Annotated in this window: 106 protein-coding genes and 1 tRNA gene (1 of these 107 running past the window's edge); 38 read left to right on the top strand and 69 right to left on the bottom strand. The window is 46.7% G+C overall.

What is annotated here, in order from left to right; genetic code table 11:
• Together LMJ53_RS06435 and ppa are read left to right on the top strand one after the other, a co-directional pair.
• Window positions 1-680, top strand: the 3' portion of a protein-coding gene (locus tag LMJ53_RS06435; RefSeq protein ID WP_229585328.1) for a class 1 fructose-bisphosphatase. 301 nt of this gene lie to the left of the window's left edge; 680 of the gene's 981 nt are visible here — the last part of the coding sequence; its start codon lies beyond the left edge, outside the window; its stop codon occupies window positions 678-680.
• Between the two features lie 72 nt (window positions 681-752).
• Window positions 753-1280: an inorganic diphosphatase gene (gene ppa / locus LMJ53_RS06430; RefSeq protein ID WP_226749535.1), complete on the top strand. Its 528-nt coding sequence runs from the start codon at window positions 753-755 to the stop codon at window positions 1278-1280.
• 49 nt (window positions 1281-1329) lie between these two features.
• On the opposite strand, the gene LMJ53_RS06425 is transcribed toward ppa, so the two are convergent.
• The 8 genes from LMJ53_RS06425 to LMJ53_RS06390 form a co-directional block, all read right to left on the bottom strand.
• Window positions 1330-3546 carry an EAL domain-containing protein gene (locus tag LMJ53_RS06425; RefSeq protein ID WP_229585327.1) on the bottom strand — a complete coding sequence of 739 codons (2217 nt, stop codon included), beginning with the start codon at window positions 3544-3546 and terminating at the stop codon, window positions 1330-1332.
• Window positions 3547-3645: 99 nt separating this feature from the next.
• Window positions 3646-5763, bottom strand: a complete 2118-nt coding sequence (locus LMJ53_RS06420; RefSeq protein WP_229585326.1) for a response regulator — start codon at window positions 5761-5763, stop codon at window positions 3646-3648.
• An 89-nt stretch (window positions 5764-5852) separates the two neighbouring features.
• On the bottom strand, window positions 5853-6599 hold the full coding sequence (locus LMJ53_RS06415; protein WP_229585325.1) for a TIGR04219 family outer membrane beta-barrel protein: 747 nt from the start codon (window positions 6597-6599) through the stop codon (window positions 5853-5855).
• A gap of 4 nt (window positions 6600-6603) precedes the next feature.
• Window positions 6604-7581, bottom strand: a complete 978-nt coding sequence (locus tag LMJ53_RS06410) for a DUF2333 family protein (RefSeq protein ID WP_229585324.1) — start codon at window positions 7579-7581, stop codon at window positions 6604-6606.
• An 8-nt stretch (window positions 7582-7589) separates the two neighbouring features.
• Entirely contained in the window at window positions 7590-8024 is a 435-nt protein-coding gene (locus LMJ53_RS06405) for a copper chaperone PCu(A)C (RefSeq protein WP_229585323.1), read from the bottom strand.
• A gap of 30 nt (window positions 8025-8054) precedes the next feature.
• Window positions 8055-8249 (bottom strand): hypothetical protein, encoded by a 195-nt coding sequence (locus tag LMJ53_RS06400; RefSeq protein WP_229585322.1) that lies wholly within the window; start codon window positions 8247-8249, stop codon window positions 8055-8057.
• 250 nt (window positions 8250-8499) lie between these two features.
• Window positions 8500-9474, bottom strand: a complete 975-nt coding sequence (dusA, locus tag LMJ53_RS06395) for a tRNA dihydrouridine(20/20a) synthase DusA (protein ID WP_267867456.1) — start codon at window positions 9472-9474, stop codon at window positions 8500-8502.
• A 26-nt stretch (window positions 9475-9500) separates the two neighbouring features.
• Window positions 9501-9731, bottom strand: a complete 231-nt coding sequence (locus LMJ53_RS06390; protein ID WP_229585321.1) for a DUF2798 domain-containing protein — start codon at window positions 9729-9731, stop codon at window positions 9501-9503.
• Window positions 9732-9918: 187 nt separating this feature from the next.
• Between LMJ53_RS06390 and LMJ53_RS06385 the strand changes: the two genes are divergently transcribed.
• Window positions 9919-10356, top strand: coding sequence for a transcriptional repressor (locus tag LMJ53_RS06385; RefSeq protein ID WP_226749526.1), 438 nt, complete (start codon window positions 9919-9921; stop codon window positions 10354-10356).
• A gap of 99 nt (window positions 10357-10455) precedes the next feature.
• Window positions 10456-10920 (top strand): chemotaxis protein CheX, encoded by a 465-nt coding sequence (locus tag LMJ53_RS06380; RefSeq protein WP_229585320.1) that lies wholly within the window; start codon window positions 10456-10458, stop codon window positions 10918-10920.
• 27 nt (window positions 10921-10947) lie between these two features.
• On the opposite strand, the gene alr is transcribed toward LMJ53_RS06380, so the two are convergent.
• The 21 genes from alr to tsaE all read right to left on the bottom strand — a co-directional run bounded on the left by alr (window position 10948) and on the right by tsaE (window position 32346).
• Window positions 10948-12036 (bottom strand): alanine racemase, encoded by a 1089-nt coding sequence (gene alr, locus LMJ53_RS06375; RefSeq protein WP_229585319.1) that lies wholly within the window; start codon window positions 12034-12036, stop codon window positions 10948-10950.
• Window positions 12036-13421 (bottom strand): replicative DNA helicase, encoded by a 1386-nt coding sequence (dnaB, locus tag LMJ53_RS06370; protein ID WP_226749954.1) that lies wholly within the window; start codon window positions 13419-13421, stop codon window positions 12036-12038. Before dnaB ends, alr begins: the two co-directional genes overlap by 1 nt.
• A 186-nt stretch (window positions 13422-13607) precedes the next feature.
• A complete protein-coding gene (rplI, locus tag LMJ53_RS06365; protein ID WP_226749523.1) occupies window positions 13608-14060 on the bottom strand; it encodes a 50S ribosomal protein L9 in 453 nt (150 codons plus the stop codon).
• Window positions 14061-14078: 18 nt separating this feature from the next.
• Complete coding sequence (gene rpsR, locus LMJ53_RS06360; RefSeq protein ID WP_008218940.1) at window positions 14079-14306, bottom strand: 30S ribosomal protein S18; 228 nt, start codon at window positions 14304-14306, stop codon at window positions 14079-14081.
• Between the two features lie 11 nt (window positions 14307-14317).
• Window positions 14318-14623 carry a primosomal replication protein N gene (gene priB, locus LMJ53_RS06355; protein WP_226749522.1) on the bottom strand — a complete coding sequence of 102 codons (306 nt, stop codon included), beginning with the start codon at window positions 14621-14623 and terminating at the stop codon, window positions 14318-14320.
• Window positions 14624-14630: 7 nt separating this feature from the next.
• The gene (gene rpsF, locus LMJ53_RS06350) at window positions 14631-15008 is read right to left on the bottom strand and encodes a 30S ribosomal protein S6 (RefSeq protein ID WP_226749521.1); all 378 of its coding nucleotides are present in this window, start codon (window positions 15006-15008) and stop codon (window positions 14631-14633) included.
• A gap of 203 nt (window positions 15009-15211) precedes the next feature.
• On the bottom strand, window positions 15212-15595 hold the full coding sequence (locus LMJ53_RS06345; RefSeq protein ID WP_229585318.1) for a hypothetical protein: 384 nt from the start codon (window positions 15593-15595) through the stop codon (window positions 15212-15214).
• The gene (locus LMJ53_RS06340) at window positions 15592-17256 is read right to left on the bottom strand and encodes a S41 family peptidase (protein WP_229585317.1); all 1665 of its coding nucleotides are present in this window, start codon (window positions 17254-17256) and stop codon (window positions 15592-15594) included. Before LMJ53_RS06340 ends, LMJ53_RS06345 begins: the two co-directional genes overlap by 4 nt.
• 124 nt (window positions 17257-17380) lie before the next feature.
• The gene (gene rlmB, locus LMJ53_RS06335) at window positions 17381-18115 is read right to left on the bottom strand and encodes a 23S rRNA (guanosine(2251)-2'-O)-methyltransferase RlmB (protein ID WP_229585316.1); all 735 of its coding nucleotides are present in this window, start codon (window positions 18113-18115) and stop codon (window positions 17381-17383) included.
• A 31-nt stretch (window positions 18116-18146) separates the two neighbouring features.
• Window positions 18147-20489 carry a ribonuclease R gene (rnr, locus tag LMJ53_RS06330; protein WP_229585315.1) on the bottom strand — a complete coding sequence of 781 codons (2343 nt, stop codon included), beginning with the start codon at window positions 20487-20489 and terminating at the stop codon, window positions 18147-18149.
• Between the two features lie 67 nt (window positions 20490-20556).
• A complete protein-coding gene (locus LMJ53_RS06325) occupies window positions 20557-21177 on the bottom strand; it encodes a tetratricopeptide repeat protein (RefSeq protein ID WP_229585314.1) in 621 nt (206 codons plus the stop codon).
• A gap of 197 nt (window positions 21178-21374) precedes the next feature.
• Window positions 21375-22670 carry an adenylosuccinate synthase gene (locus LMJ53_RS06320; protein ID WP_229585313.1) on the bottom strand — a complete coding sequence of 432 codons (1296 nt, stop codon included), beginning with the start codon at window positions 22668-22670 and terminating at the stop codon, window positions 21375-21377.
• A 115-nt stretch (window positions 22671-22785) separates the two neighbouring features.
• Window positions 22786-23949, bottom strand: coding sequence for an aminotransferase class V-fold PLP-dependent enzyme (locus LMJ53_RS06315; protein ID WP_229585312.1), 1164 nt, complete (start codon window positions 23947-23949; stop codon window positions 22786-22788).
• A 105-nt stretch (window positions 23950-24054) separates the two neighbouring features.
• Window positions 24055-24936: a protease modulator HflC gene (gene hflC / locus LMJ53_RS06310; protein ID WP_229585311.1), complete on the bottom strand. Its 882-nt coding sequence runs from the start codon at window positions 24934-24936 to the stop codon at window positions 24055-24057.
• Window positions 24937-24942: 6 nt separating this feature from the next.
• The gene (gene hflK, locus LMJ53_RS06305) at window positions 24943-26100 is read right to left on the bottom strand and encodes an FtsH protease activity modulator HflK (protein WP_229585310.1); all 1158 of its coding nucleotides are present in this window, start codon (window positions 26098-26100) and stop codon (window positions 24943-24945) included.
• Between the two features lie 54 nt (window positions 26101-26154).
• Entirely contained in the window at window positions 26155-27435 is a 1281-nt protein-coding gene (hflX, locus tag LMJ53_RS06300) for a ribosome rescue GTPase HflX (protein ID WP_226749511.1), read from the bottom strand.
• A gap of 18 nt (window positions 27436-27453) precedes the next feature.
• Window positions 27454-27711, bottom strand: coding sequence for an RNA chaperone Hfq (hfq, locus tag LMJ53_RS06295; RefSeq protein WP_226749510.1), 258 nt, complete (start codon window positions 27709-27711; stop codon window positions 27454-27456).
• Between the two features lie 90 nt (window positions 27712-27801).
• Window positions 27802-28731: a tRNA (adenosine(37)-N6)-dimethylallyltransferase MiaA gene (gene miaA / locus LMJ53_RS06290; protein WP_229585309.1), complete on the bottom strand. Its 930-nt coding sequence runs from the start codon at window positions 28729-28731 to the stop codon at window positions 27802-27804.
• Window positions 28721-30508, bottom strand: coding sequence for a DNA mismatch repair endonuclease MutL (gene mutL / locus LMJ53_RS06285; protein WP_229585308.1), 1788 nt, complete (start codon window positions 30506-30508; stop codon window positions 28721-28723). The genes miaA and mutL overlap by 11 nt, the downstream gene beginning before the upstream one ends.
• A 1-nt stretch (window position 30509) precedes the next feature.
• On the bottom strand, window positions 30510-31886 hold the full coding sequence (locus LMJ53_RS06280) for an N-acetylmuramoyl-L-alanine amidase (protein WP_229585307.1): 1377 nt from the start codon (window positions 31884-31886) through the stop codon (window positions 30510-30512).
• Entirely contained in the window at window positions 31873-32346 is a 474-nt protein-coding gene (gene tsaE / locus LMJ53_RS06275; protein WP_229585306.1) for a tRNA (adenosine(37)-N6)-threonylcarbamoyltransferase complex ATPase subunit type 1 TsaE, read from the bottom strand. The genes LMJ53_RS06280 and tsaE overlap by 14 nt, the downstream gene beginning before the upstream one ends.
• 212 nt (window positions 32347-32558) lie before the next feature.
• Between tsaE and queG the strand changes: the two genes are divergently transcribed.
• The gene (gene queG, locus LMJ53_RS06270; protein WP_229585305.1) at window positions 32559-33707 is read left to right on the top strand and encodes a tRNA epoxyqueuosine(34) reductase QueG; all 1149 of its coding nucleotides are present in this window, start codon (window positions 32559-32561) and stop codon (window positions 33705-33707) included.
• On the opposite strand, the gene LMJ53_RS06265 is transcribed toward queG, so the two are convergent.
• The 3 genes from LMJ53_RS06265 to orn all read right to left on the bottom strand — a co-directional run bounded on the left by LMJ53_RS06265 (window position 33676) and on the right by orn (window position 34703).
• On the bottom strand, window positions 33676-33879 hold the full coding sequence (locus LMJ53_RS06265; protein ID WP_229585304.1) for a DUF1289 domain-containing protein: 204 nt from the start codon (window positions 33877-33879) through the stop codon (window positions 33676-33678). The genes queG and LMJ53_RS06265 overlap by 32 nt on opposite strands.
• Window positions 33880-34004: 125 nt before the next feature.
• Window positions 34005-34080: transfer RNA gene (locus LMJ53_RS06260), tRNA-Gly, on the bottom strand.
• A gap of 74 nt (window positions 34081-34154) precedes the next feature.
• Complete coding sequence (gene orn, locus LMJ53_RS06255) at window positions 34155-34703, bottom strand: oligoribonuclease (protein WP_229585303.1); 549 nt, start codon at window positions 34701-34703, stop codon at window positions 34155-34157.
• 128 nt (window positions 34704-34831) lie between these two features.
• Here orn and rsgA point away from each other — a divergent pair, with 128 nt between their 5' ends.
• From rsgA to LMJ53_RS06240, 3 genes are all read left to right on the top strand, one after another.
• Complete coding sequence (gene rsgA / locus LMJ53_RS06250) at window positions 34832-35866, top strand: small ribosomal subunit biogenesis GTPase RsgA (protein WP_229585302.1); 1035 nt, start codon at window positions 34832-34834, stop codon at window positions 35864-35866.
• 21 nt (window positions 35867-35887) lie between these two features.
• A complete protein-coding gene (gene asd / locus LMJ53_RS06245) occupies window positions 35888-36745 on the top strand; it encodes an archaetidylserine decarboxylase (protein ID WP_229585301.1) in 858 nt (285 codons plus the stop codon).
• A 205-nt stretch (window positions 36746-36950) separates the two neighbouring features.
• Entirely contained in the window at window positions 36951-37652 is a 702-nt protein-coding gene (locus LMJ53_RS06240) for a glycerophosphodiester phosphodiesterase (RefSeq protein ID WP_229585300.1), read from the top strand.
• Between the two features lie 73 nt (window positions 37653-37725).
• Here LMJ53_RS06240 and LMJ53_RS06235 read toward each other — a convergent pair whose 3' ends face one another.
• Window positions 37726-38109 carry a MerC domain-containing protein gene (locus LMJ53_RS06235; RefSeq protein ID WP_324295594.1) on the bottom strand — a complete coding sequence of 128 codons (384 nt, stop codon included), beginning with the start codon at window positions 38107-38109 and terminating at the stop codon, window positions 37726-37728.
• A 177-nt stretch (window positions 38110-38286) separates the two neighbouring features.
• Between LMJ53_RS06235 and LMJ53_RS06230 the strand changes: the two genes are divergently transcribed.
• Window positions 38287-38592, top strand: coding sequence for a primosomal replication protein PriC (locus LMJ53_RS06230; RefSeq protein ID WP_229585298.1), 306 nt, complete (start codon window positions 38287-38289; stop codon window positions 38590-38592).
• Window positions 38593-38662: 70 nt separating this feature from the next.
• Here the strand turns inward: LMJ53_RS06230 and LMJ53_RS06225 are convergent, their stop codons facing one another.
• Window positions 38663-39163 (bottom strand): DUF3016 domain-containing protein, encoded by a 501-nt coding sequence (locus tag LMJ53_RS06225; protein WP_229585297.1) that lies wholly within the window; start codon window positions 39161-39163, stop codon window positions 38663-38665.
• A gap of 612 nt (window positions 39164-39775) precedes the next feature.
• Here LMJ53_RS06225 and LMJ53_RS06220 point away from each other — a divergent pair.
• From LMJ53_RS06220 to LMJ53_RS06185, 8 genes are all read left to right on the top strand, one after another.
• Window positions 39776-41047, top strand: coding sequence for a hypothetical protein (locus LMJ53_RS06220; RefSeq protein ID WP_229585296.1), 1272 nt, complete (start codon window positions 39776-39778; stop codon window positions 41045-41047).
• A 44-nt stretch (window positions 41048-41091) separates the two neighbouring features.
• The gene (locus LMJ53_RS06215) at window positions 41092-42399 is read left to right on the top strand and encodes an ABC transporter substrate-binding protein (protein ID WP_229585295.1); all 1308 of its coding nucleotides are present in this window, start codon (window positions 41092-41094) and stop codon (window positions 42397-42399) included.
• A 68-nt stretch (window positions 42400-42467) separates the two neighbouring features.
• Complete coding sequence (locus LMJ53_RS06210) at window positions 42468-43340, top strand: carbohydrate ABC transporter permease (protein WP_229585294.1); 873 nt, start codon at window positions 42468-42470, stop codon at window positions 43338-43340.
• 3 nt (window positions 43341-43343) lie between these two features.
• Window positions 43344-44174 carry a carbohydrate ABC transporter permease gene (locus LMJ53_RS06205; protein ID WP_229585293.1) on the top strand — a complete coding sequence of 277 codons (831 nt, stop codon included), beginning with the start codon at window positions 43344-43346 and terminating at the stop codon, window positions 44172-44174.
• A gap of 12 nt (window positions 44175-44186) precedes the next feature.
• Entirely contained in the window at window positions 44187-45215 is a 1029-nt protein-coding gene (locus LMJ53_RS06200) for an ABC transporter ATP-binding protein (protein ID WP_229585292.1), read from the top strand.
• Between the two features lie 13 nt (window positions 45216-45228).
• Entirely contained in the window at window positions 45229-46701 is a 1473-nt protein-coding gene (locus LMJ53_RS06195) for a mannitol dehydrogenase family protein (RefSeq protein WP_229585291.1), read from the top strand.
• Between the two features lie 13 nt (window positions 46702-46714).
• Window positions 46715-47422, top strand: coding sequence for an HAD family hydrolase (locus tag LMJ53_RS06190; RefSeq protein ID WP_229585290.1), 708 nt, complete (start codon window positions 46715-46717; stop codon window positions 47420-47422).
• A gap of 8 nt (window positions 47423-47430) precedes the next feature.
• A complete protein-coding gene (locus LMJ53_RS06185) occupies window positions 47431-48390 on the top strand; it encodes a sugar-binding transcriptional regulator (protein ID WP_229585289.1) in 960 nt (319 codons plus the stop codon).
• 110 nt (window positions 48391-48500) lie between these two features.
• Here LMJ53_RS06185 and LMJ53_RS06180 read toward each other — a convergent pair whose 3' ends face one another.
• The 3 genes from LMJ53_RS06180 to LMJ53_RS06170 form a co-directional block, all read right to left on the bottom strand.
• A complete protein-coding gene (locus LMJ53_RS06180) occupies window positions 48501-49460 on the bottom strand; it encodes a carbohydrate kinase family protein (protein WP_229585288.1) in 960 nt (319 codons plus the stop codon).
• Between the two features lie 481 nt (window positions 49461-49941).
• On the bottom strand, window positions 49942-51579 hold the full coding sequence (gene groL, locus LMJ53_RS06175; protein WP_226749493.1) for a chaperonin GroEL: 1638 nt from the start codon (window positions 51577-51579) through the stop codon (window positions 49942-49944).
• 49 nt (window positions 51580-51628) lie between these two features.
• Complete coding sequence (locus LMJ53_RS06170) at window positions 51629-51919, bottom strand: co-chaperone GroES (protein ID WP_226749492.1); 291 nt, start codon at window positions 51917-51919, stop codon at window positions 51629-51631.
• Window positions 51920-52090: 171 nt separating this feature from the next.
• On the opposite strand from LMJ53_RS06170, the gene cutA reads away from it, so the two are divergent.
• The 9 genes from cutA (at window position 52091) to purH (ending at window position 61065) form a co-directional block, all read left to right on the top strand.
• Window positions 52091-52417 (top strand): divalent-cation tolerance protein CutA, encoded by a 327-nt coding sequence (gene cutA, locus LMJ53_RS06165; protein WP_229585287.1) that lies wholly within the window; start codon window positions 52091-52093, stop codon window positions 52415-52417.
• The gene (locus LMJ53_RS06160) at window positions 52407-54242 is read left to right on the top strand and encodes a protein-disulfide reductase DsbD (RefSeq protein ID WP_229585286.1); all 1836 of its coding nucleotides are present in this window, start codon (window positions 52407-52409) and stop codon (window positions 54240-54242) included. Before cutA ends, LMJ53_RS06160 begins: the two co-directional genes overlap by 11 nt.
• Before the next feature lie 259 nt (window positions 54243-54501).
• The gene (aroQ, locus tag LMJ53_RS06155; protein WP_229585285.1) at window positions 54502-54960 is read left to right on the top strand and encodes a type II 3-dehydroquinate dehydratase; all 459 of its coding nucleotides are present in this window, start codon (window positions 54502-54504) and stop codon (window positions 54958-54960) included.
• Between the two features lie 18 nt (window positions 54961-54978).
• Window positions 54979-55437 (top strand): acetyl-CoA carboxylase biotin carboxyl carrier protein, encoded by a 459-nt coding sequence (gene accB / locus LMJ53_RS06150; protein ID WP_229585284.1) that lies wholly within the window; start codon window positions 54979-54981, stop codon window positions 55435-55437.
• Window positions 55438-55452: 15 nt separating this feature from the next.
• Window positions 55453-56796: an acetyl-CoA carboxylase biotin carboxylase subunit gene (gene accC / locus LMJ53_RS06145; RefSeq protein WP_226749487.1), complete on the top strand. Its 1344-nt coding sequence runs from the start codon at window positions 55453-55455 to the stop codon at window positions 56794-56796.
• 122 nt (window positions 56797-56918) lie between these two features.
• A complete protein-coding gene (gene prmA / locus LMJ53_RS06140; RefSeq protein WP_229585283.1) occupies window positions 56919-57800 on the top strand; it encodes a 50S ribosomal protein L11 methyltransferase in 882 nt (293 codons plus the stop codon).
• A gap of 252 nt (window positions 57801-58052) precedes the next feature.
• Window positions 58053-59024, top strand: a complete 972-nt coding sequence (gene dusB / locus LMJ53_RS06135) for a tRNA dihydrouridine synthase DusB (RefSeq protein ID WP_420778848.1) — start codon at window positions 58053-58055, stop codon at window positions 59022-59024.
• An 18-nt stretch (window positions 59025-59042) separates the two neighbouring features.
• Window positions 59043-59333: a DNA-binding transcriptional regulator Fis gene (gene fis, locus LMJ53_RS06130; protein WP_068228306.1), complete on the top strand. Its 291-nt coding sequence runs from the start codon at window positions 59043-59045 to the stop codon at window positions 59331-59333.
• Between the two features lie 145 nt (window positions 59334-59478).
• On the top strand, window positions 59479-61065 hold the full coding sequence (gene purH / locus LMJ53_RS06125) for a bifunctional phosphoribosylaminoimidazolecarboxamide formyltransferase/IMP cyclohydrolase (protein WP_229585281.1): 1587 nt from the start codon (window positions 59479-59481) through the stop codon (window positions 61063-61065).
• Between the two features lie 58 nt (window positions 61066-61123).
• On the opposite strand, the gene LMJ53_RS06120 is transcribed toward purH, so the two are convergent.
• Window positions 61124-61540 carry a gamma-glutamylcyclotransferase family protein gene (locus LMJ53_RS06120; RefSeq protein WP_229585280.1) on the bottom strand — a complete coding sequence of 139 codons (417 nt, stop codon included), beginning with the start codon at window positions 61538-61540 and terminating at the stop codon, window positions 61124-61126.
• 223 nt (window positions 61541-61763) lie between these two features.
• The gene (locus LMJ53_RS06115; RefSeq protein WP_229585279.1) at window positions 61764-62102 is read right to left on the bottom strand and encodes a tRNA-binding protein; all 339 of its coding nucleotides are present in this window, start codon (window positions 62100-62102) and stop codon (window positions 61764-61766) included.
• A gap of 57 nt (window positions 62103-62159) precedes the next feature.
• Between LMJ53_RS06115 and LMJ53_RS06110 the strand changes: the two genes are divergently transcribed.
• Window positions 62160-62903, top strand: a complete 744-nt coding sequence (locus LMJ53_RS06110) for a ferredoxin--NADP reductase (RefSeq protein ID WP_229585278.1) — start codon at window positions 62160-62162, stop codon at window positions 62901-62903.
• A gap of 39 nt (window positions 62904-62942) precedes the next feature.
• Here LMJ53_RS06110 and traT read toward each other — a convergent pair whose 3' ends face one another.
• Together traT and LMJ53_RS06100 are read right to left on the bottom strand one after the other, a co-directional pair.
• Entirely contained in the window at window positions 62943-63764 is an 822-nt protein-coding gene (traT, locus tag LMJ53_RS06105; RefSeq protein ID WP_229585277.1) for a complement resistance protein TraT, read from the bottom strand.
• Entirely contained in the window at window positions 63765-64493 is a 729-nt protein-coding gene (locus tag LMJ53_RS06100; protein WP_229585276.1) for a complement resistance protein TraT, read from the bottom strand.
• A gap of 225 nt (window positions 64494-64718) precedes the next feature.
• Here LMJ53_RS06100 and suhB point away from each other — a divergent pair, with 225 nt between their 5' ends.
• Together suhB and LMJ53_RS06090 are read left to right on the top strand one after the other, a co-directional pair.
• The gene (suhB, locus tag LMJ53_RS06095; protein WP_226749478.1) at window positions 64719-65522 is read left to right on the top strand and encodes an inositol-1-monophosphatase; all 804 of its coding nucleotides are present in this window, start codon (window positions 64719-64721) and stop codon (window positions 65520-65522) included.
• Window positions 65523-65672: 150 nt separating this feature from the next.
• Window positions 65673-66959, top strand: a complete 1287-nt coding sequence (locus LMJ53_RS06090; RefSeq protein WP_229585275.1) for a mechanosensitive ion channel family protein — start codon at window positions 65673-65675, stop codon at window positions 66957-66959.
• Window positions 66960-67007: 48 nt separating this feature from the next.
• Here LMJ53_RS06090 and LMJ53_RS06085 read toward each other — a convergent pair whose 3' ends face one another.
• From LMJ53_RS06085 to LMJ53_RS06020, 14 genes are all read right to left on the bottom strand, one after another.
• Window positions 67008-67376: a rhodanese-like domain-containing protein gene (locus LMJ53_RS06085; RefSeq protein ID WP_229585274.1), complete on the bottom strand. Its 369-nt coding sequence runs from the start codon at window positions 67374-67376 to the stop codon at window positions 67008-67010.
• A gap of 59 nt (window positions 67377-67435) precedes the next feature.
• Window positions 67436-68383, bottom strand: a complete 948-nt coding sequence (gene secF / locus LMJ53_RS06080; protein WP_229585273.1) for a protein translocase subunit SecF — start codon at window positions 68381-68383, stop codon at window positions 67436-67438.
• Between the two features lie 10 nt (window positions 68384-68393).
• On the bottom strand, window positions 68394-70250 hold the full coding sequence (secD, locus tag LMJ53_RS06075) for a protein translocase subunit SecD (RefSeq protein WP_229585272.1): 1857 nt from the start codon (window positions 70248-70250) through the stop codon (window positions 68394-68396).
• 28 nt (window positions 70251-70278) lie between these two features.
• The gene (yajC, locus tag LMJ53_RS06070; protein WP_226749473.1) at window positions 70279-70614 is read right to left on the bottom strand and encodes a preprotein translocase subunit YajC; all 336 of its coding nucleotides are present in this window, start codon (window positions 70612-70614) and stop codon (window positions 70279-70281) included.
• 26 nt (window positions 70615-70640) lie between these two features.
• Window positions 70641-71771, bottom strand: a complete 1131-nt coding sequence (tgt, locus tag LMJ53_RS06065; protein WP_226749472.1) for a tRNA guanosine(34) transglycosylase Tgt — start codon at window positions 71769-71771, stop codon at window positions 70641-70643.
• A 109-nt stretch (window positions 71772-71880) separates the two neighbouring features.
• Window positions 71881-72906 (bottom strand): tRNA preQ1(34) S-adenosylmethionine ribosyltransferase-isomerase QueA, encoded by a 1026-nt coding sequence (gene queA, locus LMJ53_RS06060; protein ID WP_229585271.1) that lies wholly within the window; start codon window positions 72904-72906, stop codon window positions 71881-71883.
• Between the two features lie 378 nt (window positions 72907-73284).
• A complete protein-coding gene (locus tag LMJ53_RS06055; protein WP_229585270.1) occupies window positions 73285-74205 on the bottom strand; it encodes a hydrogen peroxide-inducible genes activator in 921 nt (306 codons plus the stop codon).
• Between the two features lie 157 nt (window positions 74206-74362).
• The gene (locus LMJ53_RS06050; protein WP_229585269.1) at window positions 74363-75628 is read right to left on the bottom strand and encodes an inorganic phosphate transporter; all 1266 of its coding nucleotides are present in this window, start codon (window positions 75626-75628) and stop codon (window positions 74363-74365) included.
• 18 nt (window positions 75629-75646) lie between these two features.
• Complete coding sequence (locus tag LMJ53_RS06045) at window positions 75647-76324, bottom strand: TIGR00153 family protein (RefSeq protein ID WP_226749468.1); 678 nt, start codon at window positions 76322-76324, stop codon at window positions 75647-75649.
• Window positions 76325-76466: 142 nt separating this feature from the next.
• A complete protein-coding gene (gene phoU / locus LMJ53_RS06040) occupies window positions 76467-77180 on the bottom strand; it encodes a phosphate signaling complex protein PhoU (protein WP_226749467.1) in 714 nt (237 codons plus the stop codon).
• Window positions 77181-77227: 47 nt separating this feature from the next.
• Entirely contained in the window at window positions 77228-77971 is a 744-nt protein-coding gene (gene pstB, locus LMJ53_RS06035; RefSeq protein ID WP_229585541.1) for a phosphate ABC transporter ATP-binding protein PstB, read from the bottom strand.
• 74 nt (window positions 77972-78045) lie between these two features.
• Window positions 78046-79398 (bottom strand): phosphate ABC transporter permease PstA, encoded by a 1353-nt coding sequence (gene pstA, locus LMJ53_RS06030; protein ID WP_229585268.1) that lies wholly within the window; start codon window positions 79396-79398, stop codon window positions 78046-78048.
• Entirely contained in the window at window positions 79398-81260 is a 1863-nt protein-coding gene (locus LMJ53_RS06025; RefSeq protein WP_229585267.1) for an ABC transporter permease subunit, read from the bottom strand. The genes pstA (LMJ53_RS06030) and LMJ53_RS06025 overlap by 1 nt, the downstream gene beginning before the upstream one ends.
• On the bottom strand, window positions 81257-82228 hold the full coding sequence (locus tag LMJ53_RS06020; protein ID WP_229585266.1) for a PstS family phosphate ABC transporter substrate-binding protein: 972 nt from the start codon (window positions 82226-82228) through the stop codon (window positions 81257-81259). The genes LMJ53_RS06025 and LMJ53_RS06020 overlap by 4 nt, the downstream gene beginning before the upstream one ends.
• A 264-nt stretch (window positions 82229-82492) precedes the next feature.
• Between LMJ53_RS06020 and LMJ53_RS06015 the strand changes: the two genes are divergently transcribed.
• The 4 genes from LMJ53_RS06015 (at window position 82493) to LMJ53_RS06000 (ending at window position 87364) form a co-directional block, all read left to right on the top strand.
• The gene (locus tag LMJ53_RS06015) at window positions 82493-82990 is read left to right on the top strand and encodes a glycine cleavage system protein R (RefSeq protein ID WP_229585265.1); all 498 of its coding nucleotides are present in this window, start codon (window positions 82493-82495) and stop codon (window positions 82988-82990) included.
• 92 nt (window positions 82991-83082) lie between these two features.
• Window positions 83083-85215: a polyphosphate kinase 1 gene (gene ppk1 / locus LMJ53_RS06010; protein WP_229585264.1), complete on the top strand. Its 2133-nt coding sequence runs from the start codon at window positions 83083-83085 to the stop codon at window positions 85213-85215.
• Window positions 85212-86765 (top strand): exopolyphosphatase, encoded by a 1554-nt coding sequence (locus LMJ53_RS06005; protein WP_229585263.1) that lies wholly within the window; start codon window positions 85212-85214, stop codon window positions 86763-86765. The genes ppk1 and LMJ53_RS06005 overlap by 4 nt, the downstream gene beginning before the upstream one ends.
• Window positions 86765-87364, top strand: a complete 600-nt coding sequence (locus LMJ53_RS06000) for a DNA-3-methyladenine glycosylase I (RefSeq protein ID WP_229585262.1) — start codon at window positions 86765-86767, stop codon at window positions 87362-87364. Before LMJ53_RS06005 ends, LMJ53_RS06000 begins: the two co-directional genes overlap by 1 nt.
• Before the next feature lie 15 nt (window positions 87365-87379).
• Here LMJ53_RS06000 and LMJ53_RS05995 read toward each other — a convergent pair whose 3' ends face one another.
• The 4 genes from LMJ53_RS05995 to LMJ53_RS05980 form a co-directional block, all read right to left on the bottom strand.
• Window positions 87380-88537, bottom strand: a complete 1158-nt coding sequence (locus LMJ53_RS05995; RefSeq protein WP_229585261.1) for an ROK family transcriptional regulator — start codon at window positions 88535-88537, stop codon at window positions 87380-87382.
• 74 nt (window positions 88538-88611) lie between these two features.
• Complete coding sequence (locus tag LMJ53_RS05990; RefSeq protein ID WP_229585260.1) at window positions 88612-89859, bottom strand: glycerate kinase type-2 family protein; 1248 nt, start codon at window positions 89857-89859, stop codon at window positions 88612-88614.
• A gap of 11 nt (window positions 89860-89870) precedes the next feature.
• Window positions 89871-91448, bottom strand: a complete 1578-nt coding sequence (locus LMJ53_RS05985) for a sodium:solute symporter (RefSeq protein WP_229585259.1) — start codon at window positions 91446-91448, stop codon at window positions 89871-89873.
• Window positions 91449-91579: 131 nt separating this feature from the next.
• Window positions 91580-94045 (bottom strand): TonB-dependent receptor, encoded by a 2466-nt coding sequence (locus tag LMJ53_RS05980; RefSeq protein ID WP_229585258.1) that lies wholly within the window; start codon window positions 94043-94045, stop codon window positions 91580-91582.
• Between the two features lie 173 nt (window positions 94046-94218).
• Between LMJ53_RS05980 and LMJ53_RS05975 the strand changes: the two genes are divergently transcribed.
• The gene (locus LMJ53_RS05975; protein WP_229585257.1) at window positions 94219-95517 is read left to right on the top strand and encodes an MGH1-like glycoside hydrolase domain-containing protein; all 1299 of its coding nucleotides are present in this window, start codon (window positions 94219-94221) and stop codon (window positions 95515-95517) included.
• Between the two features lie 93 nt (window positions 95518-95610).
• Complete coding sequence (locus tag LMJ53_RS05970; protein WP_229585256.1) at window positions 95611-96816, top strand: AGE family epimerase/isomerase; 1206 nt, start codon at window positions 95611-95613, stop codon at window positions 96814-96816.
• Window positions 96817-96896: 80 nt separating this feature from the next.
• Here the strand turns inward: LMJ53_RS05970 and phoR are convergent, their stop codons facing one another.
• Together phoR and phoB are read right to left on the bottom strand one after the other, a co-directional pair.
• The gene (phoR, locus tag LMJ53_RS05965; protein ID WP_229585255.1) at window positions 96897-98234 is read right to left on the bottom strand and encodes a phosphate regulon sensor histidine kinase PhoR; all 1338 of its coding nucleotides are present in this window, start codon (window positions 98232-98234) and stop codon (window positions 96897-96899) included.
• A 6-nt stretch (window positions 98235-98240) separates the two neighbouring features.
• Complete coding sequence (gene phoB, locus LMJ53_RS05960; protein WP_226749458.1) at window positions 98241-98930, bottom strand: phosphate regulon transcriptional regulator PhoB; 690 nt, start codon at window positions 98928-98930, stop codon at window positions 98241-98243.
• A gap of 337 nt (window positions 98931-99267) precedes the next feature.
• Between phoB and LMJ53_RS05955 the strand changes: the two genes are divergently transcribed.
• Both LMJ53_RS05955 and LMJ53_RS05950 read left to right on the top strand, forming a co-directional pair.
• Window positions 99268-101952 (top strand): hypothetical protein, encoded by a 2685-nt coding sequence (locus LMJ53_RS05955; RefSeq protein ID WP_229585254.1) that lies wholly within the window; start codon window positions 99268-99270, stop codon window positions 101950-101952.
• Window positions 101953-102055: 103 nt separating this feature from the next.
• The gene (locus tag LMJ53_RS05950; RefSeq protein ID WP_229585253.1) at window positions 102056-104716 is read left to right on the top strand and encodes a TonB-dependent receptor domain-containing protein; all 2661 of its coding nucleotides are present in this window, start codon (window positions 102056-102058) and stop codon (window positions 104714-104716) included.
• A gap of 150 nt (window positions 104717-104866) precedes the next feature.
• Here the strand turns inward: LMJ53_RS05950 and LMJ53_RS05945 are convergent, their stop codons facing one another.
• From LMJ53_RS05945 to LMJ53_RS05910, 8 genes are all read right to left on the bottom strand, one after another.
• Window positions 104867-105085, bottom strand: coding sequence for a YgdI/YgdR family lipoprotein (locus LMJ53_RS05945; RefSeq protein ID WP_229585252.1), 219 nt, complete (start codon window positions 105083-105085; stop codon window positions 104867-104869).
• 271 nt (window positions 105086-105356) lie between these two features.
• A complete protein-coding gene (locus LMJ53_RS05940; protein ID WP_229585251.1) occupies window positions 105357-106268 on the bottom strand; it encodes a porin in 912 nt (303 codons plus the stop codon).
• A gap of 268 nt (window positions 106269-106536) precedes the next feature.
• A complete protein-coding gene (gene pstB, locus LMJ53_RS05935; protein WP_229585250.1) occupies window positions 106537-107325 on the bottom strand; it encodes a phosphate ABC transporter ATP-binding protein PstB in 789 nt (262 codons plus the stop codon).
• A gap of 43 nt (window positions 107326-107368) precedes the next feature.
• On the bottom strand, window positions 107369-108739 hold the full coding sequence (pstA, locus tag LMJ53_RS05930) for a phosphate ABC transporter permease PstA (protein ID WP_229585249.1): 1371 nt from the start codon (window positions 108737-108739) through the stop codon (window positions 107369-107371).
• A 6-nt stretch (window positions 108740-108745) separates the two neighbouring features.
• Window positions 108746-110140 (bottom strand): phosphate ABC transporter permease subunit PstC, encoded by a 1395-nt coding sequence (gene pstC, locus LMJ53_RS05925; protein WP_229585248.1) that lies wholly within the window; start codon window positions 110138-110140, stop codon window positions 108746-108748.
• 203 nt (window positions 110141-110343) lie between these two features.
• On the bottom strand, window positions 110344-111372 hold the full coding sequence (locus LMJ53_RS05920; RefSeq protein WP_229585247.1) for a substrate-binding domain-containing protein: 1029 nt from the start codon (window positions 111370-111372) through the stop codon (window positions 110344-110346).
• Between the two features lie 123 nt (window positions 111373-111495).
• Window positions 111496-113136 (bottom strand): methyl-accepting chemotaxis protein, encoded by a 1641-nt coding sequence (locus tag LMJ53_RS05915; RefSeq protein WP_229585246.1) that lies wholly within the window; start codon window positions 113134-113136, stop codon window positions 111496-111498.
• A gap of 199 nt (window positions 113137-113335) precedes the next feature.
• The gene (locus LMJ53_RS05910) at window positions 113336-113626 is read right to left on the bottom strand and encodes a high-potential iron-sulfur protein (RefSeq protein ID WP_229585245.1); all 291 of its coding nucleotides are present in this window, start codon (window positions 113624-113626) and stop codon (window positions 113336-113338) included.
• Window positions 113627-113945: 319 nt separating this feature from the next.
• Here LMJ53_RS05910 and LMJ53_RS05905 point away from each other — a divergent pair, with 319 nt between their 5' ends.
• Window positions 113946-115184 carry a DUF819 domain-containing protein gene (locus LMJ53_RS05905; RefSeq protein WP_229585244.1) on the top strand — a complete coding sequence of 413 codons (1239 nt, stop codon included), beginning with the start codon at window positions 113946-113948 and terminating at the stop codon, window positions 115182-115184.
• Window positions 115185-115343 lie beyond the last annotated feature (159 nt).

The following is a 115343-nucleotide window of genomic DNA, read 5'->3' as shown; positions in this document are numbered from 1 at the left end:
CGTTTGATCCGCTCGACGGCTCATCTAACACCGATATTAACAGCCTACTCGGCACCATTTTCTCAATTCTTCCTGCTGATGCAGCAAAAGAGGCTGACGATGCCAGTCAATTTTTACAACCCGGTACGGCACAAGTCGCCGCAGGTTATGTGCTCTATGGTCCGTCGACCATGTTAGCGCTAACGACCGGTAAAGGCACGCGTCTGTACACCTTAGATAAAACCTATGGCGGCTTCTTATTAACCGAAGACACGGCGACTATTCCTAAATACACCGCCGAATTTGCGATTAACATGTCAAACCAACGTTTTTGGCAGCCTGCTATGCAGGGATATATGGCCGATTTACTAAAAGGCAAGGAAGGGCCTCGTGGCAAAAACTTTAATATGCGCTGGATCGCCGCGATGGTCGGTGATGTGCATCGCGTATTGTGCCGTGGCGGTATCTTTATGTACCCACGCGATAACAAAGATCCGAGCAAGCCCGATAAACTGCGTTTAATGTACGAAGCTAACCCGATGAGCTTTTTAGTAGAGCAAGCCGGCGGGGCAAGTTCAACCGGCTATGAACGTATTATGGATATCGTACCCACCGATATTCACCAGCGTGTGGCCGTTATTTTAGGCTCAAAACATGAGGTCGAGACCTGTATTGGCTATCATGCTAAGCAGCCCAACTAAGACCAATAACTTATAGCGAATTTTACGGGCGTCATTATAATGTCGCCCAGCCATTAACCAGAGGACCAAGCGATGAGCTTAAGCGATGTAGCTGCAGGTAAAAATCTGCCAGACGAAATTAACGTCATTATTGAAATTCCAGCGAATGCTGACCCGATTAAATACGAAGTTGATAAAGATACTGGCACGGTGTGGGTTGACCGCTTTATGTCGACCCCGATGTTCTACCCTTGTAACTATGGTTTCGTTAACCAAACCTTATCGTTAGATGGGGACCCAGTTGACGTTTTAGTGCCAACACCTTATCCATTAGTACCAGGTGCGGTAATCAAATGTCGTCCGGTTGCCGTTCTGCATATGGAAGATGAAGCAGGCCAAGATGCCAAAGTATTAGCGGTTCCAGTCAGTAAACTGACGAAACTGTATGATCATATCCATGATGTGAATGACGTGCCTGAACTGCTGAAAAAACAAATTCAGCACTTCTTTGAACGTTATAAAGAACTGGAAAGCGGTAAGTGGGTAAAAGTAACGGGTTGGGGTGATGTTGCTGCCGCCAAAGCCGAGATCATGACCTCATTTGAACGCGCGAGCAAGTAACCTCATTACGCCATAAGCTAGCATCACTGGCTTATGGCGTTTAACCGCATTAATTTTCTGCTAAGTACGCCATTAATTCAGCATGTGGCAGCGGTTTCGCGAAGAAATAACCTTGTACTTCATCACACTGCATTTGAGTAATCACCGCCAACTGCTCTGCCGTTTCTACGCCTTCAGCAATGGTTTGTAAGCCAATACGCTTACCTAAATTGATAATGGTTTCAGCAATTAAGCCACCATCTGGCTGATCCATTGCATTAATAAAAGCTCTGTCTACTTTAATGCGATCCAGTGGTAATTGTTGTAAATAACTTAACGACGAAAAGCCGATACCAAAATCATCTATCGCGACCTTGATACCAAAGCTTTTCAGCTTTTGTAATGCACTGATCACCCTATTCGGTTCGTCCATCACCACCGATTCAGTGATTTCCAGCTCTAACAGGTGTGGCGCAACCTGATAACGCTGAATGGTTTCGATAACCGAGGGCACAAACTGTGCTGAACGAAATTGCGGCATCGACACGTTCACGGCAATGCGCAGATTAGTATAACCGGCCTCGGCTAAGCGCTGTAATTGCTGACAAGCCTGCTCTAGCACCCATAAACCAATCTCCACAATCAGCCCTGAATACTCCGCCAGCGGAATAAACACGGCCGGTGAAATATATTGATTCGGCTGATGTGGCCAACGTAATAAGGCTTCCATTCCAACCACTTTTTGCGTTTTGATACACAGTTGTGGCTGATACCATAACTCCAATTTGTCTAGGGCAAAGTCGGCTCTGAGCTTACGCAACATGTTTAAGCGATTACTGACTTCATCCTCCATCGAAGGCTCGTAATATTGATGGTGCACTCCCAAAGTCTTTTTGGCTTTATTCAGCGCAATATAAACATGCTTCATAATAACCATACCCTGCTCACCCGAGTCGCGTAAATGACAAAGACCAAAGGTAGCATTAACTTGCAGGCTATGCTCAAACGCTTGAAATGGTGTACTAAATACCGCTTTTAACCGTGAAGGGGTTAACTGGTCTTCTGGCCCCACTAAGGCGAAGACATCCGCCCCCACTCGACCCAACTGGCAGCTAATGCCAAAATGTTCAATCAAGCGCAGCGTAACAGCAACCAGCAGTTCATTACCCACCTCTTGGCCCAGGCCATCATTCACATCTGAGAAATGATCAATATCCACCAGTACGGCAACCATATTGTCGGGTTCAAACCGTCGCGTATCCTGCAAGATTTGAATAAACTCATTACGATTGGGCGTTTTGGTTAACGGGTCAATGTAGGCCGCATGTCTTAACTGTTGGAATAAAGCGACATTCTCATAACCAATCGAGATATTAGTTAAAAATACTTCGATAAGTTGCTGATCAGCTGCATCAATAGACCGATTGGTTTCAATATAAACAGCGGCATTGTGTTTCTCGTTGCCTAAGTATAAAACGGTGTCTCGTTCCGTGAAGATATGCCGTTTACTCAAGAGGCACAGATTAATTTGTTCAACAATCCGTTTGTTCTCTAAGCGTTCTAATTGGCATTTGATGTAGGGCGCGTAATGCCCAGCCGCACCCAACACATAAATACGATCACTCGCCGAGCCATCATCTTCAATTTGTGCACACAAGACACCTTCAGCGTGCAAACCAATTAACGAAGAAATTTGCGTGACTACGCCTTCAGAGAATTCGTGTAATGAATGCTGTTCCAATAAATTGGCACCGGCACTGATGATTTTTTGTAAACCAAGACGATTTTGATTAATGGTTTTAATTTGCTGATAGGAACGAATGGAAGAAATAATCGAGGTAACCAGTCTACTGCGGGTCAGTTCTGTTTTCGTTTTGTAATCATTGATATCGTATTCTTTGATAACACTTTCTTCAGGCGCATAACCTGGCTGACCGGTGCGCAAGACAATACGTAACTCTTCCATTCGCAATTCGTCACGAATACGCCGCACGACCTGTAAACCGGCGTCATCGGTCTCCATCACCACATCGAGTAAAACCAACGCCGTATCAGGCTGTTTCAGTAAAAAATCGATGGCTTGCTGCCCAGAGTAGGCATGGTGAAATTGCAAACGCTTACCCAGCACGATCAAATCATTCAGCGCCAGCTTGGTTACGGTGTGGATTTCTTCATCGTCATCGACGATCAACAAGTGCCAAACGTCGAGATCATGCATCGGTGTAATCGGCGCATGCTCATCGTCTGCTAAAAACAGAAATCCTTCATCTGCGTTATTTTGTATCATCGGCCAACCTTTATATTAACGTCCTGCTAATTTAACCGCTTCCTAACTGCAAAGGGCGTGCTGCTAATACCCTAATAGGTATGCGCATAGCTTAGATTTTTAATGTAGCTGATAATGCGCCAACAGTGCTGCAAATTTACTCGGTTCTAACGGCTTTAACAAGATATCATCCATGCCTGCTTTTTTAAATTCGGCAATTTCTGCCGGTAACGCATGCGCGGTAAACGCTAAAATGGGTGTATGTTGATAACCGGGTAAAGCTCGCAACTGTTTCGCTACTTCAATACCCGACATATCAGGCAAACGAATATCTAATAAAATCATATCAAATTGCTGATGCAAGCACAGCTGTAACACCTGCTTACCGGTTAAAGCTGAAGCGAGCTGCACCGGCTTGTTTTGCAGCAGGATATTAATAAAAGCTTGGTTCGTTTCATTGTCGTCGACCACTAATAAACTTTTATGCCGCTGGCTTTTTAACACTTCGACAGCATGTTGCTGTAGCATCATTAAACTAAACTCTGCACTCGCTAAGCAAGGCAGTACTGCTTGCCAATGCGATAACGTTAACTCTGTAGCAAAAGCTTGTATGTTAATACTGGCTTGATAAGAGGATAGCAATTGCTGCCAAGCTTCATTGGGTTGTTCCGCCGGCAAAAACAATAATAAACGCTGTGGCGCAGTCTGCTCTAATTTGCGTTTTAACTCGGTAAAATGACTGCAAGCACTGACCTGCACCGCTTGGCTGGCTAAACCCGCTAAACGGCCCTGTAACCTATCGCTATCTTGATCAAACACCAGTAAGCGATCCACCGGACTATTAAAAGTTACCGCTTTTAGCGCCACCGGAAAACGCAAACGTATACTAGAGCCGAGCCCTTCTAATGATTGCACCTGTAACTCAGCCTGTAACAACTTGGCCATCAATTGTAATAGCGCCACATCCACATCGCGCCATTGCCAGCTGGACGATTTGGCCTGGCTGATATGCTCGGTAATATGCGCAGGTAAGCCATTGCCATCACAGCTCAGATGCAGCAGCAGATGAGGCTGCGCTGTGGCTTCTAAGGTGACTCGGCACAAAATACGCTGAGTATTCTCAGAGCGTACCGCCAACAACAACATCGCTTGTAAACTGGCTTGCAGCACTTCCTCGTCTAACAATACATCAAAATGTATATTGTCTGGGCCTTCTACCCAATCAATACTGGTTCCTTGTGCCAGGATCTTATGCAAAGCATTAAACTGTTGCGGTAACCAGTGCACCAGCGATAACGGATCTTTTTTTAAATTACGCGGATTAAACTGAAAGAGCCCATACAAAAAATGCAACCGCAATAACGTTTGAAACACCGCCACTGATAATTGCTCTTGTCGCTGCCACAGTAATTTACAGTGCTGTAACCACGCTGACATTTGTTGGCGCAGTATGTCAGCCTGCTCGGTCAAGGCGCTGCTTTGCTGTTGTTGTGCCGTACATTGCTGTTGCAATAATTGCTGCTGTTGCGCCGCACTCTCCAGCTGCTGCTGCAAACTCAGTTGCTGTTGCTCTGCCTGCACACGCCAGTCAAATAACGCCTGTACATCAGACGGCACACGCGACAGCGCACAGGTTTCGGTATCATCGGCTGTCAGGCGATTAAGCCATAGGTTGCGTTGTTGTTGCCACAGATAGACCAGCCATACCGTTAGCATAAAAAATACAGTAAAAATTAACCCACTAATACTCAGCGGTAACAGCACTGGCGGCCAACTTTCGGCGGTTTCCGGTAGGATTAATAGAAAAGCATCGGGCGTTTTAAAATGATCAAATTGACCTGACGAGGCAGACCAAATCATCAAAGGTTGTAACGCCACCCGACCTTGTTCAGTTTGTAACAACTGATATTGCCGACCTTGCGTGTCAATTTTAGACGGTAATGCGGTCAAGGCACCGGTGCTGGCTAATTGTATGCCATCAGATTGATAGACGCCGAGTGCGGCAATCGGTAGTAAGGCACTGTACTGTAATTCATTAAGATGGGAACTAAGCTGCTCAGCTGACGTTTGTAATAACAAGGGTCTTAAACTGATTTTTAACAGATCGGCATACTGCTGCAGCTGGCGCTGCGCCTGTTGATCGGCGACACGGACTTGCCAGCTAAATAAGACGGCCGCCAGCATAAGGCAGGCGGCGACATAGATAAGCGTAAGATTTCGGAAAAGCGGCGTCAACATCGTGCTCTTTACGGCATAATAAAGACGGTTACTATATGGCTTAAGGCTAATAGTAACAAGTCAAACCAGAATACTTAGGCTTTTTTTAACTAAAAGTGCAATTCTACGCCGGCAAAAGCGCCTTTAAATTGTAAATCGGCGTACAAATCATCGATATCATCCAAACGTAAATCGACTGTGCGATAACCCACTTTCAGGCGCAGATCTATCAGCAAATTGTCAACCAGCTGGTAGCCAATTCCCGCTTGAGCATCATATAAATGACTGTCTTGCCAGCGCGTTGCATTCGCCGTTGCAAACACATCTAACCCCGTACCGAGGATGCCAATACGCGTATCGACATACAGCATCGGCACAACTTGGTTAATATCTTGGATCGCGCCGACGGAAGCTGAACGGGCAGAGGCATAGCCTTTTAAATGTTTCGCAGTGACACCTAGGTCGAGTGTGATTAAGCCATTATCTAGCACTTCATAATACAAGACATAATCCGTACTGCTAAGATCCAGTTCAGTGGCTATGTTAGTCCCTTGACTGTAATTGATGCCACCAAAAGTAAAAGTGCTATTGAGCAGCGTATTACCTTGCGTTTCCAATGTTTGATATTGAATACGCAAATTAGGCAGTAGCGGCAACGGGTGCTCTAACGCCAAGTAAAACGATTGCTGAGATTCATCTTCAAAGTTAAAGGCCTGTGTTTGCTCAGAATTAGCGAAACCGCCATTCACTTGAGTTTGCCAGAAATCGGCACCGGCATAGAGACCTAATACGGTATCTGCTTGCACTGTCGTGCTTAACAGCAACAAAGAACCCACTACACCCATACATCTTTTCATTTTACTATCCTTGTATTAATAACTCTGATAAATCAATTAATGCCGCATTAGCGCGTGAAATATAATTGGCCATCACTAAACTATGGTTAGCGAGCACCCCAAAACCACTACCGTTTAACACCATTGGGCTCCAAATCGGTTGTTGTGTCGCTTCCAGTTCGCGAATAATTTGCTGCAAACTGACCATGGCATTACGACGTTCTAGTACATCAGCAAAATCAACCTCAATCGCCCGCAGGTACTGTAATAACGCCCATGTCGCACCACGGGCTTCGTAAAATTCGTCATCCAATTTCCACCAACTGGTTTTTAACCACTGTTTTTCGGGGGTCGTTGTAGATTGCCGTGCGGCAGCATCACCCGCTAAATCCGTATTTAAACGCTCCTGCCCTACACTTGCACTTAAGCGTTGCGAATAACTGCCTAAGCGCTTTTCAACGTTCTTTAGCCAATCGCGTAAATTATCCGCACGGGCATAAAATTGGCTATCGTTCTGTTTTGGATCCATTAAAGCTTGGCGATACAAATAAAACTGCTCAATCGCTTTACGGTATTCTGATTCGGCGCTGGGTAACATCCAGCTTTGATGATCAATATTTAATTGCGGCTGCGCCACTTTAAGAAACGCATTTTCGGCCGATTGGGATTGCGAACGGCTGAAATCTTTACGCAGGGCTAGCGCTAGATCACGTGACATTTCTAGTACACCAAATTCCCAAGCAGGCATATTGTCTAGCAAGCTAAAAGGCGGTAAGACATCATTTGCCATATAACCGCCCGGCTTGTTTAACAGGGTTTCACTTACTTGAATTAAAGCGGTAGTGGTACTGTAGCCAGCAACACGCTGCTGCTCAGTACTCATGCTGTTTGTTGCAGTGGCGGGTAACACCATGGCGGGCTCTCGGCTGACCCACCAACTCAGCATCCAAAACAACAATAACAAGATAATGGCAGACCAACTGCCAATCATAGATTTATTCATGGTTTCTCCTATCGGCGTGGCATGGCCACTAACGGAAATGCAAACTGTAACTGACTACCGTCTTTAAATTGAAGAGTGACCGGTACCGTTTCACCTATCACCAGCGGTTGCGTTGGCGTAAACATCATCATATGTAAACCGCCTGGGGCAAAAATCAAGCGCGCACCGGCATCCACTTCAATGCTGGCCACTTCAACCATGCGCATCATGCCGTCTTGTTCGATATGTTGGTGTAGTTCAATTACCTCAAAAGCAGGGCTACTAGCAGAGACTAACTCAATGGATTTTGTCGAGTCATTTTGCAATTGAAAGTAACCTGCCGTTACCGTACGACCGGGCAAGGGCGCACGCACTTCTGCATGTGTTAACTGCAGCTCAGCTGCACTTAATGCCGCACTGGCTAAACACAAAGCACTGCAGCACATAAAGAAAAAATAGCGCATCTTACTTATCCTTGCTGGTTTGACCTGCCTTTATCTTACACCAAAACCACTACAGCGACAGTGTAAATCCGGTTTTGATCCGTGCAGCTTGTTCAATCGTTGGTGTTTTTTGCGACGAGGCTTACTAAAGCGCCACACCACCAAAGCCGGTAACATGCCTAAAATAAAGCCAAGTAACGGCATAAGGTAAATCAACAGCAGGGTATCATGTTGAAATAACATCATTTGCCACCTGCCTTATGATGACACAGGCGGTTTAACGGCATTAACAATGGCATAGACGGCTCCTTGCTTAAGCATCATCCTAGAATCAGGAACATACCTAAGTTGTTTCAAGTGCCGTGCCAGTCAGTAGGAAAAACGTAAAGCTTTGAATTATATGTAAAATAACTAAAGACAGCGAAATGCTAAGGTGATTTTTCGATAGCTGAAAATAAAAAAAGTGGCGAAAATCACCACTTTTTTAAGATTTAGCTTACTCAGGTACTTTGGCCAAAGCCGCTTCAAGTAAGGCCGGAGTGGCGCTGCTGAGATGGCCTTGCTCACTGAGTAAACGCCGCCATTGACGTGCTCCCGGTAAGCCCTGAAATAGCCCGAGCATATGCCTGGCAATATGCCAAAACCGCGCTCCTTGCTGCATCTGCTGCTCTATATAAGGTAACATCTGCCGCACTAGCTGATGCTGCGAAAGTACCGGATGCGTATCGCCATAAAGCTGCGCATCCACTTCGCTCAACATGTAAGGGTTAGTGTAGGCTTCTCGCCCAATCATCACACCATCAAGTTGTGTTAAATGTGTCGCGGCTTCAGCTAAGGTTTTAATACCGCCGTTAATACTGATATCTAACGTCGGGAAATCCTGTTTTAACTGGTAAACCCGCGCATAATTAAGCGGTGGAACTTCTCGATTCTCTTTTGGGCTTAAGCCCTTTAACCACGCTTTACGCGCATGGATCACAAACTGCTGACACCCCGCACCCGCCACCATTTGCACAAAATCTTGTAAAAATTGATATTCATCTGAATCATCAATACCAATACGTGTTTTTACTGTAATGGGAATCGCAACCTGATCTTGCATGGCTTTCACGCAATCAGCTACCCGCTGCGGCTGCGCCATAAGACAGGCGCCAAACATGCCGTTTTGCACGCGATCTGACGGACAACCAACATTAATATTGATTGCATCATAACCACGCTGTTCCGCCAGTTTAGCGCAAGTGGCCATATCCTTTGGATCAGAGCCGCCTAATTGCAATACCAACGGATGCTCTTGTTCGTTATAGCCCAGGTAATCGCCTTTACCGTGAATAATGGCACCGGTAGTGACCATTTCGGTGTACAACACCGCATGCTGGCTCATCAAGCGATGAAAATAACGACAATGCTGATCGGTCCAATCGAGCATGGGGGCAACGGAGAGTCGTTGCGGTAACAATTTTAGCGTCAAAACAGGATGTCCTCTTAACAGCGCAATTAGGCATGTACCAAATAGCTAGTGAGTTTTTTCACCATAGGCAGTACCAATAACAAGGTAGGAAAAGCAATTACCCAAGACAAACCCCAAGCGGATAACCAACCGGTAAAGGTAAATGCAGACCAACCCAGACTACTTAGCGTACTCACCAAGGACACAATACAGGTCATCATAATAGATAATAACAAGGGCATAACCAGCCCTGCCGTTTTCGCGGGTAATCGAGGCATAAGATTTTTATTTATCTCTACAAAAGAGTGAGTGACTCACCAATAAAACTGCCGGTAATGATACCAAAAACCTAAGCAGAAAGCAGTTGTTGTCAGCAAGCTAATGACATTAGCTAACAACATCCGCAAGCTGGCAGTGTGCAAGCAATATGGTACACTGCCACCAGAAATGGAGTGGAGACTAAGTATGTCAACTGAGAGTTTAGTGTCACGAGCCAAAGCCATCTGTGTGCAAAATGGCGCGCGCTTTACCGCGATCCGCGAAAAGGTCTTTCGTTTAATGGCTGAAAACCAAGGTGGCCAAGGTGCTTATGATTTATTAGAGCAGTTAAAACAAAGCGAACCCGCCGCTAAACCGGCAACCATCTATCGCGCTTTAGAGTTTCTGACAGAACAAGGTTTTATCCACAAAATTGAATCTAGCAACGCCTTTATGTTGTGTCATCATTTTGAAAAACACCACCCTGCACAGTTACTGATTTGTGAAGTGTGTGGCAATGTTACCGAATTGCACTCTAGCGCTTTGCAAACCGAATTTAGCCGTCAAGCGGCCTTGCAAGGATTTGATATTCACCATCAAACCATTGAAGCTCGAGGTAAGTGTCGGAATTGCCGCGAAAATTAAGTATCTTGCGAGCAATCATGCTTGTATTACCCTAAAAAAACTTCTAGGCTTAGTATTGCGTGTTAGGCGAACGCTTGTATAAATTCCAAAGGCATTTAAATGAATGTTGAATACGTAAACCCATTTCTGTCCTCTTTGGTCAATGTGTTATCGACGATGGCCAATACCAAAATTGTGCCGGGACAGCCTCGCATTAAAAAGAATGAAATTGCAAATGGCGATGTCTCTGGTTTAATTGGGATGGTTGGACCCACCATGAAAGGGTCTTTTTCGGTTAGCTTTGATGAGTCGTTAGCCATTGAAATTATGTTTCGGATGCTAGGCGAGCGGCCAACAAAAATAGATGCCGATGTTACCGACATGGTTGGTGAGATTACTAATATGGTTACCGGCGGCGCTAAGCGGATGTTAGGCGACAAAGGCTACGAATTTACCATGGCCACACCGATTATTGTGTCTGGCAAAAACCACACCATTACTCATCGCTGCGAAGGCCCTACGATCTTAATGCCGTTCACTTCAGACTTTGGCAAAGTGCACATTGAAGTGACCTTTGATAAATAGCGATAACGCACAAACGGCTGGGTATCCTCAGCCGTTATCACCTAAATACTGATACTGCACGCGTGGCGTAATATTACACAGCAATTCATAAGCGATGGTTTCTGCTTGAGCGGCCACTCGCTCTATTGCCAGTTCGGGCCCCCACAATACCGCTTCATCACCGATCTTATCTTTGCAGAAATGACCTAAATCAACGGTAATCATATCCATTGATACCCTACCCGCTAAAGGCACTTCACGGCCATTTAGCCACACCGGCGTGCCATTCGCCGCATGCCGGGGATAACCATCACCATAACCCACCGCGATCACGCCGATAAAAGTATCTGTTTTTGCTCGCCAAAGCCCAGCATAACCGACCGTGTCACCCGCCTTCACCTTACGGATAGCAATTAAACGGCTACTTAAGCGCATCACGGGCTGCAATTGATGATCCGCCCCCTGTTTACCGGCAAAAGGTGAAATACCATGCAGCATTAAGCCGGGTCTAACCCATTGGCCATGCGTGGCAGGCCAGGCTAAAATTGCCGCAGAATTGGCTAAACTGTGTTGCTCGGCTTTATCGGCACACAGCTGTTGAAATAACGCGAGCTGCTGCGAAGTGGTTGCTGAATCAAGTTCATCAGCGCAACTAAAATGACTCATCAAACGAATGCCGGGCAACACGTTAGAGCATTGCCACAAACGTCGATACATATTATCCACTTCAGCAGGGGCAATGCCCAAACGGTGCATACCCGTATCAATTTTCAGCCAAACCTTTAATTGGCCATCTAACGGCGTCTGCTCTAACGCTTGCAATTGCAGCTCGTTATGAACAATGGTTTGCAGGTTATTAGCTAATAATAAGGGTAACTCTGCCGCCTCGTAAAACCCTTCTAACAACACTATGGGTTTAACAATACCCGCGGTTCGCAAAGCGAGTGCCTCATCAATGCGCGCCACGGCAAAAGCATCAGCGGCAGTCAGTTTTTGTGCCACCTTCACTAAACCATGACCGTAGGCATTGGCTTTCAACACCGCGAGCACCTGACTGTCTGGCGCTAATTGCTTCACCCGCTGTAAATTCTGTTGTAACGCCAGCAGATCGATCTGCGCAACAGGACGCCGACTCATTAATACTCGTCCTCAAAACGCGCACTGCCGGCATAATTATCAAAGCGCGAGTAATGGCCATGAAAGGTTAAGCGCACTTTGCCGATGGGGCCATTCCGCTGTTTACCGATGATGATTTCCGCCAAACCTTTATCTTGGCTTTCATCGTTGTACACTTCATCCCGGTAAATAAACATAATCAAGTCGGCATCTTGCTCAATAGAGCCCGATTCACGTAGGTCTGAGTTAACCGGTCTTTTATCTGCCCGCTGCTCTAACGAGCGGTTCAACTGCGACAAGGCCACCACCGGCACTTTTAATTCTTTGGCCAGCGCTTTTAATGAACGAGAAATTTCAGCGATTTCTAAGGTGCGGTTTTCTGACATGCCTGGCACCGTCATTAACTGCAGATAGTCGACCATGATCATACTCAGGCCACCGTGCTCTCGGGCTATGCGTCGTGCCCGAGAACGCACTTCTGTTGGGGTTAAACCTGAAGCATCATCAATATACATTTTGCCTTTGCTGTTTAGTAACTCAATGGCGGATGATAAGCGCGCCCAATCTTCATCTTCTAATTGGCCGGTGCGTACCTTAGTTTGATTGATCCGGCCCAACGAGGCCAACATCCGCATCATGATTTGGTCGGCGGGCATCTCTAAGCTGAAAATTAATACCGGCTTATCACTGGTAATCGCAGCATGTTCGCACAGGTTCATCGCAAAGGTGGTTTTACCCATCGATGGGCGTGCCGCCACGATAATTAAATCGGAAGGCTGCAAACCATTGGTCATTTTATCTAAATCGGTGTAACCCGAAGAAAGCCCCGTTACGCCTGTTTGCGGGCTACGGTATAAAGCATCGATTTTATCAATGGTCTTCGCCAAGATATTATTAATTGGCTCAGGACCTTCGTTAGCGTTGGCGCGTTGCTCGGCAATTTTAAACACTTTGGTTTCGGCAAAGTCGAGTAATTCGGCACTGGTTCGTCCTTGCGTATCATAGCCGGCATCGGCAATATCATGCGCTACTGAGATCATGTCGCGCACCACAGCACGCTCACGGACGATCTCCGCATAGGCCATTATGTTGGCGGCACTGGGCGTATTTTTAGCTATTTCGCCCAAGTAGGCAAAACCACCAATATCATCTAATTGTTGATTGGCTTCTAAGGCTTCGGAAACGGTAATTAAGTCTATTGGCTGATTGGCTTCAGCTAAGCGTGACATCGCACTGAAAATAAAACGGTGCGAGCGTAAATAGAAGTCTTGCTCCACCACTTTTTCTGAGACGCGATCCCAGGCTTCATTGTCTAACATCATGCCACCAAGCACAGACTGTTCAGCTTCAATAGAATGCGGCGGCATCTTAATGGCGGCGACTTGCTTATCTTTTACGTTACTCATAGGGTGTTCAAACTGCCGAGGGGAAATAACGGAATACTGTCTGTCATGCTAACCTGCAGCGCGCAGAAGTCAAAGTAAAGTCTGAAAAAATCTTAGGGTAATGCGAGGTGTGATGCAGAGTAAAATAGTAAGCAGGAACGTGGAGTAGAGGAAAGCACACCGCCGCAGGGCAGTGTGCTTAATGCCTTAGGCTTCAGCGATCACAACAACTTTGATTGTTGCGATAACTTCAGCGTGTAACTGCAGATCGATTTCGAACTCGCCAGTTTCACGTAAAGTACCGTTTGGTAATTTAACTTCAGCTTTAGAAACAGCAACACCGGCTTCAGTGATCGCATCAGCGATATCACGAGTACCGATAGAACCGAACAGCTTGCCTTCGTCACCCGCTTTAGAAGCGATAGTCACTTCTGCAAGCTCAGTGATTTTTGCTGCACGCTCAGTTGCCGCAGCTAAATCAGTGGCCAATTTGGCTTCTAATTCAGCACGGCGTGCTTCAAATTTCTCAATGTTAGCCTGAGTTGCTGGCACTGCTTTACCCTGTGGGAATAAGAAGTTGCGAGCATAACCAGACTTAACAGTTACATTGTCACCTAAACCACCAAGGTTCGAGACTTTGTCTAACAAAATAATTTGCATTGTCTATACCCCTCTGTATTAGCTGTGTGAGTCGCTGTATGGTAACAGGGCCAGGTAACGCGCACGCTTGATAGCGCGAGCTAACTGACGCTGATATTTAGCGCTAGTGCCAGTAATACGGCTAGGTACGATCTTGCCGCTTTCAGTAACGTAGTTCTTCAGAACGGCGGTATCTTTGTAATCAATCTCTACAGTGCCTTCTGCAGAAAAACGGCAGAATTTACGGCGACGGAAAAAACGTGACATTTGTCTGTCTCCTAACTTAATTGTTCAATCTGTTGCGCATGCAGGACCAGTTTAGCCTGACCACTGCGATTCTGATGTCGGTTTAAAAAACCTGCCACCCGAACCTGATTGCCCAACGTCAAATGCTGAGCTTGTTGCTGTAACACGGTACCGCTAAGAACAACCTGCATTCGCACATAAGCTTGCCGGTTTAACCCCGACTCTTGTTGCATACTGCGGTGTTCTAAGGTTAATACAGTGTGCGGAATACCCGCCGGACTTTCACTGCGTTCAGGGTGCCGACATATGGCGCCACTAAGCACAAAGTAATTGTCCATTAACAACTTACTCGTCGTTTGCTACTTGCTCTTCAGATTCACGAGGAGCACGATCACGGCGCTCATCACGTACCTTTGCCATTGGTGATGGCTCGATTACTGCACCATTAGTGCGCATAACCAGGTTACGTAAAACAGCATCGTTGTAGCGGAAGTTAGTTTCCAGCTCATCGATCACAGTCTGTGGTGCTTCCACGTTCATTAACACATAGTGTGCTTTATGTAACTTTTGGATTGGGTAAGCCAGTTGACGACGGCCCCAATCTTCAAGACGGTGGATAGTACCGCCAGCTTCTTTGATCGAACCAGTGTAACGTTCAATCATACCAGGCACTTGTTCACTCTGATCAGGGTGAACCATAAAAACGATTTCGTAATGACGCATTGTAGCTCCTTACGGTTAGTAAGCCTCGGGGGAACTCGGCCGGGTTCTCATAAAGGCAAGGAACGTGAGTTGAATGGCCGAAGGTCGCGTATTTTACGGAGTTAGCGGATAAATAACAAGCACTGATATGAGCATGACCAAAATACTTCAGAAAAACCCCGTTCGCAGTCGCCGCTCGGGGTTATTTCAAAGGTCAAAACCGATTAAAGCGTGTTTACGGGTAGCACTTTACAACGTGCCGCAGTGAGCAAAGCGCTGTTACCCGAAGCGGGATGTTGGATCAGGCAGCCTCGTGCTGACTTCAGTAACACAAACCGATAAGCCGGCAGGGCATGCCGGCCATCTAAAGGGTTACCCTTAGCATCTAAGGGCATCCGCTGGCTAATATACAGCTCAGCTTGCTGCATAAAGACATCATCGGCCAGTATCACTGAGTTACCCCCCACGATGTCGGTAATAAAGGCTGACAGCTGTTGTTTTAAGGCGGCATCAACAGCCTCTAGTACCGCTGGCTCAGCCGCTCGACTTAACTGGCAACCACTTAACATCAGCGCTAAAGATGCACCGGTTAACAGCAGGCGTTTCACGGTTGTTGCTCCGCAGGTGCCAGCTCAGTGATCACTTTGTTGTGCAAGATAACATCACGATAGCGAGGATCTAACAGCGGCATACCACCGCTCAAAGAGGCTTCGCCAGTAGCCGATTGTACATTGCTTGTCGCACTGGCTTGGCCAACTGCCAACGGTGGACAACTGTTATTTTGAGCATAATATAACGCCGCAGAAAATAAGCGTTCACTGGGATCGCCCAGCGGTTTACTGAAATCATCATTCAAAGCACAGCCTTTCACGTCGGCCGCAAACACTGGGTTATTTTTAGGAATGAATCCATCCGCATATTCGCCAAAGCCTTTCGCATTGACGCCGGTAAACTGGATAGTAAAGTAAGTTGTGCCGCAGTTATCTGTCGGATAAAAACCGTAAGGCTTACCACATGTCTTATTACCGACCAGGATCACCTCAACATTAATGCCTCGCAAACCGTTGAGCAGCGCTTCACTGGCCGAGCAGGTGTTACCGGTACTTAAAATAAATACCCGGCTTAAATTTAAAGAAGGCAAGTCGGTGTTAGTCAGTCGATTAGCTTCGTAATCGATCACTTTAGAATAAAACGGGATTGGCGCTAAGCTCGCCCCCGTAATCGGATTCGTATTGGGATACTTATCATTAAAAATAGTTCGTTCAAAAAACTGGTTTTGAATAATGGCAGGCCCCGTTATCATATAGCCAAGCTGTGAAGCTAAAGCCAACAAGCCGCCGCCGTTGTAGCGTAGGTCAATGACCAAATCTTTGACATTAGCATTAGCAAATTGCTGTACCGCACTGATCAATTGCGGCTGAGCAGGCGCGATATGCGTATTAAACTGCATATAACCCACTTTACCCGTTGGTGTGTCCAATACCGCCACATTTTGTACTGCCGAAGTACTGACATTCGCCGAGGTCATGCTGACCGTTTTACGAGTGCCATCGACCGCAGTAAACACAAAGTTAAAGGTTAAACCCGTGTCTGAGGGAAAAAGCGCGCGGTTGAGTAAATCGACCCCAGCTTCAGAATTATCATTCACAAAGTCGACACCATTGATACTGACCAATTGATCACCGCGCGCTAAGCCGGCGTTACGCGCCGGAGAATTGGGTTCGGTATAAGCAATAGTGATAGAGCGAGGTGGGCTATTTCGGCCAAACGACCATTTAATACCGTAACCTGCGGTCACGCCCGCTTGGGTTTGTTGTTGATATTCAGCGGTGACTTCGGTGAAATGAAAATTGTCTTTAGGGGATCCCGAATCGGTCAATTGCTCGGTTCTGAGCAAGTCGAAATAGTTAGCGACCGAAAAAGGCGCAGGATCACGATCCGCGACTTCTCGATACCATAAATAACTGTTATTGGTCCAAGAACGCAGCCACATTTTTTCATGCATGCTGCTACCCGCGCGATCGGGATAAGCTTGGTTACTGAACGGATCAATACCGCTTCGAGGTGTCTGGCAATAGTTTTTTAAGGTGCTTTCAGCCGGATATTGACCCGCGATCCACGTGGGTGGGGTAACACCGCTGCCGCCGCCTGAGCCAGAACCGCCACCGCTGGTAGGGGTTGAACTACCCCCGCCTCCGCCGCCACAAGCCGTTAAACTTAAAGCAGCGCAAGACATCAGTATAGCTGTTGCAATAATTTTGCGATCCATGAACGAACCCTCGATTTAGCACCATAAAACCGGTAAAGATAAATTTACCAAAACTTAACATGGCTATTTAGCGTTATCAAGTGTGTTTACGCTAAATGAGGGCGCCAGGATCGGCTAAGGCCGGTTATTGAGCACGTTGACGTACCGCTTCAAATAAACAAATACCCGTCGCAACCGATACATTTAAGCTAGAAACACTGCCAAACATCGGAATTTTTACCAATACATCACAGGTTTCCCGCGTTAAACGGCGCAGTCCTTCACCCTCAGCGCCTAACACTAAGGCTAATGGCCCTTGCAAATCAGCTTGATAGACTAAGGTTTCTGTTTCGCCAGCCGTACCCACCACCCATACCCCAGCTTCTTGCAGTTGACGTAAGGTACGCGCTAAGTTAGTCACGGTAATAAAAGGCACGCTTTCTGCGGCGCCGCAGGCCACTTTTCGCACCACTGAGGTGAGCTTAACAGAGCGATCTTTAGGCGCAATCACCGCATGCACACCGGCGGCATCAGCACTGCGCAAAATAGCGCCTAAATTGTGTGGATCGGTGACACCGTCTAACACTAATAAAAACGGTTTAGTTTGGCTCTCTAACAAGGCGGCCAGATCAGCTTCATTGCCACCACTGCTTAAACGCGCTTTAGCCACAATACCTTGATGCTGACCACCCGTCATATCATCTAAAGTGCGGCGATTGCAGAACTGGATAGAAATGCCTGCTTGCCGCGCTTGTTGCAACAACGGTTGCATTCTTTTGTCTTCGCGATCTTTTAACGCGAAAATTTCTAATACATCGGCTGGCGAACGTTCTAATATCGCGCTAACCGCGTGAAAACCAAATACAACATCATTACTCATGTTTATCGTCACTCATCTAGCCTTACGGCCTTTATTTCTTTTTGGCACGCCGTGGCTTTTTCGCCGCCGTGGCTTTGGCTTTTACGGGTTTTTTCGCGGCCGCCGCTTTAGGCTTTTTCGCTTTGCTACCGGTGTTTTGCATTTTCGCTTCAAAGGCAGCATTACGGCTGGCTTTCACTTTACGACCTGACACCTTCGTATGCTCAACGCCCACCATGGCTAAATCAATTTTTCGTGCTTCAAGATTAACGGCAACCACTTTCACCTGCACCAGATCGCCCATACGATAACTGACACCAGAGTGCTCACCGGTTAGAACTTGGCGCTCTGCATCAAACCGATAGTAATCGTTGTTTAACGACGTAACATGCACCAAGCCTTCGATATATAAATCGCTTAAGCGCACAAATAAACCAAAGTTAGTGACCGTTGATACCACACCGGCAAACTCACTGCCTAAGTGATCTTGCATGTATTCACACTTTAGCCAATCGGCGACTTCACGCGTTGCATCATCCGCACGGCGTTCTGTCATCGAGCATTGCTCACCTAAGGGCGCAATTTCTTTTTCAGTGTAGGCTTTTGGCCCCGTCACCGGTTGTTGCTGTTTGGCTAATAACGCCTTAATGGCGCGATGCAATACCAGATCCGGGTAACGGCGTATCGGTGAAGTGAAGTGCGCATACGCTTCCAGCGCTAACCCAAAGTGACCTTGGTTATCCCCTTGATAAACAGCTTGCTTCATCGAACGCAGCATCGTCATTTCGATCAACTCGCGATCGGGACGATCAGCTAACGCGGCTAAGGTGGTGGTTAACTCTAATGGCGTGGGTTCAGCTGATAAATTGGCTTCGATACCCAACTCAGCTAAAAAGCGCCGGAAATTGGCAAAACGATCGCTATCGGGGCGTTCATGTACGCGGAATAACGCATGCGCTTCATGCTTTTCAATAAAGCGGGCAGACGCCACGTTCGCCATGATCATACATTCTTCAATAATCTTGTGCGCTTCGTTACGATGCACCGGCACAATCTGTTCAATCTTGCGATGGCTATTAAAGATAAAGCGCGTTTCAACCGTTTCGAATTCAATAGCGCCTCGCTGTGCACGAACTTTGGCTAGCTTTTTATACAAGCTGTACAGCGTTTCTAAATTGGTCAGTTGCTCAGCATATTCCTGCCGTAACTTGGCATCGCCCTGTAAAATGGCGTGTACTTTGTTATAAGTAAACCGCGCCGCTGAATGCATGACCGCTTCATAAAATTGGTAGCTTTCCAGTTTACCTTGGCTGCTAATTTGCATTTCACAGACTAAACACAGTCGATCAGTATGCGGGTTCAGTGAACACAAACCATTTGAAAGCGCTTCTGGTAACATCGGCACCACATGGTCAGGGAAATACACCGAGTTACCACGCTCTAAGGCACTGTGATCAAGTGCGGTACCAAATTTCACATAGGCACTGACATCGGCAATAGCAACCCATAGCGTCCAGCCGCCATTGTCTTTGGCTTTGGCATAAACCGCGTCATCAAAATCACGAGCATCTTCACCATCAATGGTCACTAAAGGCAGTGCCGTTAAATCAACACGCCCCTGCTTAGCAGCAGCAGGCACTTCTTCGCCATATTCCGCCACTTGGGCTAATACTGCGTCAGAGAAAACATGCGGAATTTGATGATTACGAATAGCGACTTCAATTTCCATACCCGGCGCCATATGCTCGCCCAGTACTTCAATTACGCGACCCGTTGCACTAACACGTTTCGAAGGCCGTTGGCTAATTTCAACCAAGACCACTTGGCCATGACGTGCCGCGCCCTGCTGGCCATCAGGAATAATGATATCCTGACAGATCCGTGCATCATCGGGTACCACCACACAGATGGCAGAATCTTTGTAATAGCGGCCAACAATGGGCTCGCTGCGGGGCTCAAGCACGCGTACCACGCGCGCTTCCACTTTATCTTTGCTTTTGATGGTGGTGGCCGTCGCCAAAACCAAATCACCGGGGATCACCCGCTGCATTTCATGAAAAGGCAGATACCAATCAGGGCCGCCTTGTTCTAATTTGATAAAACCAAAACCGTCACGGTGACCAATCACCGTGCCTTTGACCAAATCCATGTGTTCAACCAAGCCATAACGCTTGCTCTTAGTGAACAACAATTGACCATCACGCTCCATCGCCCGTAAACGCTTTTTCAGGGCAAAAATGGCATCATCATCCGTTAAGGCTAATTCAGAGACGAGTTCTTCAAAGTAGGCAGGTTGTTGCCGTTTCTCAATATGCTCGAGAATAAATTCACGGCTGGGGATAGGGTTCTCGTATTTTTCTTGCTCACGCGCAAGATGCGGATCATTTACCGTCATTAATTAAACTTAGTTTTCCTTTTAATACTATTCAGTGTAACAGCTTGGCAAGAAAATAGGATGAATTTCATTTGACAGGCCGTTCGGCATTCGCAACCACTCTGGCAGGCATTTTTTCTGCCAGACGTTGCTTTAACTTACTTAGTTTAGCATGAACCGCAGGATCTGCGGTAATAGCATGATGTAACCAGCGATAACTCTGCTCAAAATCGGTAGGGCTACCCTGCCCTGCTACCAAGATTTCAGCGAAACGGATCTTGGCATTAAGATTGCCCACCGCCGCGGCTTCGCGCAGATAAATAATCGCTTTGTGCAGGTCTTTTTGCACAAAACGGCCAATATGATAATAACGGCCAATTTGCTCTAAGCCTTCTGGTAAGCCTTGTGCCGCGGCTTGTAACATAAAATCCCAGCCACGCTCTACATCGCGCGGCACACAAACGCCGTATGCTAACATGTCACCAAATAAAAACTGGTAAGACGGCAATTTCATAATATCGGCGCGGGCTTCAATATCGCGCACGAGCTGGCAATCGTCGGCTTTCACCCGTTGTAAATGCGCATTACGCTTTATCAGCGTTAATAACTCATCTTGTGAATACAATTCGACTGCTTGCAACTCTTGTGCTTGAGCCGTGGTGTTCAGCAATGAGCCCAACAACAGTGTTCCAACCAATAACTTATACATAGTGTCAATTAACCGTAATAGAGGCGGCAAAAATGCCTAAATGCTAATTATTAAGCAAAAATTAGACCAGCTTATAAAATCACCAGCCTATGCAGCCTAGTACATCGCAAAAAATGGCATGTCAAAGCGACAGGCGCTGAGCGGCGAGCAAAAAAAACGCTACTCTAAAGTAGCGTTTTTCAATGCAAAACCAAGGCTTAATTGAAGGGATGCTTCAGTACGATAGTTTGCACGCGATCCGGACCCGTTGAAATAATATCAATTGGCACACCGGTCAACTCTTCTAAACGCGCAATGTAGTTACGAGCAGCTTGCGGCAATGCCGATAGCTGCTGTACACCAAAGGTGCTTTCTGACCAGCCAGGCATTTCTTCTAATACCGGAGTGACCTGCTCATAACCTTCAGCAGCATAAGGGGGTGTTTGCAACACTGAACCATCGGGTTGGCGATAGCCGACACAGATTTTCACGGTTTCAAGGCCATCCATCACATCCAGCTTGGTTAAACAGAAACCTGAAATACTGTTTAACTGCACTGCACGGCGCACAGCAACGGCATCAAACCAACCACAACGACGTTTACGACCTGTAGTCGCACCAAACTCGTGGCCTTTAACACCAAGGTGTTCGCCGATGGCACAATCTAACTCGGTTGGGAACGGACCTGAACCCACACGTGTTGTGTAAGCTTTCACAATACCCAGAACATAATCTAAGTAACGTGGGCCAAAACCACAACCCGTAGCAACACCGCCCGCCGTGGTATTAGACGAAGTGACATAGGGATAAGTACCGTGATCAATGTCTAATAAAGTGCCTTGAGCACCTTCAAACATGATCTCATCACCATTTTTGCGCGCTTGATCTAATAACTCAGTCACATCAACAACCAGCGATTTTAATAAATCAGCCATGGCTAAGGCGTTATCTAAGGTCGTTTGATAATCAACCGCAGCAACTTTGTAATATTCGGTCAGCGTGAAGTTATGCAGATCCATCACTGTTTTCAGCTTTTCAGCAAACAAAGTAGGATTGAACAAGTCACCGACTCGTAAACCGCGACGGGCAACTTTATCTTCGTAAGCTGGGCCAATACCGCGACCTGTAGTACCGATAGGTTTATCGCCACGCGCAACTTCGCGTGCCACATCTAAGGCAACATGAAATGGCAGAATAAGCGGACAAGCTTCACTGATTAACAAGCGCTCTTTAACCGGAACACCACGCTGCTCTAGCATGGTCATTTCTTTTAAAAAGGCTTCTGGCGATAACACCACACCATTACCAATGACACATTTTACGTTACTACGTAAAATACCTGACGGGATAAGATGTAATACAGTTTTTTCACCGTCTATTACCAAGGTATGACCGGCATTGTGGCCGCCCTGATAACGCACCACATAACTGGCTTTATCGGTTAATAAATCAACAATCTTACCTTTACCTTCGTCACCCCATTGAGTGCCGAGCACAACGACGTTTTTGGCCATGGTTCCCACATCACACAAAAAATTAGGCGTGGATTTTAGCAAATTGGCTGACAAGTTTCAGCCGTCCAGACGAAAAAAAGGCCAAATTTTTATTTGGCCTAAATAACTTGTTTATTTACAGTGCCTTAAGGCATGACAAATCAAACTGTTCGAGATTTTGATACAAAGCAAAACCAAAACGTAGCCGATCACCGCGATAATCTGTTTCAATTTTGTGCTGTTTTAGCAAGCCTGCCAGCTCGGCTACCTGACTACTGCTGCCTAATCGAAATGTAAAAAAGTGGCCATGATGCGCCTGATTGTGCATAAGCAAGTGCTCACGGTTTAATAGCGGATGCTGTAATTGATCCAGCAACTGTAAGAAGCCCTGCTGTAATTGCTGCACATAACGATGCATGCGTCCTACCGTAATACCTTGCTGCTTATAAAGCAGTAGCGCCGCTTCTAATCGGTATAAGGCCGTGAAGTCCATCGTGGCACCGGCAAAGCGATAACCATCTTCACTGTATAACACCAACGCCGATTTGGCGGCGGCTAAGGTGCCAAACTCGGCAAACCAACCGGTATAAAGCGGTCGTTGTTCACTGCCCGCTGGCACTGCCATAAAACAGCAGCCTTCACCACCTTGCGCATATTTATAACTGCCTGAAATATAAAAAATCCGCTCAGCAATCGTAGATAAGTCTGTCGGCAACGCCATAAAGCCGTGATAACCATCAATCGCAATCATCGCCTCAGTAACGGCAGCCAATTGCTTTACAAAGTGGCTCAAATCAGCAATCGCATAACCTGAATTAAAGAAGACCTGACTGCAAAACACCATATCGTGGCCACCTTTTGCGGCCGCCTCGATAAAACGCTGCTCAAAGCTGGCAAAGGGTTCAGTGGCAATCACCTCGACGTCGACACTCTCCCACTCGGCTAAACGTTTAACTTGCCGTTGAAAGCTATAAAACTCGCTGTCGGTAGTCAGAATTTTTAAGGGCTTTTGCCAATCGAAACAACTGAGTAAACGCATCACTAATTCATGGGTATTAGGTGCAAACACTAGTTGTTCGGGCAAGGGTAAATTCAGTACATCGGCAATTAATTGCTGGGTATGCGGGATCTTGGTACCAAAAATGTAATGCCATTTTTGGTCAACTAAGCGGGCACTGTCATCCCAATAAGCGAGGGTTGCAGCGCGGGTCACATCAGGCCAGTAATGATGTGAATGACAGGCAAAATGTTGAGTACCTTGGTTCGCTTGTAAAAAATGCGAAAAAAACTGTTGATACATAATTGACCCCTAACGTGTTTATACGCGCTGCCGCTTTAGTTGAACAAAAGGCCCTTTCGGGCCTTTAAATGTTACGCAATATGTGTGGCTACAGTAGCGCAGCCATTAGTTTTGCGGCTCTTCAGTACGCATATATTTGAAGAACTCGTTATCTGGTTGCACAACCAGGATATCGCTCTTCGAATTAAAGCTATTCCGATAAGCCTCTAAACTACGTACAAAAGAATAGAACTCGGCATTCTTGTTGTACATATCTGCATAGACCTTCGCTGCGACTGCATCGCCTTCACCGCGCACTGAACGAGAATTACGTTCTGCATCCGCGATCATAACGGTAACACGCGCATCGACATCAGCACGAATGATTTCAGCTTGCTCACGACCACGTGCACGGTGCTCATCGGCTACCGCTTTACGCTCAGCGCGCATCCGCGCAAAAATCGAATCACTGATTTCAGTCGGTAAGTTAATTTGCTTAACTCGCACATCGATGACTTCAATGCCTAGTTCATTTGCTGCTTGCGCGGCTTGTGATAATGCACTTTGCATTAACTGGGTACGTTCACCTGAAACGATCTCTTGGATCGTTCTGGCACCGAACTCTGTACGTAAGCCGTTATTGATGTACTGTTTTAACAACACTTCAGCTTGAGACTTAATGCCACCCGTAGATAAGAAATAAGCACCAAAATCTTTGATACGCCATTTCACATAGCTATCAACTAATAAGTCTTTTTTCTCTGCGGTAACAAAACGGTCAGCCTGATCATCCAGGGTTTGAATTCGCGAATCTAACGACCGCACCACTTGGATAAAAGGAATTTTGAACTGTAAACCCGGTTCATAAACGCGCACCTGGTTTTCAGCATCACGTTGGATCTTACCGAATTGAATAACGATCGCACGCTCACCTTCAGGCACTACAAATAGCGCTGAGGTAACAACGATACCAAGCACGACGGCAATGGCAATAATAAAATTTTTCATTGGCGCTTATCTCCCACTTCCGGTTCGAGGCGAACTAGCGCGACTGGTTTCAGGGAACACTGGCGCGGTCGACATATCCTGGCTATTGCGTGCAGGTAATGGCGTCACGGCTTTACCTTGCGTTGCAGCTGCACCTTGATTCATCAACTTATCTAGCGGCAGATACATCAGGTTGTTGCTGTTTTTAACATCAACCAAAATTTTAGAGGTATTCGAGTACACGTATTCCATGGTCTCTAAGTACATCCGATCACGTGTAACCTTTGGTGCAGCGAGATACTGCGGCAGTAATTGTTCAAAGCGTGATACTTCACCTTGAGCGCGTAATACGATTTGTTGCTTGTATGCTTCGGCTTCTTGCATTACCCGATTGACCTGACCACGAGCACGCGGTTCAATCTCACGAGCATAAGCGGTTGCTTCTTGCACAAAACGTTCTTGATCTTCTTGCGCTTTAATCGCGTCATCGAAGGCATCACGCACTTCTTCTGGCGGTCTGGCATCGCGGAAGTTAACATCCACTAAGGTTAAACCCATGTTGTAAGGATTGATGATGCTTTCTAACTCGATCCGCGTATCTTGACGAACCACTTCACGACCACGCGTTAACACATCATCCATAATAGAATGACCGATAACAAAACGTAACGCCGCATCGGTGGCTTCGCGCAAACTACTGTCGGCATCAACCACAGAGAACAAGTATTGGCGAGCATTGAAAATACGATATTGCACTTCAAAGGTCACTCGAACCAAATTTTGGTCTTGCGTTAACATAAAGCCATCTGCACGTAATGAACGCACTTCTTGAGTGTTCACTGGTGTCACAGTATCAATAAAAGTCGGTTTCCAGTGAATACCCGCACCCACTTCTTCATGATATTGGCCAAAGCGTAAAATCACACCGCGTTCTGCGTCTTTAATGGTGTAAAAACCACTTAAAGCCCAAACCGCAATCGCAACGATTAACACCACTATCATTAAGATAGAGCTACCACCGCTACCTGCGTTGCCAGAGCCACCGCCTTTACCACCAAAAACTCCGCCTAGTTTTTTACCTAAATTGCGGAATACTTCATCTAAATCGGGCGGGCCTTGATCACGACCACCTTGTTTCCAAGGGTCGTTATTCTTGCCGTTATTGCCCGGCTCGTTCCAAGCCATGCTTAACTCCATTACCGTAAGTTGTCATTAAGGGTTAATGTATCAAAAAAGTGTCTAGCTGACGATATAGTTTTCGAGTTGTTGCTCACTCTGTTTTAACAAACGAGCCCACTGTGCTGCCGACAGCTGAATTTTTAACTGGCAACGGCCATCACTCAAAAAGGTTTCCTCTAACACAGCTTGCAGCTGATAAAGCCGTGCTCGCCAATTACCCGCCTCTGGCGGTAATAATAAGGTTAATTGCAAATGTTGTTGCGACAACAACATCGCTAAAGCTTGCTCAAGTAAGTCGAGCCCCACGCCGGCTAATGCCGACAGATAAACGGCAACCGGTAAACCGTCATCGTTGTATTCTATACGGGGCTGCTGGCCTAATTGGTCAATTTTGTTGAAAACCAATAACTGTGGCACGTCTGCTGCGTCAATTTCTTGCAACACCAATTGTACCTGACGCATATTTTCATCGCGCCGAGCGTCTGCCGCATCAATCACGTGCAATTGAATATCAGCATCCCGTGTTTCTTGTAAGGTTGATTTAAACGCAGCCACGAGATCATGCGGTAAATGGCGGATAAATCCTACTGTGTCAGCCAGAATCGCTTCACCAAAATTCGGCAAGTTAATTTTACGTAAGGTAGGATCCAGTGTCGCAAAAAGTTGATCTGCAGCATACACACTGGCACTGGTTAGCCGATTAAACAGCGTCGACTTACCGGCATTGGTGTAACCTACAATCGACAGCACAGGTTGTTCAGAACGTTGTCTAGCACGCCGCCCTTGCTCCCGCTGCCGTGACATTTTTTGCAAACGCTGTTTTAACGCTTTAACCCGCTCACGCAATAAGCGTCGATCGCTTTCAAGCTGCGTTTCACCCGGCCCGCGTAAACCAATACCGCCTTTTTGCCGTTCGTTGTCAAAACCACGGATCAGACGCGAGGCAAGATGCTGTAACTGGGCCAATTCGACTTGCAGCTTACCTTCGTAAGTGCGAGCGCGCTGCGCAAAAATATCGAGGATCAAGCTGGTGCGATCAATTACCCGAACCTGACAATGTCTTTCCAGGTTGCGAGTTTGGCCAGGCGACAGCTCGTGATTAAAAATCACTACTGTGGCGGCGAGTTCTTCTACCAGCGCAGCCAATTCATCTGCTTTGCCGGTGCCAATAAAAAACTTTGCATCTGGCGCAGGCCGATTGCTTGAGAGGATTTGCAAGGTGGCAACGCCCGCAGACGACACCAACATCTGCAATTCTTGCAAATCTTCGGTTGACGCTTCCTGCGGAAAATTAACGTGCACTAATACGGCTTGTTCTGCAAGCTCAGAGAGTTCAAACAAGCGCTGCTACTCCGCTAATTATTCCGTCTCCTCGTCGTCATCACCTTGGCTACCGTGAGCAACCATAGTGTTAACAGCACGAGCAGGTACAACGGTAGAAATAGCGTGTTTATACACCATCTGACTTACCGTGTTTTTCAGCAAAATGACGAATTGGTCAAATGATTCAACCTGACCCTGTAATTTAATCCCATTCACCAAATAAATTGATACAGGAATACGTTCCCGTCTTAAGGTGTTCAAAAATGGGTCTTGTAAAGATTGCCCCTTTGCCATGTCGCGCTTTCCTTTTTTATTAATTAGGCTTTATATTGGTATTATTATTTTTATTTCAAGTTGTTAAACCTGAAATATTTGCTGCCTCTGTTAGCTTAGCGAAGAAATGACAGCTTGCAAGTTTTCCTCAAGTTTCACTTCACTTTTTAACCAATGCAATTCTGGCCAACTGCGCAGCCAAGTTAACTGGCGCTTCGCTAATTGCCGCGTTGCAGCAATGCCTTGAGCTTCCATTTCCTGATAAGTAAGCTTTCCAGCGATATAATCCCACATTTGCCGATAACCAACACATCTTATTGATGGTAAATCAGCGTGTAAATCTGTGCGCTGTGCTAACGCACGCACTTCTTGCTCAAAACCTTGCGCTAACATTTGCTCGAAGCGTAATGCTATACGTTGATGTAATACCGCACGATCGGTCGGCGCAATGGCAAATTGGTACACTTTATACGGAAAAGGTTCAGGTTTTTCCGCAGTTAATTCCGTTAAGCTGCGCCCGGTTAAGCGATAAACTTCTAGAGCACGATTAATCCGCTGTGGATCATTCGGATGGATCCGTTGTGCGGCTGCAGGATCCACGGCTGCGAGCTGTTGATGCAAATAAGCCCAGCCATGTTCGGCCGCCTCAGCTTCCAGTGTAGCACGAATGGCCTTGTCCGCAGCGGGTAGCTCCGAAATCCCTTGGAGTAAGGCTTTAAAATACAACATGGTACCGCCGACTAAAATCGGCACATTGCCACGCTGCTGGATCTGCGCAATCAACTGTAACGCATCAGCACGAAAATCGGCTGCAGAATAACTTTCTGCCGGATCGCGAATATCTAACAAAAAATGTGGGGCTTGCGCCAACTCTGCAGCGGTGGGCTTAGCCGTGCCAATATCCATACCGCGATAGACTAAAGCGCTGTCTACGCTAATCAGCTCTGCGTTAACCCGCTGTTGCTTTAAAGCGATAGCTAAAGCGGTTTTGCCCGACGCCGTGGGGCCCATTAAACAAATCACCGGTAAATCAGTGGGCATCGTTAGCCTTCCGTATTTGCAGCGTTGCCGCATCAAAACTGAGCGCCAGCGCCCGGCGTTGCGCTTTGCTCAGTGCTGCGGGATACACACCTAACAATAAATCGGCTTGTAAAAAGCCTTGGCGCAACAACACATCGAGTAATGCTTCGGCTAAGCCGTCAGTTTGCACTGTACTTAGTGTAGACAAAAACTCACCGAACCATTGGCCTATTGCCGTATGTCTTAGCCAAATGGGCACTGCGCGAATAATCACCGTGCGATCTTTTAACAGTAAATCGAAACCTAAAGCCGACAAGTTGTCAGCCGCCGCGAGCAAGGGTTCAAATTCAGCCGACGCCACGGTTAAGCGCACCGGTAATAATAATGGGGCACTTTGTACCTTTAACTGCCACTGAATAGCAATACTGGCGGGCAAATCAACCATAAATAATTGCTCAGCCTCCTGACAAAGTGCAAACCGATTCTCTAACAAAAAATAATGCGGTGTAGGGCTAGCAACTTGCTCGGTCGCGGCTTGCAACGTTGCTGCCTGATAATTGATTTGCGCTTGCACTGAAGCCACAGCCGGTTTAGCGGCTACGCTGTCGTGAACAGCACGCGCCGCGACACGGCCTTGTTGCGGCTGATATAACGGCGCTTTCGTATCTCCCGTTGCAGTATGTCGCGTGGCATAAGCGGCGTGTGCCGCTGCTGAGTTTGGCTGCGGCGATGCGACCTGCGCTTGTGAAGACGTCATGCTAGGTGATTCAGCCGCTAAAGCAGGCTTAGGCTCGCTGTCTTGCCCTTGCGTTAAGGCATCGGCTAAAGCACTCACCACAAAATCATGCACCAAACGTGCTTGATGAAAACGGACTTCGTGTTTAGCGGGGTGCACATTGACATCCACGTCGTTAGCCGGCAGCTCTAGATACAGTACAAAAGCCGGTTGTAGTTCAGCCGCTAACCATTCACCGTAGGCTTGTCGGATCGCATGATTTAACAATTTATCGCGCATCATACGACCATTCACATAACTGTATTGGCCGCTACTGACCGCTTGGCAAGCCATCGCTGGTAAAATCCAACCACTGAGCTTGATCTCACCATATTGATTTTCAATCCACAGTGCTTGCTCAGCAAAATTACGACCACAGATCAGCGCTAAGCGTTTTTGCTTGGCCGCAGCCGTATCAGCAACCGGTAAACGACGCACCACTTGGCCGTTATGGCTCAGTTGCCATGCCACATCAAAACGACTTAAGGCTAAGCGTTTGATTAATTCATCAATATGCGTAAATTCGGTTTTATCGCTTCTTAAAAAACGCCGACGTGCTGGGGTATTAAAGAATAAATCGACGACATCTATGCTGGTGCCATCGGGATGGGCGGCCGGTCGTAATTGCACGGCCATATCGCGGCCTTCGGCACTGGCTTGCCAAGCGGCGGCTTGTTGCGCCGGTTTTGATGTGAGGGTTAAACGCGCCACTGAACTGATACTGGCCAGCGCTTCACCGCGAAAGCCTAAACTTTCAATCTGTTCCAGATCCGCTAAGCTGCTAATTTTACTGGTAGCATGTCGACTTAGCGCCAGCACTAATTCTGCTTCAGCGATGCCCACACCATTATCGCGGATCCGGATCAGCTTGCTGCCACCCTTTTCTAATTCAATATCAATTTGAGTGGCTTGCGCATCCAAACTGTTTTCAACCAATTCTTTTACGACGGAGGCGGGGCGTTCCACCACCTCACCAGCCGCAATCTGGTTAGCTAATTGCGCGGGTAATAATTGAATGGGCATATTAGGGGATCCGCAACACCTGACCAATGCGAATGCTGTCGTTACGCAGTTCGTTATGGCGGCGTAACTCGTCTAGTGACACATTATAACGCTGTGCTAATAACGATAAAGACTCCCCTGCTTGCACGCGGTGCTCTTTCGAACGACGCTGCGCAAATAACGAATCGGCTGGAGGCGATAACTCAAAGTGACGGCGCAAACCATTAAATAATGACTGCACTAATTTTTGCTGATGCGAACTACTGCGCAATAAACGCTCTTCTTGCGGGTTAGAAATAAAACCGACTTCAACTAAAATGGACGGAATATCCGGCGCGCGCAACACCCCTAAGCTAGCAGCTTGCGGCTCTTTTTTGTGGAGAGTCGTCACTTTGCCCAATTCAGACAAGACTTGGTTAGCCACTTGATGTGCCGTTACCATCGAATGATTCATTGATAAATCGAGTACCGTTTGCGCTAAATAGCGCTCATTAGCCGAGTCTTTAATCACTTCCGCGACACCGCCTAACAACTCACCGTGTCGCTCCGTTTGCTCTAGCATCCGGCCGACCTCTGAGGTCGCTCGACGTAACGATAACACCCATACTGAAGCGCCTTTCGGTTGAGGTGAAGTAAAGGCGTCCGCGTGAATGGATACTAATAAATCTGCTTGCATACGCCGCGCAATATCAGTGCGGCTATTCACATGCACATAGTAATCACCGGTACGCACCATAGTGGCTTTCATACCGGGCTCACGGTTAATGGTTTCCAGTAATTGCTTGGCAATAGGCAGGGTTAAGTTTTTTTCATAAATGCCGCTGGGGCCAATGGAGCCGGGGTCTTCGCCACCGTGTCCGGCATCGATAGCAATAATGATATCGCGAGCGGCACGCACTGTCGCAGGAATCGCCTGGCGACTACTGCCTGTGTTGGCGCTGCTGTTCGTCGCAGGGCGAGTCTCAACCGGCGCGCTACTGGCACTGCTGCTGCTGGCTTTACTATCGGGTAAATCCACCACCAAACGATGGCCATAAGGAGGTGTCGGGGTCAGTGCAAAAATCGTCGGTTTAACAGCGCTGCTTAAATCGAGCACAATGCGCATGGTGTTTTTGGTGCCACTGCTGCGAATATCTCGGATCAGCGGGGCTTCACCGCTAATCGCTGGCAGTGTGGTCGCGCCCGTGACGCGACTTAAGTCAATGACTAAGCGTTCTGGGTTTTCTAAGGTGAAATATTTATATTCTGGGGCAGCAGCCAAATCAAATACCACACGGGTATTGTCTGGCGAGGGCCATATACGAATATTCTGTACCTGATTACTGGCAAACGCCACCGCACTTTGCAGTAACAAACAACACAAGATGAGATGAGCAAGCAGCGCGTTAGTTTTTTTCATTATCCGTCAATGCTGTCAATAAAGTTTGAACATGTGCGTTATGCGCCGTGATAACCAAATGACGCGAAGTGGCATCCAGCGAAAAAGCCAGCGTTAAATCAGGTTCAGGCAAACAGCCAAAACCACGTTCAGGCCATTCAATTAAACATAGGCTATCAGCATTAAAATAATCTCTGATCCCCATAAATTCCAGTTCTTCTGCATCATGTAACCGATACAAATCAAAATGATAAACTTGTAGGCCTACCAAATCATAGGGTTCAACTAAGGTATAGGTTGGGCTTTTTACTTTACCTGTGTGGCCTAAGCTTTGAATTAAACCTCGAGAGAAGGTGGTTTTACCCGCGCCTAAAGGCCCTTGCAGAAACAGAACTAAACCACCGTGCAGTTGCGCCGCCAGTTTTGCCGCGAACGCTGCTGTTTGCGCTTCGCTATCAATTTGTACCTTAAGTTCTACCACAGTAATAACTCAACACCCTATCTTTAATTGCCGTTGGCTATGTTAACAAACTTGTAGGGCATGCAGGAAGAAAAACCGCTCAAGCTTGTGGTCAGACTAAGTAAATTGCCTCAAGTTCCCGTTAGTTAGCCACTTATAGCCATCGGGGTGAAGTCTAAATGCCAAAAGACCATGGACAATTTATGTTAAAGTAGCGCCTAGAAAAGCGCGATATGACGAATACAGAGTTCAGTATGGAAAAACAGCAGCTAGCCGAGCAAATTAAACAATGGGCCGCTGAATTAGGTTTTCAGGCCTGTGGTATTACTAAACCTGACTTAGCTGAGCATGAAGCGCACTTACAGCAATGGTTAGACGCTGGCTTCCATGGTGATATGCATTATATGGCGCAACACGGCATGTTGCGTGCCAGGCCCACTGAATTACACCCCGGTACGCTCAGTGTCATTAGCGTACGCCTAGATTATTTACCGCAGCAAGCAGGTTTTGCCACTAACTTAGCCGATCCTAACTTGGCTTATATTAGCCGTTATGCGCTGGGGCGAGATTATCATAAATTAATGCGCCAACGTTTAAAGCAACTGGGCCAGAAGATTGCCACGCTCAGTGCTGAATTAGCCGGCCGCCCTTTTGTCGACTCGGCGCCCATTTTAGAACGGCCTTTAGCACAAAAAGCCGGTATAGGCTGGGTTGGCAAACATAGCTTGGTGTTGGCCGAACAAGCCGGTTCGTGGTTTTTCCTTGGCGAATTACTGGTGAATCTCGATTTGCCCATTGACACGCCACACAACGGCGATTGCGGTAGCTGCGTGGCCTGCATAACCAGTTGCCCAACAGGTGCCATAGTGGCGCCTTATGTTGTTGATGCCCGCCGCTGTATCTCTTATCTCACTATTGAATTAGCCGAGGCGATCCCTGAACAGTTTCGAGCGCAAATCGGCAATCGTATTTATGGTTGTGATGATTGCCAATTAGTTTGCCCGGTGAATCGAGCCGCGCCATTGACCCAAGAAGCGGATTTTCAACGCCGACCGCAGTGGCAAGATCAATCACTGATGGCGCTGTTCAAATGGGACGAAGCGACCTTTTTGCAGTTAACCGAAGGCAGTGCCATTAGGCGGATTGGTTTTGAACGCTGGCAACGAAACATTGCCGTTGCGCTAGGCAATGCGCCTTATGATCCTGCTATTAGTGAGTTATTACAGCAACGGTTGGCTGACGCCAGTGAATTAGTAAAAGAGCATATTCGCTGGGCGCTAGCACAGCAAAAACAAAAAAGCTGGCAACAAGCCAATTTATTACCAAGAAGTACCGAACGTTTAGTACGGATTATTCAGAAGGGTCTGCCGCGAGATAGTTAAGCGGATGAACAGGCCGCTCTGCTCGCCGTGCTGCCGCCTGCTGGACAATTTCCGTTTTTCGTTGCTCGTTAGCCTGATGCCATTCGGTAATTTCAGTCAATAAACGGCCACATCCCAAACAGCAGTCGTGTTGGTCTAGGCAGCAATTTCTAACACATGGGGAGAGCGCCATCGCAAATCCTTAGCAGTGTGTCTCAACATAACATTTTGCTAGAAATTGTTGTCTAAAAAAAGACATTTGGCAATATCGCAGATTCAGAAAAGCGAAAAGCAGCCACAAGGGCTGCTTTTCTAATTTGGAGCGAGTTACGAGATTCGAACTCGTGACCTCGACCTTGGCAAGGTAGCGCTCTACCAACTGAGCTAAACTCGCATCATGTTTGCAACCGAAGTTGCTTACTGATGGCGCGCATTTTACAAAACTGGCCAATCGATGCAAGCATTTTTTTAAGGAATTCGAAAAAAATGTGTGCGATAGGTCACTAATTCAGCAATTGACTCACGAATGTCGTCCATCGCCAAGTGGCTGTTGGTTTTTTGTACGTGTTTAATCACTTCAGGCGCCCAGCGTTTCGCTAACTCTTTTATCGTGCTGACATCGACATTTCGATAATGAAAGAAGCTTTCGAACTCAGGCGCATATTCTGCCAAAAAACGCCGGTCTTGACCTATGCTATTGCCACACATCGGCGATTTACCCGGGCTAACATAGCGACTTAAAAAGGCCAGTGTTTGCTCAACCGCGTCGGCTAGCGTAACGTCACTGGCACGACAGCGAGCCGTTAAGCCACTCTTACCGTGTTGCTCAACACACCAAGAGTTCATATTCGCCAACACATCATCCGCGGTTTTAATGGCAAAGACCGGACCTTCCGCTAAGATATTTAACTCGCTGTCCGTCACAATAGTGGCCATCTCTAAAATAACATCGGTTTTTGGTTCCAGCCCCGTCATTTCTAAATCAAGCCAAACCAAGTTGCTATCATTCACTGTCATAATTATTCAGTACCTTTCTGAAGTGAGTGGGCTGAAACGTTTGCTGCTTTGTTACAACCCAGATTGCAGGTATGATACACGTCCTAAGCTTAACAGTAATAGCATCCTTTACAGAAAAACGGTAACCAGTGACCAAGAAAAAACATCTAACACAGCGCCAGCACGATCGAATTGCCAAAAATGAGCAGCGACGTTTACAACGTAATGCGAAAAAAGGTGCCGTCGACTGGGATGAACAACTTTTATTAGCGCCTGAGCCAGGTTTGGTACTCAGTCGCTTTGGCCAGCATGCCGACGTTGAAGATGCCCAAGGTAAGGTGATCCGTTGCAGTATGCGTCGCACCATCAGTTCGGTGGTGACTGGCGATAAAGTACTGTGGCGGCGCAGCACGCAAGCGACCGGCAGTATTGATGGTGTTATTGAAGCAGTGGAAGATCGCAGCTCTGTTTTATTACGCCCTGATTTTTATGATGGCCTAAAGCCTGTAGCTGCCAATATTGACTTGATGATTATTGTCTCGGCCATTTTGCCAGCGCTGTCTTTAAACATTATCGACCGTTATTTGGTTGCTGCTGAAATCACCGGCATTAAACCGCTGCTGGTTATTAACAAAGCGGATTTATTAGATGCTGCTGCACAAGCTGAACTTCAGCGGCAACTTGAGCTGTATCGTGGTTTAGGTTATCCATGTTTATTATTGAGTGCCAAAACTGGCCAAGGCATGGCTGAATTGCAACAGCATTTGCACAGCGGAACCAGTATCTTTGTTGGTCAATCTGGGGTTGGCAAATCGTCATTAATGAACTCGCTCATGCCCAGCCTAGCGGTCACTACACAGGAGGTCTCAGCGCTGTCCGGCTTGGGCCAACATACCACGACGGTGTCGCGTCTTTATCACTTGCCAGAAGGTGGCGAACTGATCGACTCGCCAGGGATCCGCGAATTTGCTTTATGGCACTTATCACCTGAAGAAGTAACGCAAGGTTTTATTGAATTTCGACCTTGGCTGGGTCGCTGTAAATTCCGCGACTGTAAACATATCACAGACCCCGGCTGCGCCATTCAACATGCCGTAGCTGAAAACGCGATCAGCCAAGAACGTTACGACAGTTATTTAAAAATCCTGACCAGTATGACGCAGGATAAACCGAATCATTTTTAATTTTAAGAGTATCGACCCGCTATGGATAAACTAAAAATCACCCTGCAATATATGCTACCTAAGCATTTAATTTCCCGCTTAGTGGGTAAATTGGCCGCTGCCCGTTTAGGCTTTATCAGCCATGCGCTGATTAAGCTGTTTATCAAAGCCTATAACATCAACATGCAGGAAGCTAAATTTGAACGCGCCAGTGACTATGCCAGTTTTAATGAGTTTTTTACTCGGCCGTTAAAAGACGGTATTCGCCCGCTGGACAGCGATCCAACGATTATCGCCCATCCAGTGGACGGCGCCATTAGCCAGCTGGGTGAAATTGTTTCAGGCCAACTGGTGCAAGCTAAAAACCATAACTACAGCTTACAAAGCTTATTAGGGGGTAAAGAACAAACCGCCGCGCCTTTCTTAGGTGGTGAATTTGCGACCATTTACTTAGCCCCCAAAGACTATCACCGTATTCATATGCCGGTAACTGGCGTGTTGCGAGAAATGATCTATGTGCCCGGCGAGCTGTTTTCGGTTAATCCATTAACGGCTGAAAACGTGCCTGATTTATTTGCCCGTAACGAACGCGTGGTAACGATTTTTGATACCGAGTTTGGCCCAATGGCCTTGGTATTAGTTGGTGCTACGATCGTTGCTAGCATTGAAACCGTCTGGGCCGGTACCGTCACGCCCCCAGCGGGCAGCAGTATTTTCCGTTGGAATTATCCGGCGAGCGGTTTAAACAGTGTTCGTTTAGAAAAAGGCGCCGAAATGGGCCGCTTTAAACTCGGCTCAACGGTGATCTTAGCTTTCCCTGCTGGCAAAGTAGCATTCTTAGCCGATCAGCAACCCGGCAGCGTCACTCGCATGGGTACGCCGTTTGCTAACATAACCTAAACAGTAACACCTGAGCAGGATATACGGATGTCCTGCTCTTCTCTTCTTTCTCGTCACAACGCCCTTTTTCTCTAAGCCTCCTCAGCTAAACCTCTCTAATCTAGGCTATTTACCTTCAGTTGCCGCGACACGCTGATGAAAAAAAATCCGCAACCGGCCCTTTATCTGCAGTAAACTAAGCAAAAAGGGGTTTTAAGGAATGAGTATGCAAATCATCGCGCATCGTGGTGCCAGTGGTGAGTATCCAGAAAATACGCTATTGGCGATTGAGCAAGCGATAGCTCAAGGCGCAGATGCTATTGAGATAGATGTGTTTGCACTGCAAGGTGAGCTGATTGTTATCCATGATCATCATGTGGCACGCACCACGAATGGCCAAGGCAGCTTATATCAGTTTTCTTTAGCCCAATTACAGCAGCTAGATGCCGGGCGCGGTGAGCGCGTACCGACACTGTGGCAAGTGTTGCACTATTTGCAGGCAACCAAGGCATGGTTAAATATTGAATTAAAAGGCGCGGATACCGCCGAGCCCTTGCTTAAATTACTGCAACGAGCCGAGCAAGAATTGGCTTTCGATTGCCAACGCTTGCTGATTTCTTCGTTTAATCACCATTTACTGCATACCATCAAACGCGCGCAGCCTAGTTTAAAACTGGGGGCGTTAACGGCCAGCTTACCGCTTGATTATGCGGCTTTTGCAGAGCAACTGGGGGCTTACTCGGTGCATTGTGATGTTAGCTTTATTGACCAAGCGTTTGTCGATGACGCCAAAACCCGTGGCTTAAAAGTTTATGTGTATACCGTGGATCAAGCCGATGATATTGCGCGGCTGCAGCACTATGGCGTAGATGGGATCTTTAGCAATTATCCGGCGCGCAGCAGACAGCGCCTTTCAGCGTCAAACTAAACGGCGCAAAAAGCAGTAAATCATCAGAAACAAAAATCCCGCCGTAGCGGGATTTTTAGATGGGTTTGCAGAATTAAGACGGTTGATGTTCGTCTTCGCAACTATTGCAACTGTTACATAAGCGCATATTCATAATATGCGCTGACACCACTAAGGTGGCACCGATAATCAAAATGAGGTGTTCGTATTCGCTACCCCAAGCACCACGTTGCCAATAAATAAAACCACCTAAAAACAACGCATAAAATGGGTAAAGTTTACGATGATAACGATGAAAACCTACAAATAACGTGAAGAAACCTAAGGCCATGGTCAGCAGTAACACTATGCCTTCAAACGCATGGTTGTGGCCGGCAGTTAAACCTAACAAAGGTAGGATCGGCAGAATGACAGGTAGCATAATGCAATGAATGGCACATAACGATGTGACCATTATTCCTACCTTATCAAACAACACTCTCGCTTTGGCAATCACTGCGATATCCTTAAAACACGAAATCAAAGAAACGATATAGTATAACAAAACATTTTATAATGGAATGGCTCGGCACAAATTATCTCTGTTTTGGACTCTGCTACCACAGCCTTTATGGCATAATAGCTGGATAATTTTAATGATTTGAAAAGATGCGTTATGGATACTCTACTGGAACAACTGGATGACAATCTAAAAGAGCTTTATCGTAAAGCCCTCGATGCCGATGCACTGCTAGAGCAATTGCAACAAGAGGGTAAGGCTAATCATCAGGCGGTATTTGCTAAAGAAGCAGGATTTAGTGCGCAAAGTAATCGTTTTATGCCTTACTTAGCTGAAACTGCAGAACACATCGCGGCGATGCGGCAAAGCCAGCAATTCAATACCGCAACTTTAGAGCGTGTGGTTCGGCAACTCAAACTGTTACACAAAACCTTGGCTGAGTTTCGACACATCACCAAATAACAAAAAAGGGGTAACCGCTTAGCCGTTACCCCTTTCACACATCGTTTGTGATTGACTACCGATACCGGTACTAGTCATTCAAAGCAGGCTTTACCGTTTTCTTAAACCAGTCTTCCAGCATTTTATGCTCAAACTCAAATTCTTTACGCGAATTGGCTCGGCCTAAGCGCTGCAAAAAGCCCATATCACGCTCCTTTACCTCGCCACTTAACACCGTCTGGCCACTGGCATCGAGTAATTGGTGTGTAAAGCGAATAGCAGGCGAATGAATATCTTTAACAATGCGTAAAGCTTGACCGGCTGGCCCAGCAAAATAGTCAACATCACCCGCTAAATCAATATCGGTTACCGTGACTTGCCATTTATATCCAGCAGGCATTGCTGCGGCCAACTCGTTAAAGGAATCAGTAAATGCCGCGACCACTCTTTCAGAATAGCGACTACGGGTATCATTAGTCGGCCTTACATCAGTAAAACCTTTGGGATCATCAAAGTTTAGTGTTAGTTCGGCTGCTGCGACACTAAGCCCTGACCACGCTAGCAGCGTCATTGCTAATATACTGTTACGCATTTTAACCTCCTCGAATAACTGATGAGTTATTACAACATTTAAAGGTATAGGCTAAGTTAGCTTTATGCAAGCTGAACACGGTAACTGACAAACGGCATGCTGTTGCTTAACCGCATAAAATGGCCATACAAACTGACACTTTGCCGAAGTAAAAGCGCCTCTCCATCCGAGCAAGTCGTATCGCTTCTGTAATTAGGCCCCACGTTGACATGGTTAAAACCCCTTTCAAAGGTGCCTGCCTACACCTGACGTTATCAAAATCGCTTTGCCTCACCGCTGCTAAGCACTTAATAAATCAATCATTAACGTAATAGTGCGCCCTCTCTTGGCCTGCACTTTCTCAGATGAATCCAAACTGAACCCAGCAATAAAAAAATTTGAAATTAAGCTATTGAATTTATTTATAAAAAAATAAAGAGCTTAAAAAACCTGCTTAAATTCTGACAAAAACAGTTGACGGCAGAATTATTAATCGAGAATATGCTCAAGCACTGAGCTAATGCCCGAATATAAAAAACGAATCGGAGTAAGCATTAATACCCAGAAGTTTTTGACCACCTCGCTGTAGGTTAAAACACATAAAAATGACGTTCCAAGACAAGGGTTTTAAACATGACATTATTCAACAACACGAAACATTCGTTTTCAGTGTTGGCCTCAGCCTTGCTTTGCGCAGGCTTCAGCGCCACACCTGTAGATGCCGCAGAATTTTTTGATGATCGCCTAAAAGTAAATGCTCTTTTTATGCAGGGCTTTCAAAATATCGAAGCCGATCCCGGTGCTTTTGATCCTATTAACGAAAACATGTCGGCAGGCTTTCAGCGCCTGCGCTTTAACTTAGAACTGACATTTAAGATCACCGATGACATCACTGCCTTTGTCGATTTAGGTGAAGAACCGAATGATTTTGGCAGCGATGACAAATTTGAGATCTCGCAAGATTTTGGCTATATCGATTTCAACGTACTAGGCTTATTAAAAGTCACGGATACCCCTCACGAATTGCATGTAAAAGCCGGTAATATCGAATCGTCCGTGTTTGATTTCAGAGGTTTTTCTGATGGCGCGGCGGTACAAAACAACCCATTGATCGGTAACTCTATTGCCGACTTTGTTACGGCTGAATCAGGCGTACAAGTGGCTTGGGCTTATAAGCTACAGCAATACAATATCGACAAAGTTAATGCCAATATCACCGTAACAGTACCCACCTTTGACGAGGACTATGGTGATGGCCGCGGCTACAACGTTTTTGGTGATGTTTCTGTTAATACCGACTTTGGCCTAGATTTAGGCATCGGCTGGTTTGTTAGCGACCTGGGCGGTCAAGTAGGTTTACGTGACTTTGCTGATATCCAAGTGGCGGGATTAATTTTTGGTGACGGTGATAACTACAATTTTGTCTCTAGTGGCAATAGCTCTCGCGATACGCATGCCGGCTTACTGCCGGGGTTAAACGTGACGATTGTGCAATTAAACAGCCAATATCGCCTTTCTGAGAACACCTTGTTCAGAGGCTGGTTCGGTACCGCCGAGGATGACTATAGCTTTGTCGATGTTAACGGTAATCAAGCCGTTGCCACTCAAGGCGTCGCTTATGCGGCGATCAGCAGCAAAATGCGCTTTTTCGGGCTAGAAGCATCACATTACATTATTCCTGATAAACTTTATCTGGCAACCCGCTTTTCTCAAGTCAGCAATGAAACAGAGGGTGTGAGTGGCGATACCGATTTAACTCGGCTGCAATTAGGGGCTGGCTGGTGGCTAGCAGAAAACACCTTATTAAAAGCAGAGTGGGTTGAGCAACGCGAAGGCGCTAACTCAGCGGGCCAAATCGGCACAGACTGGGGCGGTTTTACTGCTGAAGTCTCGGTACGCTTTTAATCTGTTGATACACGCTTTACCAGCCAGAATCTAAGGAATTATCTATGTCTATCAGAACGTTCAGTTTTGCATGCCTAGCCATGCTCGCGACTGTCGCAACCGCCGCAGAAACCATTACCATCGCCACAGTCAACAATGGCGACATGATCACGATGAAAGAGCTTAGCAGCGAGTTTGAGCAAGCGCATCCGAACATTAAACTGCAATGGATCACGTTAGAAGAGAATATCTTACGCCAGCGTGTCACCACCGATGTGGCGACGGGCGGTGGTCAATATGATGTGATGACCATCGGTACTTATGAAGTACCGATCTGGAGCAAATTAGGTTGGTTGAAAAAGCTCGATAATTTTGCCGCAGATTATGATGTGGACGATATTCTGCCATCCATTAAAAATGGCTTGTCCTATCAAGACGAGTTATATGCCGCCCCCTTCTATGGCGAAAGCTCGATGGTGATGTATCGCAAAGACTTAATGCAAAAAGCCGGTTTAGAGATGCCTAATACCCCTAGCTGGCAGTTTATTAAACAAGCGGCAGCGGCCATGACCGATAAAGAGGCCGGCGTGTACGGGATCTGTTTACGCGGTAAGGCTGGCTGGGGCGAGAATGTCGCGCTCATCACGGCCATGGCTAACTCGTTTGGCGCGCGCTGGTTTGACGAAAAATGGCAGCCACAATTTAACACTAAAGCTTGGCAAGATACCCTGAATTACTATGTTGAAGTGATGAATCAATATGGACCACCAGGTGCTTCAGCCAACGGCTTTAACGAAAACCTCGCATTATTTCAAACCGGTAAATGCGGTATCTGGATCGACGCCACTGTTGCTGGCGCCTTTGTGACCAACCCAGCCGATTCAAACATCGCCGATCAAGTGGGTTTTGCCATGGCACCTGATAATGGCCTAGGTAAACGAGGCAACTGGTTATGGGCTTGGACGCTGGCGATCCCATCAAGCAGTAAAAAATCAGATGCGGCCATGACCTTTATCAGCTGGGCAACATCGAAAGGTTATACCGAATTAGTGGCCAGTAAAAAAGGCTGGAAAAATGTTCCGCCAGGCACGCGTGCTTCTCTGTATGCGAATGCAGACTACTTAGCCGCAGCACCTTTTGCGCAAATCACCCTCGATGCCATTCGCTCTGCCGATCCGGTTAACCCCAGCGTGTTGCCGGTACCTTATGTCGGCATACAATTTGTGGCCATTCCAGAGTTTCAAGGCATTGGTACGGCGGTCGGTCAGCAATTTGCTGCCGCGCTAACGGGTCAAATGTCGGTTGAGCAAGCTTTATTGAATGCTCAGCGCACCACGGAACGCACCATGCGTAAAGCACGCTATCCGAAATAAGCCATGTCATCCCGTGAGGTAAGACCGTGTGCTTACCTCTCAAACATATATTTTTAGAGGTTTTCCTTATGGCTACGATACAGTCCAGAACACTGGCTCGATTCATGCTGTTTCCATCCGTGGTGCTGTTGCTAGGATGGATGATTGTGCCACTTTGCATGACGTTGTATTTCTCATTTTTAGATTACAACCTGCTGATGCCTGGCAATGAAGCTTTTATTGGTTTTTTAAACTACGAATTCTTTCTGACTGATCCGGCGTTTATTGAATCTTTCTTTAATACTCTACTGCTGGTCGGTGGCGTGCTAACCATTACCATCGGGGGCGGCATTGGCTTAGCCATTTTACTGGACCAAGCCATTTGGGGCCGTAACTATGTACGCATTATGGTGCTTGCGCCATTTTTCGTGATGCCGACGGTATCAGCGCTTGTTTGGAAGAACATGTTTATGAACCCGGTAAATGGCTTATTTGCCCACCTTGCCGCGTTCTTTGGCACTGAGCCAATCGACTTTTTCGCTCACTACCCGCTACTTTCAATTATTGTGATCGTCTCTTGGCAATGGCTGCCGTTTGCTGCCTTGCTATTACTAACCGCTATTCAATCTTTAGATCGCGAGCAATTAGAAGCGGCAGACCTAGATGGCGCAGGGCCCATCAGCAAGTTTTTCTATATTGTGTTACCGCACTTATCACGGGCAATCACTGCCGTGATCCTGATTGAAACCATTTTCTTACTGTCGATCTTCGCTGAAATTTTGGTGACCACCAGTGGCGGTCCAGGCTATGCCTCAACCAATATTACTTATCTGATCTACACCCAATCACTACTGCAATTTGATGTCGGGGGTGGCTCGGCAGGGGGCATTATCGCGGTCATTATCGCCAATATTGTGGCTATTTTCTTAATGCGCCTTATTGGCAAGAATTTGGAGGGCTAATCGATGTCAACAAACGCGAGCTTCCGCTCAAAAGTCTTTTATACCGCTCTAGCCTGGTTAATCAGCGGCCTGATATTCTTTCCGATTTTATGGACGTTTATCACCAGCTTTAAAACTGAGGCTGAAGCCATTTCGGCAACCCCTAGCCTATTTATGTTTGAATGGACGCTGCAAAACTACAGCGATGTATTGGCCCGTTCACCTTACTTTGATCACTTTATTAACTCAGTGGTCATTGCCTTAGGCTCAAGTGTCGTCGGTTTATTGATTGCCATCCCCGCCGCCTGGTCAATGGCATTTGTGCCAACCAAGCGTACCAAAAATCTGTTGATGTGGATGTTATCTACCAAGATGCTGCCACCAGTAGGCGTGTTAATCCCAATCTATCTGTTATTTCGGGATTTTTCCCTACTGGATACCAAGCTCGGTTTAGTGATCGTGATGACGCTCATTAACCTGCCAATTATGGTCTGGATGCTATACACCTACTTTCGCGAGATCCCACATGAAATCCTTGAAGCGGCCCGGATGGATGGTGCCAGCATTACCGAAGAAATCTTTCATGTATTGCTACCCATCGCTTTACCCGGCATAGCCTCAACCTTGCTGTTAAATGTCATTTTGGCTTGGAACGAAGCCTTTTGGACACTGATTTTATCGGCTGCCAACGCAGCACCACTGACGGCATTTATTGCCAGCTACTCCAGCCCGGAAGGCCTGTTCTACGCGAAATTATCCGCAGCCTCCGTGATGGCCATCGTGCCTATTTTAATCTTGGGTTGGTTCAGTCAAAAACAATTAGTGCGTGGATTAAGTTTCGGCGCAGTGAAATAAGGAATTCGTATCATGGGTAGCATTACATTAAAACAAGTAACGAAAAATTTCGGTGACGTAAACGTGATCCGTCCATTAGATTTAGCCATCCGCGATGGTGAATTTATTGTGTTTGTTGGGCCATCAGGTTGCGGCAAGTCGACGTTATTACGGATGATCGCCGGTTTAGAAGACACCAGCAGCGGCATCATTGAAATCGATGGGCAAGACGCTACGCAATTAGCCCCTGCCAAACGCGGCCTGGCCATGGTATTTCAATCTTATGCCTTATATCCGCATATGAGTGTGCGCAATAACATTGCCTTTCCCTTAAAACGGGCCAAAGTGCCGGCTGCTGAGATCGCCCAAAAGATCGAAGCCGCAGCCAAAATGCTCAATTTAACTGATTATTTAGATCGTAAACCCGGTCAACTGTCGGGTGGCCAACGGCAACGCGTAGCAATTGGCCGCGCTATTGTGCGCCAGCCGTCAGCCTTCTTATTTGATGAGCCATTATCGAATCTTGATGCATCATTGCGGGTCAATATGCGGCTTGAAATCACCGAACTACACAAAAGCTTGGGTACGACCATGGTTTATGTAACACACGACCAAGTTGAAGCCATGACCATGGCGGATCGTATCGCGGTATTTAATGGCGGTGTTATTGAACAAGTCGGCACGCCTTTAGAGCTGTATAAGCAGCCGGTCAACAAATTTGTTGCTGGTTTTATCGGCTCACCCAAGATGAATTTCATTGAGGTCGAGGCTCAAGCTAATCAGCTTACACGTACGCTGGGTGTGCGCCCAGAGCACTTCAAGATTAACGAAGACGCAGGCATGTGGACAGGTAAAGTAGGTGTGATTGAGCATCTTGGTTCAGAAAGCTTTCTACATGTCCATGTTGACGGCATAGGTACCTTGACCGTGAAAGCGGACGGTGACAGCCCTATCCGCTCAGGCGATCAAATCAGACTGAGCGCAGCAGACGATAAAATCCATAAATTTGATGCCGCCGGGAACAGCTTAAATGCGACACCCGTTGCCGCGTCTCAAGTATAACGAGCACCATTCCATGCCAATGAAATTAAATTATCAAACGCTGGCCAGTTTGCCGGCAAATTTAACCAAACCTTTATATCATCGCGAACAGCTTAGTGGCGGCATTGTGCACATCGGTGTCGGCAATTTTCATCGTGCCCATCAAGCCATCTACTTGCATCGCTTATTTAATCTGGGTAAGTCGCATGACTGGGCCATTATTGGCGCCGGGACTAAATCCTTTGATACCATTATGCGTGAAAAGCTAAAGCAACAAGACTATTTAACCACGGTCGTTGATTTAGATGCGAAAGGACTCAGCGCCCAGATCTGCGGCTCGATGATAGATTTTATTGAAAATGACACAGCGAAGTTAATTAGTAAATTAAGCGAGGACAGCACGCGCATTGTCTCGCTGACCATTACTGAAGGCGGTTATTATATTAACAGTAAAGGCGGTTTTGATCTGACACACCCGGATATCCTGCATGATATCAGTAACCACAGCCAACCAAAAACCGTATTTGGTATGATGTTAGCGGCATTACAGCATAGACGGGAACATGGCATCGCTGCCTTTACCGTGATGTCATGCGACAATATTCCGCATAACGGTGATGTTACTAAACGCATCATGCTGGAAATGGCCAAACGCATCGATACTCATTTTGCTCACTGGCTGGAAGCGCAGGTCACTTTTCCTAATTCCATGGTGGACTGCATTACCCCTGCCACCTCAGAAGCGGAAAAAACACGCTTGATTAATCTGTTCGGCGTAGAAGATCTCGCCCCGGTATTTTGCGAACCGTTTCGGCAGTGGGTACTAGAAGATAACTTTTGCAATGGCCGCCCAGCGCTAGAAGAGGTTGGGGTTGAGTTTGTTGCTGATGTGGCACCGTTTGAACTGATGAAACTGCGCATTTTAAATGGTGGCCATGCCGCTATTGCCTATCCGGCGGCTTTGCTAGGGGTGAATATCGTGTCTGATGTGATGACAGAATCGCACATCACCGCCTATTTGAAAAAACTGACCACAGAAGAAATCATTCCTAGTTTAGCTGCAGTGCCAGGTGTGAATTTTGCTGAATACGCTGAGTTAATTGTATCCAGATTTGCCAATCCAGAAGTTCGTGATACGGTACCGCGTTTATGCCAAGATGCCTCAAACCGGTTACCGAAGTTTATCTTCCCTATTATCCGCGATAATTTAGCAGCAGGTCGCAGCGTGAAGGGCCTAGCGCTTGTCGTTGCACTTTGGTGTCGACTTTGCGCGATGAACAGCTCGGCAGAACAGGGCTTAGGCTTTGATTTATATGATGAGCACGCACCGCGTTTGGCTGAGCTTTCATTACAAGCGAAAGACAATCCGGTAGTATTTCTACAGATGCATGATATATTTGGCGAAATAGGTACCAATGCCGTTTTTGTTGACCACTTTTCTGCTTGGCTGAGCAAGCTGTGGCATGACGGTGTGGCAAAAACACTGGCTGATTACTATCAAGCATAATGAACCCAACGCTATGACTAACCGACTTCGCCCTTTGCAAAATAATTCCATCGAGTTAATTATTTTCGATTGCGATGGCGTGTTAGTCGATAGCGAGGATCTCAGCAAACAACAATTATTAAGCATGCTAACAACCTTAGGTGCCGATGTGTCGCCTAGCTATTTTGATCAGCATTTTTTAGGTCTTAGTTATCAACATGTGCAGGCTAAAGTTCAGCAAGATTTTGGCGTATTGCTGTCGGCTGACTTTCAGCAACAGTACCATGTGGCCTTGATGGATCTCTTTGCCGCCAAACTTCAAGCCACCTTAGGTTTAACAACCTTGTTAGACCAACTTAATTTACCCAGTTGCGTGGCAACCAGCAGTACCCCAGAACGTGTCGCCCATGCCTTGGATGTGACGCAGCTAGCAAGCTACTTTAACGGTCGGGTCTTTACTGCTGCAGAAGTGCCACGTGGTAAACCCGCACCCGATTTGTTTTTACATGCTGCGGCTCGTTTGGGTTACTTGCCCGAGAACTGTTTGGTGATTGAAGATTCACCGGCCGGGATTAGCGCCGCTATCGCTGCGCAAATGCAAGTGATCCAGTATCGAGGCGCCAGCCATTTAAAACATAAACCTTATGACCTAAGTAACGACCTACCCGCAACACATTGCATTTCGCACTGGCAGCAACTTACTATTCTGCTACCAAAACTGATATCCACTGACAAACACTAGAGGTTACCGTGGCTAAGCTATCCAACGCTGAGATTAGAAAACTCGATGATGCCGCAAGGGCGGGCTGGCTTTATTATGTCGCCGGCAACACCCAAGATGAAATTGCCAAAAAGCTGAATATCTCGCGTCAATCGGCACAAAGAATGGTGGCGTTGTCGGTAAGCGAAGGCTTAATAAAAGTTCGGCTCGATCATCCCATAGCCAAATGCATGGATTTGAGCGAAAAACTGAAAAGTCGCTTTAATCTGATCACCTGTGAAGTGGTACCCAGTGATCTGGATGACACGAGCTCCACCCTTGGTTTAGCGCAAGCTGGCGCTAATGAAATTGAACGTCACCTTCGCCACACAGAGCCACAAGTATTAGCCATGGGTACGGGCCGAGTACTTAGAGCCTGCGTTGACGAGCTAACGGCGATGGACTGTGAGCAGCACAAAGTTGTCGCGCTATTGGGTAATATGGCCTCAGATGGCTCAGCATCACCTTATGATGTCGTGGTAAGGATGGCCGAGCATATCAATGCAAAACACTATCCGATGCCGTTACCTGTGCTACCTAGAAGCAAGCAAGAAAAAGAACAACTGCATTCGCAGCGCAATGTGGCCAGCAATCTGGCCTTAGCCGCTAACGCGGATGTGACCTTTGTCGGCGTGGGCAATTTAGGGCTGCACTCGCCATTATTTCTTGATGGTTTTGTCACCCACGAAGAGCTGAAAGAATTAGAAGAAAAAGGTGCAGTCGGCGAGATTATTAGTTGGGTATTTGATCGCAACGGTCAGTTAATTGATTGTGCCGTCAACGATAGAGTGGCCAGTACGCCATTGAAAGTCAATGCTGATAAGCCGGTTATCGCCATTGCTGCGGGTGAAGATAAAGTGTTGTCACTGTTAGGTGCTTTGCGTTCAACCATGATCAACGGGTTGATCACCAACGAGTATACTGCGGAACGTTTGCTAAGTAGCGACTAACCGCTTTGCCAATCAAGGTGATGCCATCACCGCCATTCACCGTGTTACACGTGCTGATGTTCATTACCCAGCAAGCACTGCCTGATGCAGGCTTGCGAGGTTAGGCCTACTTACTTTTTAACAATAAAAGTACCGGCTTCTACTTCAGCCAAGGTAGGTAATGCAGCCATTGCACCAATAGTGGCACAGACTAAACCACTCACTTTACCGGCAAAAGCCACGAAATCGGCAATTTGCTCACGATAAAAATGTTCGCCAGCCGCCGTTTGCGACATCTTAAACAATACCGCACCAATAAAAGAGTCACCCGCCCCTGTGGTGTCGATGGCGGTTATTTCATAAGCTGGCACTAAAGTCTGCTGCCCCAGATGTGAAATTAAACAGCCTTTAGGGCCCAGAGTAACCAGTACAATCTTCACGCCTAAATCATGAAAGTACTGACAGCCTTTTTGCATATCGGTTTCATTACTTAACAATACTAATTCGTCATCGCTTACTTTAACGATATCGGCCAGCGCAAAATAGTGCTCGCACTTAGCTTTAAATTCTTCTTCACGGTTTTGCCACAGGCCAATTCTAAAATTGGGATCGAAACAAATGATATTACCTTTGCGTTTAGCGGCAGTAGCCAAACGTAAATAACTGGCGCTAAGTTCGCCACCCAGTAAAGCCGTGGCTGAACCTAAATGTACAATGGCATCATCGGTTAATTGCTCAATTGCTGCATCGCTCAGGCACAGTTGCTCATCGGCACCGCGGTTAAACGCAAATTCACGCTCGCCGTTATCCGCTAATGACACAAAAGCAAAAGTGGTCGACATCGGTAACGTCGACACAAAATCCGTGTTCACATGATAGGCTTTAATTTCTTCAGTTAAATACTGACCATAAGGGTCGTTACCCACGGCCGCTACCAACGAAACATCCGCACCTAATTTACCAATACAGGCCGCCACATTCGCCGGCGCACCACCTGATTTTTTCACGTAATTTACGCCGTTAACTAAGCCTGCGTTCGTATCTGTACAAACAAAGTCAATTAACATTTCGCCGATGCACACAACTTTCATTTACGCTTCCTTTTTACTAGGTTATTTACTGGATGCTTCGTTACAATACAATTTAAACATCAATAAGTTAGAGTTTTAGCTCGACTTTAGCCTACTGCGCCACAAGGGGTTTATTATAACAGAAGCCGTACAAGATTACGGCGAAAAACAGCATAAATATAATAGCGTTCAGCATTTTGAGTGGGGTGTAAAAAGAGCCAATAACCGTGATGTTTTAAGCAAAACCTCAGCTTAAAACATCTGCATTTAGGACTAAATGGCCAGGCTAAATGGGCTAAAAACACAAGAAAACAAAACCTATTTAGGGCAATACAATGGTTTTCATACGAATAATTAGCGGCTAAATGGAAAACCAATATCAAGCGAGATATAAATTTAAATCATTAAAATGCGACTTAAAGCAGTGAATTTACCAATAAAAAAACCCGTAAAGCAGCGCTTTACGGGTTTTTAACACATCGAAAAAAGATGCTTGGGCAGATTACATCATGCCGCCCATGCCACCCATGCCGCCCATATCAGGCATTGCAGGCGCATCATCTTTTGGTAATTCAGTTACCATGGCTTCGGTGGTGATCATCAGTGAACCTACAGAAGCAGCAAACTGCAGTGCAGAACGCGTTACTTTAGTTGGGTCAAGGATACCCATTTCTAACATGTCGCCATAAACATCCGTCGCGGCATTGTAACCGTAGTTACCTGTGCCTTCTTTCACTTTGTTTACAACCACTGACGGCTCTTCACCAGCGTTAGAAACGATTTGACGCAGTGGTGCTTCCATTGCGCGTAGCGCAATTTTGATACCGTGCGTTTGATCTTCGTTTGCACCCGTCATGCCCACTAAAGAAGCAGCAACACGAACTAAAGCTACACCACCGCCAGGCACTACGCCTTCTTCTACTGCTGCGCGAGTTGCATGCAGCGCATCTTCAACACGGTGCTTCTTCTCTTTCATTTCGATTTCAGTCGCCGCACCGACTTTGATTACCGCTACACCGCCAGCAAGTTTCGCCAGACGCTCTTGCAGTTTCTCTTTATCGTAGTCAGAAGTGGCTTCTTCGATTTGCTGACGAATTTGCTTCACACGACCATCGATAGCCGCTTGATCACCGGCACCATCAATAATAGTGGTGTTATCTTTCGTGATAACCACGCGCTTAGCAGTACCTAAATCTTCCAGCGTGGCTTTTTCTAATTCCATGCCGATTTCTTCAGAAATCACAGTACCGCCAGTCAGTGTGGCAATGTCTTGTAACATTGCTTTACGACGATCGCCGAAACCTGGGGCTTTAACCGCAGAGATTTTCACGATGCCGCGCATGTTATTTACCACTAAAGTCGCTAAGGCTTCGCCTTCAACGTCTTCTGCAATAATTAACAATGGCTTGCCTGATTTTGCTACACCTTCTAATACCGGTAGTAATTCACGGATATTCGAAATTTTCTTATCAACCGCTAAGATGTAAGGGTTATCCAGTTCAACCTGGCCGGCTTCTTGGTTGTTGATGAAGTAAGGAGACAGGTAACCACGGTCGAATTGCATACCTTCAACCACGTCTAACTCGTTGTTCAGGCCTTGACCTTCTTCAACGGTGATCACGCCTTCTTTGCCTACTTTGTCCATGGCTTCGGCAATAATGTTACCGATTTCTTCGTCAGAGTTAGCAGAAATAGTACCTACTTGCGCAATCGCTTTGCTGTCGGCACAAGGCTGAGAAAGTTTTTTCAGCTCTTCAACGGCAGCAATTACCGCTTTGTCGATACCGCGCTTTAAATCCATTGGATTCATGCCAGCAGCAACGGCTTTAACACCTTCATTGATGATGTTTTGCGCTAATACCGTTGCGGTAGTGGTACCGTCACCGGCTTCGTCATTGGCTTTAGACGCGACTTCTTTCACCATCTGTGCGCCCATATTCTCGAACTTGTCTTCTAGCTCGATTTCTTTGGCAACAGAAACACCGTCTTTAGTGATAACAGGTGAACCGAATGACTTATCTAAAATAACATTACGGCCTTTTGGGCCTAAGGTAACGCGTACTGCGTTAGCCAGAATATTTACGCCTTTCAGCATTTTATTGCGAGCTTCGTCGCCAAAACGTACGTCTTTTGCAGCCATGTTGTATATCCTCAAATGCGATTAATAATTGATCAGTGAAGTGTGAAAATTAATCCAGAATCACACCTAAGATGTTGTCTTCTTTGGTGATAACATATTCCTGACCATCAATTTTTTCTGTGCGCTCTACATAAGCACCGAACAATACTTTGTCGCCAACTTTTACTTCTAGTGGCTTAACGTTACCGTTATCTAAGATACGACCATTGCCAACTGCAACGACTTCACCACGGGTAGATTTTTCGGCAGAAGCCCCGGTCAGCACGATGCCGCCAGCTGATTTGCTTTCAGCTTCGGTACGTTTGATGATGACACGATCATGTAATGGACGAATATTCATGCTCTATCTCCTAAAGCGAGTTTTATGTTTAACAAGGGTGTTAAATTGTGTGTTCGCTATATGGGGCGCTGAGGAAAAAATTCCAAGGGCTGTTGTAAAAAAACCTGCATTTTTTTAAGGTCGCTTTCGCTTATAATCACTTTTCACTGTGCTTCAGATTGGGAACCGCCGATGACGCCCTATTTATTGATTCTCTGTAATTGCCCTGATGACAGCAGCGCACAACGCATCACCGAATGCTTACTGTCCCAGCAGTTAGTCGCTTGTATCAATCGATTACCGGATATTCGTTCCAGTTACCGCTGGCAAGGCCAAATTGAGCACAGTGTGGAAATACAATTGCAGTTAAAAGCACCAGCCGTTAACTTTACCGCAATAGAACAAGCCATCTTGGCCATTCACCCGTACACTGTGCCAGAAATTATTGCTTTACCGCTGACTCGGCTGCATGCACCCTACGGTCAATGGATAAATGAGGTAACCCTAGGTGATCATTAAACGTTTTTATTTGCTGCTTTTAAGCTTGGTTCTCACCCTAGCCTTAACGGGCTTTGCGCAAGCACAACAAAGCAATGCACTAGCGAACAACAATTCGGTATTAAATAGCCTACTGCAAGCGCAGCCGCAATTTCTGCCAGTTGAACAAGCCTTTGTGTTGGATTACCGGCAACAAGATGGCGCTTTATTACTGAATTGGACTATCGCTGATGGCTACTACATGTATCGCGATAAATTTAAACTCGGCGGCGTAGCCGTCAGTTTTTCTCACCCCACCTACCCTGCTAGCATGACCATTGAAGACGAGTTCTTTGGCAAAACCGAGGTGTATTACCATCAATTGCAATTAAAGATCCCGTTAAGCGATATTGATGAAGACGCTATTTTTCGTGTGCAATATATGGGTTGCGCTGAAGCCGGTTTTTGTTATCCGCCGAAAAGCGTTGACATTCCATTATTGCAACTGACAGACGGCACAGCACTACCCAGTACAGTAGATATTGATGCCGACACGTCTTCAAACGCGATATCGAGTCAATATGGCTTAATGGATAAGCTTAATCAGGGTTCTTTATTGGCAAGCTTGGGAGTGTTTTTTCTATTAGGCTTGGGTTTATCTTTTACACCTTGTGTCTTTCCGATGTATCCCATTTTAAGCGGTATCATCGTTGGACAAGGGAAACAACTTTCGACTCGTCGTGCATTTGGTTTATCCATGTCTTATGTGCAAGGCATGGCACTGACTTACTCTGCTCTTGGGTTGCTGGTCGCCAGCCTGGGGGTGAAGTTTCAAGCTTGGCTGCAACATCCCAGTGTTCTTATTGTTGCCTCCGTCATCTTTGTCGTTTTAGCCCTAGCAATGTTTGGTGTATTTAATTTTCAATTACCATCCAGTTGGCAGGCGAAAATCTCAGGGCTTAGCAATAAACAACAGGGCGGCTCGTTAAAAGGCGCTTTTGTCATGGGCGCGTTATCAGGCTTAATTGCTTCGCCTTGTACCACTGCACCGCTATCAGCCGCGCTATTGTATGTGGCACAAAGTGGCGATTTAGTCGTTGGGGCCTTAACCCTGTATATCCTGAGTTTAGGGATGGGGCTGCCTTTACTGCTGCTCGGCACATCCGGTGGCCGTTTACTACCCAAAGCGGGCAATTGGATGAATGCGGTAAAAAACATCTTTGGTTTCTTGTTATTGGCTGTACCTTTGATTTTGTTAGAAAGATTTTTGCCTTACAGCACCATCTTATTAATGGGTACTGGCTTAACGCTAGTATTGGTGGTGTATTTATATCGGCTGTTATTTACGCTGCAAAACCCAAGTGGCAAAGCGATATTAGCCGTCATAGCACAATTGCTGTTACTTGGTGCTTTTTGGCTTAACTTAAACCACTGGCGTCCAGCATCAACACTGGCAGCGCCTAGCCCGCAAAGCAGCGAGCAAGCTGGTTACAACGTTAATGCACTGGGCTTTATTGAAATAGAAACCGCCGAAGATCTGGCCGAACAATTAAAACTGGCGGCTGCGGCGGGGCAATACACCATGGTCGATCTGTATGCGGAATGGTGTGTGGCCTGTAAAGAGTTTGAGCAACTGACCTTCCCCAAACCGGAAGTGACGGCCTTAACGTCGCAAATGCGTTTAATTAAAATTGATGTTACCCGTATGTCACGCGCCGACGCAGCGTTATTGGATAGCTACCAAGTACTCGGTTTACCCACCCTGTTATTCTTTGCTCCTGATGGCACGGAACTAACCCAAAGCCGTGTTACGGGCTTTCAAGCTGCTGCGCCTTTTGCCGCGCATTTAAATAGCATCATCAATTAAAGTCTGTCGGCGAACAATAAAGTTCGCCGAAGCTGGCAAAACTGACGTTGCGGGCATCGCTCGCAACAGACATCCAGACGCCCACTGGCTGATAAGACCAGTATTTTGCTGCCATTTGCTGCGATTTCACTATAATAAGGCAGGTAACTGCCAGTTGGCTCTCGACAACCAGACCGGTTTCGCCCTAAAGTGCTGCATTAACTTCAGCAAACAAGGCGTTTGTTGGTGGTAGCAGCATTTTATAAGTGGATAGGGAAAGATGGCAGCAACTTTGCGCATATTACTGTTAAATGGCCCAAATTTAAATATGTTGGGCGTTCGTGAGCCGGCCACCTATGGTGCTGCCAGCTTAGCGGATATTGTTAGCGCATTGCAGCAACAAGCCGCTTCCTTAGATGTGCAATTACAAGCCCTGCAATCTAATGCTGAGCATGAATTAATCAACGCCATCCACCAAAGCTATCAACAGCAAGATTTTATTATTATTAACCCAGGTGCTTATACCCATACCAGCATTGCACTGCGCGATGCGTTGTTAGCGGTTGCGATCCCTTTTATCGAAGTACACTTATCTAATGTACATGCGCGGGAAAGTTTTCGGCATCACTCTTATTTATCCGATATTGCCCGAGGCGTGATCTGCGGCCTCGGCGCTAAAGGCTATCATTACGCTTTAGACGCGGCAGTATCTTATTTACACTCACATAATCAAACCTAACTCAATCAGGCGAAAGACATGGATATTAGAAAAATTAAAAAATTAATTGAATTGCTGGAAGAGTCTGGCATTTCTGAATTAGAAATTACTGAAGGCGAAGAATCGGTACGCATCAGTCGCCATGGCCCCGCACAACATTATGCGCCACAACCTATGCATTATGCGCCAGCGCCAATGCAGGCGCCTGCTCCAGCGCCAGCGGCACCTGCGGCAGCCGCAGTGGAAGCAAAACCGGTAGTCACGGGTCATGTTATGAAATCACCGATGGTGGGTTCTTTCTATCGTGCTGCATCGCCAACGTCGAAAAATTTCGTGGAAGTGGGTCAAGCCGTTAAAGTGGGTGACACCTTATGTATTGTTGAAGCCATGAAGATGATGAACCAAATCCAAGCCGATAAAGCGGGTGTGGTAAAAGAAATCTTGGTTGAAAACGGCGAGCCGGTTGAATTTGACCAGCCAATTTTTATTATCGAATAACATTAAGGCTGACTAATGTTAGAAAAAGTCCTGATAGCCAACCGAGGCGAAATTGCCCTACGCATTTTGCGTGCGTGCAAAGAGCTCGGTATCAAAACGGTAGCAGTACACTCTACTGTTGACCGTAATTTAAAACACGTGTTGTTAGCTGACGAAACCATTTGTATTGGCCCAGCACCTTCACCGCAAAGCTACTTAAATATACCCGCATTAATTGCGGCTGCTGAAGTGACTAATGCGCAAGCGATCCACCCAGGCTATGGTTTCTTGGCTGAACGCGCCGATTTTGCGCAACAAGTTGAAGAAAGCGGCTTAGTGTTTATCGGCCCACACCCGGATTCTATCCGCCTAATGGGTGACAAAGTGTCAGCCATTGAAGCGATGAAAAAAGCCGGTGTGCCATGCGTGCCGGGCTCTGATGGTGCGGTTGGCGATGACGCTGCTGTTAACATGAAGATTGCAAAGCGCATCGGGTATCCGATTATCGTTAAAGCGGCTGGCGGCGGCGGTGGTCGTGGTATGCGAGTGGTGCGTACTGAAGAAGAATTAGTCAGCTCTATCGAGATGACGAAAGCCGAAGCGAAAGCCGCTTTTGGTAATGACATGGTGTATATGGAGAAATTCCTGGAAAACCCACGTCATATCGAAATTCAAGTTTTAGCTGATGGCCAAGGTAACGCCATCCACTTAGGTGAGCGTGACTGTTCAATGCAGCGTCGCCACCAAAAAGTGGTAGAAGAAGCGCCAGCGCCGGGTATTACCCCAGAACTGCGTGCCTTTATCGGTGGTCGTTGTGTCGATGCCTGTAAAGTGATGAATTACCGTGGTGCCGGTACTTTTGAGTTCTTATTTGAAAATGGTGAGTTCTTCTTTATCGAGATGAACACCCGTATTCAAGTAGAGCACCCGGTTACCGAAATGATTAGCGGTGTCGACTTAATTAAAGAGCAACTACGTGTTGCCTCGGGTATGCCGTTGACCATCAAGCAAGAAGACATCGTTATCCGTGGCCATGCCATTGAGTGTCGGATCAATGCTGAAGATCCAGTGAGCTTTATCCCATCACCGGGTAAGATCACGCGTTTCCATCCACCGGGTGGTAATGGTATTCGCTGGGACTCGCACATCTATGCTGATTACACGGTGCCACCAAACTATGATTCGATGGTCGGTAAGTTAATCACCTACGGTGAGACCCGTGATATCGCTCTGGCGCGGATGCGCAATGCCTTAGACGAGTTATTAGTGGAAGGTATCAAAACCAACATCCCACTGCATAAAGACATTATGCGCGATGCCGGTTTCTGTAAAGGCGGTACCAATATCCATTATCTGGAAAAGAAATTGGGTATTAAATAACAGCGTTTTACTCACGTGAAACTGAAAAGGGCCTGCGGGCCCTTTTTCTTTTGGCATTCATTGGATCTCTGCTGGTTGCAGGCGCTATAATAAGCGCCTTTTTTCGCTTGTAGAGAACCGCTATGCCTTGGATCCAATTACGCGTCACGACCACTGAAAAGAAAGCCGAACAGGTCAGCGACATGCTAATGAGCTGGGGGGCGCAGGCGGTCACCTTTCTGGATGCGCAAGACACACCGATCTACGAGCCGATGCCAGGTGAAGTGATTTATTGGGCCAATACCGTGGTGATGGGGCTATTCGATGCCGAACACCCGATGCAAAAAGTCATTGCGCAGCTTGAAAGCACTGCATTATTTAAAGAAGGCGTCAGCTACAAGCTAGAACAGTTAGAAGATAAAGACTGGGAACGCGAATGGATGGATAACTTTCATCCGATCAAATTTGGCGAGCGGCTATGGGTATGCCCAAGCTGGCGCCCTATCCCCGATCCGACAGCCGTGAATGTGATGCTAGATCCCGGCCTGGCGTTTGGTACCGGCACTCACCCAACGACCGCATTGTGCATGCAATGGCTCGACGCGCACATTAGCCATGGCCAAACCGTGGTCGACTTTGGTTGCGGCTCAGGTATTTTAGGTATTGCAGCGTTAAAACTGGGTGCCAGCCGTGTTATTGGCGTGGATATCGACCCACAAGCCATTATGGCCTCACGTGCCAACGCGGAACGTAACGATGTGCTAAATCAAATAGAATTATACTTACCTAAAGATCAGCCACAACTTCAAGCCGATGTGGTGGTGGCCAACATCTTAGCCGGCCCCTTAGCTGAACTATCCAGCATTATTAGTGCCTATGTAAAGCCGGGGGGCTTATTGGCGCTCTCGGGTATTCTGCAAAGCCAAGCGCAAAGTGTGATCGATGCCTATGCCGCTGAGTTTACTTTTGATCCCATTGCCGAACAGGAAGAATGGGTACGTTTAAGCGCTAGAAAAAACGCCTAATTCAGCGTCTATTCAGTCAGGCTTTTGAGTTTTGGGTTGGTGATAAAAACAACAACAACACAATTATCTTTTTATCGACATCAGCACTGGCGCTAACATAAGCTTGAGAAAACACGGCTTTTCAGCCTTTTAGGGAATGTCAATCCCTGAAAGGTCAAAAAAAAGCAGGTTTTGTTTAAATAATAACCTTTGCTTTAGTGACAAAAATCCGTAAACTTAGCGCCCCTTGGAGGTAGAGCCTTGGATTCAGTGGTGCGCATAGGTCCATATCAGTTAGCGAATAAGGTAGTTTGTGCTCCGATGGCTGGAGTAACCGATCACACTTTTCGTGAGCTTTGTCGGCGTTTCGGTGCAGCTTTAGCTGTGTCAGAAATGCTGTCGAGCAATCCGCTGGTCTGGCAGAGTGAAAAATCACAGAATCGCATGGGCCATCGTCAGGAGTCTGGGATCCGTTCGGTGCAAATTGCCGGCAGTGATCCTGAACAAATGGCGGCAGCAGCCCGTTACAATGTCGAGATTGGCGCACATATTATCGACATTAATATGGGATGCCCTGCCAAGAAGGTAAATAAAAAACTGGCGGGTTCTGCTTTATTGCAGTATCCCGAGTTGGTTGAACAGATTATCCAAGCGGTGGTTAACGCCGTTGACGTCCCTGTAACGTTAAAAATTCGTACAGGTTGGGATCCGGATAATCGCAATGGCGTGCAAATTGCGCGTATTGCTGAAGATAATGGCATACAGGCACTCGCGGTACATGGCCGTACCAAAGCTTGTATGTATAAAGGAGAAGCTGAGTACGACACCATTGCCGCAATTAAGCAGCAGGTATCGATACCAGTAATGGCGAATGGTGATATTACCACCCCGGAAAAAGCACGTTTTGTGCTGGACTACACCGGAGCTGACGCCGTGATGATTGGCCGAGCAGCTCAAGGACGACCATGGATTTTTCGGGAAGTAGTACATTATTTGGCAACAGGACAGAAATTAGCCGCACCTTCAGTTTTAGAAGTGCAGCAAATCCTGTTGGAGCATGTGCAAGGCTTACACCAATTGTATGGTGAACACGCCGGTGCCCGTATCGCCCGCAAACATGTGGGGTGGTATTTGGCAGAGCATGATCCACAAGGACTTTTTCGCAGTGAATTCAATGGCATTGAGCTGGCGTTAACGCAGCTTGATGCATTAAATGACTATTTTCATAAACTAGCAGCCACCTAACGTAAAAGAGAAAAAGCAATGTTTAATTCGAACGTTACTTCGCCATTTATTACTAACGCCCACGTACAAACTCAGGAAAAGCCACAGGCTTTATCTAACGCCGCGCAAAAAGCCGTTGCTAACTATCTGCAACAGTTAAACGGCCAAGATGTTAACGACCTGTACGAGCTGGTTTTATCTGAATTAGAACGCCCGCTACTGGAAGAAGTGATGAAATATACCCGCGGCAATCAAACACGCGCCGCTAACTTAATGGGTATCAACCGCGGTACGCTGCGTAAGAAACTTAAACAATACGGCATGTCGTAATGCCACGCAGGGTTCGGCCCTGCTACCAAGCACCTTCGGGTGCTTTTTTATTAGCTGGATCAGAGTAAAACTTCGCTGCTAAGCTCTGTTCCAGCCCGGCTTACGCCATGTCACTCTTTCTTTTAGCTACAACGAGATAATCCTGATGAGCACACTTCGTCCTGTCCGCCGCGCCCTTTTGAGCGTATCTGATAAAACCGGTATTGTTGAATTCGCCAAGGCACTCAGCGCCATGCAAGTAGAGATTTTATCTACCGGTGGCACAGCTAAATTATTAGCCGAGCAAGGTATTGCCGTAATTGAAGTTTCTGATTACACCGGCCACCCTGAAATTATGGATGGTCGTGTTAAAACGCTACACCCGAAAATTCATGGTGGTATTTTAGCGCGCCGTGGCATCGATGAAGCCGTGATGACGGCAAATAACATCGGCCCTATCGATTTAGTTGTCGTGAACCTTTACCCATTTGCTAACACCGTAGCCAAAGCGGATTGCTCATTAGCTGATGCCATTGAGAATATCGATATCGGTGGCCCAACAATGGTGCGTGCTGCCGCTAAAAACCATCAAGACGTGACAATTATTGTTAATGCTCACGATTACGCGATGGTACTGGCTGAAATGCAAGCACATGACGGTGCCACCACTCATGCTACGCGCTTTAGTTTAGCTATCAGCGCCTTTGAACATACCGCACAATATGATGGCATGATCGCCAATTACTTCGGCGCCATGTTACCGGCTTATGACACGCCCACCGCGCCGGCGAGCAAGTTCCCTCGCACCTTTAATAGCCAATTCGTGAAAAAACAAGATTTACGTTACGGCGAAAACAGCCATCAAACGGCGGCGTTTTACGTACAAGCCGGCGCCAATGAAGCATCGGTTGCCAGCGCCACACAATTGCAAGGTAAGGCCCTGTCTTACAACAATATTGCCGATACCGATGCCGCTTTAGAGTGTGTAAAAGAATTTGCCGAACCGGCCTGTGTGATCGTTAAGCACGCCAACCCTTGTGGTGTGGCTATTGGTGAAAACATTCTGGCGGCTTATAACCGCGCTTATGCAACCGATCCTACCTCAGCGTTTGGCGGCATTATCGCCTTTAACCGCGAGTTAGATGAGACTACGGCGAAAGAAATCGTTAGCCGTCAATTTGTTGAAGTGATTATTGCCCCTAGCGCCACCGCTGCTGCGGTCGCGGTTGTCGCCACTAAGCCGAATGTACGGTTATTAGTGTGTGGCGAATTTGCTGCCGCCAGTGCTGCCGTGGATATCAAGCAAGTCAACGGTGGTATCTTATTGCAAGACCGCGATCAAGCCACTGTAACAGCGGCTGATTTAAAGGTAGTGAGTCAGCGCCAGCCCACCGAACAAGAGTTAAAAGATTTATTGTTCTGCTGGAAAGTCGCCAAGTTTGTGAAATCGAATGCCATTGTTTATGTGAAAGACAGCATGACCATTGGCGTCGGCGCCGGCCAAATGAGCCGCGTGTACAGCGCAAAAATCGCTGGTATCAAAGCCGCGGACGAAAACTTAGAAGTCAAAGGCTCTGTCATGGCCTCTGATGCTTTCTTCCCGTTCCGCGACGGTATTGATGCTGCCGCTGCTGCGGGTATTACTGCGGTGATCCAGCCAGGTGGTTCAATGCGCGATGCCGAAGTAATCGCTGCCGCAGATGAGCACGGTATGGCGATGGTGTTTACCGGTGTACGCCATTTCCGTCACTAAACATCTGCTTTAACTGTAAAAAGGCCGCGTAGCGGCCTTTTCTATTCCAAAGTCACGATCAGTTTCCATCCAGCGTAAAATCACCTGATAAAATGGGCTTTAAATCATCCGTCGCGCGGTTGTAAACATAGACCCAAGCAGTAACCGCTGCACCATTTTGTAGGGTGACGGGTTGTTTAAGTCGCAGATATTCAGTGGGGCTAGCAAAACCAGGGCCGCACTCTTCATAGGCATCCAGCTCTGTGAGTAAATTTGCAGCTTTCGCTAGCTGATAAACTTCACCGACAACCTGCCAAGCGGGGTCGTTACTTGGCACGGCACCGGGGTAATAATCGACCAAATACAGCTTAGCCTGCAAACCACCCAGCCCGACGAGGCTGGCATATTGCTGCAGTAACTGATAGCAACGATTGCCAGCTGCCCGGCGCGGGGCATGTTGGCGAAGCGTGCCATAGACAAATAAATATTCTGACATGAACAAAGTCCGGATTAATAGTCGCCTGCCATTTTACATAAATTCAGTCTGAACTCCCCCTTCCTGCACAAAACGATACCTCATTGCACCGCAAACAAGCCAGTTTAACGCTGTTGGGTGGCAAAACCGCTAAGCCATTGGCTGAAAAAGCAGATATCAGCCTAACGCCACCACAACAGCAAGCGCTGATTGATGACTATGCTTCTACTCAAAAGCCGTGGCATTATCCCAACTTAGCCCCATTGGGCACCGGGCTGTCTACTGATACCAGCACGATAGCACCATCTTCTCTGGCAAAACCGGTAACCAGACACTCTGACTGCATAGGGCCGATTTGCTTAGCTGGAAAATTTACCACTGCCATGACCTGCTTACCCAATAATTGCTCTTTACTATATAAGCTGGTGATCTGGGCACTGGATTTTTTGATACCAATGTCGCTGCCAAAATCTAATTGCAGTTTATAGGCGGGTTTTCGGGCCTCAGGAAAATCGTCTACAGCGATAATGGTGCCTACCCGAAGTTCTACTTTGGCAAAGTCTTGCCAGCTGATGGTTTCCATTACACCCTCTGCGTTAAGCTGCTATGCTAATCAAATTAAAGTAAACCGGAGAACGCCATGGCGCAATGGTTAAATGCGACGATAGCGGAAACAATTCACTGGACCGGAAATTTATTCAGCTTAAAAGCCAAGACCGGGCCACTCCCTTTTATTGCAGGTCAGTTTGTCAGACTGGCCATTGATGGCCCTGAAGGAAGGATTCAGCGCGCTTATTCACTGGTTAACCCACCTGACAGCGAATATCAGGAGTTTTTAGTCAGCACCGTTGCCGATGGCTTGTTATCGCCGTTATTACAGCAATTAACGCCTGGCGATACGCTGGGAATTAGTCAGCCGGCTACTGGTTTTTTTATTCTGGATGAAGTACCTGACGGCGACAACTTGTGGCTGATTGCCACTGGCACCGGCATAGGCCCCTATTTATCGATGCTAGCCACCGCTGAACCTTATCAGCGCTTCGCCCATATTATTCTAGTACACAGTGTCAGCAACGCAGCCGATTTAACCTATAAAGACCTGATAGCCAGCTTTGTGGCAAAGTATCCCGAACAGTTACACTATCAGCCGATCGTTACCCGGGAAACCTACCCTGGTGCCCTGCAAGATCGGATACCCAAATTAATAAACAGCCAGCAGTTACAACAACAGTGCGGTCAGTTGCTAAACCCAAAATCACAGGTAATGCTTTGTGGTAACCCACAAATGATTACCGACACTAAAGCCTTATTGGAAGGCATGGGTTTAACCAAAAACCTGCGGCGTAACCCCGGCAATATTACAGTTGAGCAGTATTGGAAATAATGTTGTCTTGGCTTTGATAACGTTTTGAGCGTAACGCCGTTAAAAAATGCCGGCCAAAGAACGTAATATACCGTTATGCAAAGAGGGTTCGGCTTCTTCCCACGTTAAATTGGCTTTATTGGCAAAGCCTAGCAACTTCACCTGATATTTACGCCGATCGGTATGTTGCTCCCACAACAATTCTAACTGGCCACTGTCCCCTTGCCATAAGCGCTGTTCGCTTTGTTCCAGCACAGGCTCATCGCTGTCTGGGGTAATCCGCTCGGCAATTTGAATATCGGCTAACAAGGTAAAGTATTTATCTTTCACCAACTGATTACCGACATATTCCGCGCCCACAATCACCGCAACTACGGCTAAAGCACGCACCACATCTTTGGTATCAAGATCAGTAGAAAAGCCGGCATCGGCATAAACTACACCTGGGCCAGACGCGCGACGGCGCGTTGCCGGCGTGTTATTGGCAACAACACTGCTACCCGGGCGCATAAACTCGGCAATTTGTTGCTCACTCATGCCGTATTGTTCACGTAACACTTGCTGCGGCGGTTGGTTTAATACGGTACGAATATTGACCTGCAACCAATACTGCGCAGCACTAGGTGAATTAACTAACTGATAACCGCGCGCCGAAAGTAACGAGGCCACATCACGCATTAACGGCCGTTGATACTCCGCCGCCGTTTGTCGAATGTCTAAAAATACCGTGCGCAGCTCAGTTTCCACCGGATCTAAATAAATGGTTTCGCTCATGCGCATTTGCACATCAAGCTTGCCCTTACTCACTGAGGTATGCAGCGCGCCGCAGCCGGATAACAGCAGTAAACCACTTAAGATCGCGCCTTTGCACAGCAACGACATTTAGAATAGCCCAGCTAAAGCACGCGCGACGCCATCGGTTAACGGCTGTGCCGCCGCTTCCCATTTTAGGTTTGCTTGATTAGCTGAACTGACAATGCGTGTTTGATATTTACGCATATTGGTTTGCTGAGAATAACTTGACCGAGTACTGCCACTATCACCTTGCAACAACGTATGCTCAGAACGTTCTTGTACTTGGCCAGAAAATCTCTCCATAATTTGAATATCGGTGATCACGCTGTAATAAACATCTTGTACCATGGCATCCACTACCGTTCCGACCACGGCACCCGCCACCGCTGCACCTGCCGTACCGCCAACAGACCCCCCTGTTGAACGATGGATCACCGCACCCGTTACTGCACCACCAACCGCACCGGGGCCGGCAGCAAGCGCTCCTTGACTATCACGAGCATTGCTACGACCAACTTGTAACACATTTGCCTGTAACCAGTAGTGGGCTTTTGAGGGGCTATCAATGACTTGATAACCGCGACTGCGCAGCGTCAAGATCACTTCTTCGCGCACATTAAATTCAGGCTTGTCAGAGGTATTACGAATATCAACATAGACCGTGCGTAATTCAGGATCGACTGGCTCAAGAAAAATACTTGAGCTCATTTTAGTTTGCACATCTAACTGTCGTTTAGCCACACTGGTATGCAGTGCGCCACAGGCAGTTAAACTGAATAAAGCCGCTACAGCAAGCAATCGAGTCAGTAGGTTCATCAAGATATCCCAAAGGTTTTAGACAAGCATAGACTTATTCTGCGGTTACTGGCTGAATATTATCTGAACAACCCCAGCTATTTATCAAGTTTTTAACCCTTTACTGCAACAGACAAATTAAGAAACACCGAGGCAAATGCTTTACTTTTTTCAAGCAGCCGCTACAATATGCGCCGCTCTTTTGATTGTTCTTTATACAGCTCTTTTTAAAATAAGGTAATCGCTATGCATCCGATGTTAAACATCGCCATTCGTGCTGCCCGTACCGCGGGTAATATTATTGCACGAGCTTGTGGCCAGCTCGACATGGTTGAAAAACTGCAGAAAGGCAGCAACGACTTTGTTACCAACGTTGACCGCGAAGCTGAACAAGCTATTGTTGCGGTGTTAAAAAAATCTTTTCCAACCCATGGTATTGTCGGTGAAGAACATGGCGATTACGGTAACAACGACAGTGAATTCCAGTGGATTATTGATCCGTTGGATGGCACAACCAACTTCATCAAAGGCATTCCACACTTTGCCGTTTCTATTGCCTTAAAACATCAAGGTAAACTAGACCAAGCCGTTATTTTCGATCCGCTACGTGGTGAATTGTTCACGGCGTCTCGCGGTCGTGGTGCACAATTAAACGGTACGCGTATTCGGGTAAATAACCTGCCAGATATGCAAGGCAGTATTTTAGCCACCGGTTTTCCTTTTAAAGCCAAACACCATTTAGACAGCTACAGCAAAATCTTCAACGCGTTTTTTGCCGACTGCGCCGACATGCGTCGTACCGGTTCTGCCGCCTTAGATTTAGCTTATGTCGCTGCCGGTCGTTTTGACGGTTTCTGGGAAATTGGCTTAAAGCCTTGGGATATCGCCGCAGGTGAACTGATCATCCGCGAAGCCGGTGGTATGGTCTGTGATTTTGCTGGTGGCAATAACCACATGAAAAGCGGCAACATTGTTGCAGCCAGCCCAAAAGTATTGCAAGCTATGGTGAAAGGCATGCGGCCACACCTGTCAGAAACGTTAGCAAAATAAGTTATACGGCCAGCGCTGTGCGGCCATCGCCACAGCGCTAATCTTAGCGGGTAATCTATCCGCTGATGGTTGCACTGCTCGCAGGCCTGCTCACAGCCTGACTAAGCTGGACGCTTTAGCGTCCTTCTCTCAGCCAGTAAAAGGTTTAGCATGCAAGAAATCATTAGCACTATCGCCTCGATAAAATCGTGGTCAGAGGCCAATCTTCACCTTGCTATGTGGTTAGGCATAGCGATTCTATTATCACTTTCTTGGCTAGCCAATTTTCTGGTTAAGCATATTCTGCTGCGCAGCGTTTTCAGCTTATTAGGTTTAAAGAAAAGTCAGTGTGAGCAACGCGGCTTAGATTTTCGTTTTGTTAATCGGCTTTCCAATGTCGTACCTGCGCTGGTTATATCAACCTTAGTCAATCGCGTACCGCTATTACCCGAACTGCTGGTGCAGGTTACCATTAACGTGACTAACGCCTTTATTGTGCTGACTATCGCTATTGCGCTGAGTAATCTGTTAACGCTGATTAACTCTTTATACGCCCGACGCGAAGATGCACGCAGTAAGCCGATTAAAGGCTATATCCAACTGCTGAAAATTGTGATTTACGCGGTCGCGGTGATTTTGATGATTGCCTCGCTGTTCGACCGCTCGCCTTTGATTTTACTGTCTGGCCTAGGTGCGATGGCCGCGGTATTGATGCTGATTTTCCAAGACACTATCCTATCGTTAGTGGCCAGTGTGCAAATCTCGTCTAACGACGTGATCCGCGTGGGTGACTGGGTTGAAATGCCACAACTGCATGCCGATGGTAATGTTATTGATATCGCCCTACACACGGTAAAAATACAAAACTGGGATAAAACCATTACCACTATCCCCACGCGCCGCTTTATGACCGATCCGTTTAAAAACTGGCGTGGCATGCAAGACTCTGGCGGCCGACGCATTAAACGTAGCTTAATGCTCGATCAACAAAGTGTGCACTTTTTATCAGAAGAACAAATCAAAAAGCTCAGTCGTTTTCGGTTATTAACCCAATATATTAGCGATAAGCAGGCTGATATTGCGGCGTGGAATGCTGAACTGAAAGAGCAAGGTCGCGAGCCGGTGAATACTCGGCGCATTACTAATTTAGGTACTTTCCGCGCCTATGTTACGCAGTATCTAAAAAGTCATCCGCATGTGCATCAAGACATGACCATGATGACGCGGCAATTAGCACCCACTCCAGAAGGCTTGCCACTGGAGATCTATTGTTTTACTAATACCATTGCTTGGGTTGCCTATGAAGGGATCCAATCGGATATTTTCGATCATCTGTTCGCGATCTTGCCCGAGTTTGGATTAAGTGTGTACCAGCACCCTAGTGGCAAAGACTTACAAATGTTACGTCTGACATCAGGCCAAGCCCCCTCGGCAGCGTCACAGCAAATTACCGAGTAACGCTAAAACAGGCCATGGCGACAGTGCAGGCTGCGCCATGGCAGGCATTCAAGGCTTAATCAGCGGTAACTGACGCTCATGCCATTCACGAAACCCACCCGCCAAGCTGAACACCTGTTGATAGCCCATCTGCTGCAGGGTTAACGCCGCTAAAGCCGAGCGGTAACCGCCACCACAATACAGCACGATTTTTTGTTTTTTATCGGCAACCGTCTGCTCGATATCACGCTCAATAATCCCTTTGCCCAGATGCATCGCTTCAGGAAAGTGCCCCTGTTGCCATTCGTGATCTTCTCGAATATCTAACAATACATAAGGCTGTTCGTGAGCTAAAAGCTCATCGATGCTGATTTCTTTGATCTGTTGTTTGGCGGCTTCAACCAGTGCGATAAAGCCTGCAGCATGTTGCTTACTCATATTTTACCCATAAAAAATGCCAGTCACAGACTGGCATTTTTAACACAGTTTTCGCTAAATTACATTAACGGCTCGGTACCTTCACCTTCTTTCTCAGGTGGGGGTGGCGGTAACATATCATCGCGGTTTAAGCCCAGCTGTACCGCAATACCACTGGCCACAAAGATCGAAGAGTAAGTACCAATGGCGATACCAAATAACAGTGCAGTGGCAAAGTTATGGATCAAGGCGCCACCCATGTAAAACAACACAACCAATACAATAATCGTGGTTAATGACGTAACAACCGTTCGGTTTAGCGTTGAGGTTACTGCGTCATTGACGGTTTCTTCTGGCGTGCTATCACGTAATTTGCGGAAACTTTCCCGGATCCGGTCAAACACCACGATAGTATCGTTAATTGAGTAACCAATCAGCGCTAGGATCGCCGCTAGTACCGTCAGGTCGAACTCAAGTTGTAACAAGGAGAAAAGACCCAGGGTAATAATGACATCGTGTCCTAACGCTAATACCGCGCCTAATGACAAGCGCCACTCAAAACGCATCCCCACGTACAACAAGATACCAATTAACGCCGTCAGCATGGCTAAGCCACCCTGCTCTTTTAATTCGTCACCCACCGAAGGGCCAACAAATTCAATACGACGCATTTCAATCGGCGTAGCAGAGGTTTCGGATAACGCCGCCATAATCTCATTCGAGATCCGGCTTTGCTCTACCCCTTCTCTTGGTGCAATTCGTATCGCGACATCTTGGCTTGAGCCAAAATATTGCACTACCGCATCGGCATAACCGCGTTCGGCTAAAATGGCACGCACTTGGGTCAGATCAGCGTTTTGGGTGTAACCCACTTCGATAACCGTACCGCCGGTAAAATCCAGCCCCCAATTGATGCCTTTTGTGAACAACAAGCCAAACGAGCTTAGCAGTAACACGATAGACAGCATCAGCGCTGGCATCTTAAAGCGCATGAAATTGAGAGGTTCGTTAAAACTAAATATTCTCACACCAAGCTCCTTACATCGGTAACGACTGTACGCGACGGCCGCCCCAGAATAAATTAACCAGCAAGCGGGTACCCACTACTGAAGTAAAGATCGAGGTTAAAATACCGATAGCTAAAGTGATGGCGAAGCCTTTCACTGGGCCAGTACCAATTCCAAACAGGATCAACGCCACTAATAATGTGGTGATATTCGAGTCAGCGATTGTCGCAAAAGCACGGTCATAGCCTTGATGGATGGCTTGTTGAATCGAACGGCCTTCGGCAATTTCTTCACGGATCCGTTCAAATATCAGCACGTTAGCATCAACGGCCATACCGACAGTTAACACAATACCCGCCATACCCGGTAAAGTTAGGGTGGCACCGGGGATCATCGACATAAAGCCAATAATTAACACCAGGTTAGCGACCAACGCCAAGTTGGCGATTAAACCGAACACTCGGTAGTAGATCACCATAAAGATCAATACCACCACCATACCCCACATAATAGCCGTCATACCTAGATCGATATTTTCCTGACCGAGGCTTGGCCCTATGGTGCGTTCTTCGATGATTTGCGTAGGCGCAATCAGGGCACCGGCACGCAGTAACAAGGCGAGGTTTTGCGCTTCAGCAGGGTTACCAATACCGGTAATACGGAAACTGCGACCCAAGCGCGCTTGAATGGTCGCGGCATTGATCACTTCTTCCTGCTTAATCAGTACTGGCGTGCCATCGGCTTGTAATTGCTCACCCGGTTTATATTCAATAAACACGGTAGCCATACGCCGACCAATCGCTTCACGAGTGGCATTCGATAATAAATTACCGCCTTGCGCATCCAATGAAATATTCACCTGTGGCTGGCTGTATTCATCGTAACTTGAGCTGGCATTGGTGATGTGTTCACCGGTCAGCATCACGCGGTTTTCCAGTAAGAAAGGTTGGCCACTGCGGTCATAATACAAACCTGAACCAGGTGGTAAACGACCATTCAAGGCCGCACCTAAGTCACCTTGCTCGTCGACTAAACGAAACTCGAGTGTTGCCGTTGCGCCCAAAATCTCTTTAGCTTGCGCCGGATCTTGTACGCCAGGTAATTGCACGATAATACGATCAGCGCCTTGACGCTGTACCAGCGGCTCAGCTACCCCAATTTCATTCACCCGATTACGAATAATGGTGATGTTCTGCTCTAACGCATATTCACGAATTTCGCGCAGACGGTTTTCGCTTAAGGTCACTTGTAGGCTAAATTCAGCAGGGCCGTCAGTGAACACTAACTCACGGTCCAGTTTGCCTAATGCCGTGCGAGCCGCTTGCACATCTTCAGCTGAGCGCAATTGCAGTTGCACCATGCCGCGATCTACATCTGCAGAAACCGAACGGTAGCGCACTTTAGCTTCACGTAAGTCGGCACGGAACGCACCCACCATGTCATTGATGTTTTTATCAATGGCCGCTTTCATGTCTACTGCCATTAAAAAATGCACACCACCACGTAAATCTAAGCCTAACTTCATTGGTGTTGCACCAATGCCAGCCAGCCAATCGGGGGTGGTGGGCACTAAATTTAATGCCGTAACATAGTTAACAGTACCCAATAAATTAATGGCAATTTGCCGCGCTCGCAGCTGATCTTCAGCAGATTGAAAGCGCGCTAACAGCTGACCATTTTCCAGTGTTACCGATTTTGGCGTAACACCTTCACTGATAAAGCCTTGCTCCAACTGTTGGCGAGTGCTTTCTAACACCACGCCCCCACGGGTTGCATTAATATTCAGCGCCGGATCTTCCGGATATAAATTTGGCATTGCGTAAACTAATGCCAGTAGCAGTACCCCGATAACGACCAGGTACCGCCAAAGCGGATTTTGGTTTAACACGAATACATCCTTTCGTTAGCAGTGCCGCTTATAACGACTTTAAAGTACCCTTAGGTAATACCGCACTGATAGCGGATTTTTGTACTGTAACTTCAGTACTGTCATTTAATGCCACAACGACAAAGTCTTTATCTTCAGCAATTTTAGTAATGCGACCGACAATACCGCCTTGCGTCAGCACTTCATCACCTTTACCTAAAGCCGACATCAGGTTGCGATGTTCTTTTACACGCTTGGCTTGTGGGCGGTAGATTAAAAAGTAAAAAATCAAACCAAACGCCAACAACATAATAATTAAATCCCAACCACCACCTTGTGGTGCGGCAGCGGTATCGGCATAGGCTTGGTTAATGAATAAACTCATGGTTGTCCCCTTAATGTTAAAATCAGTTATTCTGTTAATTCTGCGTCCAGCGATGGTACTGGCATACTTCTTTTTGCGTAAAATTCTGCTACAAAAGCAGACAAGTTACCAGCGGCAATAGCTGCGCGCAATCCCTGCATCAGCTTCTGATAATGATGCAGGTTGTGAATGGTGTTTAAACGCGCGCCTAAAATCTCGTTGCAGCGATCTAAATGATGTAAATAGGCCCGAGAATAATTTTTACACGTGTAACAATCACAGTCTTTATCTAACGGCGCGGTATCGGTTTTATGCTTGGCGTTGCGGATTTTAATCACGCCATCACTGACAAACAAATGGCCATTACGGGCATTGCGTGTCGGCATGACGCAATCGAACATATCCACACCACGGCGTACCGCTTCAACTAAGTCTTCTGGTTTGCCTACACCCATTAAATAACGCGGCTTGTTCGCCGGCATTTTATCGGTGGTGTGGTTTAGAATATTAATCATATCGGCTTTGGGTTCACCTACCGATAAACCGCCAATAGCATAGCCGTCAAAACCAATTTCTTCTAACCCGGCTAGTGAAATGTCACGCAAATGCGGATACATGCCACCTTGGATAATACCAAATAACGCTGACGGGTTATCGCCATGCGCATCTTTTGAACGTTTCGCCCAGCGCAGCGATAATTCCATTGATTTACGAGCTTGTGGCTCGGTCGCCGGATAAGGCGTACATTCATCAAAGATCATCACGATATCTGAACCCAGATCGCGCTGCACTTCCATTGAGCGTTCTGGCGTTAACATGATGCGTTCGCCATTTAGCGGCGAGCGAAACTTAACGCCTTCTTCGGTGATTTTGCGCAGTTCGCCAAGGCTAAATACCTGAAAACCGCCTGAGTCAGTTAAGATGGGTTTATGCCAATGCATAAAATCATGCAGGTCACCGTGTAACTTAATAATGTCAGTGCCCGGACGCAGCATTAAGTGAAAGGTGTTACCTAAGCAAATTTGCGCACCGGTGGCATCTAACTCTTCTGGTGTCATGCCTTTTACCGTGCCGTAAGTTCCCACGGGCATAAAGGCAGGGGTATCCACCACACCACGATCAAAAATAAGTTGGCCACGACGGGCTTTACCGTCAGTAGCAAGTAATTCAAATTTCAAAATTTACCTCTTCTGGCCGGAAAAACAGTCCGGCTCGTCATTATTAGCGTTTTGCCGCAATATGGCCGCGCGCAATCGGCGGCCATTATAGCAGTATTCAGCCAGCGGCTTAACTAATAAACATCGCGTCGCCATAGGAATAGAAGCGATATTGCTCTGCAATAGCGGTTTTATATGCCTGTAATACATGTTGTTGGCTACTAAAGGCGGACACCAGCATAATCAGTGTCGATTCGGGTAAATGAAAGTTGGTGATCAATGCATCAATGACTTGAAAGCGATAACCCGGGTAAATAAAAATTTGGGTATCGCCACTGTAAGGTTGCAGCTGACCGCCATGCTGTGCCGCAGCGGATTCAAGCGAGCGCACTGAGGTGGTGCCTACGGCGACTACCCGATTGCCGCGCGCTTTACATGCTGCAACGGCCTCCACCACCTCTTGCTCCACTTCAATGTATTCAGCATGCATTTTATGCTCTAACACCGAATCAACGCGTACCGGCTGAAAAGTACCGGCGCCAACATGCAAAGTCACATAAGCAAATTGCACACCTTTGGCCGCTAATTGATCTAACAAGGGCTGGTCAAAGTGTAAACCTGCTGTAGGTGCAGCCACGGCACCGGGTTTCTTGTTATACACCGTTTGATAACGGGCTTTATCTTCTTCGGTATCAGGGCGTGCAATGTAAGGGGGTAACGGCATATGCCCCAGCCTGTCTAGCATGGCGAATACCGGCTCATCACCCAGTAACTCTAATTCAAATAAGGTATCGTGCCGTTGACGCATCACCACTTTAGCCGAGTTCTCTAACAATAATTCTGTGCCGGGTTTTGGCGCTTTACTGGCACGAATATGCGCTAAAAAACGCTGTGGGTCCAAGACGCGTTCGACCAACACTTCAACTTGGCCGCCAGAAGCTTTTTGACCAAACAAACGGGCGGGGATCACGCGTGTGTTGTTAAACACTAACAAATCGCCAGGGTTGAGCAAATCAAGCAGTTCTTTGAAGATATGATGGCGCAGTTCACCCGTTTGGCGCTGCATGGCCAGTAAACGACTGGCTGAGCGCTCAGCCTGTGGTTGACTGGCAATTAGGTGTTCAGGTAACTCAAAACTAAAATCTTTCACTAACATAGCGTTGTCCTTGGCTTTACCGGCCAAATCCGGCGGCGCTATGTTAGCAAATTTATCAAGGGCTTGTTGACATTTGATGGTTGTTTTTGCAGCTGAGTGGCTGGTATTTATACAAGGCAGAGCTTGTGCCGTGTAGTTATTCTACATAAACAAGCGACCCGTTTGTATGGAGCAAACGGGAACAGCTCTGCTGGCCGAAGGCGAAATATAGGATATATTTCGTATAACGCAGTAGAAATGCCAGCCACACGCTGCCCGAAGGGTTCGTCTGGCGATGCTTTGCTCTTTGTCTCTCGTCGTTTATTTAGAATAACTAAACTGCACTCCTCGTTTCGCGATCAAAACACCGCCAAACGAACAAAATCTAAACAGCAAACGTCAACAAGCCCTTGTCCGGCACTTTTTTAAGAGCACTTCACCGATTAACGCGGCCATTTGCTGATAACTACGCGCTTTACTTGACGTTGGACGCCAAGCGACACCGATATCACGATAAGCCTGCCCGGCAGAAGCCGGCTGACTGATTAAATCGGTGCCCTCTAGAACACCACTGTTAATCGCCATCTGCGGCATAAAGGTCACCCCCAGTTTGTTATTCACCATTTGCGTAAGGGTATGTAAGCTGGTGGCAAAAAACGGATTCACCTTACGGCTGTCTTCTAATTCACAGGCTTTTACCGCATGGCCCGTTAAACAATGTTCGCGCTCTAACAAGAAGATACTTTCATCTGGCCATTGGTTAATATCTTGATTAAAACCCCGATCTTGCCAATCTTTATGCAGTACTAAATTAAACGCGTCTTGTTGCAGTACTTCAGTGTGCAATACGCCCGTTTCATAAGGTAGCGCCAGCAACACCATATCTAGGCGGCCTTCACTTAACGCATGCAACGAGTTATCTGAGGTGTCTTCGCGCAATAATAATTGCAACTCGGGAAAACGCTCACGGCACAGTGTCATGACTTCACCCAGCACAAAGGGCGCAATAGTCGGGATACAACCCAACCGAAAAGGCCCTGTCATCGGTTTGCCCTGTGATTTAGCAAAATCAGTCAGCTCTTCGCATTGCTCAATAATTTGGCGTGCCAGCCTGACAACATCTTCACCTAGGGCGGTGAAAATAAAGGTTTTATGGTCACGCTCTAATAATTGCGTTTCCATGGTCTCTTCTAAACTGGCAATGGCCGCGCTGAGTGTCGATTGCCCAACATAGCAAGCATCGGCAGCACGGCCAAAGTGCTGATGCTCATGCAAGGCGAGTAAATACTGTAATTGTTTAATACTGGGCAGACGTTTCATGCTGAACCTTTCGCTACAATCGAATTGGTAGAACTTACCTTTTTTAATCGATTTAAGCAATTAGCAACAGTGGCATGATAGAAGAAATACAAGGTGCAGGCAGACAAGACAGGCTTATCAGCGGCGACAGCCCTGCTGTCGCCGCTGCAACTAAAGCTTAACTGAAAATCGCTTTTAAGATGTAGAAGAACACAATGGCTAAACCTGCGCCGACTGGTAAGGTAATAACCCAAGAAATAAAGATATTACGCACGACCCCCAGGTTTAAGGCCGCAATACCCCGTGCTAAACCCACGCCGAGTACAGCGCCTACCAGGGTTTGCGTGGTAGAGATAGGTAAGCCAGCACCCGAAGCAATAACCACGGTAGAAGCAGCAGACAGCTCTGCCGCGAAACCACGGCTGGGTGTTAAATGCGTAATCGCCGTACCGATTGTTTTAATGACCCGGGCACCTAAGGTTGCTAAACCAATAACGATACCGATGGCACCTAAAGGCAACACCCAAACGGCTAACGTTGCTTTAGCGGCAATTTCACCGCCAGAGGTCACCACACTCACTACCGCCGCTACTGGGCCGATAGCATTCGCCACATCGTTCGAGCCGTGTGCAAAGGCCATACAACATGCGGTGGTAATCATTAAAATACCGAAAATACGCTCAACGTTATTAAATTGCATGTGTCTGTCGGCTTCAGGATCAATCTTGATACGAGAGATCGCAATTTTACCAATCACCGCCACAAGTAATCCCACCGCAATCGAGATGTAGAAACCATTTGCGGTAGAGATATCTAAGCCAACGTGTTTTAAACCTTTTTGTACGGTGACTAACGTCATCATTAAACCGGCAAAAAACATATAAAAGGGTACATAGCGCTTCGCATTCGCCAGTGGATTATCCGTATCAAAAATTAACCGCTGCGCGCTCATAAAAATAATATAAGCCAGCACGCCAGCCAGCATAGGCGTGACGACCCAACTGCCTACGATACCGCCAACTTTACTCCACTGCACCGCTTCGCTTCCCGCTGCGACCACGGCAAAACCGATAATGGCGCCAATGATCGAGTGAGTCGTTGAAACCGGCCAGCCAAAGTAAGACGCCGCTAGCAACCAGGTACCGGCAGCTAATAACGAGGCAATCATGCCAAACACCATAAATTCAGGTGTATCAACAAAGAAACTGGAGTCAATAATGCCGGAGCGAATAGTCGAGGTAACTGACCCCCCCGCAAGGTAGGCGCCAGCAAATTCAAAAATAGCAGCGATGATAATAGCTTGCTTGATTGTCAGGGCTTTGGAGCCAACCGAGGTGCCCATGGCATTTGCCACGTCGTTCGCACCGACACCGTAAGCCATAAAAAAGCCAAATACCGCGGCCAAAATAATCAGGATCAGGCCGTAAGATTCTAAAATTGCCATAAAAAATTACCTATTAGGTTAGCGGGCTAGCATAATTTCAAGACGGGAACCAACACGTAAGGCGACATCTGCTAAATCGCCCAACCATTCCAGTGTGCGATATAAAAACATCACATCGACTGGGTTAAGATCCTTCTCGGCTAGCCGCAACTTCTTACGTAATTTAATTTGCATTTCATCGGTATCGTGCTCGATAGCATCCAATTGCTCGACCATCTTAATCACTAGATTAACTTCACGGCCACGAAAGCCCGTTTCCAGCAATTCATCTAGTTCATTAATTACCTGAGATGCCATCTCGGTGGCATCGATACAACGCTGCACATAAGCAGTAAATTCAGTTTGAATTGTTTCAGGAATTTCTAATTCACGACCCAACACGCGGCCAGAAATATCTTTTGCTTTGTTAGCAATTTTATCTTGCTGCGAAACCAATTCTAAAATATCGGTGCGGTCAACGGGTAAAAACAAACCGCGCGGTAAGTTAATCCGAATTTCGCGTTTTAAGCGATCGGCATCTTTTTCAAATGCAACGATGCTTTTACGCACTTCCGCTGCCTGGGTCCAATCTTTTTGATAAACCGCCGCAAAGAATGGCAGTAATTGCTCACTGGCCTGGTGTACTTTGCGAATATGCTCTTCAATCGGCTTTATTGGCGATTTGGCAAATACGGACAAAAAAGTATTAGCGGGCATAGAGGGCCTCATTGATGTTAAGTGACTGTAGTCGGCGGACATTGTAACCGCAATGCCAAAGTAATAAAAATGAAATGTCGTTTGCAAAAAAATGCCCCGGCTAGAAAACCAGCAGAGGCACGGCATAACATTTGGCTAAGAGCTAGTCGCCACGAACTTCCTGCTCGAGCTTTTCGTGGCTGGCATGTCTAACCACTTTACCTTTAACAAAGAAAATAATGTATTCCGACAAGTTCTTACAGCGATCGCCAATGCGTTCTAACGAACGAGCCGACCACAGCACGTTCATCACTTTAGGAATAGAACGCGGATCTTCAATCATGTAAGTCATTAATTGCCGCGTAATCGCTTCGTATTCACGATCCACTTTTTTATCTTCTTTATGCACGGTTAACGCTGCTTCAACGTCCATTCGAGCAAAAGCATCTAACACATCGTGCAACATTTGCGCGACATGTCGCCCCAGATTGTCCAGGTTTACCAGCAAGTCTTGTTGATCACTGTTAAAAGACTCCAGCGCTACTTTGGCAATGCGCCGTGTTTCATCACCGATCCGCTCTAAATCGTTAATGCTTTTTAATATCGCCATTATTAAGCGCAGATCGCTGGCAGCAGGCTGACGCTTGGCAATCACTCGGGTACATTCTTTATCTATCTGTAATTCCCAGTCATTGACCTTCAGATCATTGGCAATCACCTGCTGTGCCAATTCACTATCGCTATTGGCAATGGCGGCTAAGGCATCATAAAGTTGCCGCTCAATTAGGCCGCCCATCGACATCACATGATTTCTAATTTGTTCCAATTCTTCGTTGAACTGGCTGGAAATATGCTTCGATAAATTTAATTTATCCATCCTGTTAGTCTCCGTGGTCCTATTCTGGCTTAGCCATAGCAATTCGGTTAACCGAACCGCCCAGTAATATAATCTTCTGTTTGCGGCTGGCGTGGATCGGTAAAGATCTTGTTGGTGGCATCAAACTCAACCAACTGCCCTAAATTCATAAACGCAGTAAAATCCGATACCCGCGCAGCCTGCTGCATATTGTGTGTCACGATAACGATGGTGTATTGCTGCTTTAACTCATATAGCAATTCTTCAATTTTTAGGGTTGAAATCGGATCCAACGCTGAAGCCGGTTCATCCAATAACAACACCTCAGGCTCAATGGCAATAGCGCGGGCAATCACTAGCCGCTGCTGTTGACCACCCGATAAGGTCAACGCATTGTCATATAAACGATCTTTCACTTCATGCCAAAGTGCGGCTTTTTGTAAGGCCGCGGCGATTAACTCGTCTAACTGCCTAGCACTGTTAATCCCCTGCAAGCGCAAGCCAAAAGCGACATTTTCATACACCGACAATGGAAACGGATTGGGTTTTTGAAACACAATGCCAACCCGTCGACGTAACTCGGCTAAATCGACACCCGCTTGATAAATATTCAATTCATCTAGCAACACCTGCCCTTCGGTGTTGGCATCATCGAGCAGTTCATTCATGCGATTGAAGCTTCGCAATAACGTTGATTTGCCACAACCGGATGGCCCAATCAGCGCCGTGACACGATTAGCCGGAATGTCTAAACTGATCTGATCCAGCACTGTTTTACCGGCCAAACTGACCGACAGGTTTTGTGCTGACATTTTCGTACTGACATCCGTTAATGCGGCCATTGTAATCCTCATTTATGACACTTTTATGAAACTAAGACGTATTTTTAAGCACCCTGACTGCGTGTCTTTGCCCGATAGTAACGGCGTAAGCGCATCGCTAATAAATTCAGGCTACCAATTAATAACAGCAACACCAGAGCAATAGCGTACACCCGAGGCTCAGCTGCGTCGGCATTCGAGCTTTGCAAGCCAACATCATAAATTTGCAAACCCAAGCTCATAATTTGCTGATCAAGCTGCACAAACGGCCATTCGCTCCGCAGTGGTAATACCGGTGCGTATTTCACCACCCCAACAAAAATTAACGGAGCAACCTCGCCGGCGGCACGTGACATCGCCAGCACCACCCCCGTGATCATGGCAGGAATAGCAACCGGTAAAATAAGCTTACGTAATACTTCTGCTTTGGTCGCACCTAAGGCATAACCGCCTAAGCGCAAACTTTGAGGTATGCGTGCCAGCCCCTCTTCTGTGGCGACAATCACCACGGGTAAGGTTAATAATGCTAGGGTCAGGGATACCCATAGCAAGCCGGGGGTGCCAAAGGTCGCTTGTGGAAGTTGTTCCGCGTAAAACAACTGATCAATACTGCCACCCAACACATAAACAAAAAAGCCTAAGGCAAACACGCCAAATACCACAGAGGGCACCCCGGCAAGGTTATGCACACTGAGTCGCACCAAACGCACTAAGCGGCCATCTTTGGCATATTCATGTAAATAAATACCCGCCATAATACCAATGGGCGCAACTAACAAAGCCATTAATAATACCGATAATACCGTACCCATAATGGCCGGTAAGATCCCGCCCGCGCTGTTTGCTTGCCGAGGTTCAGTACTCAAAAACTGCCACCACTGCGCAGCAAACAGTTGCAACTTGCCCCATAACGACAACTGATTGGGTGAGATCACCCGTTCAATATCGCTGCGCAGAAAGGTTCTGCTGCTGTTATCGCTTAAGCGTAATTGCAGTTCAGTCGCGTTCTCTTGCATCACGACACCATAAAACTCGCCTTGGCTAAAATGCCGCAGCAAACTTAGCTGCGCCGGCGTTTGCCAATCGCGGCTCAAATGCTGCCAATACCAACGAAACGCCGTTTGACCCGCCGTTTGGCCTTGTTTGATTAACACACGCTGTGCCTGGCTGTGACTCGGTAGGCCCGCAGCAGCAAGTTGCTCAGCATTAACTTGCTGGCGAGACACCACCTCACCAAACACTTGCTGCATTTGGCCTGAGATGGGGTATTGAAACTGCACGACTTCAGCTGGCCAAAATAACCGTAAACCACGGCTTAAAATTAACAAGCACAATAAGAAAAACGTGAGTAGCGTTAAAGCGGTGGCTAATGCCGAAAAGAAATAGAGTCGCCGCCCGGGCTGCCGATTCGCGCTCATTATTCCAACCTCTGTAAATTACGGCGTAAACGTTGGCGCACTAAGTCAGCTAAGGTATTCGCAGCAAAGGTGAAAACAAACAACAGAATAGCCACTAAAAACAACACGCGATAATGGCTGCTGTCGACCGCGGCTTCGGGGAGTTCGATGGTCAGCGTGGCCGTTAAACTGCGCAGCCCCTCGAACAGATTAAAATTGGTGATGGGGTTATTGCCGGTCGCCATCAAAATAATCATCGTTTCACCAATAGCACGGCTTAGCCCCAACATCACGGCCGCTAAAAACCCGGGCATCGCCACCGGTAACATAATTCGCCGTACAATTTGCCATTGATCGGCCCCCAGCGCATAGGCACCGGCCGTCAGTTGTTGCGGAATTTGTGCTAAAGCATCGTAGCTTACTGTATAAATGACCGGTAGCACGGCAAAGCCCATCGCCAGACCAATCACTAAAGCATTACGCTGCTGATAATCAACGCCTTGTTGATCTAACCAAAAGCGTAGGCTGTCATCAAACAGTAAGCTTTCAAACCAAGAGCCTAAACCCAACGCCACCCAGGCACCGACAAGCAATATCGCACTCATCAGTATTAACATGGCACCACTGCTATTTAAACGCTGCCAACGGCGGGGTAAATAATGCCAATAATAGGCCAGCGCCCAAACAGCCGCCGGCACTAACAGTAAATACAGTAATAAAGAGAGCAAATGTTGCTCTAAAGCAGGGGCCAGCCAAATAGCCGCTAAAAAGCCAATAATGACGGTAGGAAATAACGCCATCAGTTCAATCATGCTACTTAAGCGGCTGCGAACCGGCTCTTGCAAAAAGCACACACTGAAAATGGCGGCCAAGACGGCTAAGGGTACCGCCACCAATAACGCATAAAAAGCCGCTTTTAGAGTACCGACGGTTAAGGGCACTAAAGAGTATTTACCTTGATAAAGCTCATAACCCCCACCGCTTTGCCAAACATATTCGGGTTGTTGCCAACTTTCGTACCAGACTTTTTGCCACAGCGTACGCCATGAAATTTCGGGATGCCGATTGTTAATGGCTAAAAAGCCTTCGGCCTGCTGCGCGTTGAGCAGCCACAAACCGTCATTATTAGGGGTAAAACGTAATTCGGTCACGCCTTTCTGCGCCAAGGAGAGCGTTGCATACTGTGCCTGCCAAATAGGCGAACTTAACGCACTATAAAACACACTGAGGCCACCTTTAGCATCTAATACTGCAAAGCCACGGCGGCCTCGTTCGGCAGCAATAGCGACAATGGCTGCAGCTTGCTGGCTAAATGGTTTAACCCAACTCAAGCGAAGTTGCCCCGCCGCATCGGCAATCAAATACCATTGTTTTAATTGGCCACTGCTATCGCCGGTAATTAAGCTTTGTTGGCCTGCTAACCAAGTGGCGGCGGTTAACTGCACTGTGCGATCTGTAAGAGATAAACGCTGCTGACAACCTTGTGACAATGCCGCACGCAGCAACACACAGGCTTCGCCATCGCGTTTAGCGAGTATAATGACGCGCTTTAACCCATCAATTAACTGAAAGTCAGCAGTAAAACCCGCTTTTGCAGCAGCCATAGCCAAATCGTCATCGGCTATACTGGGTAGCATTAATGCCGGTGGCGGCGTGCTAGCAGCATGCGGCTGTAACTGAGCAGATACCGGTTTAAACAATGGCAGCACTTCTAGCAACAAATAAACAAAAATGGCCAATAACGTGGCGATCACACTCACCCCGGCCAAGGTGATTAACGCATGCCAGCCACGGTCTAACCAACGCCGATGGCGACTACGTCGCTGACGTTGCTGCGTATTCGGTAAATGACTGCCTGTAGGCTTTTCTGCGTTAGGCGTCATAAGCCTAAATCCTCAAACACTTGCTGTCTTAAGGGTAGCGGGATCGGCACTAAGCCATCACTTTCTAATAGCTGCTGCCCCGCTGCGGATAAAATAAAGCGGAAAAATTCGCGCTCGGCTGCAGCTAACGGCTGATTAGGGGCTTTATTAACATAAATATAGAGTAACCGAGCCAACGGGTAAGCCCCAGATAAGGCATTCTCCGGACTGGGCATAATGGCCGCTTGTTCTGAGCCTTGACTGATCGCCAACATTTTCACGCCAGCAATTTGCTGCCCCACCCCAGAGTAACCTAGGCCATTTTCACTTAAACTTACCGACCTAACTACAGCAGCAGCGCCCGCTAACTGCGCGACTTTTTGCTGAAAATCGTCGTTACAAAGCGCCTTTTGCCGAAAAAAAGCATAAGTCCCTGACGCCGGATTACGACCATAGGCAGCAATAGATCGTTGCTGCCATCGCCCCGCTAAACCCAAATCGCCCCAACGCGTAATCGCCGGATGCAGCGCACAACGCCGATTTTGCGAAAAAATCGCTTCAAGCTGCGCCATACTGATTTGTTGTAACGGGTTATCTTGATGCACATAAATCGCCAGCATATCCAGTGCAACTGGCACAGCATAGGCTTCATAGCCAAAACGGCGGCGAAAACGCTCTTGTTCAGCTGTTAACATGACGCGGCTCATCGGCCCAAGATTGGCGGTGCCTTCAACCAAAGCAACAGGGGCGGTAGCCGAACCACTACTTTGTATTTGAATATTTAATTGCGGATGTTTCAGCACAAACTCGCGCCGCCAAACCATCATCATATTATGCAAGGTGTCAGAGCCAGTGCTGGATAAGGTGCCAGTTAAGCTTGCGGTTTGGCTAACACTATTCGGTCGAGTTTCAGTGCTGCACACAAAGGGTGTGGTCACTAATAACAGCACACTACAGAGGTGGCTTAAGCGCATGCGCAAGGTATCCATTGCTATCGAACCTAGTCCAGATGAGTTGCAATCTTAACGCGCCTAAGCAGCAACCCCAAATAAAAATTTAGTATTTACTTTAAAACCATCTGCTTGCAGCTACACTCTATAGCAAGTATTCAACAGATTTTGCCATGGGGGTGTTGACCTTACCGTGGCAAATCTTGTTTACTGCGCTGCTTAAATACATATTACAGCATTAATCGGGCGTTAAGCAGCGGCTATAAATACTTACCCAAACCGGACCTAATGAGGAATAACAGAATGAAGCAGTTAGTACTTACCGTGATCGGTAAAGATAAAGCCGGTTTAGTTGAGCAACTCGCAAAAGTCATCAACGATAATCAAGGTAACTGGATGGCCAGTAACCTAAGCCATTTAGCCGGTTACTTTGCCGGTATAGTGCAAATTGAAGTGGCAGAGCCAGATCTCGCGCAATTAACCGCAAGTTTGCAGCAACTGACGGATCTGGATATTCGTGTGCAGCACGGCGAACACACTGAACTCGATAAAAATCAGCAAATTCGTTTTGTGATCACCGGTAACGACAGGCCAGGTATTGTGCGGGAATTATCGGCTATTTTAAGCCATAAAGGCGCCAATATTATTGCCTTTGAAAGCAATAAACAAAGCGCACCGAATTGGGGCGTACCGCTATTTCATGCTGAAGCGACCGTGCAACTGCCTGCTGGCTTGCATCGGGATGATGTCACCGAAGCACTGGAAGGGATTGCTACCGACATCGTCGTCGATTTGGAATAATCGGTTATTTTCACGATGCCGTGCGGATGTCATCGTGCTGTCATTAAACTGACATAGTGTGCTTTGCAGGAAGTAAGCAGGAGCAAAACCCAATGGAACAAACCATCCTCCCAGCGAAAACGGAAGATTATCCGCTTTATGCACGAGAGTTAAGCTGGCTGGCATTTAACGGCCGGGTGTTGCAAGAAGCCGCCGACACCCGAAACCCACCGATTGAGCGATTACGCTTTTTAGGTATTTACTCTAATAACCTTGACGAATTTTTTCGGGTGCGTGTGGCCGATGTGAAACGGCGCATCCTCTTAAAAAAATACCAAACGTGGGAGCACGAAGACGCAGAGCAATTGCTGAGCGAAATTCAAAATCGGGTGTTAGATCTGGGTAAACAATTCAACAAAATCTACTTAGATATTCAGCTAGAACTGCGCAAACACAATATCGAGTTAATCGATGACAGCAAGCTCACCGAATTACAGTCTGGCTGGGTGCGTAGCTATTTTAATAGCGAAGTGAAAAAACACATTTCACCGATTATTCTATCCAGCGCTGATGCCTCGTTAAGTAAGATTTTAGAAGATAACACCACCTACTTATTGGTTGAAATGACCGGTCAGAACAAGCCTGAATACGCCATCGTGCAAGTGCCTACCGCTGAAGTATCACGCTTTACTGAATTACCCTTACATCTCAATACTCGCAAAAAGAACGGCCATTATCGCCGGCAAATTTTGTTATTAGACGATATCATCAATCATTGTATTGCCGATTTATTTCAAGGCTTTTTTGAGTTTGAGCACATCTGCGCTTTTTCACTGAAACTGACCCGCGATGCCGAATACAATATCAGTGACACCCTTGATCAAAGCCTGATTGATAAAATGTCCAAGGGGATCCGGCAACGCTTAAAGTCTGAGCCCACACGTTTGGTATATGACGCAGCCATGCCAGAGCAAATGCTTAAAGTGCTGACCAAACAATTAGGCACAAGCTCCGCGGATGCGTTGATTGCCGGTAGCCGTTACCGCAATTTTAAAGATTTTATTGGTTTTCCCAATTTAGGCCATCAAAGCATGGAGTTTCCGCCGCTACCGCCGCTACCCAGCGTCGATTTTGAGCAGCACCCCACCACCTTTGATGCCATTAAAAATGGCGATATTTTGCTGTACTACCCCTACCACAGCTTTGGTTATTTTACCGAGTGGGTACGACAGGCCTCGTTCGACCCCAAGGTAAGCCATATTAAAATCACTATGTACCGAGTTGCCAAGCATTCTCGGGTGATCCACTCGCTGTTAGATGCGGTGCGTAACGGCAAAAAAGTCACAGTGGTGGTGGAATTAAAAGCCCGCTTTGATGAAGAAAATAATATCAACTGGGCGCGGCGCATGACCGAGTCGGGTATTGAAGTGATTTTTGGGCAAACCACGCTGAAGATCCACTCCAAGATCTGTTTAATTACCCGCCAAGAAAAAGGCAAAGCCGTGCGCTATGGTCATATCGGCACCGGTAATTTTAATGAGAAAACGGCCCGTATCTATACCGATATGAGCTTATTTACCTGTCATCCGGAAATTACAGCGGAAATTGAACAGGTCTTCGAGTTTATTCAATATTCGTATCGCCCGTTCCAATTTAAACATCTTATTGTGTCACCCACGTGGAGTCGTCCCAAGCTGATGTTGCTGATCCAACGCGAGATTGATTTCGCCATCAGTGGTCGCAAATCCGAGATCTTTCTTAAAGCCAATAACTTGGTCGATGAAGAAATTGTGCAATTACTGTATCGCGCCAGCCAAGCCGGTGTGAAAATTCGCATGATTATTCGGGGTATGTGTTCATTAGTCCCGGGCGTACCCGGTATGAGCCAGAATATCAAGATCATCAGTATTTTAGATCGGTTTTTAGAGCATGCCCGCGTGTATGTGTTTCATAATGGCGGGGATACCGATGTCTATATTTCTTCAGCCGACTGGATGACCCGCAATATTGATCAACGCGTTGAAGTGGGCGTGCCACTGTTTGATGCTAAAATTAAACAAACCGTTATCGCCACATTAGATATGCAATGGCGTGATAACGTCAAAGCCCGCACTATTGACGCAAAACAAACCAACACCTATGTTAAACGCGGTAACAAGCGTAATATTCGTTCGCAACAGAATATCTATGACATGTTTGCGGCACAGGCCCAACAGCTAATCCAACAGGTTGATTCCGAGCATTGACAACAACAACTGAACAAGAACAAGGCCAAGCGCCCTATATAGCCGCCGTCGATTTAGGCTCTAACAGTTTTCATATGGTTATTGCCCGTATTGTAAAAGGTGACATCCAATTACTGCATCGCGAAAAGCAAAAGGTGCAATTGGCTGAAGGCTTAAGTGATGATTTGGTGCTAAGTGAAGATGCAATTGAGCGCGGTTTAAATGTGCTGCGCCAATTTGCGGATACGCTGCAACCTTTTGCCCCGCAATCGGTGCGCGTGATTGCAACTTACACACTACGCCGCGCGAAAAACTCTGCCACATTTTTACGTCGTGCCAAAACCTTGTTCCCGTTCCCGATTGAAGTCATTTCAGGGCAAGAAGAAGCGCGTTTTATCTACCAAGGGGTGGCACATTTTGAACACTTTAGTGGCCGTCGCTTAGTGATTGATATTGGTGGTGGCAGTACCGAGTTTGCCTTAGGTGAGGCCGAGCATCCGCTGCGTTTAAGTAGCCGCAATATGGGCTGCGTCAGCTACGGTAAAACTTTATTCCCGCAAGGTAAAATTAGCAGCCGCCGTTTTAATCGCGCCATTGTGCAAGCCGAGCAAGAACTCGAACCTATCGTTAACAGTTTTCGCACCGTGGGTTGGCAACAAGCGGTGGGTACTTCGGGTTCGGTCAAAACCATTCGCGATATCGTGGTTGGCTTTGGCTGGAGTACAAATGCGCTAGAGTTATCGCACTTACTGCAACTGCGTGATTACCTGTTAAAGTTTGAAAACTGCCAAGACTTGGATTTACCCGGTTTAACCGATGATCGCAAACTGCTGTTATGCTCTGCGCTGAGTATTTTGATTGCGGCTTTTCAGATGTTACATATTGAACAACTGGTTTACGTTGATGCAGCCCTACGCGAAGGGGTGCTCTATGAAATGAGCGATCGGATGCAGCATTTAGATATACGTGAACAAACCATGCAAAGCCTAGTGCAGCGCTACGACATCGATCAGGCGCAAGCACAGCGTGTTCGCAGCACCGCTTTAGCCTTAGTAGCACAGGTAAAAGACAGTTGGCAACTGAATGAAGAAGATGCGCTGTTACTCAGCTTTGCCGCAACCGTAGCAGAGATTGGTTTGCACATTAACTCGTCAGGGGTACAAAAACACTCTGCCTACATTTTGCAAAACGCCAACTTGCCCGGTTTTAACCAAGAACAGCAGAATTTATTAGCCTGTTTAGTGCGCTTTCATCGTCGAAAAATCCGCGCTGACGAACTGCCTTACTTTAGCTTATTTGAATTATCAAAAGTGATTAACTTATTAATTATCTTGCGCTTAGCCGTATTACTTAATCAAAAGCGCCGAGATGATTTTCTACCGACTTTAGTGGTTGAGGCTGGGGCGCAAAGCATAAAATTAGATTTACCCTTGTCTTGGTTGCAGCCACAAAACGTGTTGGCCGCTGATTTACTACAAGAACAAAAAATCTTAAAGAAAATCGCCTTTAAATTAGATATCCCAAGTTTAACAGAGTTATCGAACCAATTGCTGGTAGAGAGCAGCAGCTAATGTGTCGTTGCCCATGGTTAGATATCAGTAAGCCTGATTATGTGGCCTACCATGATACTGAATGGGGCGTGCCGCTGTTTGATGATACAAAACTGTTTGAATTTTTAACGCTAGAAGCAGCGCAAGCGGGTTTGAGTTGGTACACCATACTTAAAAAACGTGATAATTATCGCCAAGCCTTTGCTGATTTTGATGCGGCAAAGGTGGCGGCGTTTGATGAGACACAGGTTCAAGCCTTGCTACAAAATGCCGGTATTATTCGCAACCAATTAAAAATTCGCGCCACGATTAACAATGCCGCTCGGTTTTTAGAAGTGCAACGCGAGTTCGGCAGCTTTAGTGCTTACCAGTGGGCCTTTGTTGGCCATCAACCCATCGTTAATGAACCACGGCAATTAGCTGACTATGCAGCACGTAGCCCCGAATCAGACGCCTTTAGTGCTGATTTAAAACGCCGCGGCTTTAAGTTTATTGGTTCGACTATCATCTATGCGCATATGCAAGCCTGTGGCATGGTCAATGACCATAGTGCGACCTGTTTTCGGCGCCAGCAAATTATTGACCGCTACCCGCAGCTTTCATTTACTTCTGATTCGTAAATATCAAATAGATCATTACAAACACACTTCTCGCAGCGGTAAGGTTGCCGCACCAATAGAGACGGGATTGTGGTCAATACCTGACACCACTATCTGTGGTAAAGGGCGTTTAGCGCCTCGACGAAATTGAGCATAGACATCAATTCTCGAAATGACTTTTTGCGCTAAGCTTTTAGGAATATGGCCGCCAATAATAATGGCTTCAGCATCCAACAGTGCCGAACAGCAGGTTGCGACTAAATCAAACGAATCTTGTACTTTGAATAGCCATTCTTCAACACCTGGCCAATCAACATCAAAATCTTCATTCAATTTATAAATTGAGGGAATATTGACCCCATGCTTCTTCAGGATCCGTTTTAACAGCTCTAGATTGGGGTGAGCATATAATTTGGGCGGCAACATATCGCCCAGTTCACCAGCATTACCATAAGTGCCTCTAAGCACTTCTGAATTATTGACGATGCCACCACCAAAAGCGGAAGAGACAAATAAATAAACAAAGTTTTTGTATTGCCTACCGATACCCGCAACACCTTCACCTGCTGCCGCCCCCGTAGCATCATTCACTAACCACGTTGGCAACTGAAAATGCTTTGAAACAATCTGCACAATATCAATTTGAGCCCATTCCTCTAGGGTATGGTGGGTGTTCATTTTTCCATCCATCGAACTAAAGAAACCCGATATCCCCACGCCCATACCCAATACGCGATCGGGATCAATCGCAAAACGCGTGCTGATTTGCTTAATAAGTTGCTCGGCCGTTTTAAGCACTGAGGGGATGCTCATATCAGACATTTCAACTAACTCGCTGTGAATCACATTCCCGGCGAAATCCATCACAGCGACACTGATCGCATCAAATAATATTGAAAGGCCAAGAGTATAAGCAAAAGCCGGGTTGACTTTAATCCCGGCTCCTGGCTTGCCTTTTGGATTAGGTAATAGCTCAGCGGTTTGTAATAACACACCGCTTTGCATTAATGCTTTCAGTAACCTAGAAACGGTTTGTTGAGGGATTTTTGTCATCGTCACCAATTGGCTTTGTGTGACACACTTTTCCCAAAACACGGCCCTGATAATTTCTCGCTCAATATCCTGAAACAGCTTTTGGCCTTTACCAAGGGTAAAACCTGGACGTAATAACTGACTGTTAAATATCGACATCATCGTTTATGGCTCTGGTAACTTTCTGCTGCAGATTACGTTAATAGAACAGAAAGAACAACACCTTCTGCGGCTGACTATTCGATCATAATTACCCGAAAATCGTTCACATTAGTATTAGTTGGCCCCGTAATAATCAGGTCTCCTATTGTATGAAAAAAATGATAACTGTTATGCGCGTTCAACTCAGTTTGCAGGTCAAGCTTCGCTGCAGCGGCTCGTTGTAATGTTTGCGCATCGATAAAGGCCCCCGCGACATCTTGACTGCCATCAACCCCATCAGTATCACAGGCTAACGCACTGATCCCAGGTGCGGCGTTTAAGGCTTGCGCCAAAGCCAATAAATATTCTTGGTTGGGCCCCCCATGTCCCGCTTCTCCCGATACGGTTACCGTTAGCTCACCACCCGAAAATAACAACACACGCTCTGCACGCTGTTGATAGCCCAACGCCAATTTTGCATGTTGCTTGGCAACACTGCTTGCTTCACCTTGTAAATCATAGCCTAGCACTTCACATCGCCAACCAGCTTGTTGAGCCTTTGCTATGGCAGCATCAATCGCTGTTTGGGCATTCGCCACTATGCTGTAATGTGCAGCAGATGCTGAATTGTCGTTGTCTGAAACGTCTGGCTGCTTTAAAAATGCGGCAACTTCAGGTAACACAGGCCAATGGTATTTTTCTAAAATTGCTAAAGCATCCGCTTTTGACTTACCATCACTAATCGTAGGACCAGAAGCAATATCGGCAGGATTGTCGCCTACGACATCAGAAATGATCAATGATAGGTGCGGTGCAACGGCCGCCTTAGCTAGCTTACCGCCTTTAATTTGAGAAAGTTGTTTTCGAACGGTATTAATTTCAGCCACGTTGGCACCACTGCGTAACAAAAATCGATTGAGTTGCTGTTTTTGCGCAAATGATACCGCTTCAACCGGCAAAGACATCAATGACGAACCACCGCCCGAAATTAAAAATAAGATCGGGATATGTGGCGGATTGTCTTTGACCAACTGCAACAACGTTTTTGCCGCAAGCAAACTATTCTCATCTGGGGTTGGATGGCTGGCGGTTAATACGCGGATCCGCCCTGTATCACCCACCTGCTCATAACCATAACGAGTGACAACAGCGCCAAAGCAAGCATCACCAAAATATTGGTGTACTACTGCCGCCATCTCAGCCGCGGCTTTACCCGCCCCTATCACACAAACACCATGTTTCGCTTCTACCTGATGTAAATATCGAGGCAAACATGCCGCTGGTTTACACGCTGACACCGCTTCCGAAAACAATTGCTGTAGAAATGGCTTGGTATTTTCCATGATGAAGCCCTTTAAAATAAGTAAGGAATAGTTAAGCAAATGCCAACCATAATGGCGAACATGCCTAACAGAACAATGAGATCACGGCGAGTTAGAATCGACTGTTCAACAAGGCCTGTTGTGGGTTCAAGAGATCGCTGCTCGCTATTAACGTTAAAAAGTTGACTAGTGAACATGGCCACCACCACCGCCACGCTAAAACCAATAAAGTTCCACCAAAACCAAAACACATTAGGTAGCAATAACAACACCAATAAATTACACAATACACCGGCAACCAAACCGAGATTGACATGCAAAGCACGACTTTTCTTGTGTAATACTGCTAATAAAAACACAGCTAAGATCGGCCCATAAAATAAAGAGCCCACTTTATTAATTGCTTCAATCACTGTTGGAGCAATATTACCGGCATACAATGAAAACAGCAGTGTGACGCCCCCCCAAGCCAATCCTAAATACTTAGCCAATGACAAGTAACGTTCTTGATCGAGTTCTTTGTTCGCGATTCGGCAATAGTCTTCTAAACTGACTGCGGCCAAAGAGTTAATAGCGGAGCTCAGTGATGACATCGCCGCGGCTAAAATTGCGACCACTAGCAAACCAATTAAGCCATGAGGTAAATAATTAAGAATGAAAACAGGCATCATCCAATCTGGATTATCTGCCGGAATTTGCGCGAGGAAACTGGCGTCACTGAGCGCTAACGTGCCCACAATTAAGCCCGAGAAACAATACAGTAAAGTAATAGGGAAACGGATCACACCATTTGCCAGCACCATATAACGCAAATGTTCTGGATTCTTTGCCGCTAATGCTCGCTGTGCCTGAGTTTGATCACAACCATAATAAGAGGCATACAACACTACACCGCCAAAAATCATCGGTAAAAAACCAAAGCCATCGCCACTTAAACCGTAAGAATCAAATTTAATTGCTTGTAAACGACTTGGATCGACTTGCTCAACAAAGGCATGAATACCACCTAGATAGTACAAACCAAAACCGATGCAAGCTATGGTACCTGCGACAATGATGACCATCTGGATTGCGTCACCGTAGACCACGGCTTTCATCCCACCTTGCAGTGAATATAACACCGTAATCACCCCCGTCAGCACCACAGCTTGCCAAGCGGCTATGCCCATAGTGCCTTGCAAAATAATCGACACGGCATAAATCATAATGCCGGTTGCAAATGCACGGCTAAACTGAAATACAATGCTAATTAGCACGCGGGTAGAACGGCCGAAGCGTAGCTCCAGGAAATCATAAATACTGACTACACCGCTGCGATATAAAGCGGGTAACACAGTGGCGAGAATCACGATCATGGCCAGTGGCACACCCAGTTCATAAGACAACCACTGTAATCCACCGCCTTCCCGTAATCCCACAAAAGCGGGGGCAGAAACAAAACTGATTGCCGACAACTGCGTCGCCATCACAGATAGCGATAGCGGCTTCCAACCTAACGTTTTCCCGCCTAAAAAATACTCACTTTTACTGTTTTGTGAGCGCAACATAAAGCCTAAAACCAACAAGGCTGATAAGTACAACACGATAATTGAAAAGTCTAATATATTCATAATATTACTTATGCCGCCAGCACAGTAAGGCGCTTCACTTGAATGCCTTAATATTAGAAGTCAGTAGGCCATATTCGTCACGTTGTCACGATAAAGCATGGCCACTGGTTGATGACACTTGGATTTGCTGATTAGAAATCGTACTTCAGGCGTAATGTGACTCGTCTTGGTAAAATCGGACGGCCAACAAAGAAGGGATTATCCGAGCTTTGATTGTTACCCAGTCGCGGTGATCCTTCCGTAACACCATCTGAATCAAATAAGTTAAATACTCCCACACTTAATCGAATCTTCTGATCATTCGATAACGCCCAACTATGGCCGACATCTACTCTGAACAGATGAAATGCGTCTAATTGCACAGAGTTTGCATCATTAGCATAATTATCACCGGTGTAACTATGATAAAAAGACGCATCCCAATTATCCGCTTGATAACTCACGGCGGTATTCAACATCAGCTTGGGCTTACGCCGTAATTCGTTACCGATAATAGTTGGATCAGAGTCATATTGAGTAAACTCATGATCGGTATAAGTTAAATTAGCATCAACAGACCAACTATCAGTTAATTTATAACGGCCGGTCAATTCAACACCGGTGGCTTTAGTTGACTGTAATACAGGCAACTCTAACACCCCACCTTGACCATCATTGACAAAATCAACGCTGCGGCGATCTTTCAGATCGGTTCGGAACAAGGCCACGCTACCAATAAAGTCATTATTGAAAAACTTAATACCTAATTCAGCTTGTTCAATCACCTCCCCTTCATATTTAGCTGGCTTGCCTAGGCTGCTAAATTGAATACCACGAATTTCAGGGAAGAAAAAACCACGTGAAGCATTTGCATAAACATTAAGTTGATCCGTTAAACGATATAACGCCGCTGCAGATACCGCAAAATCTGAGGTGGACACTTCACCATAGGTGATTTTTCCATTACCCGTGGTATTCACTCTTAGGTTTGGAGCGAGTAAGGGATTGTCGCTGAGTTGTACTACTTGGCTACCTTCACGATTAATGGTGCCATCAATGGTTTCCCAACGAATACCTAAGTCAAGAATCCATTTGTCACTTTCCATTTGGTCAGCAATATATACCGCACGCCGTGTCGCGTTTATAGTTTGATTAGTATAGGAAATACCTGGGCCGCTGACGCCGTTTTGGGTATAGCTCATCAAGGTACCAGCACTACCACTTTGGCTGCCATCGACATCGGTATAACGGACATCGACTAAACGAGGCACATTGTTAAATTCGCCCAGATAGGTCGTAATCACACTGTCATCATCGGCTTCAGAATGAGAAAAGAAGGAACCTAGGGTTATATTGTGACTAAAATCGCCAATAAACAGACTTTTTACTAAATTTAGCTCAGTAGAAAGATCTTCTGCGGGTCGGTCACGATCTAAAATACGGTTGGCAAACAATAAATAATCAGCGGGTAATACCTGACCGGAGTCGACAAAGGTAAAGCTGGCATTGGCAGGTAAGCCTAAACCCCGATTGGCTAAAAATTGTGACTGTGTTTCAGGGACATTGACAATACCATCGCCATCAAGAAACAAATTAAATTGGTGCTGATACTTTGCATATTTACCACGCATATTAAACGCAAGGTCTGTTGTTAACTCTTTATCAAATGCAAAGGAAACCGAACTCCCTTTGGTCACGGCACCTTCGCTAATAGGCGATTCGTAACGACCATCAGCCGTCATGTAAGACATACTAGACGCATAAGCCGTTTGTAGCGATTCCACTTCTTTACCATCGTTGCCTACAAGCCGTGATAAATTCTGGCCATCCAGTGGGATCGGTAAATAAAATTGTGCCTGATCATCAATATATTGGCCATATATCGTAAAAGAGCCAGAACCATCAGTGAAAGCTTTATGAATATTGCCTCGTAACTGCGTGCCTTTAGTCGGTAAGCCGGTGTCGAGTGGGCCATCATCATAGCGATAAAAACCTGATAGGGCATAAGATAAACCATCATTGTTTAACGGGCCACTGGTCGCGAAATCAAGACGGGTACGCCCTTGATCGGCCATTTCCAGTTGCACACTACTTTGTGCTACATCGCCACCCACTTTAGAAATATAGTTAATAACCCCAGCTACCGAACCCGCACCAAATAAATTTGATACGCCACCTCGAACAAACTCTACCCGCTCAATACCCAAATCATTTCGATAATAGACATCAAAGGCAGATGAATTCAAACCAAAGGTACTAAAGCTTGGCGAGCCATCATACATCAAAGGCGTAAATTGAAATTGACCAGACGATGGTAAACCGCGCACTTGTAAGTTTGTCGCAACTTCGCCACCACCACCTTCTACTTTAATGCCAGGTATATAGCGTAAAACATCTGCTTGGCTACTTGATGTAAGCTTGCCAAGCTCAAATTCGCCAATAGCCGATACCGATTGCGGTGTGTCGGACATAATACGTCCACGGCTAGTACCAGAAATGATAATTCGCTCCACTTCAGGCTGATTTTTTGCTTTTTCAATGGTTGTCCCGTCTTCAACAGCGAAGGCGTTTGGTACCAAACACAAGGAAATAATAGATGCGATTGTTGTTTTCTTCACAGCGGTTTCTCCATCCTGTTATTAAAATTATGGTGTCATTCTCGACATGCGGAATAACTTTGTTGTTGTAACCTGTCATGGGCTGAGTAAAGCACAAAAAAAAACCGTTTACAACCCATTTTGGGTGATATACCATTCAATTATTAGCCGATAAACTTAAAGGAACACCCATAATGACTAATAGTGATTGGACAGCAAGCACATCACCACAACAACAAAACTTGCGAGCATTAGCCGAAAAGACATTAATAAATAATGATTTAGGCGGTTATACCGTACCGACGCATGGCCTATATCCTTTTCAATGGAATTGGGATTCTGCTATTACAGCCTTAGGTTGGATGCAATTTGATGAACAACGAGCTTGGCAAGAATTGGAAATATTGTTTTCCGGGCAATGGCCTGATGGCATGGTGCCACACATTTTATTTCATAAAGATTCTGACAGTTATTTTCCAGGCCCCGTAGTTTGGGGGGCAGACAAACCCATCAAAAGCACGTCTATTTCGCAACCCCCCGTGGTAGGAAGCGTGATGAAAATCATGCTTGAACAAGCCAAAGACCCGCATTTTGCGCGAGAAAAAGCGACGACATTATTCAATAAATTAGTCGATTACCATCTATGGTGGTATCAGCAACGTGATCCGGAAGAAACCGGCTTGGTGGTGACTTATCACCCATGGGAATCAGGCATGGATAATAGCCCGGCTTGGGATGATGCTTTACAGGCAGTGCCATGCGTAACCTGGTCTTATGAGCGGCGCGATACTAAACACGTTGATTCCGCGCAGCGCCCACATAAAAGCGAATATGACCGTTTCTTGTATTTGGTAGACTTTTTCAAACAGCATCAATTTGATAGCAAACGCATCTTTGCACAATGTCCGTACAAGATGAATGATATTGGCATCATCGCGATTTTGCATCGCGCCAGCAAAGATTTACTCATTATGAGTGAAATGCTGCAAATGCAAGACGAGCGCACTGAGTATATTGCCAAGCGAATGGAAGTCACGCAACAAGCCATCAGTGCTTTGTGGTGTGAGAAAGACCACTATTTTTATAGCCGCAATGTGTTGACCAATCAGCTTGTCGCAGTAAAAACCTCGGCTGGCTTACTCAGCTTATATGCGGGTTTCGCCTCTGCAACACAAAAAACCAGCTTAAACAAAACCAGCATTGAATGGCTACAAGCCAGTCAATTCAGCCTGGCCTCAACGCACCCAAGCGCAAGCTGCTACGAACCACAACGCTACTGGCGTGGACCGATTTGGCTGCATATTAACTGGATGATTGCCTTAGGTTTAGAAGAGTCGGGATATCAAGATACCGCCAAATCGATTCAAAACGATAGCCGAGAGCTGATAAAACTCGCTGGTTTTTATGAATACTTTAATCCAGAAACGGGTGCCGGTTGTGGTGGTAAAGATTTCTCTTGGACCGCAGCAATCGCGATGCATTGGTTACTGTAAATAGCGAAAAGTAACTTAAGACTTGTTTTCGTGGCAGCCGCTTTGCTGCTGCCTTGCTTCACACATTGTGTACTCGCCCCTTAGGAGCTTGTTATGAGACCGACTTTTCCTGATTTTAATAGTAAGGCCTTTCTAACCCAGCATATCGCAGATACGCTGGCTTTTTATGAGCCCAACATTGATGCTCCCCATGGTGGTTTCTATCAAAACTTTGCTGATGACGGCAGCGTATTTGACAAAGAAAGCCGACATCTCGTCAGTTCAACCCGCTTTGTGTTCAACTATGCACGCGCCTATTTACTGTTTAAAGACGAAAAATACCTACAAAGAGTAAAGTCAGGTATCGAATTTCTACGTAACGCTCATTTTAATCCTAAAACACGGGGGTATGCTTGGTTACTGAAAGTCGACGAAGCAGGACACATTCAAATCCTTGATGATACTAATCATTGTTATGGCTTTGCCTTTGTTATGTTGGCTTATAGCTGGGCGTTCAGAGCTGGCGTGCTAGCCGCAAAAGAGTACTTAGCCGAAACGTTTGCCTGCATGGAACAACACTTCTGGGATACAAAGGCCAGTTTATATAAAGATCAATTTAATGCGGACTTTAGTGTTTGCGATCCTTACCGTGGTCAAAATGCCAACATGCACAGTTGTGAAGCGCTTATCGCCGCGTTTGAAGCGACCAAGGAAAACCATTATCTCGATCGGGCATTGTTATTAGCTGACACCATGGTCAACCGCCAAGCATCCATGATGAATGGCCTGATTTGGGAGCACTATGATACCAATTGGAACGTCGATCTTAATTACAATAAAGACGACCCAAAACATTTATTCCGCCCGTGGGGGTTTCAACCCGGTCATCAAACGGAATGGGCAAAATTGCTGTTATTTATAGCACGGCATCGCCCAGCCGATTGGTTGCTAGCGAGAGCAGAAATACTCTTTAATCAAAGCATAGACATTGCTTGGGATAAACAACATGGCGGCTGTTTTTATGGTTTTGCGCCTGATCACAGCATTTGCGATGATGACAAATATTTCTGGGTTCAAGCTGAAAGTCTCTGTTGTGCCGCTTATCTGTTTAACGCTTCAGGTAACCCAACATATCAAAACTGGTACCAAGAATTATGGCGTTATAGCTGGCAACATATGATTGACCATAAATATGGGGCTTGGTTTAGGATCTTAACCGCAGACAACCAAAAAGTTGATGATAAAAAAAGCCCGCTTGGCAAAACGGACTACCACACTATGGGGGCTTGTTTCGATATTTTACAACTGGGTAGCATTTAGCCCGTGTGCTTGAAATAAAGGGTGTAAAGCCCTCGACAGCGGCCTTAGTCATCTTAACATCGCCTAAAACACAAAACGTGCTATTTCGTTAAAAAATTAGGACGTTTTGTCACTATCGGTGTATTCAGCACTAACTCTGGCGGCAGTGCAAAAGAAAAAGTACTGCCTTCACCCGGCTCTGAAAAAATCATTAGCTGGCTATTATGACGTGACAGCACATGTTTAACGATGGCTAAACCTAAACCGGTGCCCCCGGTATGACGAGCACGCGCCTGATCTACCCGGTAAAAGCGTTCGGTCAGTCGTTTCACATGATTTGCCGCAATACCTTCGCCATTGTCCGTCACCGTAAACAGGGCTTTTTGATGTTCGCGCTGCCAGCTGATATGGATCTCTCCCTTGGCAGGGGTGTATTTTATCGCATTCGTCACTAAGTTAGAAAAAGCACTCCGCAGCTCTTCTGCTACCCCGGTCACTTTTAGACTGTCATCAATGGTAAAGTGTAATTGATGTTGTTTTTCTCGGTTTAAGGTTTCGGCTTCGTGTTCAATTAAATGCAGCATGGCGGGTACATCCACCTCTAATTCAAACTGCACTCTTGCCGCCGCCTCAATCCGCGATAAGGTTAATAACTGCTGCACTAAACTGTCCATGCGTCGCGTTTGTTCTAGCATGACAGTATGGGCTTTAGGCCAGATCGCCGGTGGCGGTTGGCAATCGGCATCCATCATTTCTAAATAGCCTTGCAGCACCGTCAATGGCGTACGTAACTCATGCGATACATTGGCAACAAAGTCTTTGCGAATTTGCTCTAACTGCTTTAATTGGCTGATATCGCGGACGATCAGCAGAAATTGCGCCTTACCGTAAGGCATCATTTTACATTCAAGCACCAGATTAGATGAGGTAGGCGACAAGACTTCTAACGGCTGTTGAAAGCGTTGTTCTTTCAGGTATTGATGAAACTCAGGCGAGCGAATTAAATTATCAATACGCTGCCCTTCATCACTTGGCCAACGTAAACCAACCAATATTTGCGCCAGCTTGTTACACCAAATGATACTCCAGTCTTCACTTAGCACCACCACCGCCTCAGGCAGGGCTTCAGCGCCATCTCGAAAACGCCTGACTAAAGTCCGTAATTCTTTGCGTTTGCGCCGCTCGCGCCGCTGCTGAAAGTAGATGCCGTCGAAGATTTGTTGCCAGCTACCATCGCCGGCAGGAGGGGTGAGTTTACGATCGCGCCACAACCATTTATCTAATAAAAAGATATGTTTATAGTGCCAAGCCAGTTGAAACACACTCACTATAAACAAAGCCAGTAAAATATCACCAAAGATCCAACCGACAAAAGCTGCCAAACCATACTGCAGCAAGGCTTTGCTCAGCAGTGTCTTTTTAGACAGCAATAAACGCATGGGCGCTTACTTAGCCGAAAAGCGGTAGCCAGATCCGCGCACTGTTTGCACTAACCTGTCATGACCGTTAAAGGCGATAGCTTTACGTAATCGACGAATATGCACATCCACAGTGCGATCCTCAACATACACATTAGTGCCCCAAACATGATCCAGTAATTGTTCGCGGCTGTAAACGCGCTCAGGGTGTGTCATAAAGAAATGCAGTAAACGAAACTCAGTTGGCCCCATATCTAAAGGCTGTTCGGCTGAGGTGACGCGATGCGATACCGGATCCAGCTTTAACCCCTGCACTTCAATCACATCATCTAAACTGGTGGGTGCAACCCGACGGATCACCGCTTTAATGCGCGCCATCAACTCTTTGGGTGAAAATGGCTTAGTGACATAGTCATCCGCACCGACTTCTAAACCTCGAATTTTATCTTCTTCTTCACCGCGTGCCGTTAACATAATGATCGGGATAGTACGGGTGATCTCATGCTGCTTCATTTTCTTGGCAAACTGAATGCCACTGCCACCTGGCAACATCCAATCGAGTAAGACGAGATCGGGATAAGGTTCAACCAACATCTCTACCGCACTGTTGAAATCAACGGCAGTAGCGGCTTGGTAGCCATTTTGCTCTAGTACAAAACACAACATATCTCGGATTGGAGCTTCATCTTCTACAACGAGAATTTTACGCGACGACATTTATTCACCTGTGTAATGGTTATTTACCTAAGTGCCAGTATCCAATCAAAATATGACATTTTTATGAAATATAGCATCCTTTGTGTTGTTGCTCATTAACTCACTGTTTTTCTTCCTCAGCAGCCGGCCCATTTTTGGCGTTTTATGCAGCATACTTTATGACAGTTAAGTGAATTATTTATGTCATACCGCCCTGCAGGCCTCGTCAGCACTCATCGTTCCAATTTCAGTGACATAACCAGCCTAGTCTGTAATAAAAGCGTCATAGCCGCAAGCTAAGTTGGCCGCACATTCATTCTTATTGCTCACTCATCAAAATTGATACGGAGAAATCGTCATGGCTTTACGCAAATTATTAAAACTGAGCGCAATCACATCTGCCCTCATCCTCGCAGGATGTGGTGGCGACTTAGTGGTGAATACCAATGCAGGTGACAACGCGGCAGTTGGCGGTGGCGGCACGACACCCCCAGTGACCAGTAGCTGCCCGGCATTTGCCACGCAAGGGAGCAGTTTAGCCGGTGTCAGTGCCACCGTGTGTGAAATCAGCGGCACCCTCACCAGCGATGTGCGCTTAACCGCAGATATTGTTTGGTCATTAAGTGGCAAAGTTACCGTGGGCAACGATAATAGCAACAGTGCCACCTTAACCATTGAACCTGGCACGCATGTTTTTGGTAAAAGCGGCGCCGATTATTTAGTGGTCGCTCGAGGTTCAAAAATTCAAGCCATCGGTACAGCAGCGGCCCCCATCATTATGACCTCGGTAAACGATATGTTGGGACTGTCTGATGAAGAATCGGCTGCTGAATGGGGTGGTTTAGTCTTACTCGGTAAAGCGCCAACGAATAAATGTGATCAAGCCAACTTGGCCAGCTGTCAGGTTGAAGCAGAAGGGGAAGCCGGCCCCTATGGCGGTAACGACCCAGAAGATAACAGCGGTGCACTGCGCTATGTGCAAGTACGTTATGCCGGTTTTGAAGTGATCCCTGATAATGAACTGAACGGCATTACCTTTGCGGGTGTAGGGCGCGGCACCACCGTCGAATACATTCAAGTTCATAACAATTTAGATGATGGCGTGGAGTTTTTTGGCGGTACTGTCGATGCCAAATATGTGGTGCTAACCGGTAACCGCGATGACTCTTTAGACTGGGCTGATGGTTGGCAAGGTCGTATGCAGCATGTGCTGATCCGTCATAACCCGAATGATACCAAGGCCAACCGGGGTATCGAGGCAGATAATCAATCTGGCAACTTCACAGCCACACCGGTTTCAAAGCCGCAAATTGCTAACCTGACCATCATCGGGAACAACTTCGATGGCGAAGATGATTCTGAAGGTATCTTACTACGCGCCGGAACCGCAGCTGAGTTATACAATGTTATCGTTACCGGCCCAAGTGGTATGGGCGAATGTTTTGAAATTAACTCCGACGAAACCATCACCAACGCGGGTAATGGCGAAATCGTCTTCCGTAATTCTATTCTTGATTGTGCCGAGCCATTTAAAAACTCGGTTGATGCCAGCGGCAACGTCACCTTAAACGCTGAAACCTGGTTTCGTGCTCAGCCTGGCAATATGGTAACGGACGCATTGTTAGGCGGCTATATTCCTGCACCTAACTCACCTGCCCTAGGCAATGGCTACAACGTGGCGAATAACGTTGACCCTTGGTTTGATAACGTCAATTACATTGGTGCTTTTGATGGCATGAATGATTGGACAACCGGTTGGACAATTGGCTTACACCCCGATGATGACTTGGCAGCCTGCCCAGCAGGGACCACTGCGGTCAACAGCTTAACGGGTCGTTTAAATTGCCAATTGTCTGGCGATATTACGGCAAATGTTACGCTTGCAGCCGGTGCGGATTATGTATTAAACGGTCGAGTGCGCGTTGGACAAGATAATCAAAACAACGCCACGCTGACCATTCAACCCGGTGTCACCTTATACGGTAAGTCTGGTGCTGACTTCTTAGTGGTCAGTCGTGGTTCAAAAATCAATGCCAATGGCACCGCGGCAAACCCTATCGTTATGACGTCAGTGCAAGATGTGATTGGCTCACCTACAGCCGCAGGCCAATGGGGTGGCTTAGTCTTACTGGGTAATGCACCTAGCAACAAATGTGATCAATCTAACCTGGCCAATTGCCAAGTCGCTGCAGAAGGTGATGCGGGCAACTACGGCGGTGCTAACTGGGAAGACAACAGCGGCGTGTTGAATTATGTGGTGGTGAAACATGCCGGCTTTGAGGTTATCCCCGATAACGAATTAAACGGCATTACTTTCGCCGGCGTGGGTTCAGGTACCCAATGTAGCAATATCCAAGTGCACCAAAACGTGGATGACGGTGTCGAGTTCTTCGGTGGCGCGGTTAGCTGTAAGAATGTGGTGTTAACCGCGAACGGCGATGACTCAGTAGATTGGGCCGACGGCTGGCGCGGTAATATGCAGTTTGTCATTGTAAAACATGCTGCAGATGGCGCTAAAGCGAACCGTGGTATCGAAGCGGATAACCAATCAGGTAATTTCGGCGCCTTGCCCATATCAAACCCGGTTATTGCCAACCTAACCATTATCGGTAACACCTTTGACGGTGATGATGATTCTGAAGGTGTATTGCTACGCGCTGGCACCAATGCGCAATTAGCTAACTTTGTGATTACTGGCCCGATAGGCATGGGTGAATGTTTAGAAATTGAATCCAATGAGTCGCGCGCGTTAGCCGCTGCCGGTTCCTTAACGCTCACCCATAGTGTTATTGCTTGCCCTACTGAAGCGACCAAAGGCACCGTCGATGCTAACACCACGACAGAGCAATGGTTCTTAAATCAGCCTGGTAATAGCTTCGCGGCTAATCAAGCTGCGGTGTTGGACGGTATTTTCACTATCGACACTACCACACCTAAAGATATGACAGCCGTTAGCAGCTTCTTTGAAGCCGTTGACTTTATTGGTGCCGTTAAGTCCGGTAACGACTGGACCGCTGGTTGGTCTGTTGGCTTAGACGACTAACTCCCTTGCAGCACAACCCAAATGACGCGGTTGTGCTGCTCTTTTTAGGCCATCTCAAGGCCATCGCCAGTAACGTTTAAAAAGCTGATAGGACAATGTTCAGATGAGCAGCAGACAAAAACTAAATTTAAGTCGGGTAGGTCTAGGTGTATTGCTAGCCATCAGCACCACCACTGCCCCGCTATCTTTCCAAGCCATGGCTGAAGATAACAGCTCGGTTGCACCCACTGCAGAAGCCGATTATGAACGGATCTCCGTATCAGGTCGCCTAATGAGCTCCGCCGCAGCCGCCGCAGCTGAACGGCGAGAGCAGCCGTATGTAGCAGAATTACTGGGTATGGAGCAAATTTCGCGCGCAGGCGATAGCAATGCGGCCACCGCGCTGCGTCGTGTTACCGGTTTAACACTGGTTAAAGACAAGTTTATTTATGTTCGCGGTTTAGGGGAACGTTACTCTAGCACGCTGTTAAACGGCGCTATGGTACCCAGCCCAGATCCAACCCGTAATGTGATCCCGCTGGATATGTTTCCGGCCGGCATTATCGAAAGTTTAGTGGTACAAAAGGCCTATTCCCCGGAACTACCTGCCGCTTTTGGTGGCGGTAATGTCAATATTAGAACCGCAGCCATCCCCTTACAAACCACCTTTAACCTGGCAATCGGTACAGGCTATAACAGCTTAAATAGTGCTGATGGTTTTAGCTATCACGGTGGCGCTGATGATTGGCGCGGTAAAGATGACGGCACTCGCGCCATCTCTACCGAACTCGCCGCAGCGCAAAGCCAATTTGGTGTACTAACACCCATCAATATCGCGGAAGCCTTAGGCGGTATCAACGCGGCAAACCTTGCTCAAGCGCAAACGATTGTGCGTGAACTGGGAACCGCCTTTAACCGTGATATCGATATCAGCCGCACCTCAGTTAAACCTGACTTTGATGGCAGTGCCTCCTTTGGTAGTCGGTTTGATCTGGCAAAAAATGTCGTGTTTGGTGTGATGACAGGCTTTAGCTACGATCGTGCGACCCAAAATATTGAAGAACAAGAGCGTTATTACTCAATTTCAGGGGAGGCTTTAACACCGCTTAATCGTTACGATGACATCCGTGGCACAGAGCATCAGATCAAAATGTCAGGCATGCTTAATTTTGGGTTAGAACTCGGCGTCGATCATCGTTTAGAAACCTCAACGATTTATCTGCGCGATACTAAAGATGAAATTAAGATCAAAAACGGTGACAGTATCGAAACCATCAACGAAACCAACCGTTTTAACACCGACACCAGCCTAACATACGAAGAACGCAGCATGTTAAGCAACCAGTTGCGTGGCAAGCACAATCTCCCGTCTCTGTGGGATTTGGCTCTCGATTGGCAATACACCGATGCCAAAGCACGTCGTTATGCCCCAGGCCAAGTTGAATATCGTTATTTAAATGAAACTCAAGCCGACGGCTCTGTTTTTGCGTTCTTACGGCGTAACCAAAATGCCGTAACCTACAGCTTTGGCGATATGCAAGACAACACGGAAAATCTCAGTTGGAACCTTAAGTTACCACTAACCATGGGTAAAGCCGACCTGTCGCTAGCAGCAGGTTACAGCTATTTTGAACGTAACCGCGATGCCCAAACCGATCGTTTTAACTTTGATACCGTGGGTTTTAGCCTACAACAGTTATCGGGCAGCTTTGCTGAGATCTTTTCTGACAACAGTATATTAGATGCGAGCAATGGCTTTAAGATATCAAATGTGACCACTCAAGCTGATGATTACTTAGCCGCGCAAATGATCGATGCCGGTTATGCAGCTTTAGAAGTGAATTATGACTACCTGTTTCGTTTAAACCTTGGTGTGCGCTACGAAGATTTTAAGCAAGTCTCGTTACCGTTAACCGCTGATGGCCAAATTAGCGGCAATGTCACCGACTCGGTGTTAATCGAAGATGGTTTTTACCCTGCGTTATCGTTGACGTGGTTTGTCAATGACCAGTTGCAAGCACGTTTTGGTTACAGCAAAACGGTGGTTCGACCCGACCTGCGTGAGGTAACACCGGTGTTGTATGTGGATCCCCTCACTGACTTTAAAGTTACAGGTTTTGCCGGTTTACGCAGTACTGACATTAACAGTGCCGATGTGCGTTTAGAGTGGTATTACGATACCAGTAACTACAGTGTTGGCGTATTTTATAAAGATCTTGCGAACCCGATTGAGGCCATTGAATTATCTGGCTCTGACGGTAATTTGCTGATGTCATTTCGTAACGCCGAAAGCGGCACCCTATATGGCGTGGAAGCCGAGTTTTTACAGCAGCTCGATATGTTTAACGGTGAGTTTGGCCAATTTGCTGATAACTTTTTCTTAGCAGGTAACCTCACGGTCAGTGAATCAGAAATCAGCATTCAGCGCTTCCCTGGAGCAAATTTAACCCATCTAGAGCGAAGCTTAAGTGGTCACTCGAAGTATGTGGCTAATTTACAACTCGGTTTCGATGCGGATAACAATAAACACAATGCCACGCTAACCTATAATGTTTTCGGTAAGCGTATTGCATTTGCTGGGGTAAATGGCAAAGACGATGCTTTTGAGCAGCCGTTTAACTCGCTGGATTTTACCTACAGCTACACGCCTCTGAGCAACCTGAGTGTCAAACTGGGCCTGAAAAACCTGCTGAATGAAAACGTCGAAATTTTGCAACAAGGTGAGATTTTACAAAAGCGCACCGAAGGGCAAAGCTATTCGTTGAGTTTTTCTTACCAATATTAAGCGATAAAACAAAAGCCCCTATTCTACCAAGGGAGCCCGAACAGGGGCAGACCGACACAGAATAAGGGCTTTTTCATCATCGTCAGCGCAGTGTGATGGCCTGTCACGTCGTGCAAGTAGTCCCCGATGGCAGACTATGTTTATTACCTATTAGGGTTGTGGGGTATTTTCGTCTACTTTTACGCGCTTTTTCGGTGGATTTAACCAGACAACATGACCTAAGTGCGGGCTAGTACGCGTTAATGCTGTCGCATCTTCTAGCTGCTGCTCGTCTATTTCATAAACATACTGTGAGGTTGTGTTAGTGGAGCATCCGGATAGTAACGATAAGGCAAAAGCAGTCATAACGATGGGAAGATATTTTTTCATTGGCTAGACCTCTGTTGTTAACCTGAGTTCACTATAAACAGCACCGCCGAACTTGTCTAACACAGCAATATGACAATTTGATGAAGCCTGAAAATTATAAATAGTTGAAAACTATAGTTATTTGAAAATAGTGATTTTCGGTGTGACACTATTAAGACGCTTTAAGTGCGGTGGGTTATAAATAACAGCATTGATAAAAGAATTTGGTTTAAAAACGGGGAAAGAGGGCAATAAAAAAGCCGGTTTAAAACCGGCTTTTTCAGGATTAAGCTTAAAACTTATGTTTAATACCTACCGCTAAATAATCACGATCAGGTGAATTCACATCAAAATTAAAGCTGCTATACCAAGCATACAGCGTGGTGTTTTTACCGGCTTTATAATCGGCACCCACACTGATAGCATCATCATCTTCTAAGGTTTGATACTGTGCTTTCAGTTCAGTTTTACCCACTGGGTAGGCGGCGCTAACTAACCAGCCATCTTGCTCTACACCCGTGGTAATATTCTCTTGTGAATGGAACATCGCGCCCAGTTTAAAATCAGCCGCTTTCACTTGCGTTTGTAAACGCAGCGTATCATAACCCGCCACTTCTGAGTCCATTGATATGGCCGCATAATAGGCGCTGTCTTTCAGGTTTTCGTCACCGTAATAAACTGATGCAGAGTAGGCATCTTCCGCATCTGCTGCATCTTCCATCACGTAGGTTAATTGCATACCAAAACCATTAAATTTTGGCGTGTAGTACGTCACTGAATTACTGGCTCGTACTTCACCGCGCCAAAGCGCTTTTACGTCAGCTTCGTAATCACTGAATAAGTCAATTTTACCTTGCGCATCTTTTTGCGCCGTATCATGGCGCCCTAAACGCACTTCACCAAAGTTACCTTTTAAACCAACATATTGATTTCGAGAGGTAATGTTCTCGCTACCGCTAACATCCGCCAGATCAACCGCCCACTCCACTTGATAAACTAAAGTCAGGCCACCGTCTAATGCAAAATCACCTTTCAAACCAAATCGTGAGCTGTTGCTTTTCAGTTCAGAGAAACGCCCTTCCCCTTCATCACTGGATTGTGCTGAAACATTCAGTTGACCATAAACGGTAAGTGGCTCAGCGTAAGCGACAGTGCTAACGGCGGAACCTAAAACTAATGCTACTGCAATTGATGATTTTTTCATGTTATCTACCCGAGTTAATTAGGTTTCATGTAGCTAATGCTCACAACCATAGTATTGATGACGAGGTGCATAATAAGAATTTTTTATGACAAACAAATGACAGTATAACATTTATATCGCGTTTATTTAGATTAGCCTGGACTGACCATAACAATGTGTATTGATAGACGAACATGGCGGTGGGGATAACACAGGCGCAGTCCAGCAATGGGTTCAGCAAACAAGAAAGGCGCTTTCGCGCCTTTATTTTTTTGCCAAAAATCTAAGCTTAACCGTAACGGCCTGTAATATAGTCTTCGGTTTTTTTCTGTTTCGGGTTGGTAAACACATCGTTGGTGCCACCAATTTCAATTAAGTTACCTAAATGGAAAAACGCCGTGCGATCAGACACCCGGGCAGCTTGCTGCATATTGTGCGTCACAATCACAATGGTAAAGTTTTGCTTTAATTCATCGATTAACTCTTCAATAATCGATGTGGCTATTGGATCAAGCGCCGAACAGGGCTCATCCATTAAAATCACTTCTGGGCTAACCGCGATGGTACGCGCAATACACAAACGCTGCTGCTGACCACCCGATAAACCGGTACCCGGTTGATGCAAGCGATCTTTTACTTCTTCCCATAAACCGGCACGACGCAAACTAGATTCCACAATATCATCTAAATCAGATTTTTTACTGGCTAAACCATGCAACTTAGGGCCATAGGCAATATTGTCATAAATCGATTTCGGAAAAGGATTCGGTTTTTGAAACACCATGCCCACCTGAGCACGCAGTTGCACCACATCTAACGCCGGATCGTAAATGTTGTAGCCATCTAAAGCGATTTCACCCGACACTCTACAAATATCGATGGTGTCGTTCATCCTATTTAAACAACGTAAAAACGTTGATTTACCACAACCTGACGGGCCGATAAAAGCAATCACTTCGTTTTCAACGATATCCATATCAATGCCATGGATTGCCTGATTATCGCCATAAAACACTTTGACATCTCGCGCGGTCATTTTGATTTTTTCGGCGTTATTTAACATGGTTACTTCACTCATAGTTTAATCCTGTTCGCTCAATTTATAGGCCGTGCATCATGGTTTACCAGCGCACTTCATAGCGCTTGCGTAACCAAATAGCCAAACTGTTCAGAGATAACATCATCACCAATAACACAATGATGGCGGCCGAGGTTCTCGCCTCAAAGAAATTCCGTAATTCGTTGCCTTGCCACAGGTAAATTTGCACCGGTAAGGCCGTTGCTTGATCCATGGCACTTCCTGGCACCGATGCCACAAAGGATTTCATGCCAATCAACAATAAGGGGGCCGTTTCACCTAAGGCTTGTGCTACACCGATAATCGAACCGGTCAAAATACCTGGAATGGCTAGCGGCAACACATGATGAAACACCGCCTGCGTTTTAGACGCGCCTAAACCTAAGGCCGCTTGGCGGATCGACGGAGGGATGGCTTTTAAGGTCGAACGCGTGGCAATAATCACTGTGGGTAATGTCATCAGTGTTAGCACTAAGCCCCCAACCACCGGTGCGGACATCGGCAAATTAAACCAACCGATAAAAATAGAGGCCCCTAATAAACCAAACACAATAGAGGGCACAGCGGCCAAATTGTTAATATTCACTTCGACCAAATCGGTCAGGCGATTTTTCGGCGCAAATTCTTCTAAGTAAATCGCCGCGGCAACCCCCATCGGAATGGCTAATACGATAACCACCAGCATCATATACAATGACCCCATAAAGGCGCCGGCTAAACCCGCCGAAGCCAGAGAACTGCGCGAATCGGGGTTCATAAACAAGGCAAAACTAAAGCGGTTACTGATCACGCCTTTCTGTTTTAAAGCATCAACCCATTCGCGTACCTTGGCACTGAGTTGTTGTTGCTCGTCAGGTAAACTGCGATCAATATTGCCTTTTAACCAAACATCGATATTGGCATCTGTGAGCAAGTGTAAGGTTTTGGTTTGACCAATAATCGAAGGGTCAGCAATCACCAAATCACGCAACGCGAACCGCTCACCAGAGGTCACGATACGTTGTAATTCACGCCGATGTTGCTGAGCATCAGGGATCACTTGCTGTAATGCCGGGAAAATAAGCCGATTAAAGTTTACTAAACCCACTTCTGAACGCCACGCCAAATCACGCTGCCGAAACTCGTTTTCCGTTTCTCCTGCTTGCGGTTGCGGCTGTTCGCTGATCTTGACTATGGCAGGATCAAAGTAAATATCCAAGGTAATACTGTGCTGCCAAAACGCCGGTAGCCCTTTGGCAAAAATATTCACAAACAGTAAGATCACCAATAAGATACTGGCCGATACCGCCAATAAACCTGCGGTTCTAAATAGCTTTTCTTGGCGATGGCGTTTTTTTAACGAGCGCACCACTTGTTGCTGTACTTTGCTGTAAGCCTTGTTCGCGCTGGTTACGGTGTTAAGTTCAGTCGTCATTTGGGATCACTCGTATTGTTCACGGTATTTACGCACAATCACCAATGCTACGATATTCAGCAGCAAGGTAATGGCAAACAGGGTTAAACCTAATGCGAAAGCCACCAAAGATTGCGGGCTAGCAAAGTCGTTATCACCCGTTAATTGATTAACAATGGTTACGGTAACGGTCGAGACGGCTTCAAACGGGTTAGCGGTTAAGCTTGGGCTGTTACCTGCGGCAAGCACCACAATCATCGTTTCGCCAATCGCCCGGCTCACCGCCAGTAACACGGCCCCGACAATGCCGGGTAACGCCGCCGGTAACACGACTTGCCGAATGGTTTCAGACTTTGTTGCCCCCAAGCCTAAAGAGCCATCACGTAAGGATTTTGGTACCTGAGTTAAAATGTCGTCGGATAACGATGAAATAAACGGGATAATCATAATGCCCATCACCACCCCGGCCGTCAGTGCTGAAGTCGCACGAATCGTCATACCGATGCTTTGCCCGAACTCAGCGAAAAAAGGGCCAACCGTCACCAGTGCAAAGAAGCCATAGACAATCGTAGGAATACCGGCCAACACTTCGATAATCGGTTTAACGGTATTGCGTACCCGCTGTGGTGCGTATTCGGCTAGATATATCGCCACCATCAAACCTAGTGGAATGGCCACCAACATGGCAATCAAAGCCACCAATAAGGTGCCCGCTAACAAAGGGAGTAAACCAAAGCTCCCTTGGCTTCCGGTTAACGACCCTTCGGCTAAACCAACGGTAGAAAAACGCGGATTCCAGGTAGTGCCAAAGAAAAAGTCTGCCGGGCTAATAAACGAAAAGAATTTTAAGGTTTCGCCCACCATCGATAACACAATACCCACTGTGGTTAAAATGGCGACGGTTGAGCAAAGCAATAACACGGCCATCAAGGCTTTTTCAACTTGATGACGCGCACGTAATGACGGTTGGATCTTTTTAAAGCTGAGCAATAAGCCTAGCGATGCCAAAATAAACATTAACGCAGTTAACATTAAGGCGCTTTTCTGCTGCAATGCCGACAGATAACTCGCTGCAGCCACTTCCCAATCAGCCGCTTCGGTAACTACCCCAAAATTACTGGCTAAATTACTAATACGGCGCATTAACACCGCAGCTTGTTCGCTATCGGTTAACAGTTCTGCAGGCACCGTCGCTAATGTCAGCGTTTGCAGCACACCGGGCGCCAGCCAATTCCACAATAATAACAACAGAAATGGCGGTAACACCGCCCATAAGCCGACCATCATGCCGTAATGATGTGGCCGAGAATGCATACTGGCACTGTTCTGACCGCCCGCCATGCGCCGGCTGCGAGTCATGCCAAATTGATAGGCAATCGCCATGAAGATCAGCAGTACAAAAATTAAAGACAGATTATTCATCAAAGCTCCGCTTTCGCACAGAGGACAATTTAGTGGGGGCAGGATAACGCGCTAAAGTTGCAGTTTTATGACAGTCACAGCAAACAACCCTGTTGTTTAGCACAAACTAAAAAAAACCACCTTTACAAGTCTGCTGATCAGTTAGCGGTGAGGCTTAACTGACCTGCATTAACCTTGCAGGTGGTTTTTTTAGAATACTGAAATTACAGTGACTTTTTACTACGAATGGCTGCTAAGATTTCAGCACGCTCGTCATCCGCTAAGGGGATCAGACCGGCAAATTCTAGCGGGCTGGCTTCACCCGAGGCCGCATCCGATACAAAGTATTCAGCAAATTGCTGTAAACCAGGGATCACGCCGATATGTTCGCCTTTCACATAGAAAAACAATGGCCGTGACACTGGATAGGCGCCTGAAATAATGTTCTCAACGGTAGGAACCACACCATCAACAGTGGCCACTTTAATGCGGTCACGATTCGACTCATAGAAACTTAAACCAAATACGCCCACGGCGTCTTTTTGTGCTTGTAAACGCGCTAAGGTTTCAGTGTAGTCACCCGCAATTTCAACTACGGCGCCGTCAGTACGCATGGCTAAACAAAATTCACCCTGCTGATCCTTTGACATGGTTTTGATTTCAGGCAAAGACTTACACCCTTCTAAAACCACTTTTTCTTCGTACACTTCGCGCGTACCATGGTTAGAACCGGGGATGGCTAACAAGATGCTTTGATCAGGCAATGACTTATCAATTTGCGACCAACGCGTGTAAGGATTCGCCACCATTTTGCCGTTTTGTGGCACTTGCGCGGCTTGCGCGAGAAACACATGCTCAGGTTTTAAAGCAAAGGTTCCGGCATCCACTCGTGAGGCAAATACAATACCGTCGTAGCCTATTTTCACTTCAATAATGTGTTTAACGCCATTGGCTTTACACGCCTCCACTTCCGCTGGGCGAATTTGCCGCGATGAGTTAGCCACATCAATAGTATTGGTACCCACGCCTTGGCAGAACTGGCGTAAACCACCTGAAGAACCGCCTGAACCCACAACAGGTGTCTTGAACTGAGCAAAGTTATTGCCAAATTCTTCTGCCGCAATAGATGAGAATGGCAGCACGGTAGACGAGCCAGCAATTTGAATGGTGTCACGGGCACTTTGCGCAGTTGCCGCAAAACTGATACTTAAAGCAGTGATTAGAGCCAGCTTAGAAAATGTTTTGATTTGCATAAATTCATTCCTCGATTGCAGAAGGTTATCTCAACCCCTGTAGTCTGCCTGTGTAATATTGCATTAATGTGACAAGCAAGAATTTGTTTATTTTACTAGGTGGTCATTGCACCTGCGCAAAGGTTATTGAATGCGAAATTGCCGCCAACCGGCACTCAGTTGCTCCGCAACGGCCGAAAGTTGCTCACTCGCCTCAGCTGATTGTGCGGCACCATCATGCAATTGCTGACTTGCCGCATGCAGCAAACTAATTCCGCTGACAAAGCGCGTAGTCACCGCCTGTTGACCCGAACTCGATAAAGCAATTTGTTGGTTAAACTGGGCTAGCCTGCTGACTTCTGCCGCAATATCCCGAAACACAGCTTCAGTGTTACGTGCTTGCAAAACACTACACTCTGCCTGCTCTGCGGCTTGATCAATGGCGGCAACCGCGTGATCGGCTTGTTGTTGCAACGTATTAATCATCTCGCGGATTGATTCAGTCGCCGCCTTAGTATTGCCTGACAACGTTCGCACTTCATCAGCCACCACCGAAAACCCTCGCCCTGCTTCACCGGCACGTGCCGCTTCAATCGCTGCATTTAACGCCAGTAAATTTGTTTGCTCTGAAATACTGCCAATCACTTCCAAGACACTGGAAATTTTGCCCGCATCGCCTTGTAAACTGCGCATCAAATCGCGCGATTGCAACATAGTTTTCTCAAGAAGCTCAGAGCTTTGCATACTTAGTAACGCATCAGCACTGCCTTGTTGGCAAAGGTGTTGTGCACGGGTCGCACTGTCGGTTGCCGCTGCAGTTTGACTGACCACTTGATTTAGTGCGGCACTCATCTCTGCCACCGCCAAGGCCAGCTGATCGGCTTGATGAGCCTGCTGCCCTGCCCCCGTATTGACTTGCTCACTAATGGTTTGTGCTTGGCCGGCTTGTTGACTGAGCGCCGAAGAACTCGCTCCCAATTGTTGTAGTAGAACCGCAAAACGACCAAGCATTTGATTTAACGCTCTGGCCGCCTCTGCAATTTCATCATGGCCTGCCTCATCAGCTCTTAAGGTGAGATCAGCCTGCTGTGATAATTGCAATAACATGTCACGCAACCGTTGCAGCGGTTGATTAACCGCAACACGGGTGCGCCAAATTAACGCTAACACCAATAGCAATAAAGCTGCACCGCCATATAAATAACCCTGTAGCATGGCTAAGGTTAATTGCTCAGCCTGATCGCGTACTTCGGCAGCGGTGGCAATTTGCTGCTCCACAAACTGCTCTGCTTGCAACGTAAACGGCGCAATGTGCTGTGACACTTCGTAAGTAATGGTCGATTCATTAAGAATTTTAACTAGCAAGGCATCTGAACCAGCAAACGCTATCCATTGCTGATAATGCTGGATCGCCTTTGCAAAAGCGGTGTCTAATTGTTCAAGTAACACCGCATCCTCTGCGGTTTTGGCTATACGTTGATCGATAAACTGCTGCCAATGCTGTTCGGCCTCTAGCAGTAATTGTTCAACCTGCTGCTGAGTCTGCTCAGCGCTAATCCAGCCCGTTCGATACTGTTGTAATAAACTTAAACCTTGTTGCTGCAAAAGTTTTTGCGGTGTCATCACATGCGTTAAAATCACCAAATGCTGGGCATATAATTGATGAAATAAACGGTCTTTGGCTGTAGCTGCCCAAAAGCTGGCTAATAACACCACCACTAATAATATGCAGGGGATCAGCCCAAGTAGCACAACACGTTTAGCAATGGTAAGTTTAAGTCGCATGACACACCTGTCTTCATCCTAAAAAAGGATACCTTAACAAGCGGATATGGCTGTTTTATGACAGGATAATAAAGGGGTAAAGCAGCAAACGAAATGAATGAAAGACTCACGAAAAAGAGTATAACAACGGCTCAACCAGCCGCAAAATAACCCAAGTTTAAACACTCTGGTTTAAACTTAGGTTGAGGTGAAAGCAACGTTAAGCTTTTTTAACCCAAGCAGAGCACCAGCCTTCAGAGGCCACTAATTTACCTGGGAAAATAGCACATGGCCGCCATTCTTCACCATCAGCACCTTGCACTAAGCTACAGTTTGCACATTTCTGATCGGCTTTCTCAGACTTGTGCGTGTATTTCATTGCGGCCGCTAACGGATCATCTAACTTTACCGGCTCGGCAGCAAAAGCTCTTAAGCTAACGCCACCCACGGTCATACCAATCACTGCACCGGCAGAGATCTTGAAAAAATTGCGACGATTAATATTATTCATGATGTTTCTCCTGCATTGTTGCTTATTATAATACTGATGAATGCGCGTTGTGGATTTGATAAGCATCAAGTTTCCACTGAGTTGTGCCACGCCTTCTCTGGTTTAACTATTGCCATGCTAAACCCAGTGTAGATGATTTCGTATTTATTACCGCATAAATTTTTGCTTTGCAGCCCACACCGCCATCAAACCTCGTTTTTACCGCTTTGGTCGCTTTTTCAATAGCGATCAAAAAGGCATGCTAGCCAGCCCCACCCTGTCTGCGTTATTGTTGTTGTAAGCTGTAATAGGAAGCAAAAGACTTCAGGAAAACCACACCATGCAAAACTCTGCTGTTCTGTTTAACAATGATGCTGTGTTATTTGGCGTCATTACGGTCATTCTGGGGGTGGTATTTTATACCAGCCACAGCAGTCACCGTTATTGCCAAGCGTTTTATCGTTTTGTTCCCGCCTTGTTACTTTGCTATTTTTTACCGTCACTGTTAAATACTTTTGGGTTAATCGATGCAGAAGGCTCGTCGATTTATCATGTCGCTTCACGTTACTTACTTCCCGCTAGCTTGGTGCTGTTTACATTAAGCGTCGACTTTAAAGCGATTTTAGGGTTGGGGCCTAAGGCATTAATCATGTTCTTTACCGGTACCTTGGGCATTATGATCGGTGGGCCCATCGCGTTATTAATTGTAGGTAGCCTTGCGCCTGATGCCCTGGGTGGCGATATTTGGCGTGGCATGACCACCATTGCCGGTAGCTGGATTGGTGGTGGCGCCAATCAAACCGCGATGAAAGAAGTGTTTGAAGTGGATAACACGATTTTTTCGGTGATGATCACCGTTGACGTGATCATGGCGAATATTTGGATGGCGGTGTTATTAATTTGGGCCAATCGCGCTGAGAGTTTTGATAAGAAAACCGGAGCAGACACCAGCGCCATTCGCGAGTTAAAACAACGTATCGAACACTATCAAGCCCAGCATGCACGGATACCGCAACTGCATGATTTGATGTTGATTATTGCGGTAGGTTTTGGTGCCACAGCCATAGCGCATTTTGCTGCCGATGGTATTGCGCCTTGGATAGCCAAAGAAGCGCCACAATTAGCCATGTACAGCCTGACCAGTACCTTTTTCTGGTTGGTGGTGGTAGCCACGACGCTGGGGTTATTATTATCGAACACCAAACTCAGAAAACTGGAAGCCGTAGGCGCATCTAAAATGGCTTCAGTGTTTTTATATATACTGGTGGCCAGTATTGGTATGCAAATGGATATCCGCGCTATTTTAGATTACCCCATTATGTTTGTGGTTGGCGTAGTGTGGATGGCCATTCATGCCGGTTTACTGGTCATTGTGGCAAAGTGGATTAAAGCGCCATTGTTTTATCTGGCTGTGGGCAGCCAAGCGAATGTCGGGGGTGCGGCCTCGGCCCCCATTGTCGCAGCGGCCTTTCACCCGTCACTCGCGCCGGTCGGGGTATTATTAGCAGTACTGGGTTATGGTGTCGGCACTTATGGTGCTTATCTGTGTGGGCTTATGCTGCAGTTTGCTGCGCCTTAAGGTCGCTTTCTACACATAAAAAAGCCAGCTTTCGCTTAATGCCGGTCAGTTAAGCTGACCGGCATTTTTCTTTCGGACAGGGTATTTCTGCTTACTCGACTTTAGGCAGCGAGGATAACATCGCTCTCGGCGTCCAGGTAGTAAGAAGTAGGACGCCAT

The sequence above is a fragment of the Rheinheimera sp. UJ51 genome, from assembly GCF_020819615.1.
Classification (GTDB): Bacteria; Pseudomonadota; Gammaproteobacteria; order Enterobacterales; family Alteromonadaceae; genus Alishewanella; species Alishewanella maricola.
Note: the sequence above shows the minus strand (reverse complement) of the source record. Positions and strands in the feature narration are given on the sequence as shown.

Excerpts from the sequence above, each read along its gene's own strand:
- LMJ53_RS05920 (WP_229585247.1), bottom strand. The coding sequence starts at position 111,372 with ATGCAAATCAAAACATTTTCTAAGCTGGCTCTAATCACTGCTTTAAGT.
- LMJ53_RS06425 (WP_229585327.1), bottom strand. The coding sequence starts at position 3,546 with ATGATACAAAATAACGCAGATGAAGGATTTCTGTTTTTAGCAGACGAT.
- pstA (WP_229585249.1), bottom strand. The coding sequence starts at position 108,739 with ATGACGACTGAACTTAACACCGTAACCAGCGCGAACAAGGCTTACAGC.
- LMJ53_RS05955 (WP_229585254.1), top strand. The coding sequence starts at position 99,268 with ATGGCTTTACGCAAATTATTAAAACTGAGCGCAATCACATCTGCCCTC.
- hfq (WP_226749510.1), bottom strand. The coding sequence starts at position 27,711 with ATGGCAAAGGGGCAATCTTTACAAGACCCATTTTTGAACACCTTAAGA.
- rplI (WP_226749523.1), bottom strand. The coding sequence starts at position 14,060 with ATGCAAATTATTTTGTTAGACAAAGTCTCGAACCTTGGTGGTTTAGGT.
- mutL (WP_229585308.1), bottom strand. The coding sequence starts at position 30,508 with ATGCCCATTCAATTATTACCCGCGCAATTAGCTAACCAGATTGCGGCT.
- prmA (WP_229585283.1), top strand. The coding sequence starts at position 56,919 with ATGCCTTGGATCCAATTACGCGTCACGACCACTGAAAAGAAAGCCGAA.
- ppa (WP_226749535.1), top strand. The coding sequence starts at position 753 with ATGAGCTTAAGCGATGTAGCTGCAGGTAAAAATCTGCCAGACGAAATT.
- LMJ53_RS05915 (WP_229585246.1), bottom strand. The coding sequence starts at position 113,136 with ATGCGACTTAAACTTACCATTGCTAAACGTGTTGTGCTACTTGGGCTG.
- LMJ53_RS06415 (WP_229585325.1), bottom strand. The coding sequence starts at position 6,599 with ATGAAAAGATGTATGGGTGTAGTGGGTTCTTTGTTGCTGTTAAGCACG.
- purH (WP_229585281.1), top strand. The coding sequence starts at position 59,479 with ATGAGCACACTTCGTCCTGTCCGCCGCGCCCTTTTGAGCGTATCTGAT.
- miaA (WP_229585309.1), bottom strand. The coding sequence starts at position 28,731 with ATGCCCACTGATTTACCGGTGATTTGTTTAATGGGCCCCACGGCGTCG.
- pstB (WP_229585250.1), bottom strand. The coding sequence starts at position 107,325 with ATGAGTGAAGTAACCATGTTAAATAACGCCGAAAAAATCAAAATGACC.
- LMJ53_RS06120 (WP_229585280.1), bottom strand. The coding sequence starts at position 61,540 with ATGTCAGAATATTTATTTGTCTATGGCACGCTTCGCCAACATGCCCCG.
- suhB (WP_226749478.1), top strand. The coding sequence starts at position 64,719 with ATGCATCCGATGTTAAACATCGCCATTCGTGCTGCCCGTACCGCGGGT.
- LMJ53_RS06190 (WP_229585290.1), top strand. The coding sequence starts at position 46,715 with ATGACTAACCGACTTCGCCCTTTGCAAAATAATTCCATCGAGTTAATT.
- dnaB (WP_226749954.1), bottom strand. The coding sequence starts at position 13,421 with ATGAGTAACGTAAAAGATAAGCAAGTCGCCGCCATTAAGATGCCGCCG.
- asd (WP_229585301.1), top strand. The coding sequence starts at position 35,888 with ATGGATAAACTAAAAATCACCCTGCAATATATGCTACCTAAGCATTTA.
- rlmB (WP_229585316.1), bottom strand. The coding sequence starts at position 18,115 with ATGAGTAATGATGTTGTATTTGGTTTTCACGCGGTTAGCGCGATATTA.
- LMJ53_RS06055 (WP_229585270.1), bottom strand. The coding sequence starts at position 74,205 with ATGAAACGTCTGCCCAGTATTAAACAATTACAGTATTTACTCGCCTTG.
- aroQ (WP_229585285.1), top strand. The coding sequence starts at position 54,502 with ATGGCAGCAACTTTGCGCATATTACTGTTAAATGGCCCAAATTTAAAT.
- LMJ53_RS06315 (WP_229585312.1), bottom strand. The coding sequence starts at position 23,949 with ATGTATCAACAGTTTTTTTCGCATTTTTTACAAGCGAACCAAGGTACT.
- LMJ53_RS06265 (WP_229585304.1), bottom strand. The coding sequence starts at position 33,879 with ATGGCGCTCTCCCCATGTGTTAGAAATTGCTGCCTAGACCAACACGAC.
- LMJ53_RS05985 (WP_229585259.1), bottom strand. The coding sequence starts at position 91,448 with ATGAATATATTAGACTTTTCAATTATCGTGTTGTACTTATCAGCCTTG.
- LMJ53_RS05995 (WP_229585261.1), bottom strand. The coding sequence starts at position 88,537 with ATGATGTCGATATTTAACAGTCAGTTATTACGTCCAGGTTTTACCCTT.
- LMJ53_RS06015 (WP_229585265.1), top strand. The coding sequence starts at position 82,493 with ATGAAGCAGTTAGTACTTACCGTGATCGGTAAAGATAAAGCCGGTTTA.
- cutA (WP_229585287.1), top strand. The coding sequence starts at position 52,091 with ATGACGCCCTATTTATTGATTCTCTGTAATTGCCCTGATGACAGCAGC.
- LMJ53_RS06115 (WP_229585279.1), bottom strand. The coding sequence starts at position 62,102 with ATGGAAACCATCAGCTGGCAAGACTTTGCCAAAGTAGAACTTCGGGTA.
- LMJ53_RS06050 (WP_229585269.1), bottom strand. The coding sequence starts at position 75,628 with ATGGCAATTTTAGAATCTTACGGCCTGATCCTGATTATTTTGGCCGCG.
- LMJ53_RS06220 (WP_229585296.1), top strand. The coding sequence starts at position 39,776 with ATGACATTATTCAACAACACGAAACATTCGTTTTCAGTGTTGGCCTCA.
- LMJ53_RS06225 (WP_229585297.1), bottom strand. The coding sequence starts at position 39,163 with ATGCGTAACAGTATATTAGCAATGACGCTGCTAGCGTGGTCAGGGCTT.
- LMJ53_RS06020 (WP_229585266.1), bottom strand. The coding sequence starts at position 82,228 with ATGGATACCTTGCGCATGCGCTTAAGCCACCTCTGTAGTGTGCTGTTA.
- phoB (WP_226749458.1), bottom strand. The coding sequence starts at position 98,930 with ATGTCGTCGCGTAAAATTCTCGTTGTAGAAGATGAAGCTCCAATCCGA.
- queG (WP_229585305.1), top strand. The coding sequence starts at position 32,559 with ATGACGAATACAGAGTTCAGTATGGAAAAACAGCAGCTAGCCGAGCAA.
- LMJ53_RS05990 (WP_229585260.1), bottom strand. The coding sequence starts at position 89,859 with ATGGAAAATACCAAGCCATTTCTACAGCAATTGTTTTCGGAAGCGGTG.
- LMJ53_RS06280 (WP_229585307.1), bottom strand. The coding sequence starts at position 31,886 with ATGAAAAAAACTAACGCGCTGCTTGCTCATCTCATCTTGTGTTGTTTG.
- LMJ53_RS06390 (WP_229585321.1), bottom strand. The coding sequence starts at position 9,731 with ATGCCTCGATTACCCGCGAAAACGGCAGGGCTGGTTATGCCCTTGTTA.
- LMJ53_RS05950 (WP_229585253.1), top strand. The coding sequence starts at position 102,056 with ATGAGCAGCAGACAAAAACTAAATTTAAGTCGGGTAGGTCTAGGTGTA.
- LMJ53_RS06100 (WP_229585276.1), bottom strand. The coding sequence starts at position 64,493 with ATGAACCTACTGACTCGATTGCTTGCTGTAGCGGCTTTATTCAGTTTA.
- LMJ53_RS05905 (WP_229585244.1), top strand. The coding sequence starts at position 113,946 with ATGCAAAACTCTGCTGTTCTGTTTAACAATGATGCTGTGTTATTTGGC.
- LMJ53_RS06230 (WP_229585298.1), top strand. The coding sequence starts at position 38,287 with ATGGATACTCTACTGGAACAACTGGATGACAATCTAAAAGAGCTTTAT.
- yajC (WP_226749473.1), bottom strand. The coding sequence starts at position 70,614 with ATGAGTTTATTCATTAACCAAGCCTATGCCGATACCGCTGCCGCACCA.
- LMJ53_RS06240 (WP_229585300.1), top strand. The coding sequence starts at position 36,951 with ATGCAAATCATCGCGCATCGTGGTGCCAGTGGTGAGTATCCAGAAAAT.
- LMJ53_RS06340 (WP_229585317.1), bottom strand. The coding sequence starts at position 17,256 with ATGGATCGCAAAATTATTGCAACAGCTATACTGATGTCTTGCGCTGCT.
- orn (WP_229585303.1), bottom strand. The coding sequence starts at position 34,703 with ATGACAGTGAATGATAGCAACTTGGTTTGGCTTGATTTAGAAATGACG.
- accC (WP_226749487.1), top strand. The coding sequence starts at position 55,453 with ATGTTAGAAAAAGTCCTGATAGCCAACCGAGGCGAAATTGCCCTACGC.
- LMJ53_RS05940 (WP_229585251.1), bottom strand. The coding sequence starts at position 106,268 with ATGAAAAAATCATCAATTGCAGTAGCATTAGTTTTAGGTTCCGCCGTT.
- LMJ53_RS05910 (WP_229585245.1), bottom strand. The coding sequence starts at position 113,626 with ATGAATAATATTAATCGTCGCAATTTTTTCAAGATCTCTGCCGGTGCA.
- LMJ53_RS06195 (WP_229585291.1), top strand. The coding sequence starts at position 45,229 with ATGCCAATGAAATTAAATTATCAAACGCTGGCCAGTTTGCCGGCAAAT.
- LMJ53_RS06210 (WP_229585294.1), top strand. The coding sequence starts at position 42,468 with ATGGCTACGATACAGTCCAGAACACTGGCTCGATTCATGCTGTTTCCA.
- fis (WP_068228306.1), top strand. The coding sequence starts at position 59,043 with ATGTTTAATTCGAACGTTACTTCGCCATTTATTACTAACGCCCACGTA.
- alr (WP_229585319.1), bottom strand. The coding sequence starts at position 12,036 with ATGAGTCGGCGTCCTGTTGCGCAGATCGATCTGCTGGCGTTACAACAG.
- priB (WP_226749522.1), bottom strand. The coding sequence starts at position 14,623 with ATGGACAATTACTTTGTGCTTAGTGGCGCCATATGTCGGCACCCTGAA.
- LMJ53_RS05970 (WP_229585256.1), top strand. The coding sequence starts at position 95,611 with ATGAGACCGACTTTTCCTGATTTTAATAGTAAGGCCTTTCTAACCCAG.
- LMJ53_RS06025 (WP_229585267.1), bottom strand. The coding sequence starts at position 81,260 with ATGACGCCTAACGCAGAAAAGCCTACAGGCAGTCATTTACCGAATACG.
- LMJ53_RS06000 (WP_229585262.1), top strand. The coding sequence starts at position 86,765 with ATGTGTCGTTGCCCATGGTTAGATATCAGTAAGCCTGATTATGTGGCC.
- LMJ53_RS05975 (WP_229585257.1), top strand. The coding sequence starts at position 94,219 with ATGACTAATAGTGATTGGACAGCAAGCACATCACCACAACAACAAAAC.
- queA (WP_229585271.1), bottom strand. The coding sequence starts at position 72,906 with ATGTTAGTGAAAGATTTTAGTTTTGAGTTACCTGAACACCTAATTGCC.
- rnr (WP_229585315.1), bottom strand. The coding sequence starts at position 20,489 with ATGACGGTAAATGATCCGCATCTTGCGCGTGAGCAAGAAAAATACGAG.
- ppk1 (WP_229585264.1), top strand. The coding sequence starts at position 83,083 with ATGGAACAAACCATCCTCCCAGCGAAAACGGAAGATTATCCGCTTTAT.
- accB (WP_229585284.1), top strand. The coding sequence starts at position 54,979 with ATGGATATTAGAAAAATTAAAAAATTAATTGAATTGCTGGAAGAGTCT.
- LMJ53_RS06420 (WP_229585326.1), bottom strand. The coding sequence starts at position 5,763 with ATGTTGACGCCGCTTTTCCGAAATCTTACGCTTATCTATGTCGCCGCC.
- LMJ53_RS06090 (WP_229585275.1), top strand. The coding sequence starts at position 65,673 with ATGCAAGAAATCATTAGCACTATCGCCTCGATAAAATCGTGGTCAGAG.
- groL (WP_226749493.1), bottom strand. The coding sequence starts at position 51,579 with ATGGCTGCAAAAGACGTACGTTTTGGCGACGAAGCTCGCAATAAAATG.
- pstB (WP_229585541.1), bottom strand. The coding sequence starts at position 77,971 with ATGTCAGCACAAAACCTGTCGGTCAGTTTGGCCGGTAAAACAGTGCTG.
- LMJ53_RS06405 (WP_229585323.1), bottom strand. The coding sequence starts at position 8,024 with ATGCGCTATTTTTTCTTTATGTGCTGCAGTGCTTTGTGTTTAGCCAGT.
- hflC (WP_229585311.1), bottom strand. The coding sequence starts at position 24,936 with ATGAAAAATTTTATTATTGCCATTGCCGTCGTGCTTGGTATCGTTGTT.
- LMJ53_RS05945 (WP_229585252.1), bottom strand. The coding sequence starts at position 105,085 with ATGAAAAAATATCTTCCCATCGTTATGACTGCTTTTGCCTTATCGTTA.
- LMJ53_RS06085 (WP_229585274.1), bottom strand. The coding sequence starts at position 67,376 with ATGAGTAAGCAACATGCTGCAGGCTTTATCGCACTGGTTGAAGCCGCC.
- phoU (WP_226749467.1), bottom strand. The coding sequence starts at position 77,180 with ATGGATAAATTAAATTTATCGAAGCATATTTCCAGCCAGTTCAACGAA.
- LMJ53_RS06410 (WP_229585324.1), bottom strand. The coding sequence starts at position 7,581 with ATGAATAAATCTATGATTGGCAGTTGGTCTGCCATTATCTTGTTATTG.
- LMJ53_RS06325 (WP_229585314.1), bottom strand. The coding sequence starts at position 21,177 with ATGTATAAGTTATTGGTTGGAACACTGTTGTTGGGCTCATTGCTGAAC.
- LMJ53_RS06400 (WP_229585322.1), bottom strand. The coding sequence starts at position 8,249 with ATGATGTTATTTCAACATGATACCCTGCTGTTGATTTACCTTATGCCG.
- hflK (WP_229585310.1), bottom strand. The coding sequence starts at position 26,100 with ATGGCTTGGAACGAGCCGGGCAATAACGGCAAGAATAACGACCCTTGG.
- rpsR (WP_008218940.1), bottom strand. The coding sequence starts at position 14,306 with ATGTCACGTTTTTTCCGTCGCCGTAAATTCTGCCGTTTTTCTGCAGAA.
- LMJ53_RS06215 (WP_229585295.1), top strand. The coding sequence starts at position 41,092 with ATGTCTATCAGAACGTTCAGTTTTGCATGCCTAGCCATGCTCGCGACT.
- LMJ53_RS06380 (WP_229585320.1), top strand. The coding sequence starts at position 10,456 with ATGAATGTTGAATACGTAAACCCATTTCTGTCCTCTTTGGTCAATGTG.
- rpsF (WP_226749521.1), bottom strand. The coding sequence starts at position 15,008 with ATGCGTCATTACGAAATCGTTTTTATGGTTCACCCTGATCAGAGTGAA.
- phoR (WP_229585255.1), bottom strand. The coding sequence starts at position 98,234 with ATGCGTTTATTGCTGTCTAAAAAGACACTGCTGAGCAAAGCCTTGCTG.
- LMJ53_RS06200 (WP_229585292.1), top strand. The coding sequence starts at position 44,187 with ATGGGTAGCATTACATTAAAACAAGTAACGAAAAATTTCGGTGACGTA.
- LMJ53_RS06110 (WP_229585278.1), top strand. The coding sequence starts at position 62,160 with ATGGCGCAATGGTTAAATGCGACGATAGCGGAAACAATTCACTGGACC.
- LMJ53_RS06385 (WP_226749526.1), top strand. The coding sequence starts at position 9,919 with ATGTCAACTGAGAGTTTAGTGTCACGAGCCAAAGCCATCTGTGTGCAA.
- traT (WP_229585277.1), bottom strand. The coding sequence starts at position 63,764 with ATGTCGTTGCTGTGCAAAGGCGCGATCTTAAGTGGTTTACTGCTGTTA.
- LMJ53_RS06205 (WP_229585293.1), top strand. The coding sequence starts at position 43,344 with ATGTCAACAAACGCGAGCTTCCGCTCAAAAGTCTTTTATACCGCTCTA.
- LMJ53_RS06320 (WP_229585313.1), bottom strand. The coding sequence starts at position 22,670 with ATGGCCAAAAACGTCGTTGTGCTCGGCACTCAATGGGGTGACGAAGGT.
- pstA (WP_229585268.1), bottom strand. The coding sequence starts at position 79,398 with ATGAGCGCGAATCGGCAGCCCGGGCGGCGACTCTATTTCTTTTCGGCA.
- pstC (WP_229585248.1), bottom strand. The coding sequence starts at position 110,140 with ATGAATAATCTGTCTTTAATTTTTGTACTGCTGATCTTCATGGCGATT.
- LMJ53_RS06180 (WP_229585288.1), bottom strand. The coding sequence starts at position 49,460 with ATGAAAGTTGTGTGCATCGGCGAAATGTTAATTGACTTTGTTTGTACA.
- LMJ53_RS06045 (WP_226749468.1), bottom strand. The coding sequence starts at position 76,324 with ATGCCCGCTAATACTTTTTTGTCCGTATTTGCCAAATCGCCAATAAAG.
- LMJ53_RS06170 (WP_226749492.1), bottom strand. The coding sequence starts at position 51,919 with ATGAATATTCGTCCATTACATGATCGTGTCATCATCAAACGTACCGAA.